General features: G+C 62.1%; 125 protein-coding genes, 2 tRNA genes and 1 pseudogene (2 of these 128 running past the window's edge). 69 read left to right on the top strand and 59 right to left on the bottom strand.

The window, feature by feature from the left end:
• Positions 1–591: the 5' portion of a 50S ribosomal protein L15e gene (locus ACYQ3J_RS01195; RefSeq protein WP_460123370.1), read on the bottom strand. 87 nt of this gene lie to the left of the window's left edge; only the first 591 of its 678 coding nucleotides appear in the window; it begins with the start codon at positions 589–591; its stop codon lies off the left edge, out of view.
• A 90-nt stretch (positions 592–681) separates the two neighbouring features.
• On the opposite strand from ACYQ3J_RS01195, the gene ACYQ3J_RS01190 reads away from it, so the two are divergent.
• Positions 682–1920, top strand: coding sequence for a redox-regulated ATPase YchF (locus ACYQ3J_RS01190; protein WP_460123367.1), 1239 nt, complete (start codon positions 682–684; stop codon positions 1918–1920).
• Here ACYQ3J_RS01190 and ACYQ3J_RS01185 read toward each other — a convergent pair.
• Positions 1910–2407 carry an Rpp14/Pop5 family protein gene (locus tag ACYQ3J_RS01185; protein WP_460123364.1) on the bottom strand — a complete coding sequence of 166 codons (498 nt, stop codon included), beginning with the start codon at positions 2405–2407 and terminating at the stop codon, positions 1910–1912. The genes ACYQ3J_RS01190 and ACYQ3J_RS01185 overlap by 11 nt on opposite strands.
• Positions 2408–2683: 276 nt before the next feature.
• Here ACYQ3J_RS01185 and psmA point away from each other — a divergent pair, with 276 nt between their 5' ends.
• The 17 genes from psmA (at position 2684) to ACYQ3J_RS01100 (ending at position 20577) form a co-directional block, all read left to right on the top strand.
• Positions 2684–3451 carry an archaeal proteasome endopeptidase complex subunit alpha gene (gene psmA, locus ACYQ3J_RS01180; protein WP_460123361.1) on the top strand — a complete coding sequence of 256 codons (768 nt, stop codon included), beginning with the start codon at positions 2684–2686 and terminating at the stop codon, positions 3449–3451.
• A gap of 334 nt (positions 3452–3785) precedes the next feature.
• Positions 3786–4487, top strand: coding sequence for a ribosome assembly factor SBDS (locus ACYQ3J_RS01175; protein WP_460123358.1), 702 nt, complete (start codon positions 3786–3788; stop codon positions 4485–4487).
• Positions 4488–4665: 178 nt separating this feature from the next.
• Entirely contained in the window at positions 4666–5358 is a 693-nt protein-coding gene (rrp4, locus tag ACYQ3J_RS01170; RefSeq protein WP_460123356.1) for an exosome complex RNA-binding protein Rrp4, read from the top strand.
• Positions 5359–5361: 3 nt separating this feature from the next.
• Entirely contained in the window at positions 5362–6075 is a 714-nt protein-coding gene (gene rrp41, locus ACYQ3J_RS01165) for an exosome complex exonuclease Rrp41 (RefSeq protein WP_460123353.1), read from the top strand.
• A gap of 21 nt (positions 6076–6096) precedes the next feature.
• The gene (gene rrp42, locus ACYQ3J_RS01160) at positions 6097–6939 is read left to right on the top strand and encodes an exosome complex protein Rrp42 (RefSeq protein ID WP_460124555.1); all 843 of its coding nucleotides are present in this window, start codon (positions 6097–6099) and stop codon (positions 6937–6939) included.
• 1 nt (position 6940) lies between these two features.
• Positions 6941–7228 (top strand): 50S ribosomal protein L37ae, encoded by a 288-nt coding sequence (locus ACYQ3J_RS01155; RefSeq protein WP_460123351.1) that lies wholly within the window; start codon positions 6941–6943, stop codon positions 7226–7228.
• On the top strand, positions 7225–7806 hold the full coding sequence (locus tag ACYQ3J_RS01150) for a Brix domain-containing protein (RefSeq protein ID WP_460123348.1): 582 nt from the start codon (positions 7225–7227) through the stop codon (positions 7804–7806). The genes ACYQ3J_RS01155 and ACYQ3J_RS01150 overlap by 4 nt, the downstream gene beginning before the upstream one ends.
• A 3-nt stretch (positions 7807–7809) precedes the next feature.
• Positions 7810–8064, top strand: coding sequence for a KEOPS complex subunit Pcc1 (locus tag ACYQ3J_RS01145; RefSeq protein ID WP_460123345.1), 255 nt, complete (start codon positions 7810–7812; stop codon positions 8062–8064).
• A gap of 67 nt (positions 8065–8131) precedes the next feature.
• Positions 8132–8500, top strand: a complete 369-nt coding sequence (locus tag ACYQ3J_RS01140; RefSeq protein WP_460124552.1) for a prefoldin subunit beta — start codon at positions 8132–8134, stop codon at positions 8498–8500.
• On the top strand, positions 8472–8810 hold the full coding sequence (locus ACYQ3J_RS01135; protein ID WP_460123342.1) for a hypothetical protein: 339 nt from the start codon (positions 8472–8474) through the stop codon (positions 8808–8810). The genes ACYQ3J_RS01140 and ACYQ3J_RS01135 overlap by 29 nt, the downstream gene beginning before the upstream one ends.
• On the top strand, positions 8764–9807 hold the full coding sequence (locus tag ACYQ3J_RS01130) for a DHH family phosphoesterase (RefSeq protein WP_460123339.1): 1044 nt from the start codon (positions 8764–8766) through the stop codon (positions 9805–9807). Before ACYQ3J_RS01135 ends, ACYQ3J_RS01130 begins: the two co-directional genes overlap by 47 nt.
• Before the next feature lie 196 nt (positions 9808–10003).
• On the top strand, positions 10004–11962 hold the full coding sequence (locus ACYQ3J_RS01125; protein WP_460123336.1) for a hypothetical protein: 1959 nt from the start codon (positions 10004–10006) through the stop codon (positions 11960–11962).
• Between the two features lie 88 nt (positions 11963–12050).
• A complete protein-coding gene (locus ACYQ3J_RS01120) occupies positions 12051–13160 on the top strand; it encodes a hypothetical protein (RefSeq protein WP_460123333.1) in 1110 nt (369 codons plus the stop codon).
• A gap of 4 nt (positions 13161–13164) precedes the next feature.
• Positions 13165–14466: a PQQ-binding-like beta-propeller repeat protein gene (locus ACYQ3J_RS01115; protein ID WP_460123330.1), complete on the top strand. Its 1302-nt coding sequence runs from the start codon at positions 13165–13167 to the stop codon at positions 14464–14466.
• 170 nt (positions 14467–14636) lie between these two features.
• Positions 14637–19037, top strand: coding sequence for a hypothetical protein (locus ACYQ3J_RS01110; RefSeq protein ID WP_460123327.1), 4401 nt, complete (start codon positions 14637–14639; stop codon positions 19035–19037).
• 185 nt (positions 19038–19222) lie between these two features.
• Positions 19223–19984: a ribbon-helix-helix domain-containing protein gene (locus ACYQ3J_RS01105; RefSeq protein ID WP_460123324.1), complete on the top strand. Its 762-nt coding sequence runs from the start codon at positions 19223–19225 to the stop codon at positions 19982–19984.
• Between the two features lie 23 nt (positions 19985–20007).
• Entirely contained in the window at positions 20008–20577 is a 570-nt protein-coding gene (locus tag ACYQ3J_RS01100) for a vWA domain-containing protein (protein ID WP_460123321.1), read from the top strand.
• Here ACYQ3J_RS01100 and ACYQ3J_RS01095 read toward each other — a convergent pair.
• Positions 20574–21122 (bottom strand): hypothetical protein, encoded by a 549-nt coding sequence (locus tag ACYQ3J_RS01095; protein WP_460123318.1) that lies wholly within the window; start codon positions 21120–21122, stop codon positions 20574–20576. The two genes, ACYQ3J_RS01100 and ACYQ3J_RS01095, sit on opposite strands and share 4 nt — an antisense overlap.
• Positions 21123–21272: 150 nt before the next feature.
• Between ACYQ3J_RS01095 and ACYQ3J_RS01090 the strand changes: the two genes are divergently transcribed.
• The 13 genes from ACYQ3J_RS01090 (at position 21273) to ACYQ3J_RS01030 (ending at position 34892) form a co-directional block, all read left to right on the top strand.
• Positions 21273–23486, top strand: coding sequence for an elongation factor EF-2 (locus ACYQ3J_RS01090; RefSeq protein WP_460124549.1), 2214 nt, complete (start codon positions 21273–21275; stop codon positions 23484–23486).
• Positions 23487–23610: 124 nt separating this feature from the next.
• Complete coding sequence (gene ndhC / locus ACYQ3J_RS01085) at positions 23611–24027, top strand: NADH-quinone oxidoreductase subunit A (RefSeq protein ID WP_460123315.1); 417 nt, start codon at positions 23611–23613, stop codon at positions 24025–24027.
• A 20-nt stretch (positions 24028–24047) separates the two neighbouring features.
• On the top strand, positions 24048–24653 hold the full coding sequence (locus ACYQ3J_RS01080) for an NADH-quinone oxidoreductase subunit B (RefSeq protein WP_460123312.1): 606 nt from the start codon (positions 24048–24050) through the stop codon (positions 24651–24653).
• Positions 24638–25147, top strand: coding sequence for an NADH-quinone oxidoreductase subunit C (locus ACYQ3J_RS01075; RefSeq protein WP_460123309.1), 510 nt, complete (start codon positions 24638–24640; stop codon positions 25145–25147). The genes ACYQ3J_RS01080 and ACYQ3J_RS01075 overlap by 16 nt, the downstream gene beginning before the upstream one ends.
• Positions 25148–25160: 13 nt before the next feature.
• The gene (locus ACYQ3J_RS01070; RefSeq protein WP_460124546.1) at positions 25161–26387 is read left to right on the top strand and encodes an NADH-quinone oxidoreductase subunit D; all 1227 of its coding nucleotides are present in this window, start codon (positions 25161–25163) and stop codon (positions 26385–26387) included.
• Positions 26388–26404: 17 nt separating this feature from the next.
• The gene (gene nuoH, locus ACYQ3J_RS01065) at positions 26405–27439 is read left to right on the top strand and encodes an NADH-quinone oxidoreductase subunit NuoH (protein WP_460123306.1); all 1035 of its coding nucleotides are present in this window, start codon (positions 26405–26407) and stop codon (positions 27437–27439) included.
• A gap of 2 nt (positions 27440–27441) precedes the next feature.
• Positions 27442–27990: an NADH-quinone oxidoreductase subunit NuoI gene (gene nuoI, locus ACYQ3J_RS01060; RefSeq protein WP_460123303.1), complete on the top strand. Its 549-nt coding sequence runs from the start codon at positions 27442–27444 to the stop codon at positions 27988–27990.
• Positions 27990–28478, top strand: coding sequence for an NADH-quinone oxidoreductase subunit J family protein (locus ACYQ3J_RS01055; protein WP_460123300.1), 489 nt, complete (start codon positions 27990–27992; stop codon positions 28476–28478). Before nuoI ends, ACYQ3J_RS01055 begins: the two co-directional genes overlap by 1 nt.
• 12 nt (positions 28479–28490) lie before the next feature.
• Positions 28491–28796 (top strand): NADH-quinone oxidoreductase subunit NuoK, encoded by a 306-nt coding sequence (locus ACYQ3J_RS01050; RefSeq protein ID WP_460124543.1) that lies wholly within the window; start codon positions 28491–28493, stop codon positions 28794–28796.
• Positions 28797–28799: 3 nt separating this feature from the next.
• Positions 28800–30365, top strand: coding sequence for a complex I subunit 4 family protein (locus ACYQ3J_RS01045; protein ID WP_460123297.1), 1566 nt, complete (start codon positions 28800–28802; stop codon positions 30363–30365).
• Positions 30366–30372: 7 nt separating this feature from the next.
• A complete protein-coding gene (locus ACYQ3J_RS01040; protein ID WP_460123285.1) occupies positions 30373–32472 on the top strand; it encodes an NADH-quinone oxidoreductase subunit 5 family protein in 2100 nt (699 codons plus the stop codon).
• 6 nt (positions 32473–32478) lie between these two features.
• A complete protein-coding gene (locus ACYQ3J_RS01035; RefSeq protein WP_460123282.1) occupies positions 32479–33879 on the top strand; it encodes an NADH-quinone oxidoreductase subunit N in 1401 nt (466 codons plus the stop codon).
• Positions 33880–34124: 245 nt separating this feature from the next.
• Complete coding sequence (locus tag ACYQ3J_RS01030) at positions 34125–34892, top strand: hypothetical protein (RefSeq protein ID WP_460123279.1); 768 nt, start codon at positions 34125–34127, stop codon at positions 34890–34892.
• Here the strand turns inward: ACYQ3J_RS01030 and ACYQ3J_RS01025 are convergent.
• Positions 34889–35854 carry an MBL fold metallo-hydrolase gene (locus ACYQ3J_RS01025; protein WP_460123276.1) on the bottom strand — a complete coding sequence of 322 codons (966 nt, stop codon included), beginning with the start codon at positions 35852–35854 and terminating at the stop codon, positions 34889–34891. The two genes, ACYQ3J_RS01030 and ACYQ3J_RS01025, sit on opposite strands and share 4 nt — an antisense overlap.
• A 203-nt stretch (positions 35855–36057) precedes the next feature.
• A tRNA-Asp gene (locus ACYQ3J_RS01020) sits at positions 36058–36135 on the bottom strand.
• Between the two features lie 164 nt (positions 36136–36299).
• Between ACYQ3J_RS01020 and ACYQ3J_RS01015 the strand changes: the two genes are divergently transcribed.
• Positions 36300–37193 (top strand): NAD(P)-dependent oxidoreductase, encoded by an 894-nt coding sequence (locus ACYQ3J_RS01015; protein ID WP_460123273.1) that lies wholly within the window; start codon positions 36300–36302, stop codon positions 37191–37193.
• A gap of 121 nt (positions 37194–37314) precedes the next feature.
• On the opposite strand, the gene ACYQ3J_RS01010 is transcribed toward ACYQ3J_RS01015, so the two are convergent.
• A complete protein-coding gene (locus tag ACYQ3J_RS01010; protein ID WP_460123270.1) occupies positions 37315–37557 on the bottom strand; it encodes a Sec-independent protein translocase subunit TatA/TatB in 243 nt (80 codons plus the stop codon).
• A 115-nt stretch (positions 37558–37672) separates the two neighbouring features.
• On the opposite strand from ACYQ3J_RS01010, the gene tatC reads away from it, so the two are divergent.
• A complete protein-coding gene (gene tatC / locus ACYQ3J_RS01005) occupies positions 37673–38554 on the top strand; it encodes a twin-arginine translocase subunit TatC (protein WP_460123266.1) in 882 nt (293 codons plus the stop codon).
• Between the two features lie 63 nt (positions 38555–38617).
• Here tatC and ACYQ3J_RS01000 read toward each other — a convergent pair whose 3' ends face one another.
• Entirely contained in the window at positions 38618–39517 is a 900-nt protein-coding gene (locus tag ACYQ3J_RS01000) for a VIT1/CCC1 transporter family protein (RefSeq protein WP_460123262.1), read from the bottom strand.
• Positions 39518–39692: 175 nt separating this feature from the next.
• Here ACYQ3J_RS01000 and glmS point away from each other — a divergent pair, with 175 nt between their 5' ends.
• The 6 genes from glmS (at position 39693) to ACYQ3J_RS00970 (ending at position 46643) form a co-directional block, all read left to right on the top strand.
• A complete protein-coding gene (gene glmS / locus ACYQ3J_RS00995; RefSeq protein WP_460123259.1) occupies positions 39693–41537 on the top strand; it encodes a glutamine--fructose-6-phosphate transaminase (isomerizing) in 1845 nt (614 codons plus the stop codon).
• 25 nt (positions 41538–41562) lie between these two features.
• Complete coding sequence (locus ACYQ3J_RS00990; RefSeq protein WP_460123256.1) at positions 41563–42714, top strand: nucleotidyltransferase family protein; 1152 nt, start codon at positions 41563–41565, stop codon at positions 42712–42714.
• 207 nt (positions 42715–42921) lie between these two features.
• Positions 42922–45135: a bifunctional alpha,alpha-trehalose-phosphate synthase (UDP-forming)/trehalose-phosphatase gene (locus tag ACYQ3J_RS00985; RefSeq protein ID WP_460123253.1), complete on the top strand. Its 2214-nt coding sequence runs from the start codon at positions 42922–42924 to the stop codon at positions 45133–45135.
• A 353-nt stretch (positions 45136–45488) separates the two neighbouring features.
• Complete coding sequence (locus ACYQ3J_RS00980) at positions 45489–46103, top strand: ASCH domain-containing protein (RefSeq protein WP_460123250.1); 615 nt, start codon at positions 45489–45491, stop codon at positions 46101–46103.
• A gap of 43 nt (positions 46104–46146) precedes the next feature.
• Positions 46147–46455, top strand: coding sequence for a hypothetical protein (locus ACYQ3J_RS00975; protein WP_460123247.1), 309 nt, complete (start codon positions 46147–46149; stop codon positions 46453–46455).
• Positions 46452–46643, top strand: a complete 192-nt coding sequence (locus ACYQ3J_RS00970; RefSeq protein WP_460123245.1) for a hypothetical protein — start codon at positions 46452–46454, stop codon at positions 46641–46643. The genes ACYQ3J_RS00975 and ACYQ3J_RS00970 overlap by 4 nt, the downstream gene beginning before the upstream one ends.
• On the opposite strand, the gene ACYQ3J_RS00965 is transcribed toward ACYQ3J_RS00970, so the two are convergent.
• Complete coding sequence (locus tag ACYQ3J_RS00965) at positions 46582–47979, bottom strand: threonyl-tRNA synthetase editing domain-containing protein (protein ID WP_460123241.1); 1398 nt, start codon at positions 47977–47979, stop codon at positions 46582–46584. The genes ACYQ3J_RS00970 and ACYQ3J_RS00965 overlap by 62 nt on opposite strands.
• Before the next feature lie 137 nt (positions 47980–48116).
• Between ACYQ3J_RS00965 and radA the strand changes: the two genes are divergently transcribed.
• Positions 48117–49076, top strand: coding sequence for a DNA repair and recombination protein RadA (radA, locus tag ACYQ3J_RS00960; protein ID WP_460123238.1), 960 nt, complete (start codon positions 48117–48119; stop codon positions 49074–49076).
• Here radA and ACYQ3J_RS00955 read toward each other — a convergent pair.
• On the bottom strand, positions 49060–49506 hold the full coding sequence (locus ACYQ3J_RS00955; protein WP_460123236.1) for a hypothetical protein: 447 nt from the start codon (positions 49504–49506) through the stop codon (positions 49060–49062). The genes radA and ACYQ3J_RS00955 overlap by 17 nt on opposite strands.
• 135 nt (positions 49507–49641) lie before the next feature.
• On the opposite strand from ACYQ3J_RS00955, the gene ACYQ3J_RS00950 reads away from it, so the two are divergent.
• The 9 genes from ACYQ3J_RS00950 (at position 49642) to ACYQ3J_RS00910 (ending at position 56375) form a co-directional block, all read left to right on the top strand.
• Positions 49642–50358 carry a hypothetical protein gene (locus ACYQ3J_RS00950; protein WP_460123233.1) on the top strand — a complete coding sequence of 239 codons (717 nt, stop codon included), beginning with the start codon at positions 49642–49644 and terminating at the stop codon, positions 50356–50358.
• Positions 50355–50888 (top strand): HIT family protein, encoded by a 534-nt coding sequence (locus ACYQ3J_RS00945; protein ID WP_460123229.1) that lies wholly within the window; start codon positions 50355–50357, stop codon positions 50886–50888. Before ACYQ3J_RS00950 ends, ACYQ3J_RS00945 begins: the two co-directional genes overlap by 4 nt.
• A gap of 4 nt (positions 50889–50892) precedes the next feature.
• On the top strand, positions 50893–51870 hold the full coding sequence (locus ACYQ3J_RS00940) for a DHH family phosphoesterase (RefSeq protein ID WP_460123227.1): 978 nt from the start codon (positions 50893–50895) through the stop codon (positions 51868–51870).
• A 121-nt stretch (positions 51871–51991) separates the two neighbouring features.
• Complete coding sequence (locus tag ACYQ3J_RS00935; protein ID WP_460123224.1) at positions 51992–52573, top strand: hypothetical protein; 582 nt, start codon at positions 51992–51994, stop codon at positions 52571–52573.
• Positions 52542–53234 (top strand): hypothetical protein, encoded by a 693-nt coding sequence (locus ACYQ3J_RS00930; protein ID WP_460123220.1) that lies wholly within the window; start codon positions 52542–52544, stop codon positions 53232–53234. Before ACYQ3J_RS00935 ends, ACYQ3J_RS00930 begins: the two co-directional genes overlap by 32 nt.
• Positions 53235–53275: 41 nt before the next feature.
• The gene (locus ACYQ3J_RS00925; protein WP_460123217.1) at positions 53276–53587 is read left to right on the top strand and encodes a 50S ribosomal protein L35ae; all 312 of its coding nucleotides are present in this window, start codon (positions 53276–53278) and stop codon (positions 53585–53587) included.
• A gap of 120 nt (positions 53588–53707) precedes the next feature.
• Positions 53708–54484, top strand: coding sequence for a CBS domain-containing protein (locus ACYQ3J_RS00920; RefSeq protein ID WP_460123214.1), 777 nt, complete (start codon positions 53708–53710; stop codon positions 54482–54484).
• 7 nt (positions 54485–54491) lie between these two features.
• A complete protein-coding gene (locus ACYQ3J_RS00915) occupies positions 54492–55511 on the top strand; it encodes a CBS domain-containing protein (RefSeq protein ID WP_460123211.1) in 1020 nt (339 codons plus the stop codon).
• 6 nt (positions 55512–55517) lie between these two features.
• A complete protein-coding gene (locus tag ACYQ3J_RS00910; RefSeq protein WP_460123208.1) occupies positions 55518–56375 on the top strand; it encodes a CBS domain-containing protein in 858 nt (285 codons plus the stop codon).
• Between the two features lie 9 nt (positions 56376–56384).
• Here the strand turns inward: ACYQ3J_RS00910 and ftsY are convergent, their stop codons facing one another.
• The 13 genes from ftsY to ACYQ3J_RS00845 all read right to left on the bottom strand — a co-directional run bounded on the left by ftsY (position 56385) and on the right by ACYQ3J_RS00845 (position 67161).
• Complete coding sequence (gene ftsY / locus ACYQ3J_RS00905; protein ID WP_460123204.1) at positions 56385–57305, bottom strand: signal recognition particle-docking protein FtsY; 921 nt, start codon at positions 57303–57305, stop codon at positions 56385–56387.
• A gap of 18 nt (positions 57306–57323) precedes the next feature.
• Entirely contained in the window at positions 57324–57758 is a 435-nt protein-coding gene (gene pfdA, locus ACYQ3J_RS00900) for a prefoldin subunit alpha (RefSeq protein ID WP_460123201.1), read from the bottom strand.
• Positions 57758–58021, bottom strand: coding sequence for a 50S ribosomal protein L18Ae (rpl18a, locus tag ACYQ3J_RS00895; protein WP_460123198.1), 264 nt, complete (start codon positions 58019–58021; stop codon positions 57758–57760). The genes pfdA and rpl18a overlap by 1 nt, the downstream gene beginning before the upstream one ends.
• Entirely contained in the window at positions 58018–58704 is a 687-nt protein-coding gene (locus tag ACYQ3J_RS00890) for a translation initiation factor IF-6 (RefSeq protein ID WP_460123195.1), read from the bottom strand. The genes rpl18a and ACYQ3J_RS00890 overlap by 4 nt, the downstream gene beginning before the upstream one ends.
• A gap of 32 nt (positions 58705–58736) precedes the next feature.
• Positions 58737–59069 (bottom strand): 50S ribosomal protein L31e, encoded by a 333-nt coding sequence (locus ACYQ3J_RS00885; RefSeq protein WP_460123192.1) that lies wholly within the window; start codon positions 59067–59069, stop codon positions 58737–58739.
• Positions 59070–59091: 22 nt separating this feature from the next.
• Entirely contained in the window at positions 59092–59247 is a 156-nt protein-coding gene (locus tag ACYQ3J_RS00880) for a 50S ribosomal protein L39e (protein ID WP_460123189.1), read from the bottom strand.
• 39 nt (positions 59248–59286) lie between these two features.
• The gene (locus ACYQ3J_RS00875; protein ID WP_460123186.1) at positions 59287–59640 is read right to left on the bottom strand and encodes a DNA-binding protein; all 354 of its coding nucleotides are present in this window, start codon (positions 59638–59640) and stop codon (positions 59287–59289) included.
• 89 nt (positions 59641–59729) lie between these two features.
• Positions 59730–60191, bottom strand: a complete 462-nt coding sequence (locus tag ACYQ3J_RS00870; protein ID WP_460123183.1) for a 30S ribosomal protein S19e — start codon at positions 60189–60191, stop codon at positions 59730–59732.
• Positions 60175–60474: a YhbY family RNA-binding protein gene (locus tag ACYQ3J_RS00865; RefSeq protein ID WP_460123180.1), complete on the bottom strand. Its 300-nt coding sequence runs from the start codon at positions 60472–60474 to the stop codon at positions 60175–60177. The genes ACYQ3J_RS00870 and ACYQ3J_RS00865 overlap by 17 nt, the downstream gene beginning before the upstream one ends.
• Complete coding sequence (locus tag ACYQ3J_RS00860; protein WP_460124540.1) at positions 60389–60838, bottom strand: ribonuclease P protein component 4; 450 nt, start codon at positions 60836–60838, stop codon at positions 60389–60391. Before ACYQ3J_RS00860 ends, ACYQ3J_RS00865 begins: the two co-directional genes overlap by 86 nt.
• Before the next feature lie 19 nt (positions 60839–60857).
• Positions 60858–62681 carry an ATP-dependent DNA ligase gene (locus ACYQ3J_RS00855; RefSeq protein WP_460123178.1) on the bottom strand — a complete coding sequence of 608 codons (1824 nt, stop codon included), beginning with the start codon at positions 62679–62681 and terminating at the stop codon, positions 60858–60860.
• A 79-nt stretch (positions 62682–62760) separates the two neighbouring features.
• The gene (locus ACYQ3J_RS00850; protein WP_460124537.1) at positions 62761–66066 is read right to left on the bottom strand and encodes an Eco57I restriction-modification methylase domain-containing protein; all 3306 of its coding nucleotides are present in this window, start codon (positions 66064–66066) and stop codon (positions 62761–62763) included.
• 576 nt (positions 66067–66642) lie between these two features.
• Positions 66643–67161 (bottom strand): hypothetical protein, encoded by a 519-nt coding sequence (locus tag ACYQ3J_RS00845; RefSeq protein ID WP_460123175.1) that lies wholly within the window; start codon positions 67159–67161, stop codon positions 66643–66645.
• 319 nt (positions 67162–67480) lie between these two features.
• Here ACYQ3J_RS00845 and ACYQ3J_RS00840 point away from each other — a divergent pair, with 319 nt between their 5' ends.
• Positions 67481–68074, top strand: a complete 594-nt coding sequence (locus tag ACYQ3J_RS00840) for a hypothetical protein (protein WP_460123172.1) — start codon at positions 67481–67483, stop codon at positions 68072–68074.
• A gap of 67 nt (positions 68075–68141) precedes the next feature.
• Positions 68142–68453 (top strand): DUF424 domain-containing protein, encoded by a 312-nt coding sequence (locus ACYQ3J_RS00835; RefSeq protein ID WP_460123169.1) that lies wholly within the window; start codon positions 68142–68144, stop codon positions 68451–68453.
• 18 nt (positions 68454–68471) lie between these two features.
• Here ACYQ3J_RS00835 and ACYQ3J_RS00830 read toward each other — a convergent pair whose 3' ends face one another.
• The 18 genes and pseudogenes from ACYQ3J_RS00830 to upp all read right to left on the bottom strand — a co-directional run bounded on the left by ACYQ3J_RS00830 (position 68472) and on the right by upp (position 80441).
• Positions 68472–68723 carry a hypothetical protein gene (locus tag ACYQ3J_RS00830; protein ID WP_460123167.1) on the bottom strand — a complete coding sequence of 84 codons (252 nt, stop codon included), beginning with the start codon at positions 68721–68723 and terminating at the stop codon, positions 68472–68474.
• Positions 68705–69046: a transcription factor S gene (locus tag ACYQ3J_RS00825; RefSeq protein ID WP_460123164.1), complete on the bottom strand. Its 342-nt coding sequence runs from the start codon at positions 69044–69046 to the stop codon at positions 68705–68707. Before ACYQ3J_RS00825 ends, ACYQ3J_RS00830 begins: the two co-directional genes overlap by 19 nt.
• A gap of 73 nt (positions 69047–69119) precedes the next feature.
• Complete coding sequence (locus ACYQ3J_RS00820; RefSeq protein ID WP_460123161.1) at positions 69120–69422, bottom strand: hypothetical protein; 303 nt, start codon at positions 69420–69422, stop codon at positions 69120–69122.
• 24 nt (positions 69423–69446) lie between these two features.
• Positions 69447–69770, bottom strand: coding sequence for a DNA-directed RNA polymerase subunit L (locus ACYQ3J_RS00815; RefSeq protein WP_460123158.1), 324 nt, complete (start codon positions 69768–69770; stop codon positions 69447–69449).
• A gap of 3 nt (positions 69771–69773) precedes the next feature.
• The gene (locus ACYQ3J_RS00810) at positions 69774–70391 is read right to left on the bottom strand and encodes a DUF2067 family protein (RefSeq protein WP_460123155.1); all 618 of its coding nucleotides are present in this window, start codon (positions 70389–70391) and stop codon (positions 69774–69776) included.
• Positions 70392–70590: 199 nt separating this feature from the next.
• Entirely contained in the window at positions 70591–71232 is a 642-nt protein-coding gene (locus ACYQ3J_RS00805; protein WP_460123152.1) for an exosome complex RNA-binding protein Csl4, read from the bottom strand.
• 194 nt (positions 71233–71426) lie between these two features.
• Positions 71427–71825 carry a methyltransferase gene (locus ACYQ3J_RS00800; RefSeq protein ID WP_460123149.1) on the bottom strand — a complete coding sequence of 133 codons (399 nt, stop codon included), beginning with the start codon at positions 71823–71825 and terminating at the stop codon, positions 71427–71429.
• 6 nt (positions 71826–71831) lie between these two features.
• Entirely contained in the window at positions 71832–72875 is a 1044-nt protein-coding gene (gene dph2 / locus ACYQ3J_RS00795; protein ID WP_460123146.1) for a diphthamide biosynthesis enzyme Dph2, read from the bottom strand.
• 67 nt (positions 72876–72942) lie between these two features.
• Positions 72943–73455: a 50S ribosomal protein L16 gene (locus tag ACYQ3J_RS00790; protein WP_460123144.1), complete on the bottom strand. Its 513-nt coding sequence runs from the start codon at positions 73453–73455 to the stop codon at positions 72943–72945.
• Positions 73456–73508: 53 nt separating this feature from the next.
• A complete protein-coding gene (locus tag ACYQ3J_RS00785; RefSeq protein WP_460123141.1) occupies positions 73509–74585 on the bottom strand; it encodes a methyltransferase in 1077 nt (358 codons plus the stop codon).
• Complete coding sequence (locus ACYQ3J_RS00780) at positions 74578–75279, bottom strand: RNA methyltransferase (RefSeq protein WP_460123138.1); 702 nt, start codon at positions 75277–75279, stop codon at positions 74578–74580. The genes ACYQ3J_RS00785 and ACYQ3J_RS00780 overlap by 8 nt, the downstream gene beginning before the upstream one ends.
• Positions 75266–75778 (bottom strand): annotated as a pseudogene (locus ACYQ3J_RS00775) (methyltransferase domain-containing protein); the annotation flags it as partial. The pseudogene ACYQ3J_RS00775 and the gene ACYQ3J_RS00780, both read right to left, overlap by 14 nt.
• A 20-nt stretch (positions 75779–75798) precedes the next feature.
• Positions 75799–76662: a 16S rRNA (adenine(1518)-N(6)/adenine(1519)-N(6))-dimethyltransferase RsmA gene (rsmA, locus tag ACYQ3J_RS00770; RefSeq protein WP_460123135.1), complete on the bottom strand. Its 864-nt coding sequence runs from the start codon at positions 76660–76662 to the stop codon at positions 75799–75801.
• Between the two features lie 2 nt (positions 76663–76664).
• Entirely contained in the window at positions 76665–77573 is a 909-nt protein-coding gene (locus ACYQ3J_RS00765) for a DUF655 domain-containing protein (protein ID WP_460123132.1), read from the bottom strand.
• A gap of 130 nt (positions 77574–77703) precedes the next feature.
• Entirely contained in the window at positions 77704–78057 is a 354-nt protein-coding gene (locus ACYQ3J_RS00760; RefSeq protein ID WP_460123129.1) for an Rpb4 family DNA-directed RNA polymerase subunit, read from the bottom strand.
• Between the two features lie 53 nt (positions 78058–78110).
• Complete coding sequence (locus tag ACYQ3J_RS00755; RefSeq protein ID WP_460123126.1) at positions 78111–78455, bottom strand: 50S ribosomal protein L21e; 345 nt, start codon at positions 78453–78455, stop codon at positions 78111–78113.
• A gap of 10 nt (positions 78456–78465) precedes the next feature.
• Positions 78466–79821 carry a tRNA pseudouridine(54/55) synthase Pus10 gene (locus ACYQ3J_RS00750; RefSeq protein WP_460123123.1) on the bottom strand — a complete coding sequence of 452 codons (1356 nt, stop codon included), beginning with the start codon at positions 79819–79821 and terminating at the stop codon, positions 78466–78468.
• On the bottom strand, positions 79818–80441 hold the full coding sequence (gene upp / locus ACYQ3J_RS00745) for a uracil phosphoribosyltransferase (RefSeq protein ID WP_460123120.1): 624 nt from the start codon (positions 80439–80441) through the stop codon (positions 79818–79820). The genes ACYQ3J_RS00750 and upp overlap by 4 nt, the downstream gene beginning before the upstream one ends.
• A 105-nt stretch (positions 80442–80546) precedes the next feature.
• Here upp and ACYQ3J_RS00740 point away from each other — a divergent pair, with 105 nt between their 5' ends.
• Entirely contained in the window at positions 80547–81413 is an 867-nt protein-coding gene (locus ACYQ3J_RS00740; RefSeq protein WP_460123117.1) for a 7-cyano-7-deazaguanine synthase, read from the top strand.
• Here ACYQ3J_RS00740 and ACYQ3J_RS00735 read toward each other — a convergent pair.
• Positions 81392–81479 (bottom strand) — tRNA-Leu (locus ACYQ3J_RS00735). The genes ACYQ3J_RS00740 and ACYQ3J_RS00735 overlap by 22 nt on opposite strands.
• 147 nt (positions 81480–81626) lie before the next feature.
• Between ACYQ3J_RS00735 and secY the strand changes: the two genes are divergently transcribed.
• The 6 genes from secY (at position 81627) to ACYQ3J_RS00705 (ending at position 86483) form a co-directional block, all read left to right on the top strand.
• The gene (secY, locus tag ACYQ3J_RS00730; RefSeq protein ID WP_460123114.1) at positions 81627–83009 is read left to right on the top strand and encodes a preprotein translocase subunit SecY; all 1383 of its coding nucleotides are present in this window, start codon (positions 81627–81629) and stop codon (positions 83007–83009) included.
• Positions 83010–83146: 137 nt separating this feature from the next.
• Positions 83147–83770: an adenylate kinase gene (locus ACYQ3J_RS00725; protein WP_460123111.1), complete on the top strand. Its 624-nt coding sequence runs from the start codon at positions 83147–83149 to the stop codon at positions 83768–83770.
• 23 nt (positions 83771–83793) lie between these two features.
• A complete protein-coding gene (locus tag ACYQ3J_RS00720) occupies positions 83794–84222 on the top strand; it encodes a hypothetical protein (RefSeq protein ID WP_460123108.1) in 429 nt (142 codons plus the stop codon).
• Positions 84223–84310: 88 nt separating this feature from the next.
• On the top strand, positions 84311–84595 hold the full coding sequence (locus tag ACYQ3J_RS00715) for a 50S ribosomal protein L34e (protein WP_460123105.1): 285 nt from the start codon (positions 84311–84313) through the stop codon (positions 84593–84595).
• Complete coding sequence (gene cmk, locus ACYQ3J_RS00710; protein WP_460123102.1) at positions 84538–85146, top strand: (d)CMP kinase; 609 nt, start codon at positions 84538–84540, stop codon at positions 85144–85146. Before ACYQ3J_RS00715 ends, cmk begins: the two co-directional genes overlap by 58 nt.
• Before the next feature lie 17 nt (positions 85147–85163).
• Positions 85164–86483, top strand: a complete 1320-nt coding sequence (locus tag ACYQ3J_RS00705; protein WP_460123099.1) for a tRNA (N(6)-L-threonylcarbamoyladenosine(37)-C(2))-methylthiotransferase — start codon at positions 85164–85166, stop codon at positions 86481–86483.
• On the opposite strand, the gene ACYQ3J_RS00700 is transcribed toward ACYQ3J_RS00705, so the two are convergent.
• From ACYQ3J_RS00700 to rpl7ae, 12 genes are all read right to left on the bottom strand, one after another.
• The gene (locus ACYQ3J_RS00700; protein WP_460123096.1) at positions 86439–87572 is read right to left on the bottom strand and encodes a DHH family phosphoesterase; all 1134 of its coding nucleotides are present in this window, start codon (positions 87570–87572) and stop codon (positions 86439–86441) included. The genes ACYQ3J_RS00705 and ACYQ3J_RS00700 overlap by 45 nt on opposite strands.
• Entirely contained in the window at positions 87569–87829 is a 261-nt protein-coding gene (locus ACYQ3J_RS00695) for a hypothetical protein (protein ID WP_460123093.1), read from the bottom strand. Before ACYQ3J_RS00695 ends, ACYQ3J_RS00700 begins: the two co-directional genes overlap by 4 nt.
• A 104-nt stretch (positions 87830–87933) precedes the next feature.
• Complete coding sequence (gene rpsB / locus ACYQ3J_RS00690) at positions 87934–88551, bottom strand: 30S ribosomal protein S2 (RefSeq protein ID WP_460123090.1); 618 nt, start codon at positions 88549–88551, stop codon at positions 87934–87936.
• Complete coding sequence (locus ACYQ3J_RS00685) at positions 88548–88781, bottom strand: DNA-directed RNA polymerase subunit N (RefSeq protein WP_460123088.1); 234 nt, start codon at positions 88779–88781, stop codon at positions 88548–88550. Before ACYQ3J_RS00685 ends, rpsB begins: the two co-directional genes overlap by 4 nt.
• 6 nt (positions 88782–88787) lie before the next feature.
• Positions 88788–89240 carry a 30S ribosomal protein S9 gene (locus tag ACYQ3J_RS00680; protein WP_460124534.1) on the bottom strand — a complete coding sequence of 151 codons (453 nt, stop codon included), beginning with the start codon at positions 89238–89240 and terminating at the stop codon, positions 88788–88790.
• Between the two features lie 2 nt (positions 89241–89242).
• On the bottom strand, positions 89243–89692 hold the full coding sequence (gene rplM, locus ACYQ3J_RS00675) for a 50S ribosomal protein L13 (protein WP_460123085.1): 450 nt from the start codon (positions 89690–89692) through the stop codon (positions 89243–89245).
• Between the two features lie 13 nt (positions 89693–89705).
• The gene (locus ACYQ3J_RS00670; RefSeq protein ID WP_460123082.1) at positions 89706–90068 is read right to left on the bottom strand and encodes a 50S ribosomal protein L18e; all 363 of its coding nucleotides are present in this window, start codon (positions 90066–90068) and stop codon (positions 89706–89708) included.
• Positions 90065–90919: a DNA-directed RNA polymerase subunit D gene (locus ACYQ3J_RS00665; RefSeq protein WP_460123079.1), complete on the bottom strand. Its 855-nt coding sequence runs from the start codon at positions 90917–90919 to the stop codon at positions 90065–90067. Before ACYQ3J_RS00665 ends, ACYQ3J_RS00670 begins: the two co-directional genes overlap by 4 nt.
• Positions 90920–90953: 34 nt before the next feature.
• Complete coding sequence (locus ACYQ3J_RS00660) at positions 90954–91349, bottom strand: 30S ribosomal protein S11 (protein ID WP_460124531.1); 396 nt, start codon at positions 91347–91349, stop codon at positions 90954–90956.
• Positions 91350–91381: 32 nt separating this feature from the next.
• The gene (locus tag ACYQ3J_RS00655) at positions 91382–91891 is read right to left on the bottom strand and encodes a 30S ribosomal protein S4 (RefSeq protein WP_460123076.1); all 510 of its coding nucleotides are present in this window, start codon (positions 91889–91891) and stop codon (positions 91382–91384) included.
• Between the two features lie 15 nt (positions 91892–91906).
• A complete protein-coding gene (locus ACYQ3J_RS00650) occupies positions 91907–92371 on the bottom strand; it encodes a 30S ribosomal protein S13 (RefSeq protein WP_460123073.1) in 465 nt (154 codons plus the stop codon).
• Positions 92372–92521: 150 nt separating this feature from the next.
• Positions 92522–92905 carry a 50S ribosomal protein L7Ae gene (gene rpl7ae / locus ACYQ3J_RS00645; protein WP_460123070.1) on the bottom strand — a complete coding sequence of 128 codons (384 nt, stop codon included), beginning with the start codon at positions 92903–92905 and terminating at the stop codon, positions 92522–92524.
• Positions 92906–93013: 108 nt separating this feature from the next.
• On the opposite strand from rpl7ae, the gene ppa reads away from it, so the two are divergent.
• Complete coding sequence (ppa, locus tag ACYQ3J_RS00640; protein ID WP_460123067.1) at positions 93014–93553, top strand: inorganic diphosphatase; 540 nt, start codon at positions 93014–93016, stop codon at positions 93551–93553.
• Between the two features lie 44 nt (positions 93554–93597).
• Positions 93598–94302 (top strand): hypothetical protein, encoded by a 705-nt coding sequence (locus ACYQ3J_RS00635; RefSeq protein ID WP_460123064.1) that lies wholly within the window; start codon positions 93598–93600, stop codon positions 94300–94302.
• 184 nt (positions 94303–94486) lie between these two features.
• Here ACYQ3J_RS00635 and ACYQ3J_RS00630 read toward each other — a convergent pair whose 3' ends face one another.
• Entirely contained in the window at positions 94487–94663 is a 177-nt protein-coding gene (locus ACYQ3J_RS00630) for a hypothetical protein (RefSeq protein WP_460123062.1), read from the bottom strand.
• An 85-nt stretch (positions 94664–94748) separates the two neighbouring features.
• A complete protein-coding gene (locus tag ACYQ3J_RS00625) occupies positions 94749–100508 on the bottom strand; it encodes an MSCRAMM family protein (protein ID WP_460123059.1) in 5760 nt (1919 codons plus the stop codon).
• Between the two features lie 412 nt (positions 100509–100920).
• Here ACYQ3J_RS00625 and ACYQ3J_RS00620 point away from each other — a divergent pair, with 412 nt between their 5' ends.
• The 4 genes from ACYQ3J_RS00620 to ACYQ3J_RS00605 all read left to right on the top strand — a co-directional run bounded on the left by ACYQ3J_RS00620 (position 100921) and on the right by ACYQ3J_RS00605 (position 106163).
• Entirely contained in the window at positions 100921–102399 is a 1479-nt protein-coding gene (locus ACYQ3J_RS00620) for a type II/IV secretion system ATPase subunit (RefSeq protein WP_460123056.1), read from the top strand.
• A gap of 33 nt (positions 102400–102432) precedes the next feature.
• A complete protein-coding gene (locus ACYQ3J_RS00615; RefSeq protein ID WP_460123053.1) occupies positions 102433–104262 on the top strand; it encodes a type II secretion system F family protein in 1830 nt (609 codons plus the stop codon).
• Positions 104263–104421: 159 nt separating this feature from the next.
• Positions 104422–104835, top strand: a complete 414-nt coding sequence (locus ACYQ3J_RS00610; RefSeq protein ID WP_460123050.1) for an archaellin/type IV pilin N-terminal domain-containing protein — start codon at positions 104422–104424, stop codon at positions 104833–104835.
• Positions 104836–104912: 77 nt separating this feature from the next.
• Positions 104913–106163, top strand: coding sequence for a glycosyltransferase family 39 protein (locus ACYQ3J_RS00605; protein WP_460123046.1), 1251 nt, complete (start codon positions 104913–104915; stop codon positions 106161–106163).
• A 30-nt stretch (positions 106164–106193) separates the two neighbouring features.
• Here the strand turns inward: ACYQ3J_RS00605 and ACYQ3J_RS00600 are convergent, their stop codons facing one another.
• From ACYQ3J_RS00600 to ACYQ3J_RS00590, 3 genes are all read right to left on the bottom strand, one after another.
• Positions 106194–106832, bottom strand: coding sequence for a hypothetical protein (locus tag ACYQ3J_RS00600; RefSeq protein ID WP_460123042.1), 639 nt, complete (start codon positions 106830–106832; stop codon positions 106194–106196).
• 171 nt (positions 106833–107003) lie between these two features.
• Positions 107004–108290: a DNA primase DnaG gene (gene dnaG, locus ACYQ3J_RS00595; RefSeq protein WP_460124528.1), complete on the bottom strand. Its 1287-nt coding sequence runs from the start codon at positions 108288–108290 to the stop codon at positions 107004–107006.
• Between the two features lie 110 nt (positions 108291–108400).
• Positions 108401–109480: a tyrosine--tRNA ligase gene (locus ACYQ3J_RS00590; RefSeq protein ID WP_460123039.1), complete on the bottom strand. Its 1080-nt coding sequence runs from the start codon at positions 109478–109480 to the stop codon at positions 108401–108403.
• A gap of 130 nt (positions 109481–109610) precedes the next feature.
• Here ACYQ3J_RS00590 and ACYQ3J_RS00585 point away from each other — a divergent pair, with 130 nt between their 5' ends.
• A complete protein-coding gene (locus ACYQ3J_RS00585; protein WP_460123036.1) occupies positions 109611–110309 on the top strand; it encodes an HAD-IB family phosphatase in 699 nt (232 codons plus the stop codon).
• Here the strand turns inward: ACYQ3J_RS00585 and ACYQ3J_RS00580 are convergent.
• Positions 110306–110959 carry an HD domain-containing protein gene (locus tag ACYQ3J_RS00580; protein ID WP_460123033.1) on the bottom strand — a complete coding sequence of 218 codons (654 nt, stop codon included), beginning with the start codon at positions 110957–110959 and terminating at the stop codon, positions 110306–110308. The genes ACYQ3J_RS00585 and ACYQ3J_RS00580 overlap by 4 nt on opposite strands.
• A gap of 97 nt (positions 110960–111056) precedes the next feature.
• Here ACYQ3J_RS00580 and ACYQ3J_RS00575 point away from each other — a divergent pair, with 97 nt between their 5' ends.
• The 4 genes from ACYQ3J_RS00575 to ACYQ3J_RS00560 all read left to right on the top strand — a co-directional run.
• Positions 111057–111326 carry a hypothetical protein gene (locus tag ACYQ3J_RS00575; protein ID WP_460123030.1) on the top strand — a complete coding sequence of 90 codons (270 nt, stop codon included), beginning with the start codon at positions 111057–111059 and terminating at the stop codon, positions 111324–111326.
• Positions 111327–111444: 118 nt separating this feature from the next.
• Positions 111445–111888, top strand: coding sequence for an archaellin/type IV pilin N-terminal domain-containing protein (locus ACYQ3J_RS00570; protein WP_460123027.1), 444 nt, complete (start codon positions 111445–111447; stop codon positions 111886–111888).
• 53 nt (positions 111889–111941) lie between these two features.
• Complete coding sequence (locus ACYQ3J_RS00565; RefSeq protein ID WP_460123024.1) at positions 111942–113378, top strand: type II/IV secretion system ATPase subunit; 1437 nt, start codon at positions 111942–111944, stop codon at positions 113376–113378.
• A protein-coding gene (locus ACYQ3J_RS00560) for a hypothetical protein (protein ID WP_460123021.1) crosses the window boundary here: on the top strand, positions 113353–114022 show its 5' portion. It continues 746 nt past the right edge of the window; 670 of the gene's 1416 nt are visible here — the first part of the coding sequence; the start codon lies at positions 113353–113355; its stop codon lies off the right edge, out of view. The genes ACYQ3J_RS00565 and ACYQ3J_RS00560 overlap by 26 nt, the downstream gene beginning before the upstream one ends.

Here is a 114022-nt window from a genome sequence, read left to right as displayed (position 1 = left end):
CAGCCTCCTCTCCTTCGCCTTCTTCTTCCACTTGTACTTGTGCGTGCCCCTCAGGCCCCTCGTTGCCCTGAGGCCCCTAGCCCTCCTGGCCGCGGGGGTGAGGCCGCGGCAGGGCCTGCACTTGTGCTTGCCGCTCGCCACCCACTTGAGCTCGGGGTCGCTCTTGATCGCGGGGTGGTGTGGGTCGACCATTATGACCTCGTACCACTTGTACAGCCCGTCCTCGCCCACGTAGTAGCTCGCGAGCACCACCATGTTGGGGTACTTCCTCTGCGCCCTCTCCTCAGCCATGACCTGGAGGCCCTTGGCCGGGGCGAAGCCGTAGATTCCCATCCTCTTAGGCCTCCTGCCCTTGTTGGGCCTGGGCTTCCTCCTGCCGCCCTTCCTAACCCTGACCCTAACCACTATCACGCCCTGCTTAGCCTTGTACCCCAGCGCCCTGGCCCTGTCAAGCCTAGTCGGCCTCTCAATCCTAACAATGGCCGGCTGCCTCCTCCACTCCATCAGCCTCTGCCTCATCAGCTCGCCGTGCTCGCCGTCGTAGGGCCTCTTCCACTGCATCCTCAGGTAGTGGTACAGCCCCAGCGCCACCGCGTCGGCACCCTCCCCGGCACAAGCCTCCCGGCCGCGGGTATTAATGGTTCCCTGCCCAGTACCCCCTCCCAACGGGGTTGTGGCGGGTTGGAGGCGTCCGACATACTCATAGGTGTCGTTGGCAAGACCAACGTGGGGAAGTCCACGTTCTTCGCCGCGGCCACCGAGTTGAGCGTGGCGATAGAGAATAGGCCCTTCACCACCATAGAGCCCAACGTGGGGGTTGGCTACGTTAGGAAGAGGTGCGTCCACGTAGACCTGGGCCTCCCCAAGTGCGACGCCCGGAATAGTATCTGCATCGACGGGGACAGGTTCATCCCCGTCAAACTCATGGACGTCGCGGGCCTGGTGCCGGGAGCCCACAAGGGGAGGGGGCTGGGGAACAGGTTCCTCGACGACCTGAGGAGGGCTGACGTCCTGATACTCGTTGTCGACGCGAGCGGGGCGACGAGCCCCGAGGGGGTGCCGGCGGAGCCGGGGACGTACGACCCCGTGGAGGAGGTTGAGTCGATGATACGCGAGGTGGACGAGTGGATGTACGGGATCATATCGAAGGACTGGGAGAAGTTCGCCAAGACGGTCGACACGGGTGGAGTCACCGACGTGGCCGGCGCCCTCGCGCAGCGCCTCTCGGGGTTGAGTATTACGAAGGCTAGCGTGGCCCGGGCGCTCGAGGAGACCGGGCTGGCCGGGCGGAAGCTATCCACCTGGACGAGCGACGAGCTCAGGGAGTTCATGAGGACGCTGAGGAGGATAGCGAAGCCTATAGTGGTGGCCGCGAACAAGGTTGACGTGCCGGCCGCGGCTGAGGGGGTTAGGAGGCTCAAGGAGGCCCTCGAGCCGAAGGGGATCCCCGTGGTCCCCACGAGCGCCCTCTCGGAGCTAATCCTCCGCAGGGCCGCCAGGGCGGGCATCGTCAAGTACAAGCCCGGAGACCCCGACTTCGAGGTGGTGGACGAGTCCAAGCTGACGGGGAGGCAGCGCGAGGCTCTGGAGCTGATAAGGGAGAGGGTCCTCAGGAAGTGGGGCGGCACCGGCGTGCAGCAGGCGATAAACGAGGCTGTCTTCGGCGTCCTGGGGATGATAGCGGTGTACCCCGTGGAGGACGTGAACAGGTACACTGACAGGGAGGGGAGGGTGCTCCCGGACGTGGTCCTGGTGCCGAGGGGCACCACTGCCAGGGAGCTAGCCTACAGGATCCACACCGACCTCGGGAAGACCTTCCTCTACGCCATAGACGCTAGGACTAAGAGGAGGCTCGGCGAGTCCTACCAGCTCAAGGACGGGGACGTGATCAAGATAGTGGCGGCCGCCGCTAGGAGGTGACGAGCCTCCTAGCCCTCTTAATGCTCCCCGTCGTAGCCAGGGGTGCGATGAGGACGCGGCGCCCGTTAATCCTCCTCACCAGCCCCAGAGCGGCCAGCGCGGCGTACTTGTAGCCAGCCCTCACCCTGAGGATCCCCCGCCCACTCCCGGGCTGGTACTCGATCAGCTTCACGCCAGACTCGGCCAGGCCGACGACTCCGGTGAGCCCCTTCAGAGTCTCTCTTATAGCGGACTCAAGTGAGCCCGCGTCAGCGGCCTCGGCGGGGATTACCTCGAAGACTATGTACCTCCTCCTGGGCCTCCTCGACAGGCTCCTAGCAAGCCTGGCGGCCTCCCGGTACCTCGCCTCAAGCCGTAGGGCCAGCTCGAGGAGGCCTGCGGCCCTCGAGAGCCTCCTCGCCAGGGGGCGCGTCGCGGCCAGAGAGGCGGCGAGGCCGGCCAGGAACCCCGTTGCAGCGGCTAGCAGCGCGACGTGGAGCCACGTCAACCGCATCCACCCCTCCAAAACCCTTCAGGGTCAGACTGTCGTGAGTCAATCACCCATCAGTCTGGGACGGCGTCATCATCCCAAAACGCGGCGTGGCGGCGCCCGGGATTAATAGCGGTAATCGACGCCGCACCCGCCGGGAAGACGAGTCCTCCGATGCCGCGGCGTTTTCACGTGGGCTGAAGCGGTCGCCGGCGAGCCGGGCTAGCATTGCATGGGGCTTTAAGCGTAGGACTTTAAGCTTAGCCTGGCACCCGGAGCGGGTGGTGCTCAGGCGTGGCTTTGGGGATACCCCCGGCGACGGCGTATGACAGGGCGATCACGATATTCTCCCCGGAAGGTAAGCTGTACCAGGTCGAGTACGCGTTCGAGGCCGTGAAGAAGGGTTGGACCTGCCTCGGGATCAGGACGGACCGCGCCGTGGTCATCGCCGCCGAGAAGAGGAAGGTGATCCCGCTTATAGACCTCGAGGGCATCGCGAAGGTTAGCATGGTGGACGAGCACATAGGAGTCACGTTCGCGGGCATGGGGAGCGACGGGAGGGTTCTAGTCGACTACGCCAGGCTAGTGGCGGCCAGGCACAGGCTGATCTACGGCGAGCCCGCCACGGTGGAGTACGTAGTCAAGGCGATCTCCGACTTGAAGCAGGCCTACACCCAGCACGGGGGCGTTAGGCCCTTCGGGGTGGCGCTGATCTTCGGCGGCGTCGACAACGGCAAGACCCAGCTCTTCCGGACCGAGCCCGGGGGCCAGTACTTCAGCTACTACGCCATAGCCATAGGGATAGGGGGAGAGGTAGCCGAGGGCATACTGGAGAAGGAGTACAGGCGCGACATGGACCTCGACTCAACGCTGGAGCTGGCGGTGAAAACACTCCTCAAGTCAAGGCTCGCCACCACCAACGAGCCTAAAGAGGAGGTGCTCAGCGAGTTCCACAAAATGATCGAGGTAGGCTACATAACGGTGGACAGGCCGGTCTTCACCATAATGAAGCCCGACGAGTTGAAGAAGATAATAGACCGCGTTAAGGGCAGCCTAGACTAGCCGCCCCCGCCATTACGTGGCGCGGGCTTCCACCTCTCCCACAGCCCTCCTAGCGGTTGCAGCGTCGCCGGGCAGGCTGCCCCGGAGGGCAGCGAAGCCGGTCTACCATCAAACCTCAAGGCCACCCAGCACGGATGGATGAGCCGCCGGGGTCAAGCGGGCTAAGCAGCCATCCTGGAGCAACGCCTTCCAGGCCTCTCCCCTTAAGGGGGAGCCTTGCCGGTGCTCTAGGCCTTGATGGTAGGGTTGAAACCCTCTTGGGAGCCGATTTAAGTGTAGAACGTGGATATTACCATGACTAGGGGTCCCCGGGAGGGGAGGGGTGGGTTTAGGGTTGACTAGGAAGCACGACTTTATAGTTGCTTGGATGGAGGTTAAGGGGCAGCGGTTTGAAGTGCTGGTCAGGCCCGAGTACGCTTTCAGGTTCCGCGAGGGCGAGAATGTCAGCCTCGACGACGTGCTTTGGACGGACACGATCTACAGGGACCACAGGAAGGGACTCAAGGCGAGCCCTGACGCTCTCAAGAAGGCTTTTGGAACCGATGACCCTAGGCGCGTCGCTGAAATCATATTGAGGAAGGGCGAGATCCAGCTGACGAGCGAGCAGCGGAGGAAGCTCATCGAGGCGAAGAAAAGGCAGATAATAAACTACATCGCCAGGAACGCTGTTGACCCGAAGACTGGGAAGCCTATACCGGAGAAGAGGATAGAGGCGGCTCTCGAAGAGCTGGGCGTGGGGATCGACCCCTTCAAGGACGCTGAGACCCAGGCCGTCGCCATAGTCAAGGCCCTGTCTAGGGTGATGCCGATCAAGCTCTCGAAGGCGTTGCTGGAGGTAGTGATCCCGCCCCAGTACAGCGGGAGGGCGTACAGGGAGCTGCAGAGGATGGGTGACGTGAAGAAGACGGAGTGGCTCCACGACGGCAGCCTCAAGGCCGAGATCGAGGTACCCGCCGGGACCCAGGTTGAAGTGATTAACAGGATCCAGGGCATAGCCAAGGGAGGCGCGACGATAACCGTCAAGGGCATAAGCTAGCAGCCGGCGGGAACACGCCCCACTAGCTCCCTCCCGGGCCGGCCGGGATCCTTCGTGGGGAGCGTCGTTTCTTTTAGGACGCCACGCTGAGGCCCCGGGGAGCCTGCTCCTAATGGATTAAAACCGCTTGGGTCGACGGGGTAGTGTGGATAAAGCGTTATGGGGGTAAATCCGGGAGTTGGCTGGAAGCCTTCGAAGGATAGTGGTTCCCGGCGAGGAGCTGGACGCCAGCGTTGAGGGTGAGGAGCCTTACGTTGTGGATGTTGGGGGCAGGAAAATCGCTACCGTGATGGGTATCCTGGAGCGTAAGGATCAGAGGATCGTCTACACCCCGCTTGAGGCCATCTACATCCCGAAGCCAGGCGACGTCGTTATAGGGATTGTATCCGGCATTGGGGTGACGAACTGGTTTGTGGACATAAACTCCCCCTACCAGGCTGTCCTGAATATCCAGGACTTCCTGGGCAGGCCGTTCAACCCGGCGACCGATGACCCCGCCAAGCTGCTGAAGGTAGGCGACTACGTCAAGGCCAAGGTCGTGGCTTTCGACAGGTCGAGGAACCCGCTTCTAACAGTGCAGGACGGGGGCCTTGGGAGGATAACGGAGGGCAAGGTGGTCACGATAAGCCCCGCCAAGGTCGCCAGGGTGATTGGGCGGAGGGGTAGCATGATTAACATGATTAAGGAGGAGACAGGGTGCAACCTGTTCGTAGCGGTCAATGGCAGGGTACACGTTAAGTGCAAGGACGAGCGGCTGGAGGATATAGTTGTCGTGGCGGTTAAAATGATCGAGAAGGAGGCTCATAAGGCCGGGTTAACTGAGCGTATAAGGAGGATGATCAGGGAGGAGAGGGCTGCTAGAGGGGTGTAGCGCATGGGTAAGGCTCAGGTTCAACTGATAAGCGAGGAGGGCCTCAGACACGACGGACGGAGGCCCGACGAACTGAGACCCGTCCGGATGCAGGTGGGTGTGCTGTATAACGCCGACGGCTCGGCGCTTGTCGAGTTCGGCAGGACCCGCGTTCTAGCCGCGGTCTACGGGCCCCGTGAGCCGGTCCAGAAGTACATGGTGCTCCCCGACAGGGCCGTGCTGAGGGTAAGGTACCACATGGCCCCGTTCTCGACGAGCGAGCGCAAGAGCCCGGCTCCCTCTAGGAGGGAGATAGAGCTGTCGAAGGTGATAAGGGAGGCCCTCGAGCCCGTGCTCCTCACGGAGTACTTCCCCCGGACCATGATCGACGTGTTCATAGAAGTGCTCCAGGCGGATGGAGGCACGAGGACTGCGAGCGTGACCGCCGCCAGCCTAGCGCTGGCGGACGCCGGGATCCCCATGAAGGCGCTGGTGGGGGGCGTGGCCGTCGGCAAAGTCAACGGCGTCCTCGTACTGGACGTTGACGAGGTTGAAGACTCGGCCGGGGAAGCCGACATGCCCGTGGCGGCCGCGCCGGACATCGGGTTGATAACGCTTTTCCAGCTGAACGGGGTGCTGACGAGGGACGAGGTCAGGAAGGCTATGGATATGGCTTTGAAGGCCATCAACCGAATAGTTGATATGGAGAAGGAGGCGCTGAGGGCGAAGTACGACTAGCAGGGGTGCGCAGGGTTGAGTGTGACGCCGTTCAGGCTCCCGACTATACCCTTGTACAAGCGGGAGATGCTGGAGAGCCTCATAGCTAAGGGTTTAAGGCTCGACGGGACCAGGGGCCCGGAGAGCCCGCGCAACGTGAGCATCGAGCTTGGAGTAGTCGAGAAGGCTGAGGGCAGCGCTCACATAAGGCTGGGGAACACGCAGGTTATGGCGGGGGTCAAGATCGACGTTGGAACCCCGTTCAGGGACATGCCTGACCAGGGCGTGCTGATGGTTCACGCTGAATTCGTGCCAGTCGCCAGCCCGCTCTTCGAGCCCGGGGCGCCAGACGAGAACGCAATAGAGCTGGCCAGGGTCGTGGACAGGAGCCTGAGGGAGGTTGGAGCCGTCGACCTTAGCAAGCTAGTCATAAGGCCGGGCGAGAAGGTCTGGGTGGTCTGGGTGGACCTCTACATCTTGGACCACGACGGCAACATCTTCGACGCCTCGATGCTGGCGGCGATGGCCGCCCTCCTCAACGCTAGGCTCCCACGCTACGAGGAGCTGGAGACGGGCGAGATAGTGGTGGATAGGAGCGGCTCCGAGGGGCCCCTGCCGGTGAGGCACAAGGTTGTAACCGTCACGCTGGCCAAGGTCGGCAAATACCTAATAGTCGACCCCGACTTCGAGGAGGAGAGCATTGCGGACGCCAGGCTAGTCCTAGCCTTCGACGAGCAGGGGAGGCTGGTCGGCGCGCAGAAGACCGGCCCGGGAGGCATCACCACCGCGGACCTCGAGAAGGCCATGGAGCTGGGCTGGAGGGCTGCGGGGGTCTACTTTAAAGCCCTGGAGGAGGCGGTGGCAGGCGTAAGCGGGGGTAGCTGAGATGGGGAGGACTAAGACCGTCGGCATCGTGGGCAGGTACGGGCCCAGGTACGGGGTCAGCGTTAGGAAGCGGGTAAAGGAGGTGCTAGAGAGGAGGTACGCCAAGCACGTCTGCCCCTTCTGCGGCTCCACGGGGACAGTCTACAGGGTATCCGTGGGGATCTGGTCCTGCAGGAAGTGCGGCGCCGTGTGGGCCGGCGGCGCCTACACCCCGAGGAGCGGGTTGGCGGGCTACTTCACGGGCTACATTGTGAGGAGCGACTCGTTCCCGGCTAAGCAGAGGAGATGACGTCGATCATCGTCACTACCAGCAGGGCCCCCTCCCCCAGGACCCGCAGTTTCGTCAAGGACCTAGTGGCCGTCCTGCCTGGGGCTGAGAGGCTTACAAGGGGCCACCTCACCCTCGAGGAGCTAGCGATCGCAGCCAGGACCCGGGGGGCGGATAGGGTAGTAGTGGTGGGGGAGCGGAGGGGTAACCCTAGCATTATCCGGGTCTACGAGCCCACCCTTGGGGCGGCGTCGCCGCTCCGGAACATAGTCACGTTCATAGTGGCGGGCGTCGCCCTCTCCAGGGAGCTGGGGAGGCCCACGCCCGCCAGGCCGCGCCGGCTGCTCGTGGCGGGCGCCGGGGACGAGGAGTTGGACGAGTACGTTGAGGCCTTCATTAGAGCCTTCAACGCCCGCCTGCTAGCTGGGGGGAGGAAGCCTAGGGCCGGCGACGTGGTGGTAGTCCTGAGCAAGGCGGACGACCTGGTTGTAGCCGAGTTCGAGGAGGCCGGGAGGCGCGTGGGCCCCCGGGTTAAGCTGAGGAAGCCGTCCCGCATGATAAAGGGTGAGAACGAGGGCTGGCTCGAGTGGTGGAGGTGAGCCTTGAGGCTGGTTGTAGAGTTGTGCCCCGGCAACCCCGGGGAGGCTAGGGCCATCTACGCGTCGCTCAAAGCCGAGGAGGCCCAGCCGAGCCCCAAGAGGGGCAGAGTAAGCGTCGCCCTCGACGAGGGCAGGGGGTGCGTGGTTATCGAGCTGGAGCCACGGGACCTAGGATCTATGAGGGCCTTGATGAACTCCTTCCTCTACCTGGCCCACGCCGCGTACAACGCAGTGAGAGAGGCCGGAGGGATGGGCTAAGGGCCGGCTTCCCACAGCTTATTTTAGCGTAAAGCGCTTGGCGCTATGAGAGGGTGCCGCGGGCTTGGTGGAAAGGGTGCCGCCCGAAGTCCAGGTTAAACTGGAGAAGCTCGCGCAGGCCAGGAACAACCTGGCATCGGTGCTGCAGCAGAAGAGCAGCTACGAGGCGCTGCTCAGGGAGTTAGAGGAGACCATCTCGGTGGTGGAGGGGTTGAAGGACGACGCCCTCCTATTCAAGATGGTTGGCGGCGTGCTAGTCAAGGTTTCCAGGGATGAGCTGTTGAACGAGCTTAAGGAGAGGAAGACGGCGGCCGAGATCAGGCTGAAGAAACTGGAGGCTTTCGAGAAAAAGTTCAGGGAGGAGGTTGAGAGGCTGGAGAAGGAAATACAGTCCATGGTGTCAAGGCTTGGAAAGGAGGGAGCCTCGGCAGGGTGACTCCATCGACGTCAGCAGGCTCGCCTTTGAGGTAGAGGAAGAGGTCAGGAGGATTCTAGAGAGGCTCCTTGGGAGGAGGGCGTCGGCTTTCTTCGTGACCGTGAAGCTAGTCTACACCCGGGAGAGGCTGCTAGAGGTAGTCGTCGACGTTGAGGCCACCCGCGGCGCTCCGGGAGTCGACTTGGATGCCGTGGTGGAGGAGGCGCTGGAGGCTGCCAGGGATGTTGTCAGAAGGTACCTTAGAAGGCGGCGTAGGGAGGGTGGTGGAGGAGCTAAGGTCGGCGGGGAGGTGCTTGATCGTAACGCATAGAAACGCGGACCCGGACGCCGTGGCGTCGGCGGTGATAGCCTACAGGGCGGCGGAGGCTGCCGGCTGCAGGCCCTGCATATTCTTCCCCGAGGGCGTGAGCAGCGCCGCGAGGAGCGTGGCCGAGGCCTTCTCCGTGGACCTGGCCTCCATGGAGTGCAGCGGAGCCCCGGGGAGGGAGGATCTCGGCGGCGCAGTAGTGGTTATTGTGGACTCGTCGAACTCCACCCAGGTGGGGCTGGGGGAGGAGGAGCTAAGGTCAGCCGGGTCGGTCGTGCTGATAGACCACCACGAACCCGGGGACCTCGTCGAGATGGCGAAGGCGGCGGTTCACGAGCCCGGGGCCGCTACCGCAACGCAGCTCGCCCTAAGGGTGCTCCTAGCAATGGGTGGGAGGCTGTCGCCCCACGAGTCCTCCCTAGCCCTAGCCGGCATCATCCACGACACCAGGAGGTTCTTGAGGGCTGACAGCGAGGCGTTCGCCTCCGCCTCCCTGCTCATCAAGTGGGGCGGCGACTACGGTAGAGTGGTCAGCATCCTGGGGAGGGGCAAGCGCCCGGCGGACATGGATGTCTCGGAGAGGATCGCCAGGCTCAAGGCCGCCCAGAGGGCGGTCATCGGGAGGTTCTGTAGGGACTACATAGTGGCGGTGACCCACGTCGGCTCCTTCGAGTCGAGCGCCGCCAGGGCGCTCCTAGAGCTTGGGGCGGACGTCGCCGTCGTCGTCTCCTCGAAGGGCGAGGAGACGCGTGTCTCAGTGAGAGTGTCGAGGAGGGCGCTGGAGGCCGGGGTTTCAGCGGCGGAGATAGCCCGCTACGTGGCGGAGAAGCTCGGCGGGAAGGGAGGCGGCCACGGGGAGGCCGGGATGGCCCACGTGCCGAGGAAGCTCAACGCGGCCGACGTCGCCGCAGAGCTAGCCAAGTCGCTACCAGGCAAGGCGGCGAGGCTCTGCACTGAGCGCAGGCGCGAGGGAATCCCCGGGGCAAACGCTGAGGTCTAGCCGCCGCGGCGCAGGCGGCCTAGAGCACGGCAACCCGTCCGCCCCCCACCGCCTCACGTGCAGGAAGCGTCAAAGAACGTAGCGGGGTCGTGGAGTCGCCTCTTTAGTCGCCCGCCTCCTGCGTGCATCGCTAGTCTCCGGCTCCGGGGATCCCTCCCCCTGGGGCCTAGGCGCCTCATTCTGTCGGTGCAAGCGCTTGCGCCGCGGGAGGGGCTTAAGCGAGGTCCTCGGGTCGCTGATACTCCTAGCCGCGATTACAGCTGCGGCGCTGGCGTATGCAGGCCTCTACACGAAGGCGGTCAAGAGCCTGAAAGAGGAGGCTTCAACGGCTGCGGGGAGAGTAGAGGACGTGATAGCGGCCCCCCTGATGATGCCCGACCTCTCGGGCGGAGACCTTGTCCTCCGGGTAGTGCCGGTTAAGCCTGTTAACGTGGAAAGCGTCGTGCTGGTGGTTAACGGCAGCGTCAGAGTCATCAACGTCTCCAAGCCCATAGACTCGGCTCTCACGCTGACGCTCGTGAAGGGCTACAGGTGCGAGCCGGTGTACATAGCACTGGTAACCGGGTCGGGAGCCGTAATCACCTACTCACCCCTCCAGGACCCGCGGGCCAAGGCGGGCAACCTGAATCCGGACGACCTCAAGTACCTCGAGCATGGATACGTTGACTGTAATGTAGTCGATATACTTAAACGCGGCGCCTCAAGCCAGTCTTCCACGCAGGCCGCGCAGGGAGCTACTAGCCGCATGACCCTCTACAACGGCGGGGTTAAGTATACTGTAGTACCCGGCGACGCCCCGGCGTACGAGGTCATACGGGAGCCAAACGATGTGTATACGGTGGCCTACTATAAGGTAAGGATCACGGGGAGCTTCTACCTCGCGCCCGGCTTGGCCGACGTTTCAGTCGAGGTCTACAACGCCGATGACCAGCTTCTGGGGAGAGCGGTGTTCACGAGTCCAGGGGAGCGCTACCTGTTCACGTTCCACACCGACCTAGGAGACGATATACCGGTGTACGCCAAGATAACATGCGTGAGCGGGGCATGCCTGGCAGGCTTATTCTTCGAATCCAACGGCTCGTACATAGTCAGCGGGCTCGCCACTCCCACCCTAAAGCTCGACTACAGCGATCCAAGGAAATACTGCCCCTACACTAATCTATCATTCACCCTGCCACTAGTGCTCGCCCCAGAATCCAGCTTCACCGTGAACGCAAGCGGGGCATGCATCTACGACAAGCTGTCGCGCACGACAGAATTCAAGGTCTCCGCCACGGCCTGGGGCGAATTTGCCACGTGGGGGCCGCTAATCCTGATCGCCTCTACTGCTGACGCTAAGAACGTGGTTTTTGAGACCAATATTTGGCTGAGGGAGGCGGTCAAGGTTAACGTGAGCAAGCCCGCCAGGGCCTCCCTACCAGTAAGCGGGGCCATAGAGTACTCCCTGCTACCCGTGAGGCTGAAGGCGGATGACCCGCTCACCCGGGCGGTGCTCGCCTACATGCGCGGCAACGCGGACATGGTGGAACTCGTCATAACAGCAGGTAATGAGACTCTGAGGAGGTCCATAAGCGGGGACCCCAGAATATTTCCCGTCCAGGGGGCAAACTACTCGGTCGAGGCACGGCTGGGGGCGTGGATCCCATTCACCACTAGGCTCAATATCTCGTACACCTCTACCTCTCATGACGGCCCTTACCGGGAGGAGACTAGGCACATCTGGAACGTTACCACGGTCAAGGCGTTCCAGCTAGACCCGCGTTCGATGCCCGTACTAGTCAAAATCACGGATCTAGAGGACGGCTCGAACTACATAGTTGCCCTGGCCCGCTCCACCCTCACAGTGAGCCAGCTCGGGGAAACATATAGGGGCCTAGCACCGATCGTGGGGGGGATAAAGGCGGCCATAAACCCCGTCGAGCCCAATGGAGTCCTCTACATCATAAAGGCGAGCGGCTCCCTAGAGACCGCGATTAGCATACCGGTCCCCTCACTCGTAAGCGACTCGCAGGCCTACGCGGTGCTCGACGTAGACCCGTCAACGGGCGCCTTCACCCCGCCGACGGAGACAGGCATATACCTAATCATAGAGTACGTCGGGGATCCCTCTCATAGCCAGGACTCGCCCCCCGCCACGTGGATAATGATCTACTAGCCGGAGTCTCCTCTCCTCTTCGGGGCGATTGTTTGATTTAATAATAACTTAAACCCTCAACGGGTCTCTGAACCCTCTGGGGGAAGCGTTGCCGCCGCGAGGGCTCGCGGCCCTACTGGCCGCGCTGGCCGTTGCCGCCGCCTTGCTCGCTGGCCTCAGCGGGGCTCTGGGAGAGCGCCAGGAGGCCTTGGGGGCCAGCGTGAGGTGGGCGTGGCGGGGCGCCTTAAACGGGTTCGTAGCCGACGTCGAGGCGTGGAACGGCTCCGTCTACGCGCTCGTAGAGCTGGACAACGGCTCCGTGGTGGTTTACTCGCTGAACGCTGGCTCGGGCGAGCTACAGGCTAAGAGGCTCATCACAATGGAGCCGGTGAGGTACGCCTCGCTCGCCATCCGCAACGGTTCAGTGGCCGTCATACTAGTCGACGGAGAAGGCTACGTGAGGCTGGTGGCGTGCAACCCTTCAACACTGGAACCCGCCGGCTCGACCGTCTTCGGTAGGGTAGACCCCTCCACAGTAGACGTTAGCGGCGTCGAGCTGGTGGAGGGTGAGGCCATAGTCTTCGGGGGTGTGAGCGGCGGGGGCGGCGTTAGGCCCATAGCCATAGCCCTAGGCCCCCACGACGGCGGCTGGAGCAGGGTGCTCAATGAGAGCGGGTACTTCATAGACTCAACCCTGACGCCGGAGGGATTAGCCTGCGCCGCCACGTTGAACAGCATCTACTGCTTCACCCCCGACGGGCGGCTCGCAGTAGAGGAAGACATGCCCCACTGGCTCCACGCGAATATCACGGGCCTCACCAGCGTAGGCGGGAGGCTCGCGGTAGTCGGCGTTGCCAGCAACTTAACCAGCAACTCCACAAAAGCCAGAAGCATAGCGGTAATCAAATCCAGCAGCGCTCTCGGCACGTACTTTGTATACCTCATAGGCGGCCGCGAGTACCCCGTCTCAGCCGCCGCCGCAGGGGACACCCTGGCGGTGCTGGCACACGCCAGCACAGGGCACGGGGGCTACGAGGTTGACCTAGTCAAGGCGCGCGACGCCGCGGGGACTGCCTGGGGTCTCGAAGCATCCGCCAAGCCAGAGCTCGGGCGCGGGGTCACCCTCTTCAAGGTAGCCTACCGCGACGGATCCCTATATCTTGCCGGCACTGATGGGGCGAAGCCATTTGTAGCCGCCTTAACGCTTAGGCACCGGTAAGGCGGTGGTTGTAGGCTTGCACTCGAGGATACGACTTCTTGCAGCGGCTGCAGCAGTCCTCCTCGCCCTGCTAGCCGAGGCCCCCGTGGCCGCGGGCCAGGCCGGCGGCGACGGGGAGCGGCCGGGGTACAGGCTCACTTCTCTCTGGGAGTGGACCGGCAGCGGGCCAGGGGTCGTAGTTGACGTGGCGGTGGACCTGGGGGAGGGCGTCGCCTACGCCCTCCTAGCCCGGGGTGGCGGGGCGGCGGTCTACGGCTTCAGCCTTGAGTCTGGCAGAGTCGTCTCGCGGGTGGACCTAGGCTTCGAGGCCGAGTACGGCCACATCTACCTCGAGCCCGCCGGCATCAGCCTGGTCCTCGTCGGCCGCGGGGGCAACGTGACCGCCTTGAGAGTGAACCCCTTGACGGGGGAGTACCAGGTCACCTGCAGGTTGACCCCAAGCGGCGCGCTGACCCGCATCCTGGACGCCGTCAAAGCCCAGGGGGTCATCGTCGTAGTCGGTGCCAGGGCCCAGCTGAACGGCTCCCTAGACCCCTACATAGCCGCGTACTCGTGCTCCAGCCACAGGATGCTGTGGAGCGACGCCATCCACATGGGCTCGAGGAGCTACTTCATCACCGCCACGGCGACGGGCGACGGGGCGGTGTGCGCAGCCGGGCCCGGGGGGCTGGCGTGCTACGACCTTAACGGGTCGAGGATCCTCTACAGTAGCGTCAACGGGACAATCCTGGCCGTCGACGCCCCCTCAACAGGGTCCATAATAGCCTCGGGCGTAACGCCGGACGGCAGGGGCTTCATCCTCCTCGGGAAGGTTTTCAAAGGAGAGTTCGAAGAGCGGATGACCGGCCTCGACCGTATAACTCCATCTGCGCTCCGCTACACGGGCGGGCTCATCTACGCCGCGGGAGAGGCGGTGTGGGAGGAGAACAGCACCGTCAGGCACAACCTCGCGGTAATACTCCTCGACAGCGAGGGCGACATTGAAGTGGTTGGGGTGAAAAGCGTTAACGGTGCCTTCGTGGCTGCCTCACTAGCAGTCACGCCCAGCGGCCTGGTCCTCGTAGGGAGCAGAGTAGGCTCTACCCCATTCATGGCCTGCATCAAGCTGGAGCAGGCACCCCTAGAGCAGGGCAACCACGCCCAAGCGGGCACTGCAGGCTCCAACGCCACGAGCACCCAGGCGGGCGGCGAGGAAAGCCTTGGCCGCGCCATGGCACTGTACTATGCCTCCATAGCATCTCTAGTAGCGGCCTCGCTACTCCTAGCATACACGACGCTCAAACTCGTCAAGGCGAGAAGAAAATAATATACGCGCCCCGCCCGTTTAAACCCTCGCCCCGCCGCGGGCCCTTGAGAGCCCCCGGAGATCCGGGGGAATCCCCGGGGCGGCGCCGGCCGGCTAGGGGTGTGCAGGCTTAAATACGAACCCGACCCCCTTAATCGTTCAACGAGCACCTGCAAGGGGTGCCTATGGCTTTGAGTAGGCTGAATGCTAAGGCGGCATTCTCGGCGCTACTACTGGCCCTGATGATAGCCGCGCCAGTCATCATAGGGCTACAGGCGTTCACCGCGCAGGCTCTAACCAACGTCAACTTCCAGCTGATACCCAGCAAGGTCGTCAAGGGCCAGGACATAATCTTCTGGGTCAGGCAGACCAGCGGCGCCTTCTCAGCGGGCGCCCCCATATACTTCGAGATCTCCCAGGACGGATCCTGGGCCGGTGATGGCTACTACCTCCTCTCCCTTAAGCCCGGCACCACCACGCTACCCCCCGGCACGCTGATCTACGTGCCGAGCACTGCCAGCTTCTACCCGCAGACCACCGGCACCTACTGGGTCCTCCTCTCCGACTCCGCCGACGGCTCCACCGGGGTAGCCGGGACCCAGTTCACTGTCGAGCCCGGCCAGGCTCCAGTGATCAGCATAAACGGGCAGACCTACACGCCTAACAACCAGGTAGGCATCTCCTACACTCAGGGCTCAGCGACCGCGCCCACCGTGACGCCTACCATAGGCAACATGCCGCAGGCAACGCCCGGCGACACGCTCACGATCAACGGTGCACTATTCAGGGGCAGCACTGCTACGATCTACTTCCTCTACATCTACAGCAACAGCTGGGGAGAGGGCTTCCAGATGACGCCCGTTACGCTCGCCACCGTTCCGATTAGTGATGGAACGTTCAGCGCCAACGTCAGGATACCCAACGCCCCCGAGGGCGTCCACGCGATACTAGTGGTCGACAATAAGGGCTACTTCGCGTTCAGCTTCATCTACATCTACCCGACGATAACCGTGTCACCCTTCTCCATAAGGGGCGAGATAGGCGACACCATAACGGTCACCGGCGTAGGCTTCCCCGCTAACGCTAAGATAAGCGAGGTTAAGCTGGTCACCACGCTCTCCGGCTCAGAGCTAGGCACAACCATACTCTCCGGAGGAGCCGTAGACAGTCTGGGTAGGGTCACCTTCAGGGCCAGGCTAGACGTGCCTGTACCCGCCAATGAGAGGGGACTCCTCAACCTGAAGGTCGCCTACGACCCGACGGCTCCAGGCCAGGACTTCCAGCAGGACCCCGACAGCGACACGAGTGCTGACGTCTTCAAGTACGTCCTAGCTGCTTCAACCCCGCAGTTCCCCGGCGACGAGGCCATAGTGCTGCCCGAAGGGCTAAGCGCAACCAGCAGCAGCCTCACTAAGAAGGTTGGCGACTTCATTGAGGTTGTCGCAGTCAACTTCCCCGCTAACGCCCTGCTCGACGTCTACTTCGGCCCCGTCAAGGTTGGAACCATAAGGACCGACGCCAACGGAGCCGGCTCCACGTGGATCCAGGTGCCCGAGCTACCGGGCTACTACGAGAACGGGACCCAGATAGACTACTACATAAGAGTGAAGGACCCGGCCACCAAGCTCATGGCGACCGGGATACCCTACAGCACCACCTACAGGCAGTGGACAGTGTACATACAGCCACTCATCGAGATAATCTACTCAGGCATAGGGCAGGGTAACAGCTACGTGCTGCCGGGTACGACCATAACTGTAGTTGGCACAGGGCTAGCTGCCTTCGACGAGGTCACAATAACCGAAACCATAGCTGGAGCAACGTTCAACGTGATCGAGTATGCGTGGGTCTACGGCACCAGCGTGGTGGAGGGCCAGGTAAAGGGCTTCAACGTTGTAGCTACCGCTAAGGGCACCTTCAGGGTTGAGTACAGCGCCGCATACGACACTATAGAGTACAGCATCCTACATTCGGCGCCAGTCACTGGCAACGACGTGACTGTGACGGTCACTGCGGCAAGTGGAGCTGTGAACCAGACTGCATACAACGAGGTCGCTGCTCCAAGCCTTAAGGTGGTAACGCTGTCGGACAAGGGCTACCTGTCCGGCAAGCCCGGTGACAGGATAACCATAGAGGTTATCGGGCTCGTGCCCTCAGGAACCGCGCCGTCCGAGATAGTGACCTACAAGCTGTACTTCGATGGAGCCTCCGTAAAGATGTATAACCCGACGACGTCCGCTATACTGCCGTACATAACTGCGTCCAGCCCCACTGACATCATCGACGTTGATATCTACGTGCCCAACGTGCCCACCGGGCCTAAGGTGATCAGCCTGAGGGCAAGCTACGCCCCGACCGTGGACGCTGCTGCGACTTGGTTCATAGTATCCAACCCGCAGACCGCCGCCACCGGCACTGCCAGGATAGAGATACTCCCAGGCTACGAGACTGTGTACAGCGGGACCAATGAGGTGATGATCGCCGGGTGGAACTTCGAGGTCGACGAGAGCGACAAGTACCCCGTCTACCTGGGCATCTCCGGCGTAGGCGAGGGCCTGGTGAGTGTTGACAAGAACGGTGCCTTCATAGTCAATGTCACTGACGTGCTAGGCATAGGTAGCCTAGAGGTGCCTCAGGGCATCTACGCTGTGTACGTGAGGAGGAACACCACGGCATTCGCGCCCGTGCCCACCGTTGAGCTAACCGTCAAGCCTAACATAATGCTCAGGGCCGGCAGCTACGTCCACATAGGCGATGTTGTAACCCTAGACGCCTATGGCCTCGACCCCAACAAGGTGTATGAGCTAAGGTGGAGCACAGACCCCAGCACGCCCGGGTACTCCATGGGAGTGAGCTTCACCACCAACGGCAAGGGCACCAAGACGGGTGTTGCCGTGAAGATACCCTTCGGCCTCCCGTACAACTACTACTACATCCAGGTAGTCCCGGCCGACAGCCCCGATACGATAATAGCCACGTTCAGGGTCTTCCTGCTGCCCACAGAGAGCTTCGACATTGCGGGCTACAGGAACTACTTCGTGCCCCTGGAGCATGTCGGCCTAAGGCTCTACGATGCCAGCATCTACCTGAGTGGAGCGCTGGGCGTCAGCGTGGACGACCTAATAGCCAATGGCACTGTGATAGTTAGGTTCAGCCAGGTCGGCGGGAGCGAGGTTGCCGACGTCGCAGCCACGGTCACCTACAACAGCATGTACGACGTCCTCTGCATCTCCGCGCCTGTGCCGAACTTCAACGAGACCGGGCTCTACGGCGTGAGCGTCAGGATAATTGTCCCGTTCAACGGTAGCGTGAGGGACACCGGGTGGGTTGACGTCGCGGGCATAATCGTCGGCGACACTGGTGGCATACTCGTGAACATCGGCGGCGTGATGCAGGACCTCGCCGAGATCAAGACTGACCTGGGTACTGTGCTGGTCAGGCTGAGCGACATCAACGCTACCCTGGTCAGCGTGGCTGACGGCGTGGCCACCCTGCAGACTGCGATGGGTGAGGTCAAGGCCGACCTAGAGACGCTGAAGGGCATGCTGAGCAACGTCAACGCCACCCTGGTGGAGAAGTCGGGCGAGCTGATGGCGAGGCTCGACACTGGCTTCACCACGATAGAGGCGAGGCTCGACGCCCTGGCGAGCCTGATCAACGGCGGCTTCGCCGAGATCAATGGTAGCCTGGCGACGATACAGACCCAGCTCGGCGAGGTCAGCATGAGCGTCGAGGACCTGAGGACGCTCATACAGGCCACGGGCGACGAGGTCGAGCTGGCCATAACCGACGCCTCCGAGGCCCTGGCGACCCTCATAGTCGAGAAGAGCGGCGAGGTGGTTGCCAACATAACCGCTGAGCTGAGCGACCTCAGGCCGCTGATAACCAGCCTCAACGGGACCCTAGCGGAGCTCCAGACAACTCTCGGCACGGTCAACGCTGCCCTTGACGAGCTGCTGCAGGGCCAGGCCGAGATCAAGAACATAACTGTGACCAAGGCGGGTGAGATAATAGCCACCATAGAGTCCGCCGCGGGCGAGTTCAACGCCACGCTCAGCGCAGCCCTCGACATGATCAACACTGGCATCGTCAACACGCACAGGGACCTCATAGACAGGCTGGTCAGCCTGAGGACATTCGTAGCCAGCACTAGCACTGAGCTTGCCGCTAAGCTAGACCAGGTCATAGCAGGGCTCAGCGCCGCCAACTCAACGCTGGCGACCATAACGGGCAAGATCGACTCCCTCAGCACTGCCGTGGCCGCGATCTCCGACAACGTGAACAGCCTGAACGGCAAGATGGACGCCATCTCAGCTAAGACCAACGACATCGCCGGGAAGGTCGTCCAGATACAGAGCGACGTGGCCGACGTGAAGAGCACGGTCTCCGACCTGAAGAACACCGTGGACCAACTACCCGGCCAGATAAGCAACGTAGGGAGCAGCGTCCAGAGCGTTGGCAGCAAGGTTGACGAGGTCTCCAGCAAGCTGGACAGCGTGAAGGGCAGGACGACAGCCCTCGAGGCGACGACGCTGGTCCTCGTCCTCATAACGCTAATACTATCCGCCCTAGGCCTCAGGAGGCCAGAGTAACGGCCAACGAGCCCCTGAAACCCCCACTTTAACCCCTCTTTCCAGTTTTCTTGTCCTCTTCCTTTCCTAGATGCGCCTTTATTCTAGACTTTATTCTAGGCTGTATCGACTTTTAGGTCTAGGCGGGCTAGCTTATTACAGCCTTTGAGGCGGAGGGGCCGGTTAGGGGTAGGTGATGGCGTTCTATGGTTGTAAGCGTTGAGATATCGGGTTTGCTCGAGGAGCGGCTGCGGAGGCTCGTCGACCTGGGCCTCTACGCTAGCGTCGCGGAGGCGGTGAGGGAGGCGGTGAGGGTCTTCCTGAGGAGCCTCGACCTGCGTGATGTCGCCTTCAACCTATACGTTCACAGGGACGCTACGCTGCAGTACGCCGCGGAGTTTGCAGGCGTGACTTATGAGGTTATGATGGACTACATGATCTCCAGGGGCGTCATGCCGGCTGTGGGCGTCGTCTCGGAGTCGGACGTGGAGAAGCTCGAGCCGGGTGTTTACGTCCTCGACGGCCTGACCCTCTACACGGCCTACCGCTCCGGCCTCGTGGAGGTTATGAGGGATATGAGGAGTGAGGGGTACACCTTCCTAGCCCCCAGCAGCCTTGAGAGCTTCACGTTCGTGCTCGAAGCCCAGAGGGTTAGGGAGGGGTTCAGAGCTATTCGCGTAGTCGACTTCGTCGAGGCGCCGCAGCCGGAGGGGCGGCTCGGCGGCAGGCTCATCTCGAGGCAGGAGGGTGAGGCGGTAGCGTATGCAAGGGAGAGGGGTGCAGTCCTCCTCAGCGACGACGCTAGGACCAGGGCTGTGGCCAGGGAGGCGGGCGTTAAGGCTCTCAGCCTTGCCTCCGTGCTGGTGACCCAGGCCCCCGTGCTGGGGGATAGGCTGGCGGAGCTAGCCTACTCCTACAAGGGCATCCCGGCGCTTCTCCCTGATGACTTGCTCCAGCTTCATGGGTAGAGGGCTGCGGGGGTTGACGGGACTTGGAGGGGGGCCGCCTGCCCATTGATCTCGTCTTCGCGGTGGATATCTCGCCTAGCATGGGGAAGCCCCACGAGGGCTTCAAGCCCTCGAAGCTGAGCGTTGTGAGGGATGCACTGGCCTATGTAGGGTCGAGGCTGCTTGGCAGCGGCCTCGCGCGCCTCGGCCTGGTGGTGTTCTACAGGTACGCGTTCCCCATACTCCCGCTGACGCGGGACAAGCAGCGTTTCCTCTCCACGCTCCCCCTCATCAAGGTCGGGGGGAGCGGGACGGCGGCGGGCAACGGGCTCATAGAGGCGGTTAAGCTCTTGAGGGGGAGCGTGAGGGAGAAGGTCGCAGTAGTCATAACTGATGGAGGGCTGAATGAGGGGGTGAACATTAGCCACGCGGCAATCTACGCTAGGAACATGGGTGTGAGGACCTACATAGTCAGCCTGGCCGAGGGCCCGAAGGGCTCGGCTAGGAGGGCGATAGAGGAAGCGGCGAAGATAACGGGGGGCGCCTGGCTCCACGCCGAGGACAGGCAGTCCCTCCTCTCCATACTGGCCAGCATAGCCCGGGCTGCAGGCTAGCCTAGCTGGGTGACTTCACGCGCTATCCTAGCCCCCAGCCTGTAGGGGTTAGCGTTCCCCCTCAGCAGGTAGACCGGCGTGGAGCCCCCGAGGTACCTCTTGGCCCAGGCGGGCTCCTTGGAAAGGAGCAGCACAGCGGCCAAGCCGTACCCCATTGCTAGGAGCTGCATTGAAGCCAGCCGCAGCGAAGGCTTGGGCCTCGACTTTGCGCTCCACACCAGCACCACCAGCCCCTGGGCCGTTAGGGGATCCCTGGAGCTGCCGAGCATATCCGCCGCCTCTCGCAGGGCCGGCACGGGGTTGGGCGCCCCGGGCAGGACGGGGGCCTCCCTGTACGCCTCAGGGACCCTCTCCACCTCACGCACGGGGTCCAGCAGCGGAAGGGCCTGGGACGCGTAGACTACTATGCCCATCCTCAGGCCGTTAACCTTGCCGGCCTCCGAGGCTAGCCCCTCAACGAGCTTGCCCACGGCGTAGACGTCTATGTAACCGCTTTTCTCCACGGCGAGGACCATGTCTATCAACGCGCGCTCCACCGCAGGCAAGCCGTTCAGGCCTAGGCGTGGAGCGGCGCCATTTAAAGCGGATGATCAAGCACCGCGCATAGGCGCCCAAGAGGCGCCAAAAAGCCCTCTGTGTAAGAATAAAAGCCGCCCGAAGCCACGGCCTGCACTCGGAATTAATGGGTGACCGTGATGGGGGCTAGAGTGAAGCTGGTCTCCGAGATCGAGAAGATAATGAGCAACGTCGAGCAGGTCAGGAACATCGGGATAATCGCCCACGTCGACCACGGGAAGACGACGACTAGCGACTCCCTGCTCGCCGCCGCGGGGATAATCTCGGAGAGGATAGCGGGCGAGGCACTGGTCCTAGACTACTTGAACGTCGAGAAGCAGAGGGGCATCACGGTAAAGTCGGCCAACATAAGCCTGTACCACGAGTACAACGGTAAGCCCTACGTGATCAACCTGATAGACACTCCAGGCCACGTGGACTTCTCCGGCAAAGTCACCCGCAGTCTGAGGGTGCTCGACGGCGCCATAGTAGTAGTTGACGCCGTCGAGGGGGTCATGACTCAGACTGAGACAGTTATCAGGCAGTCCCTGGAGGAGAGGGTTAGGCCGATACTCTTCATAAACAAGGTTGACAGGTTGATCAAGGAGCTGAAGCTCACGCCGGAGCAGATCCAGCAGAGGTTCATCGAGATAATAAGGGATGTGAACAACCTGATAGAACTTTACGCTGAGCCGGAGTTCAGGAAGAAGTGGAAGCTCAACCCCTCCGAGGGCACCGTGGCGTTTGGAAGCGCCAAGGACAAGTGGGGCATAAGCATCCCCATGGTGCAGAAGAAGGGGGTAACGTTCAAGGAGATAATCAAGGCCTACGAGTCGGGTAGTAAGGAGAAGATAGCTGAGCTAGCGAAGAAGCTCCCCCTCCACGAGACCCTGCTCGACATGGTAGTGAGGTTCATACCCAACCCTAGGGAGGCCCAGAGGTACAGGATCCCCAAGATTTGGAAGGGCGATCTGAATAGCGAGATAGGCAGGGCTATGCTGAACGCTGACCCCAACGGTCCCCTAGTATTCTACGTTAACGACGTGAGGGTGGAGAAGACCGGCCTCGTCGCTACCGGCAGGGTCTTCTCCGGCACCCTCCGGCCAGGAGAGGAGGTCTACCTAGTCTCCAGCGGGGAGACTGGGAGGGTGCTGCAGGTAAGCCTCTACATGGGGCCCTTCAGGGAGATAACCAAGGCCATAGTAGCCGGCAACATTGGAGCCGTCATGGGCCTGGAGAACGTCCGGGCCGGTGAGACCATTGTAAGCGTGGCCTACAAGGACCAGGCCGCCCCGTTCGAGCAGCTCAAGTACGTCAGCGAGCCGGTTGTTACAATAGCGGTGGAGCCCGTCAGAATACAGGACCTGCCGAAGATGATTGAAGCCCTAAGGAAGCTCACGATAGAGGATCCCAACCTCGTGGTGAAGATAAACGAGGAGACGGGCGAGTACCTGGTATCCGGCATGGGCCCCCTCCACTTGGAGATAGCTCTCACATTCCTCAAGGAGAAGTACGGCGTCGAAGTGAAGGCAAGCCCGCCGATAGTGGTCTACCGTGAAACCGTTAGGACTGCGAGCCAGGTCTTCGAGGGTAAGAGCCCCAACAAACACAACAAGTTCTACATAAGCGTGGAGCCGCTCAACGAGGAGACGATAGAGCTGATCCAGAAGGGCATCGTGACCGAGGGCCAGGACCCGAAGGAGAGGGCCAGGATCCTAGCCGACAAAGCCGGGTGGGACTACGACGAGGCTAGGAGGATATGGGCCATCGACGAGAACATAAACGTGTTCGTCGACAAGACTGTCGGCGTCCAGTACCTCAGGGAGGTTAAGGACACCGTGCTCGCAGCATTCAGGCTCGCCACCAAAGAGGGCCCGCTAGCCGCCGAGCCCGTCAGGGGCATAAAGGTTATACTGCACGATGCAGTGATACACGAGGACCCAGTCCACAGGGGCCCCGCCCAGATCTACCCCGCGGTGAGGAACGCCATATGGGCCGGCATACTCACCGCGAAGCCCACACTCCTCGAGCCGCTGCAGAAGCTCGACATAAGGGTCCCTATGGAGTACGTCAGCAACATCGCAGCGGTCCTTGCGAGGAGGAGGGGGAGGATCCTGGAGGTCCAGAGCGCGGGAATGGCCGCGAAGATAATAGCAGAGGTGCCGGTGGCCGAGAGCTTCGACCTAGCCGGGGAGCTGAGGAGCGCCGCGGCTGGAAGGGCGTTCTGGGGCACCGAGTTCAGCCGCTGGGCCCCCGTGCCGGACAACATGCTGGAGGACCTCATAAGGAAGATCAGGCAGAGGAAGGGGCTACCGCCTCACCCGCCGAGGGTGGAAGACCTCATAGGCCCCTAGCCTCCCCTATTAACAGCTTTTAAGGCGGCCCCGGGTAGGCTCTTTAACGCCGCGCGCCGGGTTAATGGAAACAAGTTTTATACCTGTTATGATTACACAGCCGAACGCATGGTGTGGCCTAGTCATGCTAGAGTTAGGCGCAGTTCTCCAGAGCCCCATGGTTAGGGCTCTGGCTGCATTCGTGGCCGTGCCCCTAGCGCTTCTGCTACTCCTGCTCGCAACGGTCTACGTGCTTAGAGTAATCCTGAGCCCCTCGAGGGAAGTAGCTGGGCTCGAGCCGAGGAGGGAGGCCCGCTACGAGGCGGGCAACCCCGAGAAGGGCGAGGCCAGGACTAGGGTGTCGATGCAGTACCTGGGGTACCTGATAATATTCCTGGCCGTTGAGCCCGCCGTGATACTCCTAGCGCTGGCACTAGCCGCCCCCAGAGGCCTCGTCGGGCGGCTGGGCCTGCTCTACACTGCAATAGTCCTAGTCTACGCCCCCTTCCTTGCCTACGCCCTGAGAGAGGCCAGGCGCGTGGAGAGGTGGACCCTAGACTAGCGGCTTGGGGGCGCGTAGCCATGGCTGGGGAGGAGCGTGGAGGCCCCCGGGGCAGGGTCTACGCTGGCAGCCTGGACGTGGCTGCCAGCCGGGCTAGGGCCCTCCTCATGAAGAGGGCCGGGCTGGGGAAGGTGGCTGACTGGGCCGCAGCGTTCAGCCTGTGGCCGGTCCACTTGACCACGAGCTGCTGCGGCTGTGAGTTCGCCGCGACCTGGGGGCCCAGGCTCGACGCGGAGAGGTACGGGTCCCTGCCGTGGGTCGGGCCGAGGCAGACGAACCTCATCATAGTCGAGGGCACGGTTACCAGGAAGATGGCGTGCGCGGTGCGCGTGGTCTGGGAGCAGATGCCGTACCCCAAGTTCGCCATAGCCATGGGCGCGTGCGCCCTGGACGGCGGCATATTCTACAATAGCTACAACATTGTAAGGCCCTGGGAGGTGATCCCAATAGACGTCTACATACCCGGGTGCCCCCCGAGGCCTGAAGCAGTGGCTAGGGCTATACTAGAGCTTCAGAGGAAGATCAGGGAGGAGGGCGTTGCTGGGAGGTGGATAGCAGAGGGCAGGAGGCCCGACAAGCCCCCCGTCAGGCCGAGGGAGGATCCCTGCTCGTGGTGGAGGGGGTAAGGGTGCCGGGCCCGGAGGCCGCGGGGCGGGTGGTTGAGAGGGTAAGGGCCGCCCTCGGGGACCTGGTTAGGGGTGTTGAGGAGCACAAGGGCTTCGTCACGGTCTACGTGGACCCCGGTAGCCTCGTCCGGGCTGCCAGCCTCCTCAAGGGCATGGGCTTCGACCACGTCAAGAGCGTTACCGTGGTTGACCTGGTAAAGGAGAACGCGCTCCGCGTGGGTTACCACGTGTCCTCATACTCCAACCCCGAGCTGGCCAGGGTTGTCTTGGAGCTGGCGACGATCGTTCCCAGGGAGGGCGACGTCAGGGTTCCGAGCCTTGTGGGGGTGTGGCCCAGCGCCGAGTTCCAGGAGAGGGAGGTCTACGAGTTCTTCGGCGTGGTCTTCGAGGGCCACCCAGACTTGAGGCCCCTCTACCTGACTCCCGACCTGGCCGAGAAGAAGCCCCTCCGGAAGGACTTCAAGGTTGAAGAGGAGGGAATATACCTTGACTAGCGGCGTTGAGGGCATGAAGGTAGGGGAGACTAGGAGGGTCCACGGGCTCGACGTTAAAAGGGTTGACAGGGACCTCTACGAGGTCTTCATAGGTCCCCAGCACCCTGGAAGCGGGCACATGAGGATAATAGTGCGGCTGGACGGCGACGTTATAGTGGAAGCAGACCCTGACATTGGGTATGTCCACAGGACAGTGGAGAAGCTCTCTGAGGGGAGGCGTTGGATCAAGATCATCCCCCTCGTCGAGAGGATGGCCATCCTGGATGCCTGCAACGTGACGCTCCCGTACGTCGAGGCGGTCGAGAAGCTCCTCGGCATCGAGCCTCCGGAGAAGGCCAAGTACCTGAGGGTCCTCCTCTGCGAGATTAACAGGATTGCCAGCCACCTCTACGGCATGGGCATTTTCGGCGTCTTCCTGGGCCACTCGACTATGTACATGTGGGCTTTCGGCGACAGGGAGGTGTTCGTGGAGCTTGCAGAGTGGCTTACCGGCGCTAGGTTGACGCACTCCTACCCCATCTTCGGCGGAGTCAGGAGGGACATGCCTCAGGGTTTCGCCGACGCCGCGAGGAAGGCTGTTAGGTACATGCGGAGGAGGCTCGAGGATTACAGGAAGATATTCCTGGACAACCCCGTCATAAGGAGGAGGCTGGAGGGAGTCGGAGTCATACCCAGGAACCTGGCGATAGACCTCGGCATAGTGGGCCCAAACCTTAGGGCGTCAGGCGTCGAGTACGACGTGAGGGTGGTGGAGCCCTACGAGGTCTACGATGAGCTCGAGTTCGAGGTCCCCGTGTTCGAGGAGGGGGACGCCCTAGCCAGGGCGTGGGTGAGGGTGGAGGAGATAAGGCAGAGCCTAAACATCATCGAGCAGGTTGTCGACAGGCTGGAGAGGATGCCCACCGAGGACGGCACCAGCCTCATCCACCAGAGGTTCTGGCCGAAGGCGCCCCTGTACAGGCAGGTGCTTGAAAGGGAGGGGCGGGTCAAGATAATCCCCCTAATGGCCGCGGTGAAGGTCCCCAAGGGCAGGGCCTTCGCGAGGGCAGAGGCTGGCCGCGGCGAGATAGCTTACTACGTAGAGAGCGATGGAGCCGACGTGCCCTACAGGGTGAGGGTGGTGACGCCCTCCTTCAGGAACGTACTTATATTCAAATACGTGGTCCCAGGCCACAGGCTAGCCGATCTCCCGGCGATCTATGGTAGCATCGACTACTTCCCGCCTGAGGCCGACAGGTAGAGGGGGTGCACGGGGGCTTGGGGATCATCGGGTGGCTCCTCGGCCTGGCGTTTTGGCCCCCGATATTCCAGCTCCTACTCGTCCCTGGGCTAGTGACGGCAATGATCTTGGTGATTATAATCATTTGGTTCGAGCGGAAGGCGGCCGCCAGGGTTCAGATGAGGGTTGGACCGCTCTACGTGAGCCCCAGGATCGGCGGGGCGCTTCAGCTGGTGGCTGACCTCATCCGTTTCATGACCCAGGAGATAATCGTGCCGAGGGGTGTTGACCGCGCTGTCTTCCTAGGTGCCCCGCTCGTGGGGCTCGTCGTGGCCATGCTCCCCCTGGTGGTTGTGCCTGTTTCGCCGTTGCCGGAGACCTGGCCCGTGTCCATGGATTACAGCGTCGTAGCAACCATCGCCCTAATCACTCTAGCCCCGCTCTTCATAGTGGCGGCCGCCTGGGCTTCGGGTAACAAGTTCGCGGTCATAGGGGGGCTGAGGGAGTCGTACCTTACTGTAGTCTATGAGGTGCCCCTAGTGGCCTCCCTCCTATCCCCCGCGGCGCTCGTTGGCAGCTTGAACGTGGCCGACGTGGTTGAAGCCCAGTCGGGGGGGAAGTGGTTCGCCCTCCTGAACCCGCTGGCGTTCCTCGCCGCCGTCATAGCAACCCTCATGGCGACCAGCGGGTTCCCGTTTGAGATAGCTGAAGCCGAGAGCGAGGTGGTTGCTGGGGCTTTCAGCGAGTACAGCGGGCTAATGTATGGCTTGAACATGGGTGCAACCTACATTAGGAGGTACGTTAACTCAACCCTTATAGCGCTCTTCTTCCTCGGCGGGTGGAAGCCCCTCGATCCCCAGCCGGGGTCCGGAGTCTTCTACGGCTACCTCCTACCCAGCCTCGTGGTGGTTTCCAAGGCGGCCATTCTAATGGCCGCGATGAGCATCCTCAGGGCTGTCTACGGGAGGTACAGGCTAGACCAAGCCCTAGACCTGGGCTGGAGGATAGTCTTCCCCCTCTCACTCTCCGGCTTCGGGCTCAGCCTAGCCATGGCTTACCTGGGGGTGGCGTAGCCGTGGCTCCCCGGTACGTTCCCAGAAGGATCCCGCCCTACAGCTTCGCCAGGGCGGTGAGCGGGAACATCTCAGCGTTAATCACTGGCTTGAAGTACTTCATCGCCCCGAACAGGTTGACGCTCGACTACCCCAGGGAGTACGTGAAGCTCAGGAGGGGTTACAGGGGGTTCATTGTCCTGAACAAGTCCAAGTGTATAGGCTGCGAGGCGTGCGCCAGGATATGCCCCGCAGCCGCCATGAAAATGGTTAAAGTGAAGGAGTACGACGAGAAGAGGGGTAGGGAGGTGGTGAAGAAGTACCCCGTTATAAACTATCAGCGGTGCATATTCTGCGGCTACTGCGTCGACGTCTGCCCCGTGGAGGCGCTGTACCACGTGCCGGTCCATGACGTGGTATACTTTAACCTGGAGGATATGAAGACTACTCTTGAAAGCTTCCAGGTCGAGCCCAGAAGCCCGGCGGAGGGCGAGGGCGTGCCCGTGAAGTACGTCTTTGACCCGGTGCACGGCCTGGTCAAGGTGAAGGCGGAGGAGGGGGGTGACGGGTAGTGGGCCCGCAAGACTACTACCCCTACATGGCGGCCATGCTCTCCGGGGTAATGCTTGTAGCCGCTTACTACGTGGTTAAGTGCAGGGACCTCGTGTACGCCAGCATAGCATTGGCTGCCCTGAGCTCCATGACGGCCGCGTTTGCAGCCCTCCTAGGCTTCGGGCTGGTTGCTGCATTCATTATAATAGTCTACGTAGGAGCCGCCGTGATGTTCATAATCCTGTCCCTGTCGATGCTTGGCATCAGGGAGTCTGGCGCTAGGAGCAGGGTTCGGGGGATCCTTGCAGCTCTTGGGGGCCTGGCCGGCTTTCTATACGCATCCGCCTCGACCGGGTTATTCAAGGCCTACGCTAGGCCCGACTCCTTCAGCGCAGCCGACGTAGCCGAGGCGATGCTTGCAAGGTACCTGCCCGTCGTGTGGATACTAGTAGTTACGCTCGCTGCCACCCTTCTGGAGGCAGTAGCCATTGCTAGGAGAGGGGGTTAGGCCTTGGCGTTCGTGGATAGGGCTCTGGGCGAGACTGCGATTGTGACCTCCCTTGCCTTGATAGCTATTGGGTTGTATGGCGTAGCCTCGACTAGAAACCTTTTGAGGATGCTGCTGTCGCTGGAGGTGGTTTTCAACGGAATCCTCCTCGGCATCGTCGCATTCACGTCGTTCAACCCGGTGGTGGATACGCTTGTGGCCGTGCTTCTAGTTAGCGTGGTGACCGTCGAGGTAGTCGTGGCTGTTGCTATACTTATCGGCTTCTACAGGCATGCGAGGACGCTCGAGTCCGAGGGCCTCGAGGAGGGGGGTGTGTGAGCGGTGGAGGCGGGATCCCCCGTGTTCTGGGCTAGCGTGCTCCTACCCGTCGCCGTGGGGTTTGCGGCCTGGCTGGCGGGGCCCCGCGGGGAGGGACGGGTCAAGGCCTACGCAGCTGCTTCCCTGCTCTCCCTGGCGCTTCCAATGGCCTATGTGGTCTACTACGCGGCCTCAGGCGCGCTCTCCGAGGGGGTCCTGGACCCGCTCTACTTCAGGGTGGCCCCGGGCCTGGGCACGGTCGCCCTGGCGCTAGACGCTCTCTCAGCCCCCGTGGTCTTCGGAGTCTCACTGGTGACCGCAATAGTCGCCCTCTACAGCGTGCCATACATGAGGGTCAGGCTGGAGGAGTTGAAGCGCGAGGGCTCGGAGCCCCCGGGGATGGGGGTGTACTTCCTCCTATACAACCTCTTCGCGGCGTCGATGCTGGGCATGGCGCTTTCGACGAACCTGGTCGAGTTCTACGTCTTCATGGAGCTCACGCTTGTCGCGTCGTTCCTGCTAATAGCGTACTACGGGTATGGCGAGAGAGGGAGGATAGCGCTGCTATACTTCATCTGGACGCATGTCGGCGCGGTGATCCTCCTCGCCGGCATCGTGTACTACGGGATCAAGGCTGGGACCTTCGACTACCTGAGCGTCCCCAGCCTGGAGCCGGTGGTCGTCGAGCCCCTCCTGGGGGGCGCGGCTAAGACTGTTGCAGCCCTCATGCTGGCCGGCCTCTTCGTGAAGATGGCGGTTGTAGGCGTGCACATGTGGCTCCCCTACGCCCACGCCGAGGCCCCCACGCCTATCTCAGCCCTCCTCTCACCCAACCTAATCGGCCTCGCCGGCTACGCTGCCGCCAGGTTCGTAGCCTCCGCCTTCCCCGGCGTGCTGCTATCCTGGAGGGACGCCCTCGTCGCCCTCGGCTTCGCCACGATAGTGTACGGGGGCCTCGTGGCGCTCACGCAGGTGGACTTCAAGAGGCTCCTGGCCTACTCTAGCGTGAGCCAGATGGGGTACATCCTCGTAGGAGTCGGGTCCATGACTAAGATGGGGATCGCCGGGGCCATGCTCTTCTACCTCTCGCACGCGGTGGGCAAGGCGATACTCTTCATGACAGCCGGCGTCTTCATAGCAACGCTCCACGGCCTCAGGGACATAAGGCGCATGGGCGGGCTTGCAAGGCTCTACCCCAAGACGGCCGCCGCGGCGCTCTTCGGCTTCCTAAGCCTAACCGGGACCCCTCCAGCCCCCGGCTTCTGGGCCGAGCTACTAATCCTGCTAGGCCTCCTCTCAGTCTACGGGGGATCCTCCGGCTCCTTCCTCCTCGCGGCGGCAGCGCTGCTCCTAGCCCTCTCCGTGACGGCTGCGTACAGCTTCATAACCATGAAGAGGGTGTTCTACGGCCGGCCCAGGGTCGAGGAGGCGCCCCGCGAGAGCGGGTTGATGGAAGCCAGCCTGGTAGCGCTGGTGGTGGCCGGCCTACTAGTGTTCCTGGCCGCAAACGTCTTCATCGGGCCATTCAAGGACTCCGCCGCCCTGAACGCCATCGAGCTTGCCGCCGGCAGTGCGGCGGGGGCGGGGTGAGCCCGCGGTGAGCCTGAACCCGACGCTCATATGGGCCCTGCCCTACCTCGGGGCCGGGTTGCTTGCAGTCTTCTGGCTGGCAGGCTGCCGGAGGGAGTGGGTCTACGCCTGGACCTCGGTGGCCGCAATCCTTGCCTCAGCCGTCGCCGCAACCACTGTGGCCTACGACGTGCTGGCCCACGGAAGGGTCATCCACGTGGCCTACGACTGGATCCCCTGGGTGAACGTCGACGTTGGAACGTACGTTGACGGCTTGTCGGCTGTGATGTCGCTGGTGGTGGCCTGGCTAAGCTTCCTCATAGCACTCTACAGCGTGGACTACATGAGGGGGGACTGGGGCGTCCAGAGGTACTTCTTCTTCATAACATTCTTCGTGGGCAGCATGCTGCTCCTAGTCCTAGCCGACAACCTTGTGCTCATGCTGATAGGCTGGGAGGGCACGGGCATAGCTAGCTACGCCTTGATAAGCCACTGGTACACCGACGAGGAGGAGTACTGGGTGGGAGTGCCCGGCCGGAGGGTACTCGGGGCCCCCATGTACTCCACCCCGAGCCAGAGCGGCTTGAGGGCAATACTCTACACGAGGCTGGGCGACGCGGGGCTCTTCACGGGAGCCGCGCTGATCTACAGCCTAACCGGGACGTTCAGCATACCCGTTATAGCCGAGAAGGCGCCGCAGTGGATGACGGCGCTGGCGAGCGGCCACTACCTAACCGCGGCGCTGCTAGTCTTCACGCTGGGGGCGATTGCCAAGAGCGCCCAGTTCCCCTTCCACGAGTGGCTCGTGACAGCCATGACCGGCCCGACCCCTGCCTCGGCTCTGATACACGCGGCGACCATGGTTAAGGCTGGGGTCTACTTCATGCTGAGGTTCACGCCCATATTCTACACGGGCGCCCTCGCCGCCGGGAGCCCGGTGGTCATAGACCAGGTCAGGGCCTACTTCGAGGCAATCGCGGGCCTAGGCGCTTTCACGGCGTTCGCGACCGCCACCATGGCGCTGGTTAGCAACGAGTTCAAGCTAATACTAGCCTTCTCGACAGCCAGCCAGCTCGGCTACATGTTCCTAGCCGCGGGCGCGGCGGGCGCTCTCCTCGGCTCAAACCCGGAGTCGTTCGCCTTTGGGGTAGCGGCTGGCCTAGCGCACCTGGTGAGCCACGCTGTCTTCAAGGCGGCGCTCTTCCTGATAGCCGGGTGGGCGATTCACGTAGCCCACAGTAGGTTCATAGACCACATGGGCGGCTACGCGAGGTACATGAAGGCGACCGCCGCCGCGATGTGGCTCGCCGGCCTGAGCCTAGCCGGGATCCCGCCGCTCAGCGGCTTCTTCAGCAAGGAGATGACGCTCGAGGCGGCGAGGGAGGCGCACCTCACCTGGGCATACGCCCTCGGAGTCGCGACCGCGGCCCTCACCGCCGCCTACACCCTCAGGCTCATATTGAGGGTTCTCCACCTGCCACCCTACGAGGAGGCCCACGGCGAGCCCCGCGAGGCCCCGCCGCTCATGCTGGCCCCCTACATGGCCCTCGCCCTGGCGGCGCTGGTCCTCGGCCTCGCCTGGGGCGGGGTTGAGGGCGTGCTCTCCAAGGCCTGGGGGGTCACCCTGGCAGTCCACGGCGCGCCGGGCCTGGGGTTCGAGCTCACCACGGGCGCCGTAGCAACCCTGGGCCTCGCGCTGGCCTCCATGGCGGCGGTGGCGGGCCTCTACCTAGTGGCCAGGGTGGACTTTAGGCGGGTACTCGCCTCCAGCAGGGCGGCTAGGATTCTGCACGACTTCCTCTTCGACCGGTGGTACGTCAACTCCTTGACATACCTGGTTGTAGTGGGCGGCTTCACGGGCGTAGCGCTCGCGCTGGCCGCCGTGGACTCGGCGCTCGACTGGCTCTACCACACGGGCCTCGTCTCGGCCTTCGCAGCGTTCAGCCTCGCGCTGGCCCTCGTCGACTCGGCCGTGGACCGGTTCTACCACGGCGTGGTGGTGGAGGGTGCCGCGGCGATCAGCATGGCGTTGAGGGGCCTCCACAGGGGAAGGCCGGACTACTACCTGGCGCTCTACGCCTCCATGGCTGGCCTGGTGATGCTGCTCGCACTCATCGCCTGGGGGTGAAGGGTGGTGGCGTTGAGCCCGGCGGAGGCTAGCCTGGCCCTCATCCACCTGGCTCTAGCCGCCTCCCTGGCCGTGCCCATAGCGTGCCTCTTGGGGTGGAGGGGGGCGGCTAGGCCGCTTGCAGCCGTTGGCGCCGCCGCGGCCTTGTCCTCGGCGCTCGTGCTGGCCTACGCCGTGCAGGGTGGCCCGGTGTCCTTCCACGGAGGGCTTGTAGTCCATAACGCATTCACGGCCTTCATGCTCGTTTCAGCTGGAGTGGTAGGCTTGCTGGCTCTGTGGGCCTCCGGCGAGGCCCCCGACAGGTGGCCGACGTACCCAGCCTTCTACGGCCTCGTGCCCCTCGCCCTCTACGGCCTCTACTACGTGGCGGGCTCGGCGGACGCCCTCGCCTTCCTCGCGGCGTGGCTCCTCGTATCGGTGGCGAGCTACGTGATGACCTCGGCGCCGGGGGACTCTGCTAGCAGGGCGGCGGCTGTCAGATACGTCCTAGTCGGGCTGGCGGCCACCCTCCTCCTGGCGATGTGGGTCGCCATCCACGCAGGCATAGCCTCCACGGCGTCCCTTGAGGGCTGGATGGACCTAGCCACCTGCCCGCCCGGCGGGTTGACTATTGTAGCCTCCACGCTCCTCCTCGCAGGCGTGGGCTTCAAGCTCGGCATCGTGCCCTTCCACTGGTGGCTCCCCAGCGTGTACGCCAGGGCCGACGGCAGAGTGATGGGGTTCATTGACTCGGCGGTGAAGCTGGGCTTCATAGCCTTCCTCGCCCACTGCATCTACTCCGCCACGCCCCAGCTAGCCCCGCTACTCGCCGCCCTCTCCGTGGCCACGATGACCTACGGGAACCTGGCCGCTTTGACCACGAGGGACCTGAGGGGGATCCTGGCCTACAGCAGCATAGCCCACGTGGGCTACATACTCGCAGCGCTCGCCGGCCTGGCGTACCTGCAGGCCGCCAACCCGGAGGAGGCGGCGCTGGCCCTTGGAGCGGTTGCACTCCACGCCACGGCTTACGCCCTCGCCAAGTCCACGCTATTCCCCATGGCGGGGGAGCTGGGGGGCAGCCTCGAGAGGCTCAGGGGCCTAGCGGGGAGAGACCCCTACACGGCCGCCTCGGCGGGAATCCTCCTCCTCAGCCTCCTAGGCGTGCCCCCCCTCCTAGGCTTCTGGGGCAAGCTCTACATGCTACTAGCCGTCATCAAGTACTCCCCGCTACTCGCCGTCGCGTTCCTAGTCAACAGCGGAGTAAGCGCCGCCTACTACATCCCAGCCGTAAGGGAGCTATGGAGCCGCGAGGGGGAGCCAGGGGCCCCGAGCAGCAGCCTCAGGAGGGCAATCACGGCGGCAGCCCTAGCCACCACAGCCCTAGGCCTCATCGCGCCGGCACTCCTCGCCGCCTCCACGCCCTGAGAGGTGTATCCTCGCCACCAGAACCCCCACCAGCCGGCAGGCTCCAAGCACCCCCGGGATCCCCGGGGGCAGACATAGCCCCCTCCTTGACGCCGCGGCACCCGCGCCCCCCGGCTTGAGGGGGCTTGCGAGGCGCCGTGCTGGAAGCGCTTGCACCCCCGCGCTGGGTGGGCGTTGAGAGCCGCGGATATTGCTGCAGGCACGCGCGGCTCCAGAGGGTGTAGCCTTGCCTAGGGGTGGCCGGCTTGGCTGTTGGAGAGGAAGATGGGGGAGGGGTTGAGGGCAGGCTTGAGGAGTTCCGCGAGGCCCTGGATCGCTACGGCCACCTCGCGGGAGTCAAGTTTGACAGGGATTACGCGCTGAGGGTGGAGGAGGCCGAGCTGCTGGTTGAGGAGGAGCTGCTCCCGAGGGCCCGGGAGGCGGTGAAGCGGGGGCTTGACTTGAAGGGGTTCATCGAGAGGGTTGAGGCTGATGGCCTCCTGGGCAGGCTTGCTGGGGCGGCGGCGTCGAGGCTGGGCGTGGGCGGCGCGGCTGCGTGGGGGGAGGTGGACTACGGCGCGGCGCTTGCAAGGCTCGCCGCCGGCGAGGTTGGGGATGTGGAGAGGGTGGCGTTCGTGGCCACTCAGGGGGCCCTTAGGGCCTATGCGAGGGCGTATGAGGAGGAGCACGGCGTCGAGAGGCGGGGTAGCGCTGTGTGCCCGGTGTGCGGCGGCGTCTCGGACTTGATGGTGAGGAAGGGGGACGGGTACCGCATGGTTTGCCCCTACTGCTTCTACGAGTGGCTCGTGGGCGAGGAGGCGTTCTGCCCTTACTGCGGCAACAGGGACAGGCGATTCATAGGCGTGTTCACCGACGCGCAGGGGAGGGTGGGCCTCGCTTACTGTCAGGCCTGCGGGTCGGCGTGGAGGGTGATCCTCGACCCATCCATCAAGGCGCCGAGGAGCCTCCTCCCACTCATAGCCCTGAGGGCCGAGAGATTCAGGGCGTACCTCCCCAGCGGGCAGGGCGGCTAGGGCATGGCCTGCGCGGGGATCCCCAGCCTCCTCTCCACGTACTTAGCCGTGAGGTGGGCGGTCTTACTCCTGACAGCGTCGATCACAACCCTTCCAGGCCTCGCCTCGTCGATGTACTCTATTATCTCGGAGAACGACGCGTGGTCGCTGAATGAAACCCTGTAGACGTTCCCGCCGCTCTTCCTAGCCGGCGCCGAGAGCTCCCAGCCCGTTAGGAGTACGTGCGCCCCGGGCCTCCTCCTGTACTCGCTGAACCTGGAGTAGTGGACCATGATGATCCCCCACTCGGCGTCGTGGCTCAAGAGCCTAACGTTGCCAAGGGGCTCGCCGTAGAACTCCGCCGCTATCCTAGCCAGGGCCAGGGTCTGGGCGTCGGTGAAAATATCGTCCTTCAACCCCCGCCTCCTCAGCTCCACTATTATCTCTTGGAGCTTCCCGTTGTAGCCGTAGATCCAGACGGGGCCCCTCCTCTTCTCCCTCTCAATGATCTCCATCAACGCGGATATAGCGTCCCACTCCCCCCACCTCCTCTCAAGCCTTGGACTCCCGTAGGTGGCGTCGACAACCAAGACGTCGAGCCCCTTCATGGGGGGAGTCCCGGGCATCTTGAAGTCGCCCGTGTAGCCGTAGCTGCCATCCCTCGTCTCAACGAGGACCTGGGCGCTCCCGGCGATGTGGCGCGCAGGCTTCAGCACCAGAACCTCGCCGTCGAACTCGACGGGCTTATCGTAGGGCAGCTCGAGCCTCTTACCCGGAGGAACCCCCTGCCCGAGCACCTCCAGGAACCTGTGAGTCGTCGGGGTAGCGGCTACGAACGCGCTGCGCCTAACGCTAAAACCCAGCCCCACCATATGGTCGCTGTGGGCGTGAGTCACGACCCTGACAAGCCTCTCAGCGGGCCCATCGACCGTGAAGTGCCTGCCCAGCAGTATGGCGCCCTTCTCGGTAACCCCAACGCCCACCCCAGCACCACCCTGCCCTAGCCGGGGCAGGAAGGTTGGTTAAGGCCCATAGCCTAGAGGAGAGGCGTGGATGCCAGCTTAAACCCACTCCCCACCCGGAACCCGCCAGTTAAGGCTTGGCGTGGGGCTGGCGGGCCCCTGTAAGCGGGGAGTCCCCTCTAGCAGGCGCGCGTTGAACCCCCAGGGTTGAGTGTTGGAGGAGGTGGCGCCGCGGCCGGGATTTGAACCCGGGTCACGGGCTTGACAGGCCCGCATACTAGGCCAGGCTATACTACCGCGGCGCTGCCGGGAGGCTCCTAGTCTCGGCGCGGTTTATTTTTGTTTCCCCGGCTTGGCGGTGCTCAGCCATTAAGCCGGGCACCCCCGGAGCCCCGGAGCCGCTTGCCGGCTGTAACGGCGTACTCCTAATAGTCCCCGGGGGAGCCAGCTCTGGGGGGGCGCCGTCGTGGCGGGGAGGGTTGCCGTCCTGGGAGCCGGCCGGATGGGGTCAGCTGCCGCCGAGAGGCTTGCATCCCTGTCCTTCGACGTTGTCGTGTGGAACCGGACCCGAGAGAAGGCTGAGGCGCTGGCGCGGAGGATCGGTGCCCGCGTGGCTGGGAGCGTCGAGGAGGCTGCCGGCTTCGCGGAGTATGCCATCTCATTCCTAGCCGACGATGACGCGGTGATGTCCGTCGCCTCCAGGATCCCCGGGGGAGGGGGTCTCGTCTACATTGAAATGTCCACGATCACTCCGAAGACTGCAAGGGCGGTGGGGGCGCTCCTCGAGTCGAGGGGCGCGTGCTTCCTCCACGCCCCAGTCCTAGGGGGCCCCGGCAAGGTTAGGAGCGGCGAGCTCATAATCCTAGCCGCCGGCAGGAGGGCTTGCCTGGACAGGGCTAGGCCCGTCCTAGACGCCCTATCCACCCGCATAGTACCCCTGGGCGAGGATCCCGCCGCGGCTGCAGCGGCCAAGCTGGCCTACAACAACCTTCTCATCTCGTCAATCGCCGCAGCGGCGGAGTCCCTCGCGCTGCTGGAGGCTTACGGCCTGGAGCCGGGCGTCTTCAGGGAGGTAACCTCCGGCACAGTCTTCGCCGGCTTCACGGAGAAGTACCTGCCAAGAATGCTCTCAGAAGAGTCGAAGGCCAGCTTCGAGGCCAGGCTGGCAGCGAAGGACGCGGAATACGCCTCCAGAACGCTCAGGGAGGCCGGGATCCCCGCCCTAGTCTCCACCGCAGCCGCCCAGGCCTACACGCTAGCCTCGGCGCTGGGCTACGCCAGCCACGACTACACGAGCATAGCCAAGATGCTGATCTCCATGCTGAAGCCCAGGGGAAAGAGCGAGGGCGGCAAGCCGTAGAGCAGCGGGTTCACCGCAAGACCGAGCCAGGCGGGCCGTATTGAATCCTAGAGGCAGGACCGCCTATACCCCTTAGCTTGAAGGCTAGAAACAAGAGGTTAAGTAGAGGTACGTTGGCCGCTTACTTCTTCTTGGTCTCCTCTATAACCTCGACGACGGGGGACTCCACGCTCTTCTTAACCTCTTCGACGGTCTGCTTGGCCTCACTCACCGGCTTGTTCGCTCCCTGAGCGGCTTTCTTGAACTCGCTGACCGCCTCACCTAGAGCCCTAGCGAGCTCTGGCAGCTTCCTGGGCCCCAGCAGGATTACTATGATTAGAAATATTATCAGCAACTCGCTGGTCTGGAAGGGGCCTATAGGCACGACCCTTCACACCCCGGTCTAGTCTAAGACGCCGGCTGCATTTAATAAAATTTGTGTGCGCCCTGGATATAGGGATTCCACCCAGGAAGTAGGCTGGAGACAGGGTTGGATCGGCTTGCCGGAGGATGAGGAGCTGCCGGAGGAGCCTCTGTGGGACCACGTGGTTGAGCTTAGTATTAGGCTGAAGAGGATCCTCACCGCGGTCTTCGTTGCAGCACTAGTCCTCTCGGCACTGCCCTACAGCCTGTCCCCCTACATCCCCCTAGTCAACGCTTTGCCCAGGCTGCTCCTCGAGCGCCTCGTCCCCCAGAACGTCACGTTTATGGGTAGAACGTACACTATCCAGCTTGCGCAGTACAGCCCGTTCGCGGGCTTCAACATACTCTTCCAGTCAACGATACTCCTCGGGGTCCTCGGAGCCTCCCCGGTTATAGCGAGGGAGCTGATAGCCTACATCGGCCCGGCTCTCTACAAGCATGAGAGGGAGGCGCTTAAAAAGTACTCCCTGGTGGCGATCGGCCTCTTCGCCCTCGGCGTCGCTATTGCGTACTTTATATTCATACCCTGGGTCATGAGGTTCCTCTTCATAATGAGCGTGATAGTTGCCGGGAACCACGGGTTAGTAGCATTCTCAGACATTGGAAGGCTCTTCACGCTCATAGTTAAACTGCTCATCGCCACGGGGGTTATGTTCGAGATCCCCCTAGTAATCTACATCCTCATAGTCTACGAGATAGTCGGGATAGAGGTGTTCAAAGGAAACGGTATGAAGTACGCCTTCATAGCGTCCCTAATCCTCGGCGCCATTATAAGCCCCGACCCCACCGGCCTGGGCATGCTAATGCTGGCTATCCCCTACTACCTCCTCCTCGTGGCGGCCGTGAAGCTGGGCGAGAGGAATCTCGCTAAGAAGAAGCGTGCATCCGCTAAAGCCGAGGGCGCGGAGAGGGCCGTAGAAGCAGGAGCCCCCACGGCTGGCGTCGAGTCTCAACAGTAACACTGGCAGGCTAAGGTGCCCTAGCCGCCGCGGGGCCAGCGGCTGGCGCCCGTCTGGGAGGTGCTAGGTTATTGGCACTCCGAAGATGCTCCTGAGAGCCTCTCCGAAGAGGTATGACCCGAACGCCGTCCCCATCATTACCCCGGCTGTTTCGAGGTACTCGCGCAGGAAAGTCCTCTCCGGCCCTCCGACCACGCTCGAGTAGAAGGTGAACATGGCGACTATCGCCAGCCCGATTAGTAGTGATGACGTGAAGGCTAGTTTCATGCTGTCAGTGAGGAAGTAGGGTAGCGCCATTAACACGACTGCTACAATGTAGCCCAGACCCGTCGCCAGGGCCGAGGTTAAGGGGTTCCTCCCCTCAACCTCCTTGGCCTGTATGTACGCCGCTGAAGCCATTGAGATCGAGGCGCTGAAGCCGACAACAAGGCCTGCAACGCCCGCTATGATAGTGGTCGCGCTGTAGCCTAGGAAGCCCGCGTGTACCCCCGTCACCTCAACTATGGCGTCGGCGAGGCCTAGCGCCACGAAAGCCATGTACTTGACTATCTTCTCCTCGATCCCCTCTATAATCTTGACCTCGTGCTCCTCCTCATCCTTTATTATTTGCCTCAGCTCCTCCCTGTACTCCTCAGGCAAGACGTCCAGCATCTTCTTGTAAGCCTCTACCGTTGACTCCTCCCCCCTCTCGAGAAGCTTCAGAGTGAAGACGAGGCCGAAGAGCCTCCTCATCAAGAGTATTAGCCTGGCCTCAAGCCGTGATAGCTCAACGCTGCACCCGCCTGCGAGCTTGCTCCAAAACTGGTAATGCCTATACTCGTCGCTAGCCAGCTTCTCGAGGATAGCCCTCCTAGCCTCATCCTTCTCGTGCCTAGCCAGGAGGCTATAGATCAAGTAATCACGGTACTCGTCCCGGCAGAACTCCTGCGCCATCTTCTTAACGTCAAGCGTTTGACCAGGCACCGCCGGGCACCCGGGGTTCTTTGGCGGGTTTCCCCATACTCCAGTTTTAAAAGCCGGCGCGGCGGAGGCGTGGCCTCAAACTCTCCCGGCTAGGTTCCCTCTGGCTTGAGAGGCGAATACTCTAAAACACCGGCTTTTAGCCTCCTGGAGGGTTAGATGGGTCGGTGCCTGCCTCTTGTGTGGAATTATAGGTGTAACGCTCAGAGACGGCAATGTTGTGCCGCTACTAGTCAGGGGGCTTGAGAGGCTGGAGTACAGGGGGTATGACAGCGCCGGCATCGCCGTCGTCGGGCCTGAGGGGTTGGCTGTTAGGAAGAGCGTGGGCGCCATTGAGAGGCTCAAGAGGAGGTTCGACCTCGACTCCCTCAGGGGATCCTGCGGCCTGGGGCACACGCGCTGGGCGACCCACGGGGCGCCGAGTGATGTGAATGCTCACCCCCACACCGACTGCACGGAGTCAATCGCAGTAGTGCATAACGGGGTCATAAGGAACTACGCCTCGCTGCGCGCCGAGGTCGAGGCGAGGGGGCATAGGCTCCGCAGCGAGACCGACACGGAGGTTATCGCCCACCTCGTGGAGGAGGGGTTCAAGTCTACTGGCGACATGGTGGAGGCCCTAGCCTACGCTCTGGGGAAGCTTACGGGGAGCTACGCCATAGCACTAGTCACCTCCAGGGAGCCGGGGCGGATATACTTCGCCAGGATGAAGAGCCCGCTAATCCTGGGCTTGGGGGACCAGGGCAACGCTGTGGCCAGCGACATACCGGCACTGCTCGAGGTCACTAGGCGGGTGGTTGTAGTCGAGGACGGGGAGTTCGGGTGGATAGAGCCCGGCAGGGTGAAGCTGTACAGGATGACCGAGAGTGGGTACATAGAGGTCCCGGAGGCCGACGTGCTGGCCAGGGTTAAGATTGTCGAGTGGACGCCGGAGGCGGCGAGCAAGGCGGGCTACCCGCACTTCATGATAAAGGAGATATACGAGCAGCCGCAGGCCCTCAGGGACACCCTCAACGGAGTCCTCGAGGACCCGGCGGTGAGGGCTGCGGCGGACGCGGTTGCCGGCGCCCGCGTGGTCTACGTGGCGGGGGCCGGGACGAGCTACCACGCCGGCCTCGTATTCGCGTACATGCTCGCGAGGATGGCTGGGAGGGCCGCGGTGCCCGTCGTGGCTAGTGAGGCTAAACGCTACGCTGGGGCGGTGGGGGAGGGCGATGTTGTGGTTGCTGTGAGCCAGAGTGGGGAGACGTTTGACACGCTCGAGCTCGTGAGGGAGTACAAGAGGCTGGGCGCTAGAATAGTGGGGGTCACGAACGTCGTCGGGAGCGCTCTCGACAGGGAGAGCGACTACACTATCTACACCAGGGCGGGGCCGGAGATAGGCGTGGCGGCGACGAAGACCTACCTATCCCAGGTCCTAGCCTTGACTCTGCTCGCGGTGGAGGCGGGCCTCTCGACGGGCAGGCTGCTCGAGGGCGAGGCGGCGGGGGTCAGGAGGGCCCTAGAGAGGGCGCCCGAGGTTGCGGCTGAGAGCATTAAGGTGGGTGACGCCATATCGAGGAGCCTCTCGTCGAGCATGGACAGGCGGAGCCTCTACATACTGGGCAGGGGGCTGGGATCCCTCCTAGCCATGGAGGCGGCGCTCAAGGTTAAGGAGATAGCGTATCTCCACGCTGAGGCGTACCCGGCTGGAGAGAGCAAGCACGGCCCCATAGCCCTGGTTGAGGACGGGTTCCCAGTCTTCATCATAGCCACGAGCGACTCTCCAGAGGTGGCCGGCAACGCCCTGGAGATGGCGAGCAGGGGCGCGGTCGTCAGGGTATTCAAGCCCTCGGATTTAGAGCTGGAGATCCCAAGGGGCGCGGCGACGGTCTACAACATGCCCCCCACTGGTGGGGCCCTGGTGCTAGAGCCGTTCACGCTCATACCCCCGTTCCAGCTCCTCGCCTACTACACGGCGGTGGCGAGGGGGTATGACCCGGATAAGCCCAGGAACCTGGCGAAGACCGTGACCGTGGAGTAGCCCGCAGCGAGGGGTGTGCTAGGGCTTGCTTGGCGCGGTGCTCGCGGGGGGTAAGGGGGAGAGGCTTAAGCCCCTCAGCTCCGAGACTCCGAAGCCCTTCATCAAGCTTGCAGGGAAGCCGCTCTACCGCTACTCTGTCGAGGAGCTCGAGAGGGCAGGCGTTGACGAAGTAGTGGTTGTGACGCGGGAGGAGTGGCTCCATAGGGTTGAGGGGGTGAAGGCTGTACCCCAGAAGGGGCCAGGCTTCGACTCAGCCTTCAGGACAGCGGTGGAGTACGCCGCGGAGAGGAGCCATGAAACAGTGCTGGTGGCCCTCACCGGGTTCCTCGCGGCGCCTAGGGGCATCTCCGTTTACGCCCTCGACTTCTACTCGAGCAGCGGCTACTCCATCGTGATGAGTGTGGTCCCCGTGGTGACGGGGTTGGAGACCTACGGCTTCGTGGATATGGAGCCCTCGGGCAGGGTTAAGAGGATGTACGACCCCTTCGACGTGAAGAAGGTCCCCCAAGCCCCGGGCTACGTCTTTGCAGGGGTCGTGGTGGGCTCGGTCAGCGCCCTGCGGAGGGCGAGCGAGACTGGGGGGTTCATAGGCCTAGTAAACAGCCTGGCCCAGGACGGAGTAGTGGGAGGAGTCGTCTGGGGCGGGGACTGGGTTGAAGTAGGCTACCCGTGGGACCTCCTCGCAGCCCAGAGGGTGGTCCTGAAACTAGCTGGGCACATCATCTCCCCGGAGGCGGAGGTTGCCAGAAGCGCGGCCCTCACGGGCCAGGTCTCCATGCCCGGCAAGGCTGTTATAGAGGAGAACGCCGTGGTAGAGGGTCCCGTGTACATAGGTAGAGGGGCGCGGGTGGAGGCCGGCGCAGTGGTCAAAGGCCCCGCGGTGATTGAAGCCGGCGCAATCATCGGCCCCAACTCAGTGGTTAAAGGCAGCCTGGTAATGGAGTCGGCACGGGTGGGCGCTGGCTGCGTTATTGAAAGCAGCATTATAGGCGAAGGCGCCGCCATCGGCCCGCTTAGCGTCTTCGCTGCAGGCAGGCCAGTCAGGTTGCCCCAGCGGCTGAGGCCCGTGGTGGAAGGCGTCGGGGCAGACATAGAGCTAGGCGTGATAGTAGCGCCACGCGAGCACGTGAAGCCTCACACCGTTGAGAGTGAAGGAAAAGTGATTGGAGACCACTAAAGCGGATACCCGCAACCCCAAGATGCTGACGAGGAATTCGGTTATGCATGGACACCCCGAAATAAAATAGCAAATAGTAATATAATTTATGTTATTAATGTAATTTAGGAGACTTTTAAAACGCGCAATTACACAAATATTTTAGTGGATTGCGTCCTACATGATTATAGTGCATTGGTAGCATGATTTAAAGGGGGTAGCAGGGTAATGTCAAAGCTAATACTGGTATCTAATAGGCTTCCAGTGCGCGTAAAGAAAGTGGAAGGGAAACTAGTATTAAAGCCTAGTACAGGCGGTTTGGCTACAGGCCTGTCAGCTATACATGCTAGGCGGCATAGTATCTGGATTGGCTGGCCCGGCGTCTCGTTGGATGAATTAAGCTGGGGTGAAAGAAGGGAGATTGAGGAGTCTCTAGCATCCCGCAACCTCTATCCCATATTCTTATCCCGCAGCGATATAGAGGACTTCTACCACGGGTTCTGTAATAGTACTATATGGCCTCTATTCCATTACTTCCCGGAGAAAGCTAGCTTTGAGGAAAGGTTTTGGAAAGCATACAAGGATGTTAATAAATTGTATGCTGAAGAAGTCTTAAAGGTGTATAGGCCCGGAGATATCATTTGGATACATGACTACCACTTAATGCTACTACCAGAGATGCTGCGACGCGAGCTAGGAGAAGACGCCTCGATAGGCTTCTTCCTCCACATACCATTTCCCTCCTCTGAGATATTCAAGCTTTTACCTTGGAGAACAGAGATACTCCAGGGAATACTGGGCGCTGACCTTGTAGGCTTCCATTCCTACGACTATGTAAGACACTTCCTGAGTGCCGTCCGTAGCCTGCTAGGCTTAGAGAACGCGCTTGGAAGAATACGTTTTAACGGGAGAATAGTGCTAGTAGATGCCTTCCCTATGGGCATAGATTTTGACGGTTTCACCAGCGCACTTGCGAGAGACGAGGTTAGGGAGAAGAAAAGAAAATATGAGAGGATATTCGAAGGCTTACACTTGATACTCTCGGTTGACAGGCTCGACTACACCAAGGGGATCCCTCAAAGGCTTAAAGCGTACCGTGTATTCCTTGAGAAAAACCCTGATTATATAGGTAAGATAGTACTGGTTTTATTGGTGTCTCCATCTAGGACTGGTGTCCGAGAGTACGTGAAGCTGAAGAGGGAGATCGATAAACTAGTAGGCGAGATTAATGGAAAATTCTCGACGCTTAACTGGAACCCGATAGTATACATTTACAAATACGTGCCCTCCGAAGACTTACTAGCACTATACCAAGTTGCAGACATAGCTCTAATTACGCCTTTACGGGATGGCATGAACCTAGTAGCCAAAGAGTACGTTGCAGCTAAAGCAGATGGAAATGGAGTACTAATACTAAGTGAAAACGCCGGTGCAGCAGAGGAGCTTGTAGAAGCTATAATAGTGAATCCCAATGATGTCAATGAAATAGCTGCCGCTATTCGCGAAGCGCTAAAAATGAGTAAGAAGGAGAAAGCTGAGAGAATGCATTCCATGAGGGAACGCGTACGCAAGTACAACGTCCACAGATGGGCCGATGACTTCCTTAAAAGGCTACTTCATGTTAAAAATGAGCAGGAGAAGCTGAAGGCCAGGGTCTTAAGTAGTAATGCCTTGGAGGAGCTTGCAGAAAAGTTCTGCAGGGCGGAAAACAAGCTCCTACTACTAGACTACGATGGAACGCTAGTACCTATAAGGGATGCGCCAGATAAGTCTGAGCCAGATAAGGAATTGCTGCAAATACTCTCCAAGCTTGCGTCTCTCCCTGGAGTAGAGGTAGTAGTTATTAGTGGTAGGGATAGGGGCACGCTTTCACGGTGGTTTAATGGTCTTGACATAACCTTGGTAGCTGAGCACGGGGCATGGATTAAGAGGAGGAGGGGAGAGTGGACGCTCATAGAGCCTGTGAGTGCTGAGTGGAAGAAGGAGGTTAGGCGGATACTAGAAATGTATGTTGAGAGAACGCCGGGATCATTTATAGAGGAGAAAGACTACTCCATAGCCTGGCATTATAGGAGGGTTAGAACTGATCTCGGAGAAGCTAGAGCAAAGGAGTTAAAGGATGTTCTACTGAGCCTGCTAGCTAGCTTTAACCTAGACGTGTTAGAAGGCAAAAAGGTAATAGAGATACGTAGCGCAGGCATAGGAAAAGACAGAGCAGTACTCAGGCTGATACAAGAGGGAAAGTGGGACGCCATACTAGCAATAGGTGACGACAAGACGGATGAGGAAATGTTCGCTGCGTTACCGCCTAAAGCTTACACTATACGAGTAGGGCTAGAACCCTCCAATGCCCGTTATAACCTTAGAAATCACGTAGAGGTTAGAAAACTCCTCGAAGCGATAATCCAGGCCTGTGAAGAAAAGAATGAAAACGAAAGTTAACTCCTGGCCAACTTTCCCGTTGTCACTGCCGTTCTACGGTAGGGGCCTTACCTCTGCAAGCCCCTCTCTGGAGGTGTAGGGATCTCTCCATCCCATTAGTAGGCTAATAGTCTCAACCAAAACTAGAACTAGTGAAGCCCTGCAGCGTTAAGCTGCGGCGCTTACCGCTTTGGCCCCCACTCATCCCCGGGACGATTGCCCGGGTCGTAGCGCCCCCACGAAGAGTTTAGCTTTGCAGCTGGGGGCGAAAGCGTTCACCGCGCCGCAGCTCCTCAGCTAGCAGAAGGTGAGGAGGCGTAGGGTATAACTGTATTTGCAGTTCCACCGGTTTCAAGGATTGAAGGGTGCGTGGAATGGCTGGCGAGGGGGGAGGCGGGGCTCGGGTCAAGTTCATCGGGCGCCACTTGATGATGAAGGGGGTTTATGTTGACAAGCTTCTTGAGGGGGCTAAGACGACCACGGTGAGGCTCGGGGTTTTCAAGCCCAAGTATAGCGAGGTCATAATACACGGCCATGGGAGGCCCGTCGCTAAGGCCCGCATAGTTAAAGTGGAGTATAAGCGTGTCTCCGAGCTCACCGACGAGGACGCTAGGAGGGACGGCTTCCAAAGCGTTGAGGAGATGATTGAGGCTCTTAGAAGGGTTTACGGGGATGTGAAGAGCGACGATGTAGTTACGATACTCCACCTTGACGTGGTTCAGAGGCTGGACGACCTCCCCCCGGAGGATCCCTACCACGGCTTGGAGCCCGCGGATATAGCCAGGCTCGCCCTGAGATACCTTAGGGACGAGCTTGAAGAGGAGGATGTCAAGATACTCGAGGACCTAACTAGGACCAACAGCATCAGGATGACCACTCAGAGACTCTATGGAAGCATAGGCAAGAGGTGGAGGGTGAGGAAGACCCTGAGGAGGGTGCTTAGGGTACTCCGCGCAAGGAGGCTAATAGGGGTGAGACCCTCTAAATAGCGTGCAGCAGTAACTCCCCCCGGGGATAGGACGGTGTAGCCTAATGCCTGTAAGTGGGAGCGTTGAGAAGGAGGGCCTCTGCCCCAGGTGCGGGGGGCCCGCGGTTTACCACTACACTGTAGAGGCCCCAGTGGAGCATGACGGGGTGCAGGCGGCCAGGTTCTCCTACAGCGTCTCATGCCTGGCGTGCGGGTTCCGCGAGTCCAAGAAGGTATACATACCCCTCTCAGCCGCGTACATGCTCAGGTACATAATCGACCCGAGTCTGCGCGGGGTCATCGAGAGGGCTAAGCTCGTGGCAGACTTGAAAAGTGCCGGAGTCCATGCGAGCCGGGAGGGTGCAAGGGCGTGACGAAGTGGAGGCTGAAGTGCACCGAGTGCGGTAGGGAGTGGGTGCTAGCGGTCAGCTTCAAGCTCGACAAGATGGGTAAGATATACCACTACTGCCCCTACTGTAAGAAGAACACGTTCCACATAGTCATTGGGAGGGTTGAGGAGGGGGAAGAGGAGACCAGCGAGGCCCAAGCCTCGCCTGGCTAACGACCTCCTCGATGAGCGCCTCGAGAGGCATTGACTCCTGCTCGGCCCCGGAGGCCCTCCGCCTGACGGTCACCGTTCCACTCTCGACCTCCCTGCCGCCGATGACTATTATGTAAGGCGTCCAGAGCCTGGCGGCTGCCCTTATCCTGGCACCCAGCCCCCTCGTCGGTGGGTCGAGGTAGGTCCTCACGCCCTCCCAGGCCAGGCTCTCGGCCACCCTCCTAGCGTAGTCGACGTGCTCGCTCCTCACCGGTATGACCGCTGCCTGCACGGGGGCGAGCCACACGGGGAGCGTGGGGGTCTCGCCGGCCTCCGCCGCGGCGAGACCCGCGTCGAGTATGGCCTTGGCGACCGCGTCCGTGGGGCCGACGCAAGCTATTCCATCCACCCACGCGGCTAGCGGCACGAGCGCCCCGGCCCTGGACTTGTAGAAGACCATGTAGCCAGAGTAGTCCCTGCCGGCCGGGGCCCAGAGCCCGGCCTCCCTGTCGAGGTCGACCCTAGCCAGCCTCCCCTCTAGGAGGCTGGAGGCCTCGGTGAGGAGCCCCTCAAGGCTGAGGTTTGAGGGTGCGCGCCACGAGACCACGGCGCCTGGGCCGAGGCTCGCGACCGCCCCCTCAAGCCCGCCCTCAGCCACCTGCAGGCAGTGCCTAGCGAGCGCCGCGACCGCCGCCTCGCCGGAGTCGCCCTCCCTCCCGGAGCCGGGGAGCCTGGAGTACCCCCTCGAGGAGAGCCCTGTCTTCCAGAGGAGCCACTCCTCCAGCGCCCCGGACATGACGCTGCCCAGCATGCCGGGCGGGTGGAGCTGGAACCTGGCGAGGAGCTTGACGGCCTCACCATCCCAGGGCCTCCTGGACGCCAGGGCCTCGGCGACGGGGTCCCCGCTGGGGCTGCTCAGGGGCTTGCCCCTGTAGAGTACTGCCTGCGACGCCTTCACGGTCCTCGAAAGCTCGCACATGGGGTGGCCCGCACAGTGGACTCGGAAGGCCTTGTACCACCCGAAGGGCGCCCTGAGGGCTTCCCCCTTGAACCTCCTCCTAACCTCGGCCTCTAGCTTGAGCAGCACGCTGTAGGCGGTCTTTGGGGGCGCGAGGCTCGGGCTGAGGTGGGCGAAGGGGTAGAGGAGCACCCTGCCCACCCCCACCCTGGCCGCGTGGGCCACCACCTCCTCGGCGGCAAGGGCTGCCTCGACCTCGGTGTCGCCATCCTCGACGCTGACGAAGGCGACAACGCACTCGCCGACCCGGGCCTCGCCGGGCGGGTCCGGCGGGTCCCGGATAGCCTCCTGGACAGTCTTGAACCAGGCCTCGAGGGCGTGGAGTAGCAGAAGCCTCAAACCGTGCACCCCGGCCTTGCCGCTGTCCGGTCTGTTGCATTAAACTCCGCCGGGGCCCCCGTGCCTGCGGGCGCGCAAGTCACCCTGCCAGCTTATAGGTGCTGCCCGCGGCACTACCTTACCGGGTGGATTGAAGGGTGTCGGGTGAGAAAGGGCGTATAACTGAGATCACGGACTTGCCCGGGGTAGGGCCGTCGACCGCGCAGAAGCTCGTAGAGGCCGGGTTCGCCAGCGTTGAAGCGATAGCTGTGGCTACGCCCCAGGAGATCGCCACCGCTACGGGCATCTCGCTCCCTGCCGCGGCGAAGATCGTGAAGGCAGCCAGGGAGGCGCTGGACATACGCTTCAAGACCGCGAAGGAGCTGAAGGAGGAGAGGCTGAGGGTTAGGAAGATAACCACGGGTAGCAAGAACCTCGACGAGCTGCTGGGCGGCGGAGTAGAGACTAACACTATAACCGAGTTCTACGGGGAGTACGGCACGGGCAAGACGCAGATATGCCACCAGCTCAGCGTGAACGTCCAGCTGCCCGAGGACAAGGGCGGGCTCAACGCCAAGGCAGTCTACATCGACACCGAGGGAACGTTCAGGTGGGAGCGTATCGAGCAAATGGCTAAGGGCGTAGGCCTAGACCCCGACGCTGCCATGGAGGGCATCTACTGGATCAGGGCGGTCAACAGCCACCACCAGATGGCCATAGTCGACGAGCTGTTCGACCTAGTCAAAAAGGACAACATTAAACTAGTCATAGTCGACTCGCTCACAAGCCACTTCAGAGCCGAGTTCCCCGGCAGGGAGAACCTGGCAATGAGGCAGCAGCTCCTCAACAAGCACCTGCACCAGCTCATGAGGCTAGCCGAGATACACAGCATAGCGGTGGTGGTGACCAACCAGGTCATGGCAAGGCCGGACGTCTTCTACGGAGACCCCACCCAGGCGGTTGGAGGCCACGTCGTAGCCCACGCGCCAGGGGTTAGGGTGTACCTAAAGAAGAGCAGGGGTAACAGAAGAATCGCCAGGGTGGTCGACGCCCCGCACCTACCCGAGGGCGAGACGGTATTCGCCATAACCGAGTGGGGCATCAGGGACCCAGAATAACCCTCCTGCAGTGCTCCAGGCAGGAGGGCCCTTTGCACCGTGAGCCCCTGCACTCAACCGAGCCGTCCGGCCACACCCTCGCGTGGCAGTTGAGGCTGTCGACGACGAGAAGGCCCCTCCTCCACGAGCCCCTCCAGACGAGGAAGCCATCAACCCGCCCCGAGGGCACGGGCAGCCTCATAGTCAACCCGCTCAGCGGGTCCCTCACCGCCTCCCTCTCCATATCCACGCTGAAGGAGCTGCCGTAGACTATGCAGGCGAAGCAAGATCCCCCCCGGGAGACCAGCCAGACGTAGAACTCCTCGCCCCTAGCAGGAGTTAGCCTGCCCGCGAGCCTCCCCGCATCCCTCGACTTTAAGGGCAAGCGTAGCGGCTCCGCGGGGCCATCCTTGAGCATCTCCAGAAGCCAGTCCGGGGCGCAGCCCTGCATGCCGCGGGGCACCTCGGAGGGTTAAGCTTGCAGGCGTACACTTTAGCCTAGGCCTCAGCTGCCGGCCTCTAAAGCGCCGCGGGTCAATCCCCGGGCTAGGATGACTAGCCCCAGCATGAGGGATTGGTGTTGCACTTGCCGCCTTGGATGCCGGGGGACTGCTACTGGCCCCAGGCCCTAGCCGTGGGGGCTCTGCTGGGCTACGCTAGCTACAGGGACGCGAGGTACAGGGAGGTGGACCCCTACTACTGGGCCGTGGCCTTCTACGCTTTGAGCCCTCTCGCGGTGCTCTGCTGGGCCCAGGTGCTCCTCTCGCCCGTGCGTGCGGCGGTGGTGGTTGGCGACCTAGCCGCAGTGCTGGTCGTGGGGGCCCTGGTTTACTTCTACATGTTGGGCGGCGCGGACTTCTACGCTACGGCTCTCATAGCCTACGCACTGCCCGCGGCTAGGGACGGGTTCCCCACGGCTCTAGCCGCGCTCCTCTACGCCTCGATAGCCGGGGCCTTGCTGACGGTGGCGTTCTGCCTCTACAACGCCACGGTGAACAGGGGGAAGGCGTCGAGGGCCGGGGGGTGGCTGCCCTACTGCTTTCTAGGCGTCGCGGTCACGGTGAGGGAGGCGTTCGAGAGGCCGTGGTGGTACCCACTCACTGGCCCGCGGGGCAACTGGGGCTACGTAGACGAGGACCCGCACGAGCTGCTCTCGCTCGTGGCGGGCGAGAGGGGGGAGGACGCAGTGATCTGGGCTTCCCCCGGCCTCCCCTTTATAGCCTTCATTTTGGCAGGCTTCGCAGTAGCGTGCCTACTGGGAGCGAGGCCCCTCGCGTGGCTGCTGGAGGTGCTGGCGCGTTGACGAGGCCTGAGTGGTTTAGAGTGCTCTGGGCTCCGTGGAGGATGACGTACGTCAAGTCAGCCGCTGAGGGGAAGGCTGGCGGGTCCTGCATCTTCTGCGACGCGCTCTCCATGGATGAGAGGGAGGCGCTCGTCCTCGTGAAGGCGGAGAGGGCCTACGTTATACTAAACAAGTACCCCTACAACACGGGCCACCTAATGGTTGTGCCTAAGAGGCACGTGCCCTCGCTGGAGGACCTCACCACCGAGGAGATGGTGGAAATCAGCCTGCTCCTCAAGGCGTCGATGAAGGCGTTGAGGAGAGTCTACAACCCCCAAGGGTTCAATGTCGGGGTCAACATTGGAAGGGCGGCCGGGGCGGGGATAGAGAGCCACGTCCACGTACACGTCGTGCCCAGGTGGTCCGGCGACGCCAACTTCATGCTAACCACTGGCGGGGTCAAGGTGATCCCGCAAGACCTCTACGCCACCTACGACGCGCTGAAACCCGTCATGATTGAGGAGGCCAAGAGGGTGGGCCTAGAGGTGTAGCTTGATGGGTCACACGTTCGTGGTGACCCACACAGACCTCGACGGAGTGGCGAGCGCCGCAGTGTACCTCCGGATAGCGGGTCTCGAGCCAGACGAGGCTACCGTGGTGTTCGCGGAGCCCTACAACCTTCACGAGGCCGTAGGCGGCTACGCGGAATACATGGAGAAGGGCGACGTCCTGGCCGTCATGGATCTGGGGGTCAACAGGTCGGTGCTCGACAGCCTCGTCTCAACGGTCCAGGACCTGCTGGGGAGGGGGGTGGAGGTCGAGTGGTACGACCACCACGTCTGGGGCCCCGAGGCTGAGAGGTTCAAGAGCATGGGTGTCAAGCTATTCGTGGACAGGTCCACCTGCGCAACCGGCGTCGTCGCCAAGTACGCCCCCACAGTCAAGGGGGTGGAGGCCGACGGCTACATCAGAGAGCTAGTGGCTGCAGTCTGCGCCGCCGACCTCTGGAGGTGGGACCACCACCTGGCCCCGAAGCTCTTCCGGATCCTAGGGCGCAGGGGCGAGGATGAGTGGAGGTCAAGGCTGCTGGAGAAGCTGTACTCGGGCACGCTCTGGGACGAGGAGATGCAGCAGAAGCTGGAGGACTATGTTAACAGGGAGTTGAAGGGCTTCAGCAAGATCCTGAGCACCGCGAAGGTTAAGGTTGGAAGGAGCGGCTGCAGGGTGGTGGTGGCGAGGAAGGACGAGGGGCCGCCGTCCAACAGCATCGTGGGGTCAACGCTCCTCTACAGGTTCCAAGCCGACATAGCGGTGATAGCCAGGCCGAACGGAGCCATAAGCCTGAGGAGCAGGAGGGTGAACGTGGAGAGGATAGCCTCCATGCTCGGCGGGGGAGGCCACCCGAGGGCAGCTGGGGCGAGGCTGAGGCTCCCGCTCCACGTGAGGCTGCTAAGGATCCTCTGGCCGCCGCTCGAAAGCTCCTACGTTGCCTCAGCGGTGCTTAGAGCTGCTGAGGCGGCGGGTGTCTGCTAAAACCGGCCGGGGCAGGCCCGGTGTTGCGGAGGGTCAGCCTGGGGTTCGCAGTCCTCACGAGCGGCGGCAGCGGCAGAACCACCTCATCCCCTCCAGCATGGCTGTGGGGGCGTGGGAGTTAATGGCTTACGGCCTCCCTGAGGGGGTGTACGTCGAGACTATAGCTGTCCTCTGCAGGGGCGGCGAGCCCGCGTGGTCCTCTCCCCTCGGCTTCATCTCGGCGGGTGGGAGGATCCTGTTCAGGGTGTTCAGGGGCAGCGGCTTCTGGAGGATCCTCGTCGAGGAGGGGCTGACCGGGCGGATAGTGGCTTACACGCCGAGGGATCCCGCGGAGTTCGCCCTCCACGTCCTCGAGGGCGGCGGCCGCGTGGAGTCGTGCAGGCCCGTAGGCCAGCCGTTCACCATCGAGTGCACCCCCGAGCTCCTCGAGGTCGAAGGCGACGTTGCATGGTTCGCCTGCAGGGACGCCTCTGTCCGAGAGGGGCCCGGGGTGCCGTACACCAGGGCCTATGGGTGCCTCGTGGAGCTAGCGGTCCTAGCGTCCAAGGCGAAGGCGGGCGTTCTAGGCGGCTGGGCCCTAGGCTACGCTAGGGGGCTCTTATGGTGCGTCAAGCGGTCCGAAGCCATGGGCGGGGGCAGGTATGCACGGCTCGCCGAGAGGCTACTGCAGGTTGTTGAGGAGGCTCTCCGAGGCAGGGGCTAGGCTCTGGGGCCTCTACGGGCTGGTGGAGAAGCGCCTGGGCTTCTCCAGGCTGGCCGAGGCAAGCGTTGCCTCCAACGTTGCCTGGAGCGTTCCATGCAGCTCAGCCTGCGCGGCGGCCATGCGAGCCAAGGCCTTGATCGAGAGGGCCGGGGGGAGGGTGTGCGTAGTGGGCCCCCTAGCAGGGGGCCCGCCACGCGGCTGCGGAGCGGTAGTCGTGGCCGGCGAGGACGCGGTTGAAGCCGCCGCGGCCAGCCGCCGGCCCACCCCGGCGATCCTGGTGACCGACGCAGACGGAGCGCCGCCGCTGGACCCACACACGGCAGGGTTCATAGTATTCATGCACATCCACGCCGACAACCTACACTCCGTGAGCCAGAGGATCCCCCGGGCCCAGCGGGGAAGCCTCCTGCTGACCAGCCAAGTCCCCGTGCACGGCTGCATAGTCTCACCCTTCGGCTTCGCAGACGGCGACAGGGCGATACTAGCTGCCGCAGCCCTCGGAGGCGCCGTAGTTAGGGTTGAAGGGGTAGACGCGGAGCCGGCAAGCGAGAAGTTCAAGGCGTCAATGGAGTACGTTAAAGCCCTAGCAAGACTGCTCGGCTACAGGCTTGAGGTGGAGAGCCGCTACTCCTTCACCCTTAAACGTCTAACTTTAAACTAGCACCCGACCAGCCTAGACTCCACTCCGGGGGGCTGGCCGGCATGGAGGCCGCGTCTGCGAAACTAACGGCGGAGGGGGTCATTCTAGGCTACAGGCTGGGCGGGGGCAGGCAGTACACGAGCCACGTACTGGTTAAGCTATTCGTGGACAGGAAGGAGGTAGGCAAGTTCATTGGGGGCATTGTTAGGTTCACGGACCGCCACGGCAACACCTATAAGGGCAGGATCCTGAGGAGGCACGGCGCCAAAGGCAGCGTTGTACTGGTCAGGTTCAAGCCCAACATACCGGGCCAGGCGATCACGGCCCGCGTAGTCGCCGAGGCCCCCGAGAAGCAAAGGCCCTCCTCAGCCTAGCTGTATGGGTCTATTGAGGGTAGGGCGCCGCTCATAGCTTAAAGCCGTGCTCCCCCCACAAGATAGTTAGGGTGAGTGCCTCTGACTCCATTTTCTGAGCTTGAGAGCCTCCCTGTTCTAATGGCCTCGAGCAACGCCCCCACCGTTGAGCCTCACACCGTTGCAGCGGCAGTTAGGAGGATTCTAAGAATAACTGGGGCTAGGGTTGCCGCGGTCGTAGACCGGGGCAGGCTCGAGGGCGTCATCTACAGGTCCACGGTGCTGGCTTTCACTTCCACGAAGGTTAACGCGCTCGCAAGGGACATCATGGAGGAGCCCCCCTTCACCCTGCAGCCGTCAATGACTATCGGCGAGGCGGCCAGGCTAATGTTCAAGTATGACGAATGGTACGGGTTCATCGTTGACGAGAACCGTAAGTACTTGGGCGTCCTCGGGCTTGAGGACATTATCAGGGTAGCCCTGGAGAACTACCCCAGAGAGCTGGGCGAGCACAGAGTCGAGGAGGCGATGACGAGGGACGTTACCGCCGTGAGCCCCGACGACTCCCTGCAGAGGCTCTGGAACCTGATGAAGACGACTCGGTACGCAGGGTTCCCGGTCGTCGACGGGAAGAATAGGCTCATAGGCATAGTGACCCAGTACGACCTAATCCGGAAGGGGTACACGAGGGTTGAGCTGGAGTCCGAGTCAGGGCCGGCCCGCGAGCCCAAGGTTAGGGAGGCCATGACAACCGGCGTCGTAGCCGTTTACCCGTGGACTACGTTGATGGAGGCGGCGCAGCTTATGGCTATTAAGAGCTATGGAAGGCTTCCTGTAATTGAGTCCCCGAAGAGCCGGAGGCTTGTAGGGGTTATTGACAGAGAGGATGTCGTGAGGTTCATGCTTGTAGGGAGGTGATGGCGTGGTGGCTGCGGGGAGGCCTGGAAGGCCGGCCTTCAAGAGGGTTTCAAGCGCGCGCCTGTCCCGTGGGGTAAGCGTTTCCAGGAGCCCCGTCCCCATCAGGAGGCCTGAGGGTATCAGGTGGCTTAGGAGCGATGGGAGCCCCAACTGGAGCCAGAGGGTAGCGGAGAGGGCCGGGGAGCTCGGGCTGATAGCATCGAGGCCCCCGGTCACCGTTAACTCCTCCTCTGTGATACTTGAGGCCGCTGAGACCATTGCGGATAAAATGGTTAGGGGCCTCCTCGTCGTCGACTCCAAGGAGAGGCTGGTAGGGCTCCTCACAGCCCTTGACCTAGTCAACTACCTTGGCGGCGGCGAGTACTACAGCATCGTAGCCAACAGGTACGGCTACAACATATTCAAGGCCCTCCGCGAGGAGAAAGTCACGTCGATAATGACGAAGAACCCGCCATTCCTCTACAGGAGCGACACCCTGGACAAGGCGCTAACCCTGATGGTGAGGGAAGGCGTTGGAATGATACCGGTGCTCTACGAGGACGGAACAGTCTACGGCGTGGTGACAGAGCACGACATAATCGCCAGGCTGAAGGGTGTCCGCGTCGGCAGGAAGGTTTCGGAGATAATGAGCAGGACCATAGTGGCCGTGGACCTGGAGGACCCGATAAAGAAGGCTGCGGAGCTGATGGTGAAGCAGGGCTTTAGAAGGCTCCCGGTCGTAGACAAGGGGGGAGAGGCGCAAGGCTACGTCTCAGCCAAGGATTACGTGGCGTTCTTCGGCTCCCACAAGGCGTTCGAGGCGGCCGCAACCGGCAGCATCGAGGACGTCATAACCAACACGAGGATCTTCGAGATAGCCAGGAGGGGACTCTACACCATAAGGCAGGACGAGGACGTCGGCGCGGCCGCGGAGGCCATGATAGAGCACGGGGTCAACGGCCTCCTAGTTGTAGATGACGAGGATAACGTGGTTGGAATCATAACGGAAAGGGACGTGCTGCTGGCCCTAGCCATCGAGGAGGTGTGAAGGGGGGTGCCCCCCCGGATCTCCAGCTACATGACGAGGAACGTCGTCACAGTGACGCCGGAGGAAACCCTTGCCCACGCGAGAAGGCTCATGGTGAAGAACAGGGTTGGCAGGCTTGTGGTGGTTGAAGAAGATAAGCCGGTGGGCATGCTCACGGTCAGTGATATGATCAACGCGTTGACCGGCAGGCTGGCGAGTAAGCCTTTGGATTCTATACGCGTGAAGGAGGTTATGAGCCAGGACCTGAAGGTCATAGAGATGCTGAAGAGCATCAAGTCCGCGGCGCTCTACATGTTGAAATACAAGATTGGAGGGCTGCCAGTGGTTGACAAGTTCGGCTCGCTGGTCGGGATTATAACCAGGAGCGACCTCCTCAGGGCTTACTACGAGCGGTACCGGGGCGTCTTTAGGGTTGGAGATGTGATGAGGAGAGACGTGGCGGTGGGGCGGCCCGAGCACCACATTTACTATATTGCAAGGCTTGCTCAAGCAGATCCTGCCGGCAAGGTGGTCATAGTGGGCTCGGACGGGAAGCCGGTAGGCATAATCGCCAAGAAAGACCTGATGCTGTCCGGGATCGCGCTGAGGGAGCCTGGAGCACGGCTGGGGAGGAGGCGTGGGAGGGTAAAAGGTAGGCTCGCCTACCACACGGGCTTCCCGGACTTAACCCCGTGCCCCCTGCTCACGGCAGGCGACGTGATGACTTCTAGCCCAGAGACTGCAAGCCCCGAGGAGGATCTAGCCGAGGCGTCCCGCCTAATGTACGAGGAGCGCATCGGCGCACTGCCGGTCGTGGGGAAGAATGGAGCCTTACTCGGGATAGTGTCTAAGCTTGAGGTCCTAGCCGCTATCCTAAAGGCTTAACGTGAAGGGTTATCGCTCAGGTAATATGGAGTCCACGAGCTTCTCTGGGTCGAACCGCTGGAGGTCCTCGTACCTCTGGCCCATGCCTAAGTAGAGGATGGGCTTCCCGGTAGCCTCAGCTATCGAGACTGCCACACCGCCCTTCACGTCAGAGTCGACCTTGGTGATTATAAAGCCGTCAACGCCCACCTCCTCGTTGAACCTCCTAGCCTGCTCGACGGCGTCGTTACCAGTTAGAGCGTCGACTACGAGCACCTTGAAGTCAGGCTTTACTACCCTGACGATCTTCCTCATCTCACCCATTAGATCGTAGTCGACGTGCATCCTGCCAGCGGTGTCGACGAGGACCACGCAGTAGTTCCTGGCCCTCGCGTACTCGACGGCGTTAAACGCCACGCTCGCAGGGTCCGAGCCGTACCTGCCCTTAACTAGCGGGACGCCCAGCCTCGAGGCGTGGGCTTCAATCTGCTCCTGGGCCCCGGCCCTGAAGGTGTCGGCCGCCGCGAGCACCGGGGTCACGCCGCTCCTCTTCATGAGGTAAGCCAGCTTAGCTATGGTAGTGGTCTTCCCGACCCCGTTGACGCCGAGGAACACCACGACGAGGGGCCTCTCCCCGCCGCACCTCCTCTTAGCCTCCTCGACTAGGTCGGGGCCGGGGCGGCCTAGAACCTCGAGCAGGGCCTCCCTGAGGGCTGAGGCGATAGCCTTCTCGGCGTCCCACCCCCTCTCCACGGTCAGCCCTACAAGGCGCTGCTTAACCCGCTCCGCCAGCTTCTCGGCGACCTCGAAGGCGACCTCGCTCTCCAGAAGCCTCAGCTTCAGCTCCTCGAGTACCTCGTCTACATCCTCCTCCGTGATGGTCTTCCTTAGCGCCCTAGAGGCTAGGGACTTGATTGCGTCGCTTAAAGCGGATCTGAGTCTATCCAGCACGGGAGGCCTTCACCCTCTCTACTTCTGCTCCGCCGCTTGCAGGGCCTCGGCTAGCGCCTTCTTGTACTTCTCGTAGAGCTGGGCGAGCGCATTCAGCCTCTCCCGGAGCTCCTGCAGGCTCTTCTCGAGCCTCCCCCTCTTCCTGGCTATTATCTGGAGGGCGGTTGACGCGTCGGTTTCAGCGTAGTACTCGAGCCCCAAGTGTACTATGAACCTGTCCCTGCTTAGAGGCCGGCCGCGCGTGTAGGCGTTGAAGCCCGGGTCGAGGGGGAAGATAACCTCCTCTCCGTGCTTGACAATACCGTCGATAGAGTCTGACGCTAGCTTTAGGTTGTTGACCGCCGCCTCTAGCTGCGCTATAAGGGCTTGAGTGGCCTCTATCTGCTCCTGGATGGCGGCGAGCTGGCTTTGAATGTACACCAGCTCCTCGGCGCGCCGCTGCTGCTTAGCCATTAAGCCTTCACCCAGCGCTCCAGCTGCGCTAGCTTGATCACGGTTAAGTCCTCGACTTCCTCGAGCGGAACCTCTTCAACGCGGTCTATCTTGATGTGCCTCCTCCTCAGCTTATGCCTCGAGCCCAGCTCGGAGTAGACTCGCTCCAAGGCGTGCTCCGGCTTCAGGGCCCTCACGTATACGGCGAACTTCCTCCACTCGGGGAACCTGTCATGGGAGAGTAGCATGCGGCCGCTCACACGGAATATCTTAACCTCACTCACCCCATGCCACCCCCTAGGGCGTACTGGATACGGGCCAGCTCGGGGCCCGTAGTGTCCATGCCGGCTATAGCCCCTTTATCATTCGCCACCAGGCCCGTGCGTACCAGTGAGACGCCGAAATTAACTGTTCCCGGCACCAGGGGGACCTTGAATACTTCGCTAAGCATCTTTATCTCGTCCTCGCTCGCGTTGGGGTGGACCAGGCCGCCCCTGTTGTTGGCCAGCACCACCGAGCCCACCGCCGGGGTGCCGGCTATCCTCGCCTTAACAACCTCAACCCCCAGCGCGTCCTCCACGACCTTAACGGCCTCATCCTCCAGGCCGGGGTAAACCACGGCCCCCTTGTTGTTCGCGGCTATCAGGTTCCCCACAGCGTTATTCGTGGAGGGGAGGATGACCACGTTGGCGTCGCCAACCGCCTCCTTTATGGTCTTAAGCTCATCGTCCGCGACCGTCTTCGGGAGAATTATTCCATTATCGTTCCCAGCCATTATGACGCCAAGGAGCCTGGTCCTAGACACAGTGACCTCGATAACGTCAACCTTCAGCACGCTCTGAATGGCTTCAATGTCGTCGCGCTGAAGCCCCGGGGGGACGAAGGCCCAGTGGTTTGTAGCGTGGATGTAGACGCCTACGTTTGGGTTGCCTAGAATCTGCAGCTTCGCCACTTCAAATTTCGCCATGGGTCAAGCCCCCAGCCCCTGGCGGAGGCAGGCTACCCCTTCCCAGCCTCCTTCCCGGCCTCGTAGACGCCAGGTTTGACTTTGCCGCCGGCGAGCCTAACGAGCGCCACCCTTACCTTCTCACCCTCCTCCTCAACCTCCTTAACGGTGACCACTACCTTAACCCTTCTCGGCGGCTTCTCGCGGCCCCTGCTCCATATGTACTCGTTGACCTCGTTATCTATGACCACTCGGTCGGCCTTGGTGTGCCTGGCCACGAATCGCCGCAGGAGCCTCACAGCCCTGTCGGCGCGGTTAGACCTCCTCCCCCAGTACACGCGGGCCAGGGGGACCACGTAGACGTACCTCCCCGGCTCAGTGGGCACCGCCAGCCACCCCTACAGCAGCTCAAACCTTCAGCTTCGAGACCCTCCAGTGCCTCCTCGCAGGGCTGAAGGTGACCCTCCTATTGGTTTTAATGATAACCCAAACCGGGACAGCGCTGTTCGACTTCAAAGCCCTAGCCAGCCTGAGCTTCCTCGCGTGAGGCTTATTCCTCGCCACCGCCGCTGCACCCCCATCCAAGCCCCGGCTGCCGGGTGGCTACTTCCTTTTGAAGCGTATCCTCGGCTCCCTCTTCCCCGCGGAGTCAAGCCGTGCGAGTAGCTCTATAACTATATCCTCCCCGACCGGCGGCTGAAGCCTGCCAGCCTGGACGAGCTGGATCACGTAGTTCTCGACTGCCTCGGCTAGCTCAGGCTTGACTAGCCTCACGTTCGTCAGCCTGCTCCTCGCCCGCTCGGTTAGGATCCTCCTAAGCAGAGCCTCCCTCTGCGCCTCCCGCAGCGCCTCCTGCTCCCTGCGCCTCCTCTCCTCCTCCAGCCGCCTCTGTAGCTCGAGGAGCTTCCTTCTACGTATCTCCTCCAACTCTGCGTCGTCGGAAGGCTCTAGCGCCATCTCAGCGCACCTGCCCAGCGGGGTGCGCGGTCAGGGTTAATAGGCATCGGTCCCCGGGAGTGCCTCTGGGAGGAGGGGCTGGAAGGGGTTTAGAGGTACCTCTCCAGCTCGGGGTACTCCTTCACTAGCTCCTGCATTATCTCCTTAGCGGTCCTGTCCAGCAGGCTCCTGCCTAGCGGGGTCAGGGTTCTACCCTTGCCGGGCACCTTCTTGACGAGCCCGGCCTCCTCCAGCTGCTGGAGGATCTTGCGTATAACCGATCCGCTGGCTTTCGCGAACCTCTCCGGGGCAACGCCCCTGTTCATCCTGCCCCCGTAGATCGTCCTAAACCTCTCGATCCCGATGGGCTGGCCGGACTTGTAGAGCTTCCTGAGTATCGACGCGGCCCTCATGTACCACCAGTCGGGGTCCTGGGGAGGCCTCTCCTTGTGCACGCCCGTCTTGGCGAAGAACGCCCATACAGGCGGCTTCACCTGCTCGTACTCGTTCTTCAGCTTCTCGGCAACCCTCCTGATCAGCAGGTCCGCGGGAACGTCAAGCGCCGTGGGCACGCCTTCCCCGCCCTCCCGCAGGCCTAGGGCTGCGGGTTCGGGAGTTTAAATTAGCACCCTCCCACGGCTGCTCCCTGGAGGCTAGGACGAACGTCCTCCCCCTAACGCCCATGAGCTTCGCTCCAGCGAGCCGGGCTACTAGCCCAGCGGCCTCCCTCCTGTCAAGCCCCTCTGTTGCGAGCGCCGTCTTCAGCATCTTAACCTTGATCACGCCCTTGGCTTTGAGCCTCCGCTTGATCTCCTCGATAACCCCCTCGGTGATCCCATTCTTCCCTATGATCACGTCGGGGCTCGAGTGGTGGGCCCTCTTCACCGCCTCCCTCAGGCTCCCCGCGTTCACCCTCATGCCCTCCCCGGGACCTGGGCGCGCGGCCCCGGATCTTATAGGGGTACCGGTGGATCCAGCCGCAGAGGCTGCACACGACGACCCTGTAAGACATCCCGCCCTGGCTTCGGAGCCTCACCCTAGCGGTCACGCCCGGGATGAGGGGCGCGCCGCAGTTCTTGCAGATGCCCCTCTTCACCCACCTCGGCGGCCTGACCCTGCTCCTCTCGGCAATCCTCCTGATCAGGCTGGTGAGCATCCTAGCGTAGCCTACCTCGCCAGCCCTCACGGCGTCGACGGCTAGCCTGTACAGGATCACCATCCTCTGCCTGGCGATGTCCCTAGCTAGGCGCCTGCTCCTCCTCAATTTTCCTCAGCTGCCTCTTATACATCTCGACCAGCTCGTCCTCCGTCGTAGCGTCCTCGGGGCTCTTGTCATCCCTCCACCTTATGAACCTAGGGAACCTTATCGAGATGCCTACGCCGGGCTTTATCTTGCCGAGGCAGCAGGTGTGCATCGGCGACAGGGTCAGCTCGGCCCCTATTATCTCAGCCACCTTAGCCGGGACGAACCAGACGTCAGCCTCAAGCTTAGAGTCGACACGGGGGTGCTTGTGCGGGATCCTGTAGGGGCCGAGGATCTCATCCATGCGGTCGAGGTCCTCGTCGGTGAAACCGGAGCCTACTTTGCACACGGTCTTGAACGTGTCAGTCTTGGGGTCGTAGGCGGCCATGAGGAGTGTGCCTATCTTACCACCCCTCCTGCCCTTCCCGTAGAAGCCGCCGACTACTACGAGGTCGACAGTGTCGATCATCTCGCTCTTGTAGTCCCTCTTATACTTTATCCAGAGCCACCCGCGGGCGCCCGCGCGGTAAATCGACTTGTCATGGATGGCCTTAACCATGACACCCTCCGCGCCGTCCTCTATAGCCTTCAGGAAGAACTTTTGGAGCTCGTCGGGGCTACTAGTAATGATGTGGGTGGCTAGGCTGAACCTCTCACTAGCCTCTACAATCTCCTCCAGGTGCCTCCTCCTTACGGGCAGCGGCTTCGTGGTGAGATCCTCGCCCTCCCTGTAGAGGGCGTCGAATAAGAAGACCGCTACTGGCACCTCCTGCATGGCTCTGTGTATGTCGTGCTTCCTCTTCCTCCTCATGAGCTCCTGGAAGGGCCTCAGCTCCATGGTGTCGGGATCTATCGCTACTATCTCCCCCTCCACGATGGCCTTCTCCGCCTTGATGTGTCTCCTCGCCATCTCCACGACGTCGGGGTACATGCGCGTGATGTTCTCTAGCCTCCTGGAGAATATGTAGATGTTGTCGCCGTCCTTGTGGATCTGCCCCCTCTCACCGTCGTACTTGTACTCGACGAGCCCCCTGCCACCCACCTTCCTCAGGATCTCCGCGGGGTCGTTGTGCCTCTCCGCCAGCATCGGCCTCACGGGGATCCCCACCATTGGCTTTACATCCTTGAGCGCCTCCACGCCGTGCTCCATCACCGTCCTCGCTATCAAGCCCAGGTCGGCCCGGAGGTTGTAGGCCCTCTCAATGAGCTCCCTAGCCCTGGCCCCGCCGCCGAACGCTATGGCCAGCGCGTCCAGAATGGTTGCATCCCCGACCCCGAGCCGGAGCTTGCCCTCGATGAAACGTACTATGTACTTAGCCTCCTTCGGAGAAGCCTCCGCGAGGAGGCCCGAGATCAGGCTCAGCTTGAGGTCCCTGCTCCCCTCGCCAGTCGCCATCGCAACCCTCAGGAGGGTGTTGTAGACCTTGCTGACAGTGAGCTTCCCCCCGCTCACGCCCATGAAGGCCTCCAGGCCCATCGGCCTCCTCTGGGACCTGAACTTCTCAGCGAGCCTCTGAGCAGCCGAGCCCAGGTCCCCGAGGGTCTTGTAGAGCTTCTCAACCTGGGACGTCGAGACCCTGTAGGCTAAGGCTATAGCGTTTATCAGCAGCTTCTCCCCAACACCCAGCTCCGGGTAGCCCTTCCAGTCGGGCCCGAGCTTGCCCTGTATCAGGTAGACTACTTTATCGACGACCTCAGGCGGAGTCTTCTTCAACAGCCTAACAGTCAACATCGTCAGCTGTGTTCTAGAAGTTATCTTCTCCATAGCCTCAAAGGCGTCAGCCAAAACACTGAACTCTAAATCCCTCTCGCCACCCATCTCCGGACCCGCCCGCCAGTCATTTTAAGGTCTGGGGAATGCAATAAACCCTATCAGGCGTCGGAGCTACTTTAGTGGATCAGCGTTCATTACTAGAATGCTCAGCCTCCTCAACCTCCTCACCCCCAAGGATAGCTAGACCCCTTTTGACATCTTCAAGCTCCTCCTCTGTTAAGCCGTAGAGCTGAGCAACGGTTCTATCTATTTCCTCCTCAACGGCTTTTAGCTCGGAAAAACCATTTACCTTAGCGAGTTCATGCGCTTTCCTCGAAAGCATGGCTAGCTTTGCATGAATCCTGTTTGAGGGGTCAAAGCGCATTATATTTATCATGTTTACAAGGTTTGGCGTGGCAAAGTTCTTTCCGCCCTTAGCGATTGACTGTAAGATTAGATTTACAAGGCTCGAGTTAAGTATGGCGCAAATGTAATGAGCTTCATCTTCACTCTTTACAGGTATGAATGTAATAACATGCTCGGGTATAACAGGTTTACTTCCTAAATAGGCGTTAGTAAACGGAGTAGCTACCGCTGCATTCAGACTATCACCCATACCATTCATTACGACCTTTACGCTAGCCAACGTTTGGCTTGTAAGCTTGTAGATAAAATAGAAGGGTTGACCTCTTCCATAGTGCCTGTAATCCGACCTATTTAATAGTAGCTGCTTAAATTCACTTAAGTAGGCATAGGTCTTTGGATACCTTACTTTTAATTCGTTTTCCGGTATAGGTCTAACGGTTTTACTATCATGAGGTATTACACCGTATGCAGCAATGTTAATACGCCATCTCGAAATCCCTCTATTTTCTAGTATTGGGTAAACTAGATCCTTTTCTAAGATAGCTTTAACCTGCTTAACCTTTGCCTTTCGTCCACGCTCAGCTAGATTCTCAACCGAAACAGCTTTCTCGTCTGTCTCGTCTAAAATGCGTACTCTATAGACGGCTGCAGGGTAAAGATCCGCCCCACCATAAGCTCTATACGCCGAGTTTCCGATAAGCCTATCCAGCTTATCAAATAATCCTTTTTCACGAAGCGGGAGGAGTGGAGGGACGTCTTCGTAAGGCTTGTACCCGCCTAAAGGCCTGGCGTAGTATTTTACGGTTTTAGTGATTTTAACGACTTCCTCTAGGGGCATGTCTTGAGGTATCTTTCCTCTTGTTATCTTAAACCACTTAATATAGGGTATGGGGAATGTTGTCTCCTCACCCTTCCTGGCTATAAACATGGATGTTCGGTTAGAAGCTTTTTCAAACGGTTTAATGTGAACTAAATCGTGGATAACCTTTACTTTAAACGGGACAACTCTAGCCTCGCCTGATGCAACCTTCTTGAATCTAAACTTTCTGAAACCGCTGCCTGCCATGGCTTTAAACGCTGCATCGTTAATTAGGAAGCCGAAGACCCCGCCGTCAGCCAGGTATTTATCTATGCATCTGTATGCGAATATCATTGAAAGATCTACTTTACTCTGTGCATTCGGATTACTTGGAAAGATGCCGTAGGCTCTGTACAACTCTTTAATCTTGGGCTTGATCTCTTCAGCTACGTTTTCCCAGTTAACCCATGGAGGATTCCCTACAACATAGTCGAATTTCCCGTAGGAACTCGTAATGACGAGTGGAGCAAACGCGTTTCTGATTATAGACGCCCAGACATGGTTTTTACCCTCCTTCTCTAGCTCTAAGAATTTTCCATACAATCTTCCTATTAGACTTAGCTCGGCTTCACCTAGATTATCAAGCTCCCTCTTAATCACTTGCTTGAACTCCTCTATGCTATACCCTAGCCTTACGTACCTGTCTATGCTCTCTAGCAGTCTTCCCAGGAGTCCCTTATCCACGATAGACTTTGGTATAATGAACTCTCCAACCGACGTCTTGATTACGTAGGATACGCCCGTTAATGTGCCTCTTGACTCAACGAGCAACGAGTCGGCTAGGTAGACGGGTATTTCTATGGGGCCTTTAACGTATGGCAGCAAGTCGGCTATGGCGAGTAGGTAGTTGGTTCTAGCGGCTAGGACTGCTAGAGGGTTCAGGTCGAAGCCTACAACGTTCCTCAGGAGGTAGCTTGCAAGCACGTCGTTAAGGTAGTGCCTCTCAGCGTACTCCCTGAACCTTTTTATCGCGAGCACGAGGAAAGTGCCCGAGCCGCACGCTGGGTCAAGCACCCTCAGGTTGAGCGGGGCCAGCACGTCATTCTTCTCCCTGGCCAGCTTCTCGAAGTGTTCAACTGTCAAGCCAGCCTCGTTTAATACTAGCTCGGCTAGCCAGTCGGGCGTATAGTACTCTCCTAGATTATACCTTATCTCCTTTGGCACAAGGTTCTGGTATAGTCTCTTGAGCAGGTCTCTAGCATGCTCAGGCTCCAGTACAGGCGTGGCTGGCTCGTAGTATGAGAGTGCCTTAGCGATCTCAGCTATGACCCCCGCTAGCTCCTCGTCTAGCTCCTCGAGGTACCATGAGAAGTAGTCGCCTTCAATGAAGTTAGTGATGTTAAGCAGCTTTCTGAAAACCCCTCCGCTCTCAAGCTCCTCTAAGGCCCTTTTCAGGGAATCCAGCCCCCTCATATGGGCGTCTCCGATCTCGTCTATGTACGACTTCAGAAACCTGCCGGACCCGTAGAGGTAAGCTATCTCTGCAGCCAGCAGTTTCATTATGAGCGCGTAGTATGTGTGGATAGCGAATAGGAGGGCGCTATAATCCACTCGGCCGGAGATCCTGTACTCTTTTTCCAGCCCCCTGAGCTTTTCAGGGCTATACGCGCACACCTGCGAGAACAGCCTCATCCAGTCATTAAACAAAACCCTAGACTTGGGACTCTTAGGATTCGTAATCTTGTCGTAGAAGACCCTCACGGCTCTCCTCGCAACCGGGCTTCTTGGCCCAAAATCCTTGAGAAGCTCGTCGACCGTAAGCTTCTTCCTGTTTAACCCCCTGATAGCCTCGATGAGTCTGAGCACGGTCTCTCTGTTTAGGTCGTAGGGGCCTCTCATAACCCAGCTCTTATTCCTCGCATCATACCTGACAAACGCTATTTTATCGCTTAGGATAACGCCTAAGTACTTGTGCCTCCCTTCCTTCGTCTCAGCCTCCATCTTTATAATGTATTTTACGAGTTGTTCCTTGGCCTTAGCAATATCGGATGGCCTAGACAGTTTACCGGGAGCCTTATACTCGATTATTACGCGTCCATATAAAGCGTCCGTCTTCCCCCCAAGGATTAATGCGTACTCATGCCTCCCTGGCTGAAGGCCGAGTTTCGAAATTACCTCATCGTAGAGGATCCTTTCAGCGTTAATCTTGAATTCTTCCTCGTTTGAAGCCGTTGCTGCAGCCTTCTTAAGCTCCGTTAAAACCTTTTCGACGTCAACTTGCCCCATCACTGTTACCTACCCTCGCTCAACTCCATCCTATCCATTAACCCAGTCATAGAAGCAGGGGTACGGTCCCATATCATGGCTGCGAAGTCCTGCTTAGTATTCTCAACCCCGCGGTGAACCTCAAGCCCTCTTCTTATCGCCTCCTTGTCCATAAGGGGTTCTGGTGGGATAGCTAGGCTCACCCGGCAACCCCTATATGGGCGTATATCCACATACGTATACGTTTTCCCTTGACGTGAATGCGTATAGCCTCAAAACTACTTAGGTAATACTAGCTAGTGCCGTATGCTATTGAGGCAGGTTAGAAGCCTCCTCTTAATCATAATTCTTCCCTTTACGCGTAGCCTCCTTTCCGCAATAATTTCAAGTATCTCAGATACGCTTGGTCCTGTTTCACCTAGTAGGTCTCCACGCCTAGCCTCGCTAGCCCTGAACTCTCCGGGAATCTGTATGAACCACCCTAGCCTCGAGAATGGGCTTCCTGGGTTTTTCTCGATACGGCGAGAGCTGAGGTGGTGGCTCGCCGGGGTTGTGGGCGGGCGGTATTCGATACCCTAGACTGTTCCGGTGGGCGGGTTAAACCTCGTCGACTAGGTCTGCGGGGGTTCTGCTCCTCCGCTGTGCCCTATACACCTCCCACGCCATCTCCGCTGCGAACTTGAGCGCTGCCCGGGCCTTTAGAGTGTCGAGGGTGGACTTTAAGCCGTGGATCCTGGCCTCCACGGCTAGGCCGTCCGGGGACTCTTTAACGTCTAGCCTGACCCTCTCCTCCTCCGGGATCCCTTGCCTGGCCTGGGCCTCGGCTATCTCGGCTATGACGCTGTCGAGGTACGACCTCACGTCGCCGGATAGGGTCATGGGGAACTCGGGCACGAGCCTCACGTAGTCCTCGCCCCTGTACAGTCTGGCGATCCGCCTCCTCCCCACCCTGATCTCCTCGACGCGCTCGCCCGGCCTGGCCCCGCCCCTATCCTCTATGAGGGAGAGCATGCTCTTCAGGATCCGCAGCTCGCTCTCCAGCTCCTCGATCCTGGACTTCAGCCACTCAACGATCTCCTCCCTCGACGCAACCCTAGCTTCGATGCCTTCCTTCAAAGTCTACCCCCCGTTAATGGCTATGCCCGAGGCGTCGAAATAGAGTAGGCTGGCAGGTGATACCTGATAACTGCCCCCCGCCCCGGGCCTGTGTTGCGGTGTTAAACCCGCTGAGCCCCTAGTTCGGGCTGGAGCCCGGTGCACCGAAGCCTCCCCGAGAGGCGGTGTGGAGCCGACCACCGTAGTGGGAGCCTCTTGAGGCGATGAACGGGGTTCGCTGCCTAAACCCGTGGGGGTCCAGCCTACCGCCTGCATGGCGTGGTTGCTGTAGCGCTTTAAACCACTAGTAGCTGGGTTTGGTTAGTGGGGCGTTTTTGTTTTGGGGAAGGGGAGGAGGATCGACGAGTACCTTGGAGGGGAGCGGGGGGCTCCGCGCGGGGCTTCCGGGTGTGACAGCGCGGTTATTGAGAGGGCCGCCGAGATCGCCGCGGAGAAGGTTGTGGCGAGGTTCCTCTCCAAGGTGGTGGATGAGATAGAGGCGATCCGCAGGGAGGTCGAGTCGCTGCGGGTGGAGGTGGAGAGGCTCTCGAAGCTCGTGCAGTCGCTGGGCAGGAGCGGGGGCAAGGGATTCCGCTCGAGGAGGACGGGGGACTCCTCGGAGTTAGCCGAGGTCCTATCTAGGGAGGGCTACATCTTCGCGAGCGAGGCCAGGGCGAAGCTGGGCATTGGGCCTCTGAGGCTGAAGTCTGAGGCAGAGAAGCTGGGGGCGGTTGTCATAGAGGGTGAGGGGGATGTGGCGGTAGTTGACAGGAGGGCCTACGAGGAGTTCGTGGCGATGCTGTCGTCGGTGAAGACCTCCGACCCCGTGGAGGCGTCCAAGCAGCTTGGGAGGTACGAGCGGCTCTTCAACGAGCTGAGGAGGGGGGGCAGGCTCTACTTCGACGCCCGGAGGGCTATGTGGAGGATCCTCTGAACGCCGGGAAAGGGCTATAGCCCCTTCAGGGCTACATAGGGGCACGGCGCCGGGAAGGTGTCACGGGTTGGGGTTGTACTACGTTAAGTACTACCGGATACCCGGCGGTTTAATGGCGGCTATAGCGGACGAGGAAGTGCTCGGGAGGCTAGTTTACGACAGGGAGACCGGCCTGTCTATAATAGTGTCCGAGGAGTTCTACAAGGGAGACCTCGTCGGCGAGGAGGCTGCTGAGAGGGCGCTCCTCGAGGCGGACGTTCTAGTCCTTGCTGGTGACAGGATCATAGAGAAGGCGATCAAGCTGGGCCTGGTTGACCCGGAGAGCGTGCTCCGGAAGGGGGGCCTGAGCCACGTTCAAGTCTTTAAGTTCGGCTTCTAGCCCCTCGACGGCCGGCGGCTACTCTTCCTCAACGACCGGGCCGGGGGTTCCAGGCTTGCATCCCCACTCCCGCGCCGCCCTGGAGAGGGCTATGGAGGCGCCTAGGAGGAGCCTAAGCGCGCCCTCAATGAGGGGCTTGGAGGACACGACAGCCGGGGTCCTGTCGAGGGCCTCCGCCAGGTCCCTCCTAGCCCTCCTAACGCCCTCCATTGCTATTGCTAGGTAGAAGCACGGGTCGCCCTCGCCCCCCGTCAAGCGTACTCCCTCCACGTGTAGCCGCACCTCGTGCACTTGTAGAACCTGGTGGGCGGCTCGTCGGCCGCTCTAGTCTGCTGCATCCACACCAGGACCTCGTCGTGGCCGCACTTCGGACACCTAACCACCCCCTTCAGCTTGCTGGCGGTCGGAGGCACCGCGTTGGCGCTCACGACGAGCAGCTTATCCCTGGGGCTGTGCTTGACCTTCACCTGCACCTTAAAGCCGGTGCTATCCTTAACCTCCTCCATGTACCCGCACGAGGGGCACACGAGGTACCGCTTCCCATCCACCACTCTGGGCACTAGTATGGAGCCACACCTCGGGCAGAACTTCACTACTCAACACCCCCCGGCTAGCGCGGGGGTTCGGCTTAGTCGTTCGAGGCTCTTAAGGCTTCTAACCTGGCATCTAGCTCCTGCACGCCTCCCTAAGGGTCTCCTCTAGCTCCCCGACGGCCCTGGCTATGGCCTCGGCGAGCTTCTCGGCGGCCCCGACCCCCCTCGGCGGCTGGGGCGGCTCGGGCAGCCCGCAGCGGCAGGGGCCGGTGGCGTACCTAAGCTCACCCATGTAGCCCCGCCTGGCCAGGTCTAGGCATGCCTCCGGGCAGCTCCTTGCGATGGAGACTCCGTCTATCGAGACATCCCTCAAGACTAGGCCAACGGTCCAGCTGCCGGACTCTAGTGAGACTAGGACTCTTGCCTCCCTCTTCAAGGCTCCCCCGGGGCCTTCCGGGTGCTACTCCCAGTCCGAGTAGTCCACCCTTCGGGCTTTTAGCTTCTCTAGGTAGAGCGTCCGGAACGTTTTGTTCATCTCGAGTATCTTCTCCAGCGCCTTCCTCAGCGCCTCCCTGGGCTTCACCGAGCCATCCGTCTCGATGTAGAGTATTATCTTGTCCTCGAGTGGGTGCGGTGCCTCGTAATACGCTACAACCACGCCGTCAAGCGTTGTGAGGGTCTTCTCCAGGAGGTTCCCGAGCGTGTGGTCCTCGCCCTCAATGATATACTTGGCCTTCGTGTTGCTCTCGAACTCCGCCTCTAGCTTCCGCGCCCCGTAAGCCATGGCCTACAGCCTCCACGCGGCCTCCTTCAGCTCTGGAACTACCTCCATCCAAGGCTTTTTAATAACTATCTTCCCGTCATCGTCCTCGAAGAGTAGGCCGGCCTCCAGGCCGGCCTTTACAACCCTCTCCACGGGAGCCCCCGTGAGGCTCGCTACGGCCACCACCGCCTTCTTCGCCGACCTCGTGGACTCGAGGAGCCTAGCCTCCTCCAGGGCCCGCTTGACCCTCGCGGCGGCGTCTATGACGTGCTCGTAGCTGGCGTTGGTTTCAATGAAGCCGTCGGCGTAGCGGGCGTCGGAGCCCTCCATCCTGAGGACGAGGGCCAAGACGTCGCCTGGCACAGCGAGGCCTACCTCCCTGGATATGAGGCGTAGCGAGTAGCCGCGCCCGCTCCTCGTCGGCCTATACTCCTCCATGAGGTTCTTGAGCCTGATCAGGCTGTCCCTAATCATGAACTCCTCGCCGTAGATCTCCACCAAAACCTTATCCCCTCTAACCTTGATTGAGGCGCCGTAGGACTTTACAGCCTCCGCTACCCTCTCCAGGAACTTCTCCACATCCACCCCCGCGGGCAGCTTCACGGCGACCTCTCTCTTCTTCAGCCTGGGCAGGAGGACCACCCTTCAGCCCTGGAGTGCATAGTGGGGCTTTGAGGCTTACGAGGCCCTTGAGGCGCTCGGGCTTGAAGCGTGCTGGCAATCATCTTCGCGGGCCGGGTGAACGGCCCCGGCGGGGATGGCAAGGAGGCGGGTCCACGGGCGAGCCCCGCCTCCCGGGAGCTGGGATCCCGTGGGGAGGGTGGAAGGCTACGCTGGCCCGTTAGAGCCTGCCTGGGCTGAGCCCCTGCACCTTCCTCAGGGACGCGTAGAGAATCCTCGAGCCTGCGTAGATGCTGACCTTCCTCTTCTCGATGGCGCCGCAGCGGGGGCACTTCATGGCCCTCTGGTTCAGGGGCTGCAGGGGGGCGCCGCAGCGGGAGCACTGGGCGAAGACGACGCCGTACTGCGGCTCCTTGGTTGAGAGGTGGTAGGGGCTCCCCCAGTTGAGCGTCTTGGCCAGTATAATGTCCCCGGGCCTGTAGTAGTCGTAGATGTCCTTCACGAACTCGTCTGCTATGTTGGCTATCGTGATTGCCCCGGAGAACCTGCCGTTGAACTCCCAGAGCCACTTGAGCCTGCCCTGGACCTTCAGCTGCCCGTAGATATCCACTAGGACCAAGTCGTTCCTGATGCCCGTGACGAGGCCTAGGACGCTGCTCCCGGGCCCCGGCCTGCGGAGCCTCTTCCTCGGGGTCACCGTGAGAGTCCTCGTCCTCTGGTCGAGCCTAGCGACCCCGGCGACCGCCGCCCTGATCAGGCCTGCCTCCTCGTCCACGTAGGTCCCGTCGCCCGGTATGTACTCCTCAATCGAGGCTAGAGCCTCCCCCGGGACCACCTGCCTCTCTACGAAACTCGACGACATCCACTGCTACCCTCCTTACCCTGCTGGCGTGGTGCTCCATCTCAGCCGGGAGTGGGAAAAGCGCTTTTTCAAGCAAGATGACCCGATACCCCATCCTCTCGGCCTTCCTGGCGTGGAAGTCCAGGTTCCCGCTCTTCAGTATGGCGTAGATGTACCCCGCCCCGATGCTCATAGCGTAGCCGAGGATCTCCCAGTCAGCCCCCCTCCTGTGGACCCCGAAAGGGAGGGTTCGTGACCACGACGTCCACCGAGCCCGGCGCTAGGGGGCCTGTGCCCCATGACACCCTGGCGGCTATGAAGTCGACGAGCCCCGAGACTCCGAGCCTCTCGGCGGCGGCGAGGCAGAGGGGTGCGAGCCTCCCGTCGACCTCAACCGCTGCAACCCTGGCCCCCGTGAGGAGCGCGGTCGCGACTGCGAGCCTGCAGGTGCCGGCGCCGAGGTCCGCTGCGACCCTGGGCCTCCGCCTCGACGCGTAGAGGGCCAGCCTCACCGCCAGCTCCGCCGGGGTGGTGTACTGCTCCAGGTCCAGCCTGGGCTTGGGGATCCTGGGGACCGCCTCCTCGAGCGCCGCGGCTAGCCTGTGGAGCCTCACGGGGGCTCACCACGGGAACCTGTAGGGGCTCAGCTCCCCCCGGAGCGCCATCACTGCCTCCCCGGGGGTGAGGACGGGCTTGGGGTAGTCTTGGACGTCGTCGATCGGGATCCTGGGGCAGCTTGTAACGACGAAGGCCTCGAACCAGGGCTCGTCTATGCTCCTCACGAGGTCGGCCCCCGTCGCCTCCGCAGCGTAGACCCTGTACTCGACGCCCCTCTCATCCATTAGGCGCTTGAGCCTCGAGTAGAGCCAGGGCCTGTACTGGCCAGTCTTCAAGCCGAGGATGATGCCCCACCGCTTGGAGCCCATGGCCTGGGAGACCTTGAAGAGCCTCACCTTCAGGAACCTCTCACCGGTGGGGGTGACGTCCTCGACGCGGAGAGTGTAAGGGTCGATCTTCACCACGGGCTTGCGCGTCGCGAGGTAGAGGCCGAGGGGGTGGAAGAGCCCGCCGCCGACGAACACGAAGCCGTCGGCCCGGGAGCGGAGGGCGACCCTGTAGTCGCAACCCAGGACCTGGCCGTCGAGGAAGAAGGGGGGATCCCCACGGGGCACCTCAGCCTCGACCCCGGCCCCCCGGAGGGCCTCCGCCACACTGGGGAGGATCCTGGCGTGCTGCACGGAGCCGACCACCGCAACCCTACCAACCCCCCGCCTGGCGAGGATCCCTGCAGCCTCCTCAACCACCCCCGCCGGCACGCTCGACTCGTAGAACGCGGGGTCGAACACCACGTAGTCGGGGGGCTCGCTGCCGTCGGCGAGCTCGGGCGGGTAGGGGGTGTGGCCCACGTGCACGATCAAATCCGGCTTCAGGAGCGACGCCTTGCCCAGCTGCAGGTCGCAGGCTCCGAACACGCTGTCGCCGTGCACCACAACCTCGGCGCCCGTAGCCCTCTCCAGGCACTCTGCCAGGCGCCTGGAGAGGGGCTTCAAGCCGTCAGGCAGCTGCAGGAGGATCCTCCTCGCACCCCTCCTCCTAGCCTCGCCGGCAACGCGGCCAGCGTCCACCACGTAACCGCCTACCCTGCACTCCACCAGGTAAGCCACCCGCGAAAGGACAGGGGCGGGTGCGGAGGCGATAAACCGGGCTATAGGGAGGCGGGGCCCCGCGGGGCTACTTGAGGCTCTTGATCACTATCCTCGTGGGGAGCGGGAGCTTGCTCGCGCCCCTCCTCAGAGCCTCCTTGACGTGGTCGGCGTCGCTCTTCCTGGCCCACACCTCCAGCACCACGTGGCCGGGGTAGACCCTGGCGGCGGTGCCGACCGGCTTCCCGAAGGCCTGCCTCATCCCCTCCTGCAGCCTGTCAGCGCCGGCGAAGGCCATCATCTTGTTCTCCCTCAGCACGTGGTGCGGGTACACCCTCACCCTGAAGTAGAAGTTCGCGTCGCCGACAGTCTCGGAGAGGTACTTGTTCACCGCGACCCTAGCGGCCTCCAGGGCGTTGTGCCTGATCTGCCCAGCCTCGATGACGACTAGCTCCCCCTTGATCTCAGCGTTCTCCATCATGGCGTGGTTGCCCATCTCGAACTTCGTTATCTTCGGCGGCGGGACTCCGTGTATGTACTCCCTCCTAGTGTACGGGGGCCCGCTGAAGTGGGTGTAGCACCTCGCCGGCCTCAGGGGCATGCCAGAGCACCAGGGCCCGCTAGGCCCCCGCGGGGGTTTTAAAGTAACCCCCTTCACGTCGGCCTCTCGAGGACGAGGATCGAGGCCCAGAGGTCCCCGTGCCTCACCCTCCTGACGTGGGCGAGCCTCAGCCCGGCCCGCCTCGCTAGCTCTATCATGTAGTCGGACTCCGTCGTTATCAGCGCAGCCCTCCCCCCGGGTGCCAGGGCTAGCCTAAGGCTTGGGATGAAGGCCCTGTAGAGGCGCCTCACCGCCTCGGGGTCGCCCAGTCTTATCCCGTAGGGCGGGTTCGAGACCACTACGTCCGCGGACGCCTCGCCCAGTATCTCGTGCATCCTCCTAGCGTCGCCGACGAGGAAGCGTATCCTCCCCTCAACCCTGGCGGCCACCGCGTTCATCCTGGCCCCGTGTATGTGCCGGGGATCCTTGTCCATGCAGGTGATCTCCGAGTCCTCGAAGAGGTAGGCGGCCTCCAACGCCACGGTGCCGCCGCCGCACATCGGGTCAACAATCCTGTCCCCGTCCCTCGCCCCGGCGAGGCGTAGCATGACGTAGGCGAGCGTGGGCTTGAGGGCGGCGGGGTGGTCGTAGACCCTGTACCTCCTCCTGTGCCTGCTCCTCTCGCCCGTCAGCAGGATCCCGGCGTAGAACCTGTCCTCGACCACGCTCGCGTGCACCACGACGGAGGGGCTGTTGAGCCTCACCTCGGGCCTGAAGCCCCTCCTCTCCCGGCACGCCCTGATGACGGCGTCCCCGACGAGCCTCGCTATGTCCATCGAGGTGTACTCGTGGCCCTCCCCGGCCCTCTCAGCTCTAACCGCGAACGCCGCCCCCGCGGGCAGGTAGCTTGCCAGCTCGCTGCGGGCGACGGCCTCGGCGGCCCTCTCGAGGTCGCCGAGCGTGGGGCCTACCCTCTCCTCGACCAGTAGCAGGATCCCGGAGTGGATGCTCCTCATGGAGAGGAGCCTGTCTCCGAGGAGGTCCAGGGGGCCGGGGGCCTCGACGACCACCCTGCCCTTGCCGCTCCTGACCTCCACGACCCTCGACGCCCTGAGCTCCTCGACTGCCTCCTCCGCCATCACGTCCTCCGTGCCGGGGTTGCCGGTGAGGAGCACCCTGTACTCAGCCACGCCCAGCCACCCTCCTCGCGGCCCTCGAGAGCAGGTAGGCCAGCCTCTCGACCTCCACCTCGGTGGCGACCGCCCTATAGAGTATCCTCCTCAAAGCCTCCACGGCCTGCCAGGCCCTGACGGGATCCCCGGCGCTGGAGGCTAGCTGGGAGGCGTACCTGAGCAGCAGCTCCACCCTGCCCCGCCCCGCCATCCTGCGTGGCGGCGCCTCGCGGAGCCTCCTGGCCCTGAAGAGCTCGTAGAGCACTATCGCCACGGCGTTGGATAGGTTCAGGGTTGGGTACCCCTCGCTTGCCGGGATCGTCACTAGCAGGTCGCACTCCGCTATCTCCTCCCGGGTGAGGCCCGTGCTCTCCCTCCCGAACACGACCGCCACGGTGCCGCCCGCCGCCAGGGCTATGCTGGCCAGCTCCCGCGGGTCAGCTGGAACCCTGGCAACGTCGTCCTCCCTAGCCACGGCGCTCGTGCAAGCCGAGAGGGAGGCGCCCTCAAGGGCCTCCCTGAGGGTGGAGGCCACCAGCGCCCCCTCCAGCCTCGCCTTGGCCTTCGCGGCGAACCTCAAGGCCCCCTCCACGCTCGCCGATGGCTTCACGAGCACGAGCTCGTCCACGTCGAAGTTGTCCGCGAGCCTGGCTATGTAGCCGAGGTTAACCTCGCCCTCGACTCCGACGAGGACTAGTCTAACCCTGAACACGCCGGGCCACCACCGCCCGGATCTCCTCGAAGAAGAACCTCCTGGAGGCGACGTGCTCCACACTGAAGCCGTTCGACTCGAGGCACGCCGCCACGTCTACGGGCGTGAGGCTGGAGTAGACTGCGACCACGTAGCTCCGGGCGCGGGCGGCCTCCCTGCAGAGGCTCAGCGCCCTCTCCCCCCGGGCGCCCGCCGCCCACGCGAGGCTTAGGTAGCCTCCGCAGCCGTCCTCCTCAACGTCGACCGGCAGGTAGGGCAGGTTCGCAACTGCAACGTCGAAGCTGGAGACGCAGCCTGCGCCGCTGCACTCCACGACTGCCACCCTACCATCAAGGCCCTCCGCTCTAACCCTCCGCGCAGCCTCCTCGACGGCGTAGGGGTTGATGTCCGTCGCAACCACGAGGGCCCGGGGGTAGAGGCGGGCGGCCTCGACCGCGAGCGCCCCGCTCCCCGTGCCTATGTCCACGACCACCCGGGGCTCCACGCCCCGCGAGGCGAGCCAGCGGAGGGCCTCGACCGCTAGGAGCGTGTCGTCTGACGGCTCGTAGACGCAGCGCCCGCCAGCCCCTCCTGGGCCACGATCGCCTCCAGGTCCTCGTGGGTGAGGTCCCTCACCCTCTTCCCCTCCAGCCTCGACGAGAGCCCCCCTCCCGGCCTCGAGCCTGTGCACCGCTCCACCGCCCTTAAGGCAAGCCTGTTCCTCTGCGTGAAGAGGCACCTGGTGAGTTCTTCAATCTTCGGGTCCACGCCGGGATCCCAGTCTCTCCTCCTCACCAGAGCCACGAGGGCGGAGTCCACCTCGGGCGGCGGGTGGAAGGAGCTGCCCCTGAAGACGCCTAGCAGCCTCGCCTCGAAGAACCTGGAGGCGAGGACTGAGAGCCTGCCGTAGTCCCCGGAGCCGGGCTTGGCGGTCAGCCTGTAGGCGACCTCCTTCTGAACGACTAGGACGAGAGCCTTAACGTTGTTGTTCCTAGCGGCCGCGGCTATTAGAGGCGTGGAGGCGTTGTAGGGGGCATTGGAGTAGATCACCGGCTCCACAGCCGCCGCGGCGAGAACGACCCCGTCCTCAACCGTCACCTGCACGTTCCCCGGCAGGATCCCCGCCGCGGCGCGGGCCAGCCTCTCGTCGATGTCGCACGCATGGATCCTGGAGGCCAGGTCTGAGACGTAGTACGCCAGTGTCCCCAGGCCGACGCCCACCTCCACCATGTCGCTCCCGGCCCAGGGGGATAGGGCCCTGCGGAAAGCATTGATGACCGCGGGGTCGACTAGGAAGTGCTGGCCGAGCCTCTTCACGGGCCGCTCGACGCCGGCCCAGGCGAGGGCCTGCCTGGTCCAGCGGAGGAGGCCCCGCCTCGTGGGTGGAGTGGGTGGAGGCCTCACTCCTACCTCTGCCCCACCCTCCTCAGGTACTCGCGGATGATGCGGGGGTAGTTGAGGAACCTATCCCTGGCCTCCCTGCCGGGGTTTATGAAGAGGTAGTACTTTGCCTCCCCCCGTATCTCGCTGAGTATCTGCTCCGCCAGCGCCTCGACGGGGTCGACTTTCAGGATCCTCTTGACCTCCTCGTAACTCTTGAACGGCCTGACCTGCCTCTCCCTTAGCAGCTTCTCCAGAGTCCTCTTACCCACGCCCTTCAACAGCTCAAGGGCGTGGAGCCTCACGTTTATCGGCTCCGCGACGTTGAAGAAGTTGACGAAGAAGCTCTCCTTCTCCCTGAGGATGATCCTAACAGCCTCGGGCAGGTTGTCCTTAGCGGTGACGGTCAGGTGCTCGTACCTTATCGGGGTCGGCGGCGACATGATGACCTTCTCTGGGAGCCCCCTACTCCTCACCAGCTCCAGGAAGCGGTCGTAGTCGTCTATGAGTTCGACCGAGCTGGGGTCCTCGAAGGCGAGTCTAACCAGTTCAAGGTCCCCCTCGGGGACTTCATCTGCGACGTAGCATTGGAGCTTCCTAGGCGCAGCCCCGGGGAGGCAGGCGAGCCTTATTCTTGCGAAGCCCCTGGAGGGGCCTAGGGGGACCCTCACCGGCACCTCGAGCGCTATCGTCACCTTCGAGAAGAAGTCTAGGTCCATGTCGAGCGGCGTGCCGTCTATCAGCGTGAACGAGAGCGTGCCGATCACCTGGGCGACCGGGGCGGACCTGTGGTGCGGGTGGGGGTCGCCGCGGTACCCGGACTCTAGGAAGTCGAGCACGACGCCCTCTAGGTCCGGGTACTCCGGCCTAAGCTGGAGCCTCCTCGGCTCCTCCCTCCTCCGGGGCCTCCAGCCTCTCTCCCGGCCGGTCTCCATTAAACGGGCACCTCGAGGCTCCGGCATATACCCCCGACTCACGCGTGCTACCTCGCGAGGAGGTGGTGCAAATACCTCCCTATTTAGCTTGCATTAACCTTAAGGCTACCGGCTGCCCGGCCGCTGGGGGCTAGTAGCCGCTTCGGGCGGTCTTGCAGAAGTCCCGGATAGCGTCTAGTATGGCCTTAAGCTTCTCCTCGTCGTACGTGACCTCTCCTTCGATCTGCAGTATGCTCCTCACCTCGCCGGGGGACTTGGGGCAAATGCTGAGGATGACGGCCGCCGCCTCCTCGCTCACACCCATCGCGGTGAGCTTCTCCATGGCCTCAGCGGCCAGGTCCTCGTCTCCCTCCCCGAACTGGCGGAGGTAGTTCCAGGTCTTGAGCGTGATCTCGGGCACCTCACCCTCCTGCATGCGCTTGGCGAGGAGGGCACGGGCAATAGCGTAGGGGACGTACCTGGCCGACACCAGCTTCCTCTCCACCGCCGGGCACCCCCGCGGCGCCCACGACCCCCCGGCTCAGGCACTCGCGGGGCTCAGCCCTGGGCCCCGCTCTCAGCCTTGGCTTTCGGCGTGAACGCCTCGGGGGGCAGGGGCCTGAGATGCTCCGGCGTCACTATCAGCGTCTTCTTCTTCCTCCCGAGCCTGACCTCGATGATGTAGGCCCTACCCCTCTTCCCGACGACGGTCCCGGTGAGGCCGTGGTACCTCCTGTGGGGCATGCCGTAGTGGAAGGAGGGGTCTATCTTGATCACGACCTTCTCGCCGACCTTGTACTCCCTCAGCAGCACGCTGAGCTTGGGCACCGCGCCCTTCTCGCGCACGTGCTTCCTGAGCAGCTTGCGGGTCCTATGCCTGTAACCCCTAGGCGCTTTGACCAATACTCTTCACCTAACCCTTCCCTTCCCGGGTCACTGCACCCGTGCCGGGGGTGGATACAAATAGCTTTACCCCCTCCACGGCTATTACGTCCAGCTCGATGCACTCCGCCCCCGCGCCGAGGACCTCGGAGAAGCTCGGCGTGGTCCTGCCGTCGTCGCCGCTCACGAGCTCCTTCACGTAGAGGCCGCCGTCCGCTGCAATGACGCACTCCATGACTCCCCCGCCGTAGAGGCGGCACTTGACGGAGTGCACCCTCTTCCTCCTCAGCACGTCCGGCCTCCTGTGGAGCACCCTCCTCGGCGTCCTCTGCAGCACCACCCTGCCCCTGAACTCCTCCTCCAGCCTCTCCACGTCCTCGGGGGTGACCTCCCTCTCGACAGCTATCAGCGCCTTGTACGCCTTCCTCCTCTCGGCGGCCTCCTCCTTGTAGAGCCTCACGTCCCGTCTCCTCGCGAGGCCCTCGAGCTTGAACTCGACCACGCCCCTCCCGCCCGCGTTCGCCGCCCGCTCCAGCTCCTCGAGGCTGAACTGCCTCCTCCTGGGCGACTTCACCTCGATGATGAGGGGCCTGCCGGTGCCGAGCATCCTGGCGTCGACGTCCTCCCTGCCGGCTGCGTGGACCACGACCCTCTCCCCGCCGGTCAGCTTGAGTAGCCCCCAGGCCGCCTGCTCGACGCTGAAGTACTTCGGGCCGGTGGGGGAGGGCCAGTAGGCCTGGCTTATGAGCCTCCCCCTCTTCCAGTACCTCCCGGCCAGTAGGAGGCTGTTGACCTGAAGGTCGACCTCCCCCGTTGGGTAGTGGACTAGGAGAGTCGCCTCCGGGTTGTCGAAGTCGGCCTCTAGGCTCGGGTCTAGCCTCTGGAGGAGCTTGCCTATCTCCCTCCTCAGCTCGCTCCTAATGCTCTCCCCGTAGGCCAGGCCGTGCCTCCTCTTAACCTCGTCCTCAACCGCCTCGACTCCGCCCTCGAGCTTTACGCCGACGACGAAGCGTTTAACGTCGAACGCCCTGAGTAGCTTGAGGCCCCTCTCGGCGGCGCGGCTTATGAACTCGTCGAGGCCGCCCCCGCAGATGGCGCAGGCGGGCGCCTCGGGGGGATCCCTGCCCTTGAGGACCCTGTAGACCTCTGCCCCAGCCCTCCCCAGCCTAGGGGCAAGCGTCTCGAGGACGCCCTCCGGCAGGGACCCCTCGCGGGCCAGGCGGTGCAGCTCCATGGCTAGTAGGAGCTTGATGGCCCAGCCCCTCTCCTTGTTAGAGAGCCCGTGGCCCAGCTGGGCGAAGAGCCTGCCCAGGCAGCGGTCGCAGAGCGGGGTCTCCGAGAGCACCTCAGCAGCCTTCCTCAGCACCCACGAGTCGCCTATGCTCAACCGCCTCCAGCCCCCAGCGCCCTCTGGTCAGCGTCGCCGAGGCCGGGGATTATGTGTCCCCTGCTATCAAGCCTAGGGTCGACGGCTATGGTGTGGAGGACCAAGTCCGGGTGCCTCTCGGCCAGGTAGAGGACTGCGTCCCTCGAAGCTACAACCGAAGCCACCAGCACCCTCGCCGCGCCCCTAGCCTTCAGCTCCGACGCAACGGCGTCGACCGCGCGGCCCGTGGCAACCGTGGGGTCGAGTATGACCGCGGGGCCCCTAATCCTTGGCGGGAGCCCCTCGTAGGAGGCCTCGACGCCCCCGTCCCTCTTAACGTGCGCGAAGCTGAGGGGGGCGTCCTCATAAACGCTTAGGAACCCCTCAGCCATAAAGGCTCCGGCGCCCAGCAGGGCGACGAGCAGCGGCTGGGCCTCGGGCTCCAGCCCCTCTGCTGTTCCATGGGGGGTCTTCACCCTCACCCTCCTCCACTCAAGCTCCCTGGAGACGCTCAGAGCCAGCGCCACGCCGGCGAGCCTCAGGCCACTCCTAAACCCAGCCAGCCCAGTCGAGGAGCTCCTGAGCCTCGCGAGGATCATCCCCGCCGCGGGCAGCTCCTCGCTGAGCACCCTCACCCTCACGGCAAGACGCCCGGGAGGGGCTCGCAGCGGCCAGGGTGGTAATTAGGCGATAAACTCTTCTACGAGGGCGGAGCCCCTTGGAGGCCGTGGCCTGGTGGTGGAGGAGTGGCTGCTAGGGGAGTCGAGCCCGTAGTGGTTAAGCCGTGCAGGGTCGTAGCGATCGTCAGCGGGGGGCCGGATAGCTTCGGCTACATGCTCAAGTGGCTCGCCCGCGGCTGCAGTGTTCACGTCCTCACCTTCAAGTACGGGCAGAAGGCCTCCAAGGAGGTAGAGGTGGCGTTCAGGCTCGTCTCGAGCCTCAGGAGGCTCCCGCGGCGGGAGGGCTGGGGCGAGGTTGTCGAGCACAAGCTCATCGACCTCTCCACGCTGGGGGAGGTGTGGAGGGGCACGCAGCTGACGGATGAGTCGGTCAGGGTGGAGGAGGAGTACGCCCCGACGGTCGTCGTCCCGATCAGGAACGTGGTGATGGCCAGCATTGCCGCAGCGTACGCCTACACAATCGCCGAGAGGCACCCCGGAGAGAGGGTCTACGTCGCCTACGGGGCACACTACTACGACGTGAAGCCGAGGGAGGACACGTGGGAGCCCATCTACCCGGACTGCAGCCCCGAGTGCATCGAGGCCCTCCAGGCGGCCCTCAGGATCTGCCACTTCAGGGGCTCGAGGAGGATAGAGCTGTGGAGCCCCAGCAGGGAGGGGCTCTCCAAGCCGGAGCTACTCAAATCCACCTACGAGCTCGTGGGGAGCCTCGTCTACGAGACGTGGAGCTGCTACCTGAACGGCAAGTACCACTGCGGCGCCTGCGAGAGCTGCAGGAACAGGCACAGGGCCTTCAAGGAGGCCGGGATCCCGGACTGCACCCCCTACGAGAACCCCCCAGGGGACCCCTCGGAGTTCACCAGGGTAGACGGGTACTACTTGCACAACTCGTGCCTCAAGGCGGGGAGGAGTGGTGCGGGGGGTGGGATTTGAACCCACGCAGGCCTACGCCATCGGGTCCTAAGCCCGACCCCTTTGGCCAGGCTCGGGCACCCCCGCACCCGGGGGCAGGATAACGCGAAGGCGCCGGGGGTTTAAGGCTTACACCAGCCTCCAAGGCTGCTTTAAATATTCTCCAGGCGTGGCCGCGAGAAGCGACTCCCCCCGGGGAGGGTGCTTGGGCGCCTCCGACGTGGTGGTGGCTTCATGGGCGTGATTGACTTCCTTGCGAGCGTGGCTGATAGGATCCCGACGGTGGCTAAGCCGGCGCCTAGGCCCTCGCTTTACAGGCGCCTGGCTTGGACGGGTATCGTGTTGATCCTCTACCTGGTCATGTCCAATGTCCCACTCTACGGGATCCCCGCACAGCGGGCGGGCAGCGCCCTCGACATTCAGAGGATCATATTCGCGAGCAGCGCCGGGACGCTCATGGAGCTCGGGATAGGGCCCATAGTGACGGCGGGGCTAATACTGGAGGTGTTGATAGGCGCGAAGCTGATTGACATGGACCTCTCCGACCCGGAGGCTAGGAGGAAGTTCACGGCGGCCAGCAAGACTCTGGCCTTGCTCTTCGGCGTGTTCGAGGCGTCGATGTACGCCCTCGGCTGCAGGTACTGGAGCTTCACGGGGAACCCCCTCACCGGGTGCTCTGCCGGCTGGGGCGAGAGGCTGCTCGTGGTGGCTCAGCTCTCCTTCGCAGTCTACCTGGTCATACTGATGGATGAGATGCTCCAGAAGGGGTGGGGTATAGGGAGCGCTATAAGCCTCTTCATCCTGGCCGGCGTGGCCCGCGGCGTAGTATGGAGCCTCCTCGGCTACGTGCCCGGCCAGGTCGCCTACGGCCTCATACCCGCGCTCATCAGGAACCCCAGCGTCACCCTCCTCGCCAGGCCCAACGGGTTCCCAGACCTCACAGGGTTCCTCGCCACGCTCGCATTCATAGCGCTCCTCGTCTACCTCCAGGCCATGAGGGTTGAGATCCCGGTGACGAGCCCCAGGCTTAGGGGGATAAGGAGCAAGGTCCCCCTCCAGTTCCTCTACGTGACCAACATCCCAATACTCCTAGTCGGCATCCTAGTCGCGGACCTACAACTGTTCGCGGGCCTCCTCGGGAACATACTAGGGAGGGACAGCGGGCTCCTCCGCTACTACAGCGAGTTTGTCTACTACATAACCCCCCCGAGGGGCGTGATCCAGAGCCTGCAGAACCCCCTCAGAACGCTCACGTTCGCAGTCTCCTGGCTCGTATTGTCGGTCCTCTTCGGCTTCCTCTGGGTTGAGATAGCCGGCCTAAACCCCAGGGACCAGGCGGAGAACCTGGTCAAGAGCGGCCTGGAGATCCCGGGGATCCGGAGGAACCCCAGGCTCCTCGAGGGCGTGCTGGCCAAGTACATCTACCCGCTAACGCTGCTCTCGAGCCTAATAGTCGGCCTCATAGCCGTGACGGCGGACGTGCTGGGGGCCTACGGGAGCGGCACAGGCATACTGCTAGCCGTGGGCATAATAAACCAGTACTACACCATGATATCGTACGAGAGGAGCCTGGAGACGTACCCAGTACTCAGGAGGCTCCTCGGGAAGGAGGTCTAGCAAGCGGCCACCCCCAACCCCACCCCGGGGGGGACGCCCCCGGGGCACCCGGGCGCCGGGGCTAGCCCTGCACTATTTTGGGTGGGCGTGAAAAACAGATTAAGCACTCTAACCTTGTTTTCACGGGGGGAACCTTAATGGCGGCTGACGGGTTAAGGCACGAGTTCAAGGTCGTGGTGGTCACGGGAGTCCCCGGCGTTGGCAAGACTACCGTCCTGTCCGAGCTGGCCAAGATCGCTGAGAGCAGGGGGGTCAAGATCAAGGTCTCCAACTTCGGGACCTACATGCTCGAGACCGCGCTCAAGGAGGGGATAGTCGACGACAGGGACAAGATTAGGACCCTCCCCCTGAGGAAGCAGCTTGAGCTGCAGAGGCTGGCGGCTCAGGCCATAGTGCGCGACGCTGCCAGGGAGCTGGGGAGCGATGGGGTCCTGATCGTCGACACTCACGCCCTCGTCAAGACCTCTGCCGGCTACTGGCCCGGCCTCCCGAGGCACGTCCTCGACGAGCTGAAGCCCGACATGATAGCGGTCATCGAGGCCAGCCCGGAGGAGATTGCCGCGAGGCAGGCGAGGGACAGGAGCAGGTACAGGGCGGACATGGGCGGCGTGGAGGGCGTGAGGAGGCTCCTCGAGGAGGCGAGGACCGCTAGCATAGCGAGCGCCGTGCACTACGCCTCGACGGTTGCATTCATCGAGAACAGGGAGGGGAAGGCTAGCGAGGCAGCCATGCAGCTCCTCCAGCTTATAGAGAAGCTCTAGCCGGCCCGCGGGGGAGCCCCGGGGTGCCCTACCTCTACCCGCTCGCCTCGTTTCTCCTCCCAATCCTCGCCGTCTACTCGGTGGCGGTGGTTTACAGGTCTATCTACCCCTACGAGGCGGTGAGGGAGGCGGTCGCTTCCCTCGCGGAGTATAGGATGCTGTCGAGGATGAGGAGCAAGAGGGCGGTTAAGAGGGCTAGGCAGCTAGCCCCCCAGGCGCGGGAGGCTAGGAGGCTCCTCCTGCGCGCCCTCCTCTTCAAGACTGCCATGCTCATAGGGGTCTTCGCCGCCACCTCGATACTGGTGCTGAGGACCCCCCTGGCCTACTCCCCCTTCGATCTGCCCCCGCTCACCCTGTCATCCCAGGGTGGAGAGCCGCTGGTTTACACTTCATTCATCCACCTGGCGGGCTACATCTACGCCCTGCTCCTGTTCAGGGACTACCTCCTCTAGCCCTGCAGGCCGGCGCCCGCCCGAGGCGTTTATTAGCTTATAATGGGCGTCGAGGGAGGCAGGGGGAACCCGCCCGGGGGTGGCTGCAGTGGTTAGGCCGGCGCTGAGGTCGAGGAGCCTTAGGAGGGTGTACAGGCGGACGCCCGGCGGAGTCACGGTGGTTCACTTCGAGAAGAGGAAGCCCGGCCCGGCCCGCTGCGCCAGGTGCGGCAGGCCCCTCAACGGCGTGCCCAGGCTGAGGCCTAGCGCGCTGAGGAAGCTGAGCAAGACGGCGAAGAGGCCGGAGAGGCCCTACGGTGGGGTGCTCTGCGCGGCATGCCTGGCGGAGCTGATAAGGGAGAGCGTGAGGTCCGCCGCAGGGGCCCGGTCGTAGTCGTCTCGGGCCCTCCGGGTGGTGGGAAGTCCGTCTACGCCAAGCGCCTCGCCAGAGACCTGGGGTTGAGGTACTTCACCACGGGCTCCCTCTTCAGGCAGCTTGCCCGCGAGCTTGGAGTCAGCCTGGTCGAGCTCAGCAGGATGGCTGAGCGGGATCCCCGGATAGACCTGGAGATTGACAGGCGGGCGGTCGAGGAGGCCTTGAGGGGCGGGGTGGTGGTTGACAGCCACCTAGCCGGGTGGACGCTTGCGTGGGTGGCGGACGTGCTGATCTACGTTAAGGCCTCCACCCCCGTCAGGGTGGAGAGGGTCGCCGCGAGGGACGGGGTCAGCGTCGCCGAGGCGATGGACGAGGTCCTGGCCCGGGAGCTGAGCCAGTGGAGGAGGTTCAGGAGCCTCTACGGGGTGGACACGACCGACCTGTCAGCCTACCACCTAGTCATCGACACCTCGATCCTCGGCATCGAGGAGGTCTACGGATTCATCAAGAGGTTCGTGGTTGAGGCTTTGAGGGCCCGCGGCTACGAGGTGAATGAGCGGGGCGAGTAGCAACCCGCGGCCCCCAGGTGCCCGCGGCGATGGCCAGGGTCTACATCGAGACGTACGGGTGCGCGCTTGCGGAGTTCGACTCGGCGCTAATGGCCGAGGTCCTCAAGGCTAGGGGGCACTCCATAGTCTCCAGGCCCGAGGAGGCAGAGGTAATCGTGGTCAACACTTGCGCCGTGAGGCTCGACACCGAGCAGAGAATAGCTAAGAGGCTGGCCGAGCTGAGGAGGCGCTACCCCAGGGCTAGGCTAGTAGTTGCAGGGTGCCTCGCCAAGGCCAGGCCGGGGCTCGTGGCCCGGGTGGCGCCGGAGGCCAGCCTGGTCTCCCCCCAGAACGCTGCGAGCGTGTGGAGGGCCGTCGAATCCCCGGGTAGGGTGGTGCTCCTCGAGGGGGCCAGGCCCACGGGCTTCATGCCCAGGATCCCGGTTAGGGACGGAGTCGCGACCATCATGATCCAGGAGGGGTGCCTGAGCAACTGCAGCTTCTGCATAACAAAGATCGCCAGGAGGGAGGTGAAGAGCTACCCGCCCAGGCTGATAGTGGAGGCCGTGAGGGACGCTGTGGAGAGGGGGGCGGTCGAGGTCAGGCTCACGGGGCAGGACGTGGGCGTCTACGGCGTCGACCTGCCCGGCAGGCCGAGGCTCCCCGACCTACTCGCCACGCTGCTCGAGAAGGTGCCGGGGGAGTACAGGGTGAGGGTTGGAATGATGAACCCGCAGCACCTCCTCGAGTGGGTCGACGACTACCTGGACCTCTTCAGGGACGAGCGGCTCTACAGGTTCTTCCACATACCAGTCCAGTCCGGGGACGACGAGATGCTCAGGATCATGAGGAGGGGCTACACCGTCGAGGAGTTCAAGGGGCTCGTGAGGAGGATAAGGGCCCGCGTCGAGGACCCCATGATAGCGACCGACATAATAGTCGGCCACCCGGGCGAGACCGAGGAGTCGTTCAGGAAGACCCTGAAGCTCGTGGAGGAGCTGAGGTTCGAGAGGGTGCACATAGCCCAGTACACCATAAGGCCCAGGACGCTCGCCGCCGGGCTCCCCCAGGTCCCCGACCCGGTGAAGAAGAGGAGGAGCACCATCCTGTCGAGGCTCGTGGAGAGGATAGGGCTGGAGAGGTACTCCCGCTACGTGGGCTCGAGGGTCAAGGCGCTGGTCGCGGGATCCCCCTACAGGGAGGGGAGCCTCGTCGCCAGGCTCCAGAACTACATACCCGTAGTCATACCGGCCGGGGAGGCCAGGGTCGGGGAGTGGGTCGAGGTTGAGGTCGCCGGGGCGACCTTCTTCGACTTAAGGGGGAGGGTCGCGAGGGTGCTCGCAAGGATCCCGGCCTGAGAGGAGGGACTCCACGACCCTAACCACGGCCTCCAGGGCCTCCTCCACCTCCCAGGGGTCGACCTCCACGGCTGCAACGTTGTTGCCCGGCTGCGTCTTCCCCCCCGCGCTGTAGCCCAGCCTCTTCAGGCACTCAGCCGCCCCGGCGAGCGGGGGCTCCTGGGACCCCGAGAGCCTGGCGTAAACCCTTGACTGCCCGGCCCTCCTGGAGGTGTAGGCCACCACTACCACCCTCCCCGGGCTCCTCCCGGCCAGGATCCTCGCGAGCCTGCTGGCGTGCATCCCCTCACCCTCCAGCCTGTAGACCAGCAGCCTCCCCCCGGCCCTCTCCTCAGCCGGCGACGCTGTGGAGGCCAGCTCCTCTAGCTCCGCCTCCGCCCTGGCGGCTAGCTCCGCGAGCCTGCCGTCCCCCATCACGGCCTCGCACGCCCCAACGCCTCTGTACACCGCGGCCTCGATGACGCGGATCAGCGCCTCCCTGTCACCCATGACGGCCGCTCCGCCGACGCGGAGGCTGCAGTCGCGCGCGAGCCTGTAGCCCTCAACGGGGTCGAGGCCGGCCATGGCCATGTACATCCTGTAGGCCCTGTTCCCCAGGGCAGCCCTGCCCAGGTCCCCGGCTATGCTCACAGCGAGGAGGAGGGGATCCCTCGGCTCCGACCCGGCTAGGGTGGCGATGACGTGGGCCGCGCTGGGCCAGTCGCCCCCGGGATCCCCCGAGCTGGCGGGGTTGTAGTAGGCGACCAAGCCCCGCCTAGGGGGATCCCCCTGGTAGTGGTGGTCGATCACCGCCAGGGGGATCCCCACCCTGCCCTGGATCTCGTCCAGCACGCGGCCCGGGTAGGCTAGGTCGGTGAGGACCAGGAGGTCAGCCCCCGCCGCCAGGCGCTCGACCTCGCCCAGCACCCTCCCGGTGAGCCTGTAGGTGAATGGGGGTATGTAGAAGCCCACAGGCTCGCCCCCGAGGATCCAGGAGACCGCCACCGCGGAGGCGACGCCGTCCATGTCCCAGTGCGTGGCGACCACCGGCCTCCGGGACCGCTTGAGCAGCTCGAGAACCCTCCCAGCCCCGGCTCCGGGCCCGCTCACCCGCAGCCCTCCCTCCTACAGTACTCCAGCGCCTCCCTGACGACGTCATCAGCCACGCGCTCCGGCTCCTCCACGAAGGACCTCTCCAGGGCGTCCCGGAGGAAGGCCCTAGCCGAGCCGACGGCGTCCGAGCCGGCTGGGCCGCCCCCGCTCGCGGCGTGCCTGACGAGAGTCGCGAGCTCCATGAGGGTGAAGGGGTCCAGGCTTGCCCCCCGCCTCTGCAGGGCCCTAGAAAGCACACCCACTAGCTCATCCAAGCCCGGCAGCCCCCGCTGGAGGCTTCAAAGGCTTCAGAGGTGGAGCGTTGAGGTTGGAGGGCTTTAAACGCGGCTACTAACGCCCCCGGCGGGCCCCGCGGGGTCTACCATCTCCTGATTTTCGATGCCATGAAGTCCTCGTAGCTGATGTCCAGGTCCTCGTTGGGACCTAGGACTCCCCTCTCCCTCAGTATCTCCCTCGTGAGTATCCAGTACAGCAGCGCTAGGCTCCTCCTGCCCTTGTTGTTGCCTGGGATGACTAGGTCTATGTTCTTCACCTTGTTGTCTGTGTGGGCGAAGGCCACCACGGGGATCCCTATCTTGCTGGCCTCAATGATCGCCTGCTCGTCCGTCCTGGGGTCGGTTACTAGTACAACGTCGGGCTCGAGGTAGTACTCGACGTTGGGGTTCGTGAATATGCCCGGCACTATCCTGCCCGTCACCGCCTTGCAGCCCACGCGCTCGCACATCATCCTCGCGGGCTTCTGCCCGTAGAGCCTCACGCTGGTGACCACTATCTTCTCCGGGTCGAACCTTGCGAGGAACCTCGCCGCTATCCTCAGCCTCTCGTCGATCATCTTAGTGTCGAGCATGTAGTACCCGTCTGGGAGTATCTTGTAGACGAATCTCCTCATGTACTTGGTGCATATCTGCGTCCCGAAGACTACCCCAGCCTTCATGTAGAGCTCCTGGGGGACTAGCAGCTCACCCGCCTGGCTCACCACGCACCACCCTCACTCCTCAGCCTGCGGGCCCTGACTATGTAATATAGGGCTATATCCTCTATGTACGAGACGCTGGAGATCATGGTTGTCCTGCAACAGTACCTGTGGACCCCCAGGTCGTCGAGCACCTTCGCGGGATCCTCGCCGGCCTGGACCCTCCTCTTGAACTCCTCCCAGAGGTGCCCGAGTGGGGCGCCGCAGGTGAAGCACCTGACCGGCAGGAGCATCGCGGGTCACCTGTAGGACTTCTGCCACCTCCTCCTAGCGCTGTACCTCATGTACTTCTCGGGCTCGGTCCTCCTCGGGTCGCCGTGGAGCATGGTCCTATCGTACTCGTCGAACACGCGCTGCAGGTCCATGCTTATCTTCTGCATCCTCCTGCACTCCTCAGTGTCCTCGTCGCACCTGAAGAACTCGACCAGCCCCCTGGCTATCGCCATCCTGACCGCGTCGGCCTGGCCCATGACGCCGCCGCCCTCGACGTTCACGTCGATGTCGATGAGGTTCCTAATCCTCTCCCCCGCCAGGAGCAGGGGCTCCATCATCTTAATCCTAGCCATCTCAATGGGGTAAACCTCGATCGGCACGCCGTTTATCCTGACCCTCCCCTTGCCCGGCCTGATCACGGCCCGGGCTATAGCCCTCTTCCTCTTACCCGTCGCGATAACTATCCTGCCAGCCAGCATGCTCACCTTGCTCCACCCCTCCACCCAAGCTCCCTGGCTATCCTCTCAAGCGTAACGTAGCCCCTCGACAGCCTCGAGGCATCCGCCTCGGGGAACCTAGTCTTCTCCACGCCAGCGTATTCCTCGGGGACGCCAACATACGCCTTGAGCCTCTTAAGCGCCTCCCTACCCCTCCTGTTGTGCTTGGGGAGCATCCCCCTAACGGCGGCCTTGAAGAGCCTCACGGGGCTCCTCGGCCTCTTGGGCCTCCACTTGTGGGAGAAGTGGCTCTTAACCCCCAGGATCGTCCTCTTGTAGGACTGAACCACCATCACTGGGTCGCCGCTGACGGCGATCTTCTCAACGTTAACAACTACAACCCTCTTACCCTCAAGGAGCATCTTAGCTACCCTGCTCGCGAGCCTGCCGAGTATCTGGCCCTCCCCGTCTATGACCACTACCTCACCCTGCACTACCCGGCACCCCCTAGATTATGATCCTCACATTCCTCCCCTCAGGGTTCTCCCTCAGCGCCTCCCTCAGCGTCAACGCGCGGGCCCCGGCAGCCCTAATTTTGCGAAGCGCCTCCTCGGAGAAGGCGAACGCCGCAACCGTCACCTTCTTCTCGAGGAACCCCCCGCCGAGGACCTTGCCCGGGACGACGACCATCTCACCCTCCCTGGCGTACCTGTTGATCTTGCTGAGGTTGACCGCCACCCTCCTGCGCGTCGGCCTGTCGAGGAGCTCAGCTACCCTCAGCCAGGCTGGGGCATTGTTGTCCCTGCCAGTCTTGTAAATCTCGCGCATCAGCCTCCTGAGCAGCTGGTTAGTTGGCCCCGTCCTCTTCAACCCTGAGCACCCTCCCCTTCTACCAGCTCCAGCAGCCTCCGGGCCCTTTTCTCCAGGCACCTAGTAGCCTCGTATATTATGCGTTCCGGCCTGAGGGCGCCGCTGCTCTCGACGTCTAGTATCAGCTTTGAGGGGTTGTACTCGATCCTCAAGGCGTCCCTGCACGCGGTCTCGGCGCAGTACCTGAGGCCGCTCGTGGTCCTGAAGTGGAGTAGCTCGATGGAGCCCTTGCCCCCGGACTCCAGGGCCTTCCTCACCTCAGGGTAAGCATCAAGGCACTCCAGGCACTCCTTGCTCGCCTTCGACCCGTCGTAGTGGATCACGGGGACGTACTTGGATGAAGCCACGGTTGCGGGGGACCACTTCGCGTGCTCCCTCCCCCTGCCCAGCCTGGCGAAGGCTATCAGGTGCACAGCCTGCCCCGGGGCGAGGTAGAAGAGCACAGTCCCCGGGTAGACGGGCTTCACGTCGGGGTCGCTGATTTTCATCGACTCGGCTGTGACGTACTTGCCCGATAGCTCGGTGGGGTCCAGCCTCTCCTCAATCTCGATCTCGACGTAGCAGCTCCTGTCACCCTCAGGGGCCCCCCGGCACTCCTCGGGGCTCCTGTACTTGGCTAGGGCCTCGTCGCTCTTGAGGGGCGTGAGGCCTAGGCGGTGTGCTATGATCTCGTCGTGTATACCAGTGTTGTTCTCGTAGAAGTAGGCGAAGTCAACGGCGAGCGTTGGGACGTCGCTCAGCGAGAGCCTCCTCAAAGCGTTAACATAGGCCACGGGGAAGCCCTTGACGAGTAGCTTGATACTCCTATCGTCGAGGGAGAGTACCTCGAGGGAAGGCTCGGCCCCAGCCAAGGAACCAGTCGCCTCCTCGAAGGCGCAGGCGGCGCTAGACCCTGCGGCCGCGCCTGCCGCCCGGCCTCCTCGTGGTGTCGTGCGGTATCGGCGTCACGTCCTCAATCCTGCCTATGATGAAGCCCGACCTCGCCAGGGCCCTAATCGCAGCCTGGGCGCCCGGCCCTGGAGTCTTGGGGCCGTGCCCTCCAGGGGCCCTGACCTTGATGTGTATCGCCACGATACCCCTCTCCATGGCCTGCTGCGCGGCCCTGCTAGCGGCCATCATCGCGGCGTAGGGCGATGGCTTCTCCCTGTCAGCCTTCACCACCATACCGCCTGAAACCCTCGCCACGGTCTCCGCCCCAGTCAGGTCGGTGATGTGGACGATGGTATTGTTGAAGCTACTGTAGATGTGGGCGACGCCCCACTTGAGGTCCCTCTGGAACAGCGCCGTCAACCCAGAGCCACCCCCGTGCCGCCCTAGCTTGAGGCGGCCTCAGCCCTCTCCTTAAATGGGCTACCTGGAGCGTAGTCTATGAGGTCCTCCTCCTCCCTGGAGACGAGGTAGCCGGGCGACGTGACCCTCCTGCCGTTGATGGCTATGTGCCCGTGGACTATGAGCTGCCTCGCCTGGTATATGGTCTTAGCCAGGCCCTTCCTGTAGACGATGGTCTGGAGCCTCCTCTCCAGTATGTGCTCCGCGGTGAGGCCCAGGACGTCGTCGAGCGTGGCGTTCCTGTCAATCAAGCCCATCCTGTACAGCCTGTCGAGGAGAGCCTTCTCCCTCTCAGCCCTCACGGACTCCGGCAGCGCCAGCAGGCTCCTCGCCAGGTGCCTGAACTTCCTGGCGAGAGTGGCGGCCTTCCAGAGTTCCTTCTTGTTCTTCAACCCGTAACGGCCGACAAGCTCCATCTCCTTAAGGAGCCTCTCCTTAATCCACGGGTGCTTCGGGCCCTCCCACTTCTTCCTAGGCTTCCTCGGGTCGCCCACTCCTCACCACCCCGCCTACTTGCCGCCCTTCTTCCTGCTAACACCGATGGTCATGCCCAGCCTGCCGGTCGTGTGGGTCCTCTGGCCCCTAACCTTGAGGCCGAGCTTGTGCCTCACGCCCCTCCAGCTCCCGATCCTTATCTCCCTCTCAATGTCCCTCCTAGCGTGGAACACGAGGTCAGCGCCTATTAGGTGCTTATCCTCACCCGTCTCGTAGTCCTTCCTCCTGTTGAAAAGCCAGGCCGGGAGGCCCAGCTTCCTCAGGTCGCTCACAGCCTCCTCCAGCCTCCTGATCTGCTCCTCGGTGAGGAAACCGACCCTCATCTCAGGGTCGAGCCCGAGCATCCTGGCAACAGCGTAAGCCGTGGTTACGCCTATGCCTTTAATCGAGGCCAGGCCGTAGACCAGCTTAAGGTCGCCCCTAATATCTGTACCCGCAATCCTAACTATGTACTTGAACTGCTGCTCCTCGGCGGCCAAGCTATTCGACACCCCATACCCAGGAGGCTCCGCGGGGCTCCTCCAGGGCAAATAAAAGCAACGACCCCCCTGGCGGCGTGCCTCTCAGAGGAAAGACTTGGGAAAGCTGGGATCCCGGGGTAGGCCTCGGGGGCGAAGGGGGTTTGGGGTTTAGACTCCTGCCTTCGCGCGCAGCTCCTTAACCTTCTCGATGATCTCGTTGACGAGGGGCGCCGCCTCTCCAGGGTCTATGATGGCGGCGCTGGCTGCCTGAACCTCTATCCCGGCGGCCTCGCCGAGCTTCATCTTGCTGGGCACGTAGACGTAGGGTATTTTCTTCTCGTCGCACAGTATGGGTAGGTGCATCACGATCTCGGGCGGGTCCACGTCTTCAGCGATGATGACGAGCTTAGCCTGGCCTCTCTCGCACGCTTTAGTGGTCTCGTTGGTGCCCTTCTTTATCTTACCAGTCTCCCTAGCCTTCCTGACGGCCTCGTACACCTTCTCAGCTAGGTCCTTGGGGACCTCGAACCTTACATACGGGGGCTTGGACATGGCTCATCCTCCTCCCCAGCCTTTGGGTCGTCGGCCTAGCACTGGCCGGGTTTAGCCTTAATAAGCATGTGGCCCGCTTCATCTAATGGTTGAAGGGGGGTGCTAGGAGTGTCCTGCCTCGACCGGATAGGCCCCGGGGAGGACGCGCCTGAAGTGGTTAACGTCGTCATAGAGATTCCGATGAACAGTGGTGTAAAGTACGAGTTCGACAAGGAGGCGTGCGTTGTCCGTGTTGACAGGTTCCTCTACACCAGCATGGTCTACCCGTTCAACTACGGCTTCATACCAGGCACGCTGGAAGAGGACGGGGACCCCGTGGATGTGCTAGTCATCTCCAGGGAGCCCCTAATGCCGGGTAGCGTGATCGAGGTAGTCCCCATAGGCATCCTGGACATGGAGGACGAGGAGGGCCCGGACAGCAAGATCATAGCCGTCCCGAAGCCGAAGCTAGACCCATACTACGCCGGCTGGACGGATGTGGAGTCGCTGCCCGAGAGTCTCCGCGCCAGGATAAAGCACTTCTTCGAGCACTACAAGGAGCTGGAGCCGGGGAAGTGGGTGAAGGTCACCGGCTGGAGAGGGGCCAAGGAGGCTAAGGAAGCCATAAGGAAGGCTATCGAGAGGTATAAGGGTGCGAAGCAGGCTTGAGTAGATCCCAAGTAAGGGCGGGCAGCTTAGCCCTTCTAGCGTTTTTGCTAGCTATCCTAGCGAGTATACCAGTGCTTCATGCTCAGACAGCTGGAGTCGTCCGCCTCCCCCAGGCCGTCTATGAGGGGAGAATCGACGCCCAGGTCATCCTGGCCTCCAGCGCCTACCCCGCGGCGGTCTCCCCACTGAAGGCCGGGATCCAAGTCTACATAACCGAGCAGAGGAGGGTTGGGATAATAATTCTAGGCGCCGCCACGCCGCTGGCTCCAAGCATCATGGAGGGAGTCATTAGAGGCGTCGTCCTGGAGGCCCTGAACGAGTCGCTGGAGGCCGTGGAGGAGGCCGCGCCGGCCCCCGGCGAGTTCCTCTACGTTAGGGGGGCGAAGCCCGTGGTGTGCAAGGAGATCTACCGCGCCTCCACGCCGGAGGCCAACGTGACTTACATACCAACCACAGCCGGCCTCCTGCCAGCGGAGATCCACGCCAACGCAGAGGCCGAGGTCATCAGGCCCCTCATCTCCGGAATGCGCACCTCCTACGAGGTTAGGGGCAAGGTAGAGCTAACGCTGAGATACCTCGGGCTAGAGGAGGCTTGCGGGTCAAGCGTGTTAACCAAGAGCAAAACCGCAGCCATTAAAGCCGCCATTCTCATAATCCTCCTAGGCGTCGCGGCGTCGATAGCGTGGAGGACGAGAGTGAAGCCGGTGGCCATAGCCTACAGCTACTACGGCCACCCACCACTCTCCTAGCAGCTTGAAGCGTTGAGCAGGCACGCACTAGAGCCGCGGGCTCCTCGAGCCTGAGGAGCTTAGACTAAGGCCCCTGCCTCGCAAGAGGGCGGCCTTGAAGGGGAGGGGAAAGACAGCTCCTGGCAGAGAAGGGGCTGGCGCCCGCTAGCACGCCGAGGGCCCCGGGTGCTCGGCCTTAACGCTCTCAGACCCGGGGCAGCCTCTCCCTGAACGCTTTAGCCGTCTCCATGAACTCGGCCTCTACCTCCTTCACGTACTCCTCGTATGTCTTATTAAGCTTCTCCAGCTTCTCCTCATAACGCTCCTCCACGACTCTCCTAGCCTTCTTGACAACCTCATCCCTGCTGGGCAGCGTGGACACCTGCCTCACCCCTGGAGTCACTTCCCCGGGGGGTTGCGGGCTTTAATGGTGATTAGCTAAACGCTCCAGCCCACGGTTTGGGGGGCTAGAAGTACTCCTCCTCCTCGGCGATCTTCTCGGCTATCCATGATCTTAGCTTTAGTATGCCGTACGCTATTACGGCTAAGCCCGCTATTCCGATTATGAACGTTGAGTACCTCTTAAGTATCACGAGGAGGCCTGGCTCCAGCTCTATTGTCAGATCCTTCGTATCGGGAATGCGCACCTGGTATGGTGTGCGTTTGTAGCCGGACTTAGTGGCTTCAACCATGTAAACCCCGTAAGGCGCCTTGAGGACTGCCTGCCCGTCCTCGTTGGTCGAAGCCGCGGAGCGCACGTTGCCCCTGACGTCTATTAAGACTACCCTGGCATTCGGTACAGGCATGCCCCTATCGTCTACAACGATTACTTCCAAGCTGTACACTCTAGGCTCCAGCTTTATGGTTAGCGTTTCGTTCTTATCCACAGTGAACGACACCTGATCCGGCAGAATATAGTAGTCCTCCTCGACGGGTTCAAGCTTCCCAGTGTAGTCGCCGTAGGGTAGCATGAGGCTCACGGTGCCGTTTTCAATAGTTACATTTGAAGGTATGGAGAGCAACGCGCTCCCAGCACCCTTCCTGGCAAGAGTTAGCGTGTACGGGAACGGGATCATCTTGTTGGTGGTCGCGTCGATTAAAACTATCGTCACGTTGAACGATTTCGGCATGAGGATGACTGTAAACGACCTTGATTCAGCGGTGATCGTAACGTTGGATGTGCTAGGCTTCAGGTACGTAACGCCGGCTGGCGGCGTCGCCGTTAAGGTGTAGCTCCCCAGCCTAATGTCCTCAAGTGTAGCCCCTCCACCCTTGCCGGTCACGGCTTCCACGGCGTACGGCAGTATCTGGTGGCGGAGGATGACCCTGGCCCTGCTGACGGGGTTCCCGTCAATGTCTTTAACCACGATGTTAACGCTGGCCCTCCTCGGGTCCAGTTCGACCGTGACGTTAGTGCTCGCGGTCAGGTTGAGCGGCGTGGTGTACGTGTAGTAGAATGGAGACGTGAGCGTGATCTGGTAGCTTCCCGGTGGCAGCTCTAGCGAGGCACGGCCGGCGGGTAGGCTGGTGGAGTACTCGCCGGAGCCGTACGGCCCGAGGTATGTTATCGTGGCGTTGACGGGGACCGTGTACTCCTTGAATTCGGAGTCGACGGCTGTCAGGTTAAGCGTGAAAGTGGGAGCCTCGACGGTGAAGGTGTACTCCTCCCCCCCGGTTGACACTGTGATAGTGCCCAGAGTCACGGGCTGAGCGTAGCCGAGTGGGGCCGCTTGGACTGTGTAGTTGCCGCGCCTCAGCCCGGCCACTATTGACCCGCTGGAGTCGAGTGTGAGGTTGATAGTCTTAACCTTGAGCGGTATATCTATTGCAGTGAGCGTCAGGGTCATGTTGCTCGCCGGCGACGAGCCGAAAACGGATTCAAGCAGGACCGTGATCTTCACGGGGAGCCTCTCCGCGGTCAAGTTGAAGGTGTACGTGTCGCCCGGCACTGTGAAGTTGAAGGTTGAGGCCTGGTAGCCTGGAGACTCTACCAGCGCCTCGTACGACCCGGCCGGGAGGAGCAGGATAGCCCCGCCCGGCGGGACGTTTACCCTCAACCTTAGGGGTATGTCGTTCCAGGAGGTCAAGGTCAGCGTGCCCGCTATGCTGGCGTGCTCCGGCTCAAGCTCGCCGTCCAAAATCTTCAACTTGACCGGGTTTAGCACCGGCTTCAGCTTAACTGTCGCTTCAAACCGCTTCTCGCTCAGGACGCTCGCGTTGGTCGCTGTTGCATAGAAGTAGTCTGCGGAGACGCTCAGGTTGTAAAAGCCCACTCTAACCTTTAGCCTCGCCACGCCCTCCTCGTCTGTTACAGCGGCGTAGCCGGTTATGCCTAGGCTTCTCAGCACGGGGTCGCTGGGGGTAAGCCTAACCTCGGCTCCAGGTATGGGTGCCTCGGGGAATCGTGTCCCGTTGACAACCACGCTGGCGGACAGGACCCTTATGGTGACATCTTGGTATATGGGCTTCATTAGGATCGTGAGGTTGAAGGTTGATACCCCTACAAGCTTCACGCGGATAGAGGCTTCATAGTAGTGGGGCTCGCTAGCCGTGAACACGTAGTTGCCTGCAGGCAGTAGTCCCCTGAAGGAGCCGTCCTTGACTGTGATGGTTAACTTCCTGCTGGTAACGCCCGTGTACTCCATTGTCAGAGATGCCTGGGGAACCGCTAGCATCTGCTCCGAATCAACGACCTTCAGGTTTACATCGACGTATATTGGTTTCGGCTGGAGGGTCACGCTCACCGTGCCGGCGACGTGGATGCGCTCTGTGTAGTTGCCTATAAGCTCGTGCTGCACCACGACAAGGTACTCTCCCCCTCTAAGGTTGAACGTGGCGGTGCCGTCGTTGCCCGTTAGCAGGGTGGATGGGGGCAGGGGATAGCTGGGCGAGACTAGCTTCACCGTTACCAGCGCCCCGGCTAGGGGGCCGGAGGCGAGGTTCCAGACGGGGTCAATAACGTGGACGTTTATCCTGACCGGGTACCTGATTGGCTGGACAGTTATGGTGACGTTATCCTGCGGAGTGTTCACGGCTAGCTGGAACGTTGAAGTCTGATAGCCCCCTGCAGTCGCCGAGAGGGTGTAGTAGCCGTAGGGGAGCGTGACCGACCCGAAGCCCTCCTCGAGGTCGATGGTCACAGAGCCTCCCGTGAATGGCCCGTTATAGGTAAGAGTCACTAGGGCATTCTTCACTAGAACGCCGTATTCAACCAGATCAGCGTCCAGCACCGTTATGTTGACTCGGGAGTAGCGTGGCTTGACCGTGATGACTTCCTCAACGTTGCCGGTGACGTTTATAGTTACGCTTGTGGACTCCAGCATGGGGTGTGTAACGGTTACGCTATACCTACCCCAGTGGAGCTTGAACACCGCTGACCCGTCGGGGCCGGTGTGCGTTGACTCGGGCTGCAGGGGGAAGTCGATGGGTTTAACCTTTACCTCAACAACGCTGGATGGGCTCAGTATCAACCCTGTTGTGTCGTTAATGTTCACATGCAGCGCCACCGTGAAGTGTATCGGGTTGAGCGCAGCGCTTAGTGTACCCGCCTCGGGGATTTTGATTAATGCGTTGTAGGGCTCGTAGTACGCCGCCTTTATTTGGACTCTGTAGCTTCCCGCCGGTATCTCAAGCGTTGCCCTCCCGCCCTCGACGAGTATCCACGCGCTCCTCCCCGTCTCCCCCAGAGTCAGCGTGACGTTGGCCTCCGGCACGTAGTACTTGAGGCCCGCGTAGTTAAAGACCTCGGAGTCGAATGCTTCCAGGTCTAGAGTGTAAAGCACCGGGTCGGCCTTCAGTGTTACATTGGCGGGGCCGAACGCATCCGCGTCAGCAGGTTCTATGGTGTAGCCCTTAAGGCTCCCCGTTACCCTGTAACTGACGCCCTCATAGATTATGAAGCGGGCCAGGCCGTCAGGGCCGGTCGTGCCCGTGAACGCTTTGTCATCGACGGGCCTGTAGGGTAGGTTCGGGGAGACGCCGGTTGGCTCTAGCGTAACCAGCGCCCCCTTCTTGGGGCCAGCCGTGAGCTTGTAGCCTATCCCACCGTCTTCAGGGGTGTAGACGTAGACTAGAGCCTCCCTAAGCTTCACTGTCACGTTCTCCGATGAGGGCCCGGCCACCGTGTAGTTCCACTCAACCACCCACTGATCGCCCGCTATAGAGGCGTTAACCCTGAACGTGACAGGGCCCCTGGGCAGGTAGAGGGTCGCCACAGCGAGCCCGTCCTCCTCAGTGAAGGTGGCCGATGCGACCCGGGATCCCTCCATGAACACGTCAACGTATGATTCGTTAGCATTAACGGGTAGAGCCTCCTTCAAGCCGTTGAGGCTGGCTAGCCTCGAGGACAGCACTATCGAGACAGGGTATAGGGGCTCTAGCTCGCTGAGCCCATAGGGGAGTAGCATCACGCCCCGATTGGTGAAGTAGCCGACGAAGCCCAGCCCGGGGTAGTACCAGAGGCCGCCCACAGCGGCGCCTGGAAGACCCGCGGCCCGCGACAGGTCTATTGCCGGGTATACAGCCGGCCCCCTCCACAGAGGCTTCCACCCCCTCAGGTCGATGAGCTGAGCGGCTCCGTCAGCAGTCGCGGCCAGGAGGTAGCCCGTAGTAGCTAGCCTCAACGACGTTACAGGCATCCCCCTAGATGAGACCACGAGCGAGCCCGTCAGGATATACCTCAACTTCTCGGGGCTCCACGTTAACCTGTAAACCCTGCCATTGGAGCAGCCAACGTAGATCTCGTCGAGTGAAGGCGAGACCTCAACCGCTGTAGGAGTGGAGCCCAGGTAGGCCTCTTCCCAGTCCCCTACAGGCATGCCGACCAGGGTTAGGTTCTCGTTAAACAGGTAAATGTATAGGCTTTTATCGGTTGCTGCGAGAAGGAGGTACTTGGCGCCAAGCCTGTCCCAGCCCTCGGGGAGCGCTGGGGAGGTATATGCTTTAACAATCTTTATGTCGTCTAGCCCTCCCTTTAACCTTATGTACCGTAGCGTGAGGTCTTCCTGCCACCTGTACTCGTCCGGTAGCCTGGAGATGTTGAGGAACAGTAGGTTTACAAGGTTGAGGCCGGTACTTGCGGTGTTGACGTACCTTCTGCGCATAAGCTCGCATTCGTCAGGGCTTGTAGCGTTTGTTGGGTGGAGGTATATCGTTGCGTTAACGTTGGCGCCTGGCGTGAAGCTCAACGTCGTGAAGTTGGTGTAGCACTCGTAAGATTCAATAATATTGTTCTCGCCCGCCTCTCTTAGCACGACCTCGTACTCCATGTAGATGCCGAACTCTGCAGGGAAGAGATTCTGGAGTACGAGGGTTCCCGTGCCGTTGGTCTGGTTTATGGGGTAGGAGTGGTCGCTCAGCGTCTCCGGTATGTGGAGCACCGGGTCAACTATCCACACTCTCAGAGTCCTTGTTTCAATAAGCTCCACGCCGGAGACGTTGTAGACTCTCGTCCCCGTGATTGCTTTCTTGACTTCCCCCGCGCTCGTTACGTAGTAGACTTGCGCGTTAAGAGTAGCGTAGAAGTGCTGGTTGATGTCGGGGTTAATATTTGCTATCACGGCTAGGAGGTTCGTGTTGCTCCTGTTCCAAAGGCTGGATACGCGGGCGACTGGAGAAGCGTGTAAGACGTAAAAGCCCGGCTGGTAGCTTAGCGCCGCACTGCCGGTTTCAGGGGCAGCTTCGAACCACCCCTCCTCCGGCGGCTTGAAGACGTAGAGGGACCCGCTGGAGTCGAGGGCTACAACCTTGAGACTGCCGCCCTCGGTGGCCACGTGGAGCTGCACGGGCTTCGAGCGGAGGGCCCTGTAGTAGTAGGCGTAGATTGATTTAGTGTTCAGGTCTATCACGGCCAAGTCGCCTAGCCTTGACGCTACAGCCAGCCACCTGCTATTCGATGGGTTGTCCACAGCCACGAGTACGCCCGGCCCTTCAAGCGTGTGGCTCCATTCAACGCTGCCGTCGGTGCGCAGGATTGCAACGTAGCCTTGACCCCACGGGGCGGTCCCGGTGATGTATACCACGCCGCGGGAGGGGCCAGGCGCGGCCGAAGCTATGGTATAGCCCGGGGGGAGCTCGGCCCTTCCCACGCCGAAGACTCCAGTAGTCTTGACGCTGAGCTGCTCCGGGAGCCTGCTGGGTACCTGGCCTTGCACCGCCTGGGCGGCGAGCAGGGCTAGCATTAGAAGCAGAAGCGCAATGATGCGTAGTTGCGACCCGCCCTTCGGCACGCGGGGCACCTCAGAATACTCCGCTCCCTCTCCTAAGGGGAAGAAAAGTTTAGTTCTATGCCTCAAAAAACAGCGCTTCCACGGCTAAATAATATGGACGCAAGGTTAGGGTCAACAATTAACGAATTCATACACCCCGGAAGTGGTATAGTGCATTTAAAAAGATAAGTTTTCCCTATGCTAACCGGATTACGGTAGGTAGTGCAGTAAGGTAAGGGTGCAGTGTATGCGCCTCTTCAGGCGTGGCGGCCGAAAGCGGGGGAGGCTTGGAGCCGGCGGGTCTGATAGTGAGAAGGCCTTGAAGGCTGTTGCCGAGGAGGTTGGAGCCTCCGAGGAGATGCTTAGTGAGGGGGCTCTTGGCGCCGTTCTCCAGGCCTTTAGGCCCGGCTTTAAAGTGGTAGAGGCCTACCCCTTGCAGGAGCCTTGGGCCAGGGCGGTCATTGCCCAGCACCCCGAGACGGGCGAGACCGTGTATATACTGGACGAGGTGCCCATGACTGATGAAGAGATGGAGATCTACAAGAAGCTAGTTGACATCCTCTACTGGGAGCTTGAGCCCCCCAAGGAGGTGGGGGCTGATTACCAGGAGTACCTTAACAAAGCCGCGAGGCGTGCCGTGAGGAGGTTTAGGTTAAGGTTCATGAAGTCGCCGAATCCAAGGATTAGCTGGGAGAAGATCGAGTACTATCTGATAAGGGACATGCTCGGCTACGGTAAGATAGACCCGCTTATGAAAGACCCGAACATAGAGGACATAAGCTGCGACGGCGTGGGGAGGCGTATCTACGTCTGGCACAGGAGGTACGAGAGCATACCGACAAACATCGTCTTCAACAATGAGGATGAGCTCGACTCTCTAGTAGTCAAGCTCGCTCACAAAGCGGGGAAGCACGTGAGCGTAGCATTCCCCATAGTGGACGCAATACTCCCCGAGGGCCACAGGCTCGCCGCTACGTACAGGAGAGAGGTTAGCATGTCCGGGTCCAGCTTCACTATTAGAAAGTTCAAGGAGGAGCCGCTGAGCGTTATAGACCTCGTGAGGGAGGGCACGCTTAGCGCCGACCTCGCCGCGTACTTCTGGCTAACAATGGAGTACAAGTCGACGGGTCTCATAATAGGTGTAACCGGTGCAGGCAAGACTACGCTCCTCAACGCCCTCTCCACGCTTCTCAGGCCAACCATTAAGGTCGTCACAGTCGAGGACACGCCTGAGCTGAAGCTCCCGCTCGAGAACTGGGTCCAGCTAGTCTCAAGGCCGAGCTACGGCCTGGGCGCGGAGAAGATCGGCGAGATCACACTCTACGACCTGATCAAGGTGAGCCTCAGGTACAGGCCCGACGTTATCATAGTCGGCGAGGTCAGGGGCGAGGAGGCCTACGTGCTCTTCCAGGCCATAGCAACCGGCCACGGCGGCTTGACGACGCTCCACGCCGAGCACGTTGACGCGGCCGTCAAGAGGCTCACCAGCCCGCCCATGAATATCCCTCAGAGCTACATTCCACTAGTCAACTTCGTGGCGGCGATCAAGAGGGTGAGGCTCTACAACCCCGACGGGACGTACAGGATAGCAAGGAGGGTCACCGACGTCTGGGAGATCAAGGAGTATGGAGACTATAGACTCGTGGCCAAGTGGGATCCCGCGGAGAGGAAGCACTATATCTACCTCGAGGAGAGCACGGTGATGAGGAGCATAGCGGAGCAGGTTGGGAAGGACTTAGACTGGGTGCTCGAGGAGGTCTCGAGGAGGTCTAGGTACATAAAGTGGATGACTGCCAAGGGCGTCACTAAGATCGACGAGGTCTATAGGTGGATAAACGAGTACTACACGAACCCCGCGAAGGCCTATGAGAAGGCGACGCGTGAACTAGGCGCCGCGGAGTCGTTCGAGTAGCGCCGTTAACATGGTAAACGAGCCCCTGGGCGGGTGGGCGCTGTCATGCTCAGGCCGAGGCTGCGTAGGGAGCCTAAGAGGGTCTATAGGCCGCCCGAGCTAGAGTGGACCCTGAATGATTTCATAGACTTCGTGGCTATAACTTACCTCAGGGGGTTGGCTGAGAGGCTCGTGGAGTCCTTCAACTTGGACGTGGCCCTTAGGAGGGCTGGGCTGCTACGCCACCCAGTCCTCTACGCGGCCCGCGCCCTCCTCTTCACGCTCGCCTCGCTCGCCTTCGCAGTCTACTTCACCATAATTCTGGCCTTCAGCATCCTCCCGCCGATGGTGAAGGCGGTAGCGTCGCTCTCCCTATTCACTGTCCCCCTGCTAGTTTTCGCCTACTACCTCTCCTACCCATCAGTCAAGGCCAACGAGAGGAAGAGTAACGTCGAGAGCGAGCTCCCATTCTTCGCAGCGTACCTAGCCACCATGACGAGGGGCGGCGTGCCCCTACTGAAGGTGATGGAGAGGGTTGCAAGCCTCAGGGTATTCAAGGCAATGAGGAGGGAGGCGTTAATGGTGCTAAGGGACGTCAACATGTTCGGCAAGGACCCCTTCGAGGCTTTGGAGTACAACGCCCTCGAGCACCCCAGCCACCTGTACAGGGACTTCGTTCTAGGCTACGTGACAACCATTAGGATAGGCGGCGACGTAGTGCACTACCTAGAAATCAGGACTCAGGACATTTTCAGCAGGAGGATGGCTGACCTAAAGCTTCTAGCCGAGAGGATGAGCATGTTCATGGAGGTCTACATAACGATAGCCGTGGTGATGACTCTAGTGTTCTACGTGTTCTTCACCGTAAGCGCCGTGTTCCCCGCGGGTAAGTTCGCGGGTGTTGCAGGCCTCACCCTCTTCAGCTTCGTGGTACTCCCAACGATGACCATACTGCTGCTCTTCATGGTCCACGCGAGCCAGCCGAAGTCACCGATAACCATAGTCTCACCTTACAGGGCCCTCGTAGTCTTCGGGATCCCCCTGGCCATCATCGTGTTCCCCGTCATGTTCTTCCTGACGGGAGCGTACCACGTATTCCAGCGCGTGGACAGAGACGTTATAATGGCCCTCGACCTCACCCTCGTCTCCACCCTTCTAGCCTTGAGCCTCCCGCCAGCCTACTACCACGTAAAGGAGACCTTGAGGCACAGGGGGCTCGCGAGGGCCACCGCCTTCTTCCTGAGAGACCTGGCCGAGGTCAGGAAGACGGGGCTCTCCCCCGAGAGGAGCATAATAGCAGTCGCCCTGGAGAGGAGCTACGGGCCCCTGGACAGGGTAGTCAAGAGGCTGGCCGTCGCGCTAACGGCTGGGCTCGACGTGGAGCGCGCCCTCAGGAGGGCGCTTAGGGGGATAAAGGACTGGATCCTCCTCGCCAACATGAGGTTCCTGAGCGACTCAATAATAGTCGGAGGAGGATCCCCTGGGACGCTCGACACGCTGGCCAGGTACGCCTACAGCCTCGTAGACCTGGACGAGGAGCTTAGGAGGAGGCTCAGGCCCTACATATTCATGCCCTACATTGGAGCGATACTGGTCTCAACCTCCAGCTTCCTAGTCCTAGGCTTCACAGTCCAAGGGATAGCGCCGGCCCTAGGGCAAGGCGCAACAATGGGGATAACCAGCGGGATCACCCCGCAGGATATAGCCAAGGTAACCCTATACCTGAGCCTGGGATCCCTCTTCAACTCCTGGCTAATGGGCCTCATGGCCGGGAAGATCCAGGACTTAAGGCTCTCCGCCGGCTTCCTCCACGCGACGATACTGACGCTAATCTCATACGTGGTGCTGGTCATGTCCCTCAAGACGGTAGCGCTACTCACGTAGCCACGAAGTAATGCATACAGTAATACCGGCAATCCACAAGCTTCAAGCGTTTATAAGGACTGCTCCAGCGCTTCAAGGAGTGTGACTAGGCTTAAACATATATATTCTTTCGAGGAAGTAGCATAACAGCGAGCTAGTAGTAAAGAGAGGTGGGTTCGAGTGCCGAGGCACTTGCGCGGTATTAGCCCGGTCGTGGCTACGGTGATCATCGTCGCGGTGGCTGTAGCCATCAGCATTGCTGTGGCGGGCTGGCTCATGGGCCTCTGGGGCACCTACGGGAACGTCGAGGAGCTATCGGTGATGCCCGACACTGAGCTTTACGCCAACGGCACTCTAATCCTGCACCTCAAGAGTACTGGGACCAAGGCAGCAGTCGTGACAAAGATTGAAGTGGTCAACGTTGGCTCCACGGCGCTTGCCAACCGGGTGACGCTCTCTCAGGGCGAGGAGACAACACTATCTCTTGATCTACAGACTACCGGCACCATAGTTGCAGGCTCCTCTTACCTAGTCAAGATCTACACCGACTCCGGCAGCGTATACCAAGCCTACGTAGTCGCCAAGAAGCCTTAGAGTTAAGGCCGCTACCCTTCAAGCGCATCCCGCGCTTCTTTAATTTTTAAATTTTATAGGTGATTTATTTAACTTTGGTGTCTAGCCTGTTGGCTCTCACCGTCCGTGGCATCCTGGCGGGGCTTAAGCGCGGCGAGATCGCCCCCGTTTACCTGGTCCTGCTTTACTCAATCTTAGTGTTCGTGCTCCACCTCACCGGCGTGGGGCCTAAGTATGGAGATGAGGAGTTGTACATAGGGTGTGGGTTGGCTTATGTGAGGGGCGTTTGCCCCCTGGAGTGTAACCCTGAGCACCCCCCGTTTGCTAAGTACCTGTACGGCTTGATGACTTCACGGTTCTCCGTCGCAGGCGTGCACGTGTTCCTCTACCTCCTCTCAGTGGCGTCGCTGCTAATAGTGTACTACACGCTCAGCTCCATCTACTCGTGGCGTGAGGCGCTCCTTGGGGGCCTCCTGCTCTCCACCAGCGGCCTGATCGCTAATGTGTGGTCCTACGCTTTGCTCGACGGGGTTGAGGTCTTCTTCATCGTGGCCTCGTACTGGCTGCTCGTGACCCGGGGGGTTAGGAGCCGGCTCCACCTAGCCCTCTCCGGGCTGCTGGCTGCTCTGGGCTTCTACTCAAAGTACACTGCAGCATTCTACCTAGCAGGCCTGCTCCTGGCCGCCCTCCTCGCGGGGAGGAGGGAGGTTAGGAGGGCCCTACTAGGCTCCGCCGCCTATTCTATACTGTTCATTGCAGCCCTCTTCCCGGTAATGTATCACAGCTGCCTGGCCGAGAAGGGGCTCGCCGGCGTGGCTGGGACCCTCTACGCCACGTTCTCCTACCACGGGCGCGTGCACGCTTTGAGGCCCGCGACCAGTCTCATATCACTCCTTAAAATGTTCACGGGGGTCGAGGTCTGGAGGTTCTACAAAGTAAACGTTACTGTAGTAAATGGCTCATTCTACGCCGTCAGCAACCCTATCCCTAAAGGCTTCCTAGTGCAGTTCACGGCAGTCGAGTACGCTCCCTACGTTACAGTCGTGCTGGTGGCGCTGGCCTTCAAGCTGGCCCGGGGCGGGGCGTGCAGGGGAGCCAGCGATCCCCGGGTGGTGGCTGCTTGCATAGTGGGCTCCGCGTCCCTCGCGGCGCACCTCCTGCTGGGCCTACTGGACCCCATTGCATGGTACTACCTCCCACTCCACTACTTCGCCGCCCTAATGGCCCCCGTAGCCGTCGAGAGCGAGAAGGGGCGGGTGCTGCTTGCCCTCCTCAACGCTGCGTACCTGGCGGCGGCCCTGGCCCTCGGCATCCCCAGGGGGAGCGCTACTTTCGAGTTCACCGTTTAGATGAGGGGGCCGACGAGGCCGGGGCTGGCCTCACCCTTCCTCGATGATGTACGCGCTCAACGCTAGGGCCTCCGCGAGGGCTAGTGCCTCAAGCTCTATCTGTAGGGCGACGCGGGGCGACGGGTTCGGGACGAAGACTAGGCTCTCGCCCTGCGGGTACGGGGCGTAGTAGTCGGTGGAGTGGACTAGGCCCTCCAGCTTGGTGAAGAGGCTGGCCAGCTCCTCCCACACCCCGGGATCCTCGGCCTCGATGCACATAACCCTGCCCCTCCCCCACACCCTGGCGCCCACGCACTCCACCCTGCTCCCCCTGATCCTGGCCCCCGCGAGGTCGTAGGGGGTGGGCACCGCCAGGCCGGCTGGGTGGGTGTGGAAGACGCCCAGGAACCCCGGGATCCTCCCCGCCCTCGCGGCCACCCAGCCGTCGATCTCCAAGCCACCCCGCCCCACGGGGACGAGGCCTCGAGTGGTGATGGCGTAGGCCTCCTCCACAGGCGTGGATTTAACCCGGGCCCTGAGCTCCCTGCAGAGCGGGCCCACGCAGCCCCCGAGGGCCTCCTGCTCCTCGACGACCGCCAGGGCCTCGCTGGCTGTGACGATAACGCTTGGCTCGGGCACCCTCCTGAGCGTCTCCAGCATTAAGTCAGCCGCTCCCTCGGGTAGAGGCAACCAGCCACCCCCAGGCCCCTTCAAGGGCTCCCGGCTGGCCCACCCCCCGGGGCCTGGGGTCGGGGGATAAGTGCGGTTTTGAACCATCACTAAGACATGGACCCGGCCACGGGTTTGAGCGTGTCCAGGTTTCGGGTAGGGGGAGAGAAGTGGAGGGTGGGCGGCGGCCTGTTAGGGGGCTAGGTCGTCGAACGTCATGAAGTGGACCGTTGAGGGCCTCCCCGCCAGCTTGCTGCCCACTTTCGCCCCTATGATTAGGGGTATCTTCTTCTCGGCCGCCAGGTCTAGGAGTCTCTGGGTGATTATGCCGTCGAAGACTACGGCGTGCACCTTGCCCGGCTCTATCTCCTGGAGCCTGTTGAAGAGGTCCCTCACCTTCACCCTCTCGATCTCCCTCCACTCGCTGTCGTATAGGATGCCCTCAAGGGTGCCCTTCAGCTTGGCGATCTCGTCCACCACAGCCTTGGGTATAGCCATCTCAATGCTCACGGGCTGGCGGGCGGGCCTCTGAGCCGCCTGGGCTCCAGCGGCCTGTGCCTGGGCCTGAGCGGGCGCCGCCGGCGCCCGGGCTTCGGGCTTCCTCGCCTTCTCAGCCTCCACGACGGCCTTGGCCTTCTCCTCCTTCACGGTCTCCCCGGCTAGGCCCAGCCTCTTGGCGACCTCCTCGGCGGGCTCGGCGGAGTTGAGGGCTTCAGCTATCTCCCTCCCCGTCAGCTCCTCAACCTCCATCCCCTTCGGGGCCCTCGCCACAAGGTCCACCTTAGCCTGGGTTAGGAGGCTCCTCAGCACCAGGTCTCCGCCGTGGTCGCCGTCGACGAATGCGATGACCTTCTTCTTCTTGGAGAGGTCGACGATCGTCTTGGGGATCTTCTCCCTCGCCCCCTCAATGGCTATGACGTTGGTGTAGCCGTACTTGAGGAGGTTTATCACGTCAGCCCTTCCCTCGACGACTATTATCGTGTCGCTCTTGTCAACGTCGGGGCCCGCTGGCAGCTTCTCGGGCCCGTACTCGATCACTTGAGGCCTCTTAGCCTCGACGGTCTGGGTGACCTCCCTTATAATCTCCTTGACGTCGGGCTCGGTGCTCTTCATCATCTTAAGCAGCTCCCTGGCCCTCTCGATTATCCTCTTGAGCTTCTCCTCCCTGAGGTCCTTGATCTCCTCGACGGTTATCTTGGCGTGGTAGGGGCCTATCTTGTCGACGGTCTCGATCATCGCCGCGAGGATGCTCGTCTCGACCCTGTCGAGGTTGCTGGGGATCTGGATTGTTCCAATGGTTTTAGTCCCCTGGTGCTTCAGGTCAACTATAACCCTGCCTATCTTCCCCTTGTCCTGGAGCTCCTCCAGGTTGAACTCACTCCCAAGGAGTCCCTCGGTCTGCCCGAAGATGGCCCCTATGACGTCGTGCTTGTCGACCCTCCCGTTAACCTCCAGCCGAGCCTTAATCATGTACTTCACAATCACCACCCCGCATCATCAACTTCGCGGAGCACGGCCCCCCGGGATTGCCGAGCGCTCCGTCCCTAGATCCGCTGGATACCCCTGCTCCGCGCAGGGTATTAGTGTTCCTATGCCGAACTCGCCTGCCTTATCTCCTCTATCGCCCTCCTGGCCTCCGGGTCGCTTAGGAGGGCCCTGCGGATGGGCTCCAGGAGCTTGGCTAGAGCGTCGGCTACGGCGTTCTTCAAGTCTAGAGGGTGGAGCCTGCCCTCGACGTAGTCCCTCTCGAGGTCGGCATAGCTGTGGTAGTCGACGGGGCCGCCGTACTTGGCCGGCCTCTCGACGTGGAGCACGAAGCCCGGCCTGGCGAAGAGTATGTACTTGGCTATCTCCATAACCGGGTTGAACTCGACGACCCTTGCCGGGCAGTAGGCCCTCCTGATCTTCTCCCTGATCTCCTCGGGGCTGTCGTGGACTAGTATCGCGTCCCCCGGCTTCGACTTGGACATCTTGAAGGCAGCGTATAACTCGTCTACCTCAGCGGCCTCCATGCGCTTGCCCCCGGAGAGGCCCGTGATGAGGGGGGTGTGGAGGGCGATGGGCTTCTTCCTGCCGAGCTTCGGGGCGACGTCGCGGGCCAGCATGTGGGCCTTCCTCTGGTCCATGCCGCCGAGGGCTATGTCCAGGTCCATGTAGAATATGTCGCCAACCTGCATCGCCGGGTACACGATTTTCGAGGCGTCCAGCTCGGCTTCATCCGCCCTCCTACCCATGATGGTGAGCGCCCTCCTCACCCTGGCTAGGGTGGCGGACTTCAGCACCCTGAGCACCAGGGCCCAGTAGTCCTTGTCGGACGCCAGCTCCTCCGCGTCGACGTACCTCACGCTCCCCGGCTCAACGCCTATGGCTTCAAGCGTCTTCCTGGTAAGGAGCGCGGCCTTCCTGATGAGCCTCATGTCGCCGCCGAGCTTGTCGTTGATGAAGGCGTGCCACGTGGCCTCAAGCACCCGGAAGTCGACGCCTGCCTCGACGAGGTCTTTAACCTTGAACATCCAGATGAGCCACCCGACGTGGATGAGGCCGCTGGGCTCGAAGCCTATGTAGCCCTTCAGCCTCTCCCCCGTCTCAAGCTTAGCCCTAAGCTCCTCAGGGGTGACGACCTCGACGGTCCCCCTGACGATTAGGTTAAACCTGCTCTCAACGTCCAAAACGCTCCCCCGGGCCCTCTTGCCGCCCCTGCCGTGGGCTGGCGAGTATTGGTTTTTCTTTAAACTCTACCCTGCCATGCCTAGGCCTAGGGCCCTTGCGCGGCGCGTCTAGCCTGCCAGGGGGCCCGGGATGGCTGGAGTTAGGATAGTGTTCATGGACGTCGACGGCGTGCTGACGCTGGAGAGGAGTAGCTGGGGCTACGTCCACGAAGCCCTCGGGGTCGGGGAGGAGGCTAGGAGGCACGTGAGGGACTTCATCGAGGGGAGGATTGACTACGTGGAGTGGATGAGGAGGGACACCCAGCTTTGGGTCAAGGCTAGCGGGGGCAGGCTCCACAGGAGTATGCTTGAGAGGATAGTCTCAGGGATCCCGATAGACGGGGAGGCTAGGGGCCTCGTCTCCTGGCTCCGCGGGCGTGGGGTGAGGGTGGTCCTCGTCAGCGCTGGCGTGGAGCTGCTGGTTGAGAGGGTTGCGAGGGAGGTGGGCGCGGACGCCTGGGTCGCGCCAAGACTCGCCTTCGACGAGGAGGGCTACCTGGTCCCCGGCGGGGTCCCCGTGGTGACGCCCACCGGCCCCCAGGGCAAGGGGGCTGTGGTTAGGAGGCTCGCGTCGATGCACGGTGTTAGCGTCGAGGAGACGGCCTTCATAGGGGACTCCGAGTGGGACAGGGAGGCTTTCGAGGCGGTTGGGCACCCGATAGCCTACAAGCCGGAGTCCCCCAGGATCCTGGAGTGGGTGGAGTGCGCGGCGTTCTCTATGCGCGGCCTCAGGCGCTCGCTCGAGGACCTGCTCCACCGGGGCGCCTGCGCCAGGCGGGTCTACCGCTAGCACCCGCCGGGGCCTGGCGGCTCCCCGCCCGCGCCGCTGCTTGAGTGGAGGCCCAGCTCCTCCTCGAGGGCGGCGGTGTAGCACTCAACCACCCTGACGAGCCTCGCGGCGAGCCGCTTGGCCGGCTCGGTGTAGAGGAGGCTGGGTAGGCGGAGTATCTTGGACTTGAAGTGCTCCAGGCTCTCCCGGAGGCTCCTGCCCCGCTGGGCGCCTGTTATGAGCACCCTCGCAACCCCCACCGCTCCGAGGGCGTCGAGCTTGTCGGCGTCGCTCAGTATCATGGCTTCAACGCTCTCCGGCTCCACGCCCATGGAGAGGCGGAGGGAGTAGGAGTGGCTCAGCACAGCGTTCTCCACCAGGGCTATCCTCCTGGGATCCCAGCCGAGGAGCCTGAGCCTGGCCCTGGCCACTCTAGCGCTTATGACGGCGTGGTGGACCCCCACGACGCCCTCGAGGGGCCTGCCAACGTCGTGGTAGAGGACTGAGGCCCCGAGGACGTCGTAGTCGACACCGCCCAGCTCGCCCGCGATGCGGAAGGCGAGCCCCGCAACCCTCTCCACGTGCGGCCAGCCGTGGGCCTCGTCAAGCCCGATTATGGACTTGACCAGCTCAGCCTCGCCCTCAAGCCCCCTGGGGGGCCACGCGGCCACAGCAACGCACCCCACGCAGGCAGACAGGCAGGGGCCCCGGCGGCACTTAGGCCCCGGGGGAGCCCTCCAGGCGGAGGCGGGTTAACTCCCCGGGGAGGTGTCGTGGAGCATGGCTTTCGACCCGGTTCAAGCGGTCGGGGTTGCAGGGGTCATACTCGTGTTCGCCTCCTTCATAGTCAAGGACTGGCGGTGGCTCTACTCCTTCAACATGAGCGGGGCGCTGCTTCTAGCAGTCTACGCCTACCTCACCGGCAGCACGGTGTTCCTCGTCGTAGAGTCGGGGCTGGCCGTGTACCTAGCGTACAGGCTCTACGCCGAGCTGTCGTCGAGGAGGAGCCGCGGGGAGCGCAGGGAGAGGAGCGCTTAGCGCCGCCGTCCCTCGACGCTGGGCGGCCCGGGGACTTGGCTGGCCGGGGTTAAATCCGTTTCCCCATTGAAAGAGACACACCCACCGCCGCGCGCTCTCCTAGATAACGGATGAGAACATGAGGGCGGCCAAAAGGGCGGCGCTCTCCAGGCGCGGCTTGAGCTCGCTGATCGCCACGGTGGTCCTGATCTCGGCGACTATAGTCGGCGGCCTAGCAGTCTACAACTACTTCCAGAAGAGCATGGACACCGTGGCGGCGACCAGCGCCACACTAGCCCTCTCCGTGAGGAGCGAGTACCTCAACGCCGACACTAGGCTGGTGTTCATTGAGGCAACCAACCTCTACGACGTCCCAGTCAACATTACATCAGTCTACGTGGTCGACGGGAACGGCGGCCACGTCCAGGTGCCCGCGGGTAGCGTCAGGGGCGCGCCGGTCACCGTCGAGCCAGGGGCTAAGGCGACGATAATAGCTGCTGTGCCGAGCAGCGCCACCGCAGTGTACCTCGTCTACCAGGCGGACGGCAAGATACTCTACACGGAGCCGGCGCCCCTCAGGTAGCCGGCCAACCCCCTCCCTGCTCTTTCCCCTCTCCCCTCCGGGGTGTGCCTGGTTTGACTTGGAGCCTAGCTGGGAGGCTTAGGAGGGTCCTCAAGCCTAGGCGGGCTGGGGGGCCGGCGGGGCGGGTGCTCCAGGCCCCGCCAGTCGATGTCGGGGAGGAGGCAGACGTTGTAGCCGCTTACAGGGTTGGCCCGGTCGAGTACACGCTCTACAGGACGGGCAGGATAGACTACAAGCTCGTGGTGGTGGAGCCCCTCGAGCCGCCGCCGGAGGCGCTTGAGGAGGTAATAGCGGGCCTGAGGGAGCCTGAGACGCCGGGGGAGAGGTACCACGCGGAGAAGGCTGTCAGCGGCTACGGGCCGATCTACCCGCTCATCATAGACTCCAACGTGGAGGAGATAGCCTTCACCGACCCCTCCAGGCCGGTGATGGTGATCCACAGGCTCGTCCAGGACAGGTGGATCGAGACTAGCGTGAAGCTGACCCCCGGCGAGGCGGACGCGCTAGCACTCAGCCTGGCGAGGAAGGCGGGGAGGCAGCTAAGCATGGCTAACCCCATAGCTGAGGGTGTCACCGTGGAGGGCCACAGGGTCTCAGTGACGTTCGGCAGGGAGGTGAGCAGGGGCGGGAGCACGTTCGTGGTGAGGAAGTACCCCGAGAAGCCCTTTACCATGGCCGACCTGATAAGGATGGGCTCCATAACCCCCCTCGAGGCGGCCTACCTCTGGATGCTCGTAGAGGCCCAGGGGTTCATCCTGATAGTGGGCAACATGGGCTCGGGGAAGACTACGCTCCTCCAGGCCCTGGCCTCCCTCATCCCGCCCGGCAAGAGGGTGATAACGATCGAGGACGCCCCCGAGCTCAGGCTGCCGGTGGAGGCGTGGGACAGCCTCTACACCAGGCCTCCCCTCCCCGGCGACGAGGACCTAGAGGTCAGCCTTGAGGACCTGGTGAAGTTCGCCCTCAGGAGGAGAGGGGACTACATCATAGTTGGGGAGGTTAGGGGGAGGGAGGCGAGGCTCCTAGCCCAGGCCGCAGCCCTCGGCCACGGCACCATGGCCACGTTCCACGCAGACAACGCGGACAGCGCAGTCGTCAGGCTGAGCCTGGACCCGATAAGCCTCCCCCCGCTCTTCCTTCGCTCTATAACAGCCTTCGTCACGGTGAGGCGGGCGCTAACCTACGACGGGAGGGCGGTCAGGCGGGTCGCGGCGATAACGGAGGTCGCCGGGGACGAGTTGAGGGACGTCTTCACCTGGGACCCGGCGACGGGCGAGGTCTCACCCACGACGCCCTCAGAGGTCGCCGGGGTGAGCGAGAAGCTCAGGTGGGCCTGGGAGAGGCTAGGCAGGCCCATGGGGAGCCCTGAGGCGGAGCTGGAGGAGAGGGCCAGGGTGCTCGCGGAGGCCGCGGAGGCGGTGGAGAGGGACGGCACCCCCTTCAGGAGGGTCCTGGTGAGGTTCTATGAGAAGAGGTGGATTCCCCAGTAGCCTGGCAGCCGCCCTCGCCAGGGCGGCTGCGAGGGGCTTGAAGCCCTCAACCCTCGGAGTGCACGGCTACAAGGCGGTGGTGAGGGCCAGGCTCATCGCCGCGCTGGCCGCCCCCGTCGCCGGCGCCTTGCTCTACGCCCACGCCGGCCCCCTGGGCCTCCTAGCCGTCGCCCCCATCGTCGCCCTTGCAGCCGCGGCGCCCGGGGTGTATAGGCGCCTGCTCGCAGGCGGCCTGGAGAGGGAGGCCCCGGCGCTCCTCGCCTACATGCTCCCCTTCTCGCTGACCAGCAAGGGCCTCGTGGACGTGGTCGCCTCCCTCCAGGCCTGGAGGGGGCCGCCCTTCAGCTGGGTGAGGAGGGAGGCCGAGAGGCTCGCCTTCAGGCTCAGGCTGGGCGCCGACCCGCTGAGCGCCCTCGAGTGGCTAGCCGAGACTACGCCTAGCAAGACGCTCTCGGCGGCCCTGCGGGACTACACTCACGCCCTGAGGCTCGGCGTCCCCAGGAGCTCGGTGGCCCAGAGGCTCCTCGACAGGGCGATGGAGGCGATGAGGGCCGCCTGGAGGGGCTACGTCTCCACGGCTAAGGCGACGGCCGAGGCGGCGGCGTCGCTCGCAGTGCTCGTCGCCGCCCTAGCCCCCGCAGCCG

This window comes from Stetteria hydrogenophila, from assembly GCF_054657575.1.
The sequence above is the reverse complement of the archived record's forward strand: the minus strand, read 5'-3'. Positions and strand labels throughout refer to the sequence as shown.

Coding starts and splice junctions, on each gene's coding strand:
- ACYQ3J_RS00790 (WP_460123144.1), bottom strand. CDS start 73,455: ATGCCCCTGAGGCCGGCGAGGTGCTACACCCACTTCAGCGGGCCCCCG.
- ACYQ3J_RS01155 (WP_460123351.1), top strand. CDS start 6,941: ATGGGGAGGACTAAGACCGTCGGCATCGTGGGCAGGTACGGGCCCAGG.
- rpl7ae (WP_460123070.1), bottom strand. CDS start 92,905: ATGTCCAAGCCCCCGTATGTAAGGTTCGAGGTCCCCAAGGACCTAGCT.
- ACYQ3J_RS00860 (WP_460124540.1), bottom strand. CDS start 60,838: ATGGTGATCCTGTACAGGCTAGCCGTCGACGCCGTGAGGGCTGGCGAG.
- ACYQ3J_RS00890 (WP_460123195.1), bottom strand. CDS start 58,704: ATGGCGAAATTTGAAGTGGCGAAGCTGCAGATTCTAGGCAACCCAAAC.
- ACYQ3J_RS00725 (WP_460123111.1), top strand. CDS start 83,147: ATGGCGGCTGACGGGTTAAGGCACGAGTTCAAGGTCGTGGTGGTCACG.
- ACYQ3J_RS00875 (WP_460123186.1), bottom strand. CDS start 59,640: ATGGCGCTAGAGCCTTCCGACGACGCAGAGTTGGAGGAGATACGTAGA.
- ACYQ3J_RS00940 (WP_460123227.1), top strand. CDS start 50,893: ATGGGTCACACGTTCGTGGTGACCCACACAGACCTCGACGGAGTGGCG.
- ACYQ3J_RS00925 (WP_460123217.1), top strand. CDS start 53,276: ATGGAGGCCGCGTCTGCGAAACTAACGGCGGAGGGGGTCATTCTAGGC.
- ACYQ3J_RS00680 (WP_460124534.1), bottom strand. CDS start 89,240: ATGCTGGCTGGCAGGATAGTTATCGCGACGGGTAAGAGGAAGAGGGCT.
- secY (WP_460123114.1), top strand. CDS start 81,627: ATGGGCGTGATTGACTTCCTTGCGAGCGTGGCTGATAGGATCCCGACG.
- ACYQ3J_RS01080 (WP_460123312.1), top strand. CDS start 24,048: ATGGCTGGGGAGGAGCGTGGAGGCCCCCGGGGCAGGGTCTACGCTGGC.
- rrp41 (WP_460123353.1), top strand. CDS start 5,362: ATGGGTAAGGCTCAGGTTCAACTGATAAGCGAGGAGGGCCTCAGACAC.
- ACYQ3J_RS01150 (WP_460123348.1), top strand. CDS start 7,225: ATGACGTCGATCATCGTCACTACCAGCAGGGCCCCCTCCCCCAGGACC.
- cmk (WP_460123102.1), top strand. CDS start 84,538: ATGCCTGGCGGAGCTGATAAGGGAGAGCGTGAGGTCCGCCGCAGGGGC.
- ACYQ3J_RS00585 (WP_460123036.1), top strand. CDS start 109,611: ATGGCTGGAGTTAGGATAGTGTTCATGGACGTCGACGGCGTGCTGACG.
- ACYQ3J_RS00855 (WP_460123178.1), bottom strand. CDS start 62,681: ATGGGTGGCGAGAGGGATTTAGAGTTCAGTGTTTTGGCTGACGCCTTT.
- ACYQ3J_RS00805 (WP_460123152.1), bottom strand. CDS start 71,232: ATGTCGTCGAGTTTCGTAGAGAGGCAGGTGGTCCCGGGGGAGGCTCTA.
- ACYQ3J_RS00815 (WP_460123158.1), bottom strand. CDS start 69,770: ATGGCTTACGGGGCGCGGAAGCTAGAGGCGGAGTTCGAGAGCAACACG.
- ACYQ3J_RS00935 (WP_460123224.1), top strand. CDS start 51,992: ATGGCTTACGGCCTCCCTGAGGGGGTGTACGTCGAGACTATAGCTGTC.
- ACYQ3J_RS01105 (WP_460123324.1), top strand. CDS start 19,223: ATGGTTGTAAGCGTTGAGATATCGGGTTTGCTCGAGGAGCGGCTGCGG.
- ACYQ3J_RS01070 (WP_460124546.1), top strand. CDS start 25,161: ATGAAGGTAGGGGAGACTAGGAGGGTCCACGGGCTCGACGTTAAAAGG.
- ACYQ3J_RS00765 (WP_460123132.1), bottom strand. CDS start 77,573: ATGGAGACCGGCCGGGAGAGAGGCTGGAGGCCCCGGAGGAGGGAGGAG.
- ACYQ3J_RS01090 (WP_460124549.1), top strand. CDS start 21,273: ATGGGGGCTAGAGTGAAGCTGGTCTCCGAGATCGAGAAGATAATGAGC.
- ACYQ3J_RS00975 (WP_460123247.1), top strand. CDS start 46,147: ATGCCTGTAAGTGGGAGCGTTGAGAAGGAGGGCCTCTGCCCCAGGTGC.
- ACYQ3J_RS00685 (WP_460123088.1), bottom strand. CDS start 88,781: ATGCTCCTGCCGGTCAGGTGCTTCACCTGCGGCGCCCCACTCGGGCAC.
- ACYQ3J_RS00850 (WP_460124537.1), bottom strand. CDS start 66,066: ATGGGGCAAGTTGACGTCGAAAAGGTTTTAACGGAGCTTAAGAAGGCT.
- ACYQ3J_RS00955 (WP_460123236.1), bottom strand. CDS start 49,506: ATGCAGGGCTGCGCCCCGGACTGGCTTCTGGAGATGCTCAAGGATGGC.
- ACYQ3J_RS00980 (WP_460123250.1), top strand. CDS start 45,489: ATGGCTGGCGAGGGGGGAGGCGGGGCTCGGGTCAAGTTCATCGGGCGC.
- ndhC (WP_460123315.1), top strand. CDS start 23,611: ATGCTAGAGTTAGGCGCAGTTCTCCAGAGCCCCATGGTTAGGGCTCTG.
- ACYQ3J_RS00920 (WP_460123214.1), top strand. CDS start 53,708: ATGGCCTCGAGCAACGCCCCCACCGTTGAGCCTCACACCGTTGCAGCG.
- pfdA (WP_460123201.1), bottom strand. CDS start 57,758: ATGGCTAAGCAGCAGCGGCGCGCCGAGGAGCTGGTGTACATTCAAAGC.
- ACYQ3J_RS00570 (WP_460123027.1), top strand. CDS start 111,445: ATGAGGGCGGCCAAAAGGGCGGCGCTCTCCAGGCGCGGCTTGAGCTCG.
- ACYQ3J_RS00985 (WP_460123253.1), top strand. CDS start 42,922: ATGTCAAAGCTAATACTGGTATCTAATAGGCTTCCAGTGCGCGTAAAG.